The following is a 112523-nucleotide window of genomic DNA, read 5'->3' on the forward strand; positions in this document are numbered from 1 at the left end:
TCCTGGCGATCCTCCTGCTGTGCGTGCCCGTGACGCTGTTCTGGGCGACCTACGAGCAGGACGGCAACACGCTGGTGCTGTGGATCGACGGCCACACCGACCGCACCGTCGCGCTCCTCGGATACACCGCCACCATTCCGACGACCTGGTTCCTGGCCGTCAACCCGTTCCTGATCTTCGCCTTCACGCCGGTGATCGTCGAAGTCTGGGCGTGGCAGAGCCGGCGCGGGCGCGAGCCGTCGACGGTCGGCAAGATGGCGCTCGGCTGCTTCGGTGTCGCCCTCGCCAACCTGATCATGGCCGCGGCCGCGTTCCAGGCAAGCGAGGCCGGCCCGGCCGGCCAGGCGAGCTGGCTGTGGGTGCTCGCCTATTTCGTCGTGCTGACGCTCGGCGAGCTGTACCTGTCGCCGGTCGGCTTCTCGCTCGTCTCGGCGGTGGCGCCGCTGCGCCACGTCTCGCTCCTGATGGCGGTGTGGCTCGGCACGAGCTTCACCGGCAACCTGCTCGGCGGTGCGCTGGGCAGCCTGTGGAGCCTGATGGACAAAGCGACCTTCTTCCTGATGATCGCGGCGATCGCCGGCCTCGCCGGCGCCATGATCGCGACATTCCGCCGACCCCTGCACGACCTCCTGCACGCCCCGCCGGAGGCCACCGCCCGGGACGAGCCGGCCACCCCGGCCGAACGGACCGGGGAGGCGCGCCCCGCGGCCGGGGCCTGACCGCCTCCCGCCCTGCCCCCTTGTTGTCGCGGCCCGCTCCTGCCACAAGCACCCGGCATTCGACGGGCGCCCCCGCGGAGACGGCTTCATGGACGACACTTCGATCCTGGTGACCGGCGGAGCCGGCTTTCTCGGCTCGCATCTGTGCGACCGGCTGGTCGCGGCCGGCCATGAGGTGCTGTGCATCGACAACTTCTACACGGGCTCGCGTCGCAACGTCGCGCATCTGCTCGGCAAGGCGAACTTCGAGCTGACCCGGCACGACGTCACGTTTCCGCTCTATGTCGAGGTCGACCGCATCTTCAATCTCGCATGCCCGGCGAGCCCGGTGCACTACCAGCACGATCCGGTGCAGACGACCAAGACCAGCGTGCACGGCGCCATCAACATGCTCGGCCTCGCCAAGCGGGTGAAGGCGCGCCTCCTCCAGGCCTCCACCTCGGAGGTCTACGGCGACCCCGAGATCCATCCGCAGCGCGAGGACTATTGGGGACGGGTCAACCCGATCGGGCCGCGCAGCTGCTACGACGAGGGCAAGCGCTGCGCCGAGACTCTGATGTTCGACTACCACCGCCAGCACGGGCTGGAGATCAAGGTGGTGCGCATCTTCAACACCTACGGGCCGCGCATGCACCCGAACGACGGCCGCGTCGTCTCGAACTTCATCGTCCAGGCCCTCAAGGGCGAGGAGATCACGATCTACGGCGACGGCCAGCAGACGCGCTCGTTCTGCTACGTCGACGACCTGATCGAGGGCATGCTGCGGATGATGGACACGCCGGCCGCGTTCGTCGGGCCGGTCAACATCGGCAATCCGGGCGAGTTCACCATGCTGGAGCTCGCCGAGCTGGTGATCAAGCTGACCGGCAGCCGTTCGAAGCTCACCTTCAAGCCGCTGCCCGCCGACGACCCGAAGCAGCGCTGCCCCGACATCGGGCTGGCGCAGCGGACGCTCGGCTGGTCGCCGACCGTGTCGCTGGAGGACGGCCTGAAGCCGACCATCGCGTATTTCAAGGGCGTGCTGGGCGTGTGAGACGGGCCGGCGTGGGGGGCGCTGGGATCGCCGCGGGCACCGTTACCCTCTCCCTCAGGGAGAGGGTCGGGCGCGAGCGCAGCTCGCGACCGGGGTGAGGGTTTACGGAGCTGATGGAGGCCTCGGCCCCCCTCACCCGGATCTCGCGCTGTCGCGCGAGATCCGACCTCTCCCCGCCGGGGAGAGGTGAAGAATCTGATCACTTCGAGCGCAGGCGCTGCAGGCTGGTGCGGCTCGTGGCATCGGCGGGATCGTAGGAGACGGCGCGCTCGTAGTCGTTGATGGCGAGATCGATGCGGCCGCGCCGCTCGTTGGCGTAGCCGCGCCAGACGATGGCGCTGAACGCCTTCTCGTCGAGCTCCAGCGCCCGGTCGAAGTCCGCCACCGCGGCCTCCCACTCCTCCGTCGCCAGCGCCGCGTAGCCGCGGCCGAGAAACGCGAAGAAGCGATCGTTGCGATCGCGCAGCGCGGCGCGCAAAGCGCGGTTGTAGTCGGACTTCGCCTCGTCGTAGCGTTCGAGATTGATCTTGGCCTCGGCGCGAGCGAGCAGCGAGCGGCCGTCCTGCCAGTCGAGCCGGATGGCGTCGTTGTAGCTCTCGATGGCGCGCTCGTAGGCGCCCATGGCGGCATGGACGCGCCCGATCGCGTAGGGGTAGACGGGCTTGCGCGGCTCGAGGCGGGCGCCGGTCGCGAAGTCCGCGAGCGCATCCGCGAAACGCTGGCGCCGCAGATAGAAGTAGCCACGGTCGAGATACGTCGCCGGGTCGTTCCGGCCGAGCGCGAGCAGCTCGTTGAAGTCCGCCTCGGCCCGCTCGAAGTCGGCGACCTTCTCGTAGAGCGCGGCCCGGCTGCGCAGCACCATGCGGCGGTCGGCGCCCTCCGGCAACGTCGCCTTGATGGTCGCCTCGTCGACGGCGAGGCCACGCGAGAGCGCGTTCGAGCCCTCGCGTTGGGCATTGGCGAAGAACTGCCGCGTCAGCTTCTCGGAGAACGACTCGGAGCGGACCGGCTGGGCCCACAGGGCGAGCCCGAGCAGCCCGAGCAGGAGGGCGATGTCGAGACGGCGGATGCGGGGGACGGTGATCATTTCCAGGCAACTCCACACCCGATCAGGCTAGCGGAGATCGGTTACGGAAGGCCTCGGCGAATCCCGCGAAATCCTCCTCGATTCGATGCAAATTCCGTGCGTTCCGACAAGCCGCCGGTCACCGTCCCGCGGCTCGCGGCCATGCGCGGGCGGGCGCGCTCAGGCGAGCGGCAGTCCCGAATAGTTCTCGGCGAGTGCCGTCGCGGCGGCGACCGAGCCGGCCACGTAGCCGATGTCGGCCTGCTGGCGGCGGCGGTCGAAGGCGGTCTCGTCGGGGAAGCGGTGGAGGAGCTGGGTCATGAACCAGGAAAAGCGCTGCGCCTTCCACACCCGGTCGAGGCAGGTGCGCGAGTAGGCGGCGAGAGCGTCGTCGCGGTGCTGCCGATAATGCGCGACCAGGGCGCGCGCGAGATACACGACGTCGGCGAAGGCGAGGTTCATGCCCTTGGCGCCGGTCGGCGGCTGGATGTGGGCGGAATCGCCCGCCAGGAACAGTCGGCCGTGCTGCATCGGCTCGACCACGACGCTGCGCATCGGCGTCACGCTCTTCTGCAGCACCGTCCCCCGGGCCAGCGCGCAGGAGCCGCCCAGCCGCGCCTCCAGCTCGTCGAAGATCTGCCGGTCGGACCAGCGCTCGGCGTCCTCGTCCGGCGCGCACTGCAGATAGAGCCGCGACAGCGTCGGAGACCGCATCGAGAACAGAGCGAAGCCGCGCTCGTGATGGGCATAGATCAGCTCGTCGGCCGGCGGCGGCGACTCCGACAGGATGCCGAGCCAGCCGAACGGGTAGCCGCGGTCGTAGACGGTGAGCACGCCGTTCGGAATGGACGGCCGGGCGATGCCGTGGAAGCCGTCGCAGCCGGCGACGAAGTCGCAGGCGATGGTCCTCGGCTCGCCACCGTGCCGAAAATTTACGACGGGACGGTCGCTCTCGATCCCCTCCAGGCCGGTCGCCTCCGCCTCGAACAGGATCTCGCCGCCCTGCGAGAGCGACAGCGCGATCAGATCCTTCACCACCTCCTTCTGGTCGTAGATGGTGACGATGCGGCCGACGAGCTGCCGGAAATCGATGTGGTGGAGCCGCCCCTCGCTGCTCAGCTTGATGCCGTCGTGGACCATGCCTTCGCGCTGCAGCCGGTCGCCCGCCCCGATCTCGATCAGGAGCTCGCGCGCCCAGTGCTCGAGCAGCCCCGCCCGTACCCGCTGCTCGACATAGGCCCTGCTGCGGGATTCGAGGACCACGGAGGCGATCCCCTCCCGCCTCAGCAGCAGCGACAGCATGAGCCCCGCCGGGCCGGCGCCGATGATGGCGACCTCGGTGCGCATCGTCTCCTCCCGATGAATTGCCGATTATTGTCGGTCTGCAACCTCCTGTAGGGGGTCGCACGGGCGTCGGAGAAGACCGTCGAGCGGGAAACGCTGGCACATTTTCGCCGGTGCGCCGGGCACGCCGTCGCTCGCGCCCCCTGCGTGCCGGGCGCCGGGGCACGGCGGCGCGCGAGGCCGTGAACGCACCGGCGGGCACGGCGCCCCCCTCCCCGGCCCCGCGCCGACCACCCGGAAGCGCCCCGCGCGATCGGTGCAAATCCCGACTGTGACGAAGAAACGACAGGAATTTTCGGCGTTTACTTAACTTATCGCGGCGCGGAGCATTGACATTGCAACCCGTCCCCCTATGTTGTCGGGCGTCGGTTCGCCGTATGTTCGACCGTCCATCCCGCACACCGTCGTCGATGTTTTGACCGGCACGGCTGGCTGCGGGCGTTCATCTTCGAGGATCCATGTCTTTCGCCAATCTCGGCCTGTCCGAAAAAGTGCTCGATGCGGTCGCGGCCGCCGGCTATTCCGCGCCGACCCCGATCCAGGAACAGGCCATCCCGCACGTCCTCGCTCATCGCGACGTGCTCGGAATCGCCCAGACCGGCACCGGCAAGACCGCCGCGTTCGTTCTGCCGATGCTGACCAAGCTCGAGCAGGGCCGCGCCCGCGCCCGGATGCCGCGCACCCTGATCCTCGAACCGACGCGCGAGCTCGCCGCGCAGGTCGAGGAGAGCTTCATCAAATACGGCAAGAACCACAAGCTCAACGTCGCCCTGCTGATCGGCGGCGTGTCGTTCGGCAATCAGGACACCAAGCTGACGCGCGGCGTCGACGTGCTGATCGCGACGCCGGGCCGGCTGCTCGACCACACCGAGCGCGGCGGCCTGCTGCTCACCGGCGTCGAGCTTCTGGTCATCGACGAAGCCGACCGCATGCTCGACATGGGCTTCATCCCGGACATCGAGCGCATCTGCAAGCTCGTCCCCTTCACCCGCCAGACGCTGTTCTTCACCGCGACCATGCCGCCGGAGATCCGGCGCATCACCGAGCAGTTCCTGCACAACCCGGTCAAGGTCGAGGTCACCCGCGCGGCCAGCACGGTGGACACGATCACGCAAGGGCTGGTGAAGGCCGGCCGCGAGCCGCACGACAAGCGCGAGGTGCTGCGCCGGCTGATCCGCCAGGCCGAGGGCCTGAAGAACGCGATCATCTTCTGCAACCGCAAGCGCGAGGTCGCGACCCTCTATCGCTCGCTCTTGCGCCACAAGTTCTCCGTCGTCGCGCTGCACGGCGACATGGACCAGTCGTCGCGCATGGCGGCGCTCGACCAGTTCCGCAAGAACGAGGTGACGCTGCTGGTCGCCTCCGACGTCGCCGCCCGCGGCCTCGACATCCCGGACGTCAGCCACGTCTTCAACTTCGACGTCCCGCATCATGCCGACGACTATGTCCACCGCATCGGCCGCACCGGCCGGGCCGGACGCTCGGGCACGGCGCTGACCCTCGTCACCGGGGCCGACAGCAAGGCCGTGGCGGCGATCGAGAAGCTGATCGGCCGCACCATCGACTGGCACGGCAATCCGCCCGCCGACGACCTCGCCGAGGACGACGGGCCGCGCGAGCCGGTCCGCATGGGGGCTCGCCTGCCGCGGCGCGGCCGCGGCCAGGCGCAGGACGGCGAAGCACGCCCCGTCCGCGGCCGCTCCCGCGACGGCCAGCCGCGCGACCGTCACGAGTCTCGCGAGGCACCGGATCTCGGCCAGGACCGCCGCCACCCGCCCCGCGCCGCCCAGGAGCGCGGCGCGCAGGAACGTGGTGCCCAGGAACGTGGTGCCCAGGAACGTGGCAACCGCGACAAGGGGCCTCGCCCGGCGGACGACTCGCGTCGGCCCGGCCGCGGCAAGCGGGACGCCAACGTCACGCCGCTGGAGACGGCACGCCACCGTGCGTCGCGCGATGAAGCGCCGGACGACATCGAGAATTGGCTCCCCGCTTTCCTGCTGCGCCCGGTGCGCGTCAAGGCCTGAGCTGGCCGTCGACGCCACCCGCGGCGGCCAGCCCGGGTTCCGTATCGCGGCACCGGTTCGGTGCCGCGCCCTGTTCTGCCGATTTGTTCTCTGCGATTCCTCTCCGGCTCGGGGCGCGCGCCCGTGCTCGGGCTCCGGGCTGCGCAGACGTGTTCTAGTCTTCCGGACCTAGATCAGAGGCGCGATCCCACCCGTTCGGGTGATGGGGCTTATCACGGTCCGTTTACGTCAAATTTAGCCCGCCGCCTTAACGTCCGACGAGACGGTACGCGACGCCACCGGGCGCCAGGCCGTCCTCCCCACAGGGCCGGAGTGCGTGGATGTCGGACAGGGCGGACGATTTCGATCGCACCATCTCGTTCGCGAAAGTCGCCCTCGACCAGATCGCGGCGCTGCGCATCTCGGCGGCCCCGCGCAACTACGAGCTCTGGTACCACTACGCGACCGGCTACAACGCCGCGCTCAACGCCGCCATCAACGACCGCCTCGTCCAATCCGGCAAGCTGTCGACCGAGGAGGTCGACCGCCTCCATGCGCAGTTCTTCACGCCGTCGCGGATCGGCGAGCAGATCGAGTCGATCGGCGGCAAGGTCGCCGGCAAGATCGATCAGATCATGGCCGTGCTCGACGCCGCGATGGGCTCGACCAGCCGGGCGACCGAGACGCTGGCCGACGCGAGCGACCAGCTGGGCCACGCCGAGGACACCTCCGCGATCCATCAGGTGATCGGCGATCTGCTGCGCACCGTGAAGGAGATGGAGACCAACAATCGCGAGCTCGAGCAGCGCCTCGGCGCCTCCAAGGGCGAGATCGCCAAGCTGCAACAGAACCTCGAGGAGCTGCGCAGCGAGAGCCTGACCGACCCGCTGACCACGCTCGCCAACCGCAAGTGCTTCGACGACGTCCTCGGGCGCCTCGTCGAGCAGGCCGCCACACAGGGCCAGACGCTGTCGCTGATCCTCACCGACATCGACCACTTCAAGCGCTTCAACGACACCTACGGCCACCTCACCGGCGACCAGGTGCTGCGGCTCGTCGCGCTTTCGGTGAAGCAGAACGTCAAGGGCCAGGACGTCGCCGCGCGCTACGGAGGCGAGGAGTTCGCCGTCATCCTGCCGGAGACGCCGCTGCGCGCCGCCACCACGGTCGCCGACTCCATCCGCCGCGCCGTGATGGGCAAGGAGCTGATGAAGCGCTCGACCCGCGAGGTTCTGGGCCGGGTCACCATCTCGTGCGGGGTCGCGACGCTGCGTCCGGCCGACACGATCCTCAGCCTGATCGAACGTACCGATGCCTGCCTCTACGCGGCCAAGCGATCGGGCCGGAACATGGTGGTGTGCGAGACCGACCCCGAGGTCGTGCCGCGCGACACCAAGCGGATCGCCTGAGGCGCCGCCCTGCCTCGCCGTTAAGCCTCGGCGTCGGCCGGCTTGATCTGCACCGACTCGCCGCAGCCGCAGGCCGAGACCTGGTTCGGGTTGGTGAACACGAAGCCGGCGGAGAGCTTCTCGGTCTTGAAGTCCATCTCGGTGCCGAGCAGGAACAGCACGGCTTTCGGATCGACTAGCACCCGCACGCCCTTGTCCTCGATCACCTCGTCGGTCGGCGCGACCGCGGCGGCATATTCCATCGTGTAGGACATGCCGGCACAGCCGCCGTTCTTGACGCCGATGCGCACGCCGGCGATCGGCGTCTCCGCCTTCGCCATGATCTGCTTGAGCCGCGCCGCCGCGGCATCGGTCAGCCGGATCACCTGCGGCCGCGGCCGCCGGGCGACCGCCGGCCGGGCCGAGGTCTGCGGGCTCACGGTCTGCGGGCTCACGGTCTGCCCGCTCACGGTCTGCCCGCTCACGGTCTCTTGCACCATCTCGTCTCTCCCTCGCGGCCGGGGGCCACCGCCGGGGCGCCGCGACCGGCGCCTACCACATGTTGAGAACGACCCGCGCCTCGTCGGACATCCGGCTCGGATCCCAGGGCGGATCCCACACCACCGCGACGTCGACCGGGCCGACGCCGGCCACCGTCAGCACCGCGTTCTCCACCATGGTGGGAAGCTCCTGGGCCGAGGGACAGTTGGGCGTCGTCAGGGTCATGTCGACCGCCACCGAGCGGTCGTCGTTGATCTCGATTCGGTAGATCAGGCCGAGCTCGTAGATGTCGGCCGGGATCTCCGGGTCGTAGACGGTCTTCAGCGCCGCGACGATGTCGTCGGTCATGCGCCGGACCTCGTCGGCCGGCAGCGCCGAGCCCGACGGCGCCGTGACCGTCGGGGTCGCGCCGGCCGTCGCCGGTGCGGCGGCCTCGGCCGCCTTCGTGGTGTCGTTCATGCAAACATGTCCTGCGCCTTGATCAGGGCCTCGGCCAGACGGTCGACTTCTTCGACCGTGTTGTAAAGCCCGAAGCTGGCCCTGCAAGTGGCCGTGACGCCGAACCGCGCCAGGAGCGGCATCACGCAATGGGTGCCGGCCCGCACCGCGATACCGGAGCGGTCGATGATGGTGGCGATGTCGTGCGGATGCGCGCCCTTCATCTCGAACGAGACGATGGCGCCCTTCTGGCGCGCCGTGCCGATGATCCGCAGCGAGTTGATCTCGCGCAGCCGATCGGTGGCGTAGGCGAGCAGCGTCTCCTCGTGCGCCCGGATGCGGTCGCGGCCGATGGACTCGATGTAGTCCAACGCGGCGCCGAAACCGATCGCTTGGACGATCGCCGGCGTGCCCGCCTCGAAGCGGTGCGGCGGGTCGCCGTAGGTGACGCGATCCTCGAACACCTCGCGGATCATCTCGCCGCCGCCGAGGAACGGCGGCATCGTCTCGAGGATGTCGTGGCGGGCGTAGAGGGCGCCGATGCCGCTCGGGCCGTACAGCTTGTGGCCCGTGATCACGTAGAAATCGCAGCCGATGTCCTGGACGTCGACGTCGAGATGCACCGAGCCCTGCGCTCCGTCGACCAGCACCGGGATGCCGCGGGCGTGCGCGATGCGCACCACCTCCTTGACCGGCACCATGGTGCCGAGCCCGTTCGACATCTGGGTGATCGCGACCATCTTGGTGCGATCGGTCAGCAGCTTCTCGAACTCGTCGAGGAGAAAGTTGCCCTCGTCGTCGACCGGCGCCCACTTGATCACGGCACCCTGCCGCTCGCGCAGGAAATGCCAAGGCACGATGTTGGAATGGTGCTCCATGATCGAGAGCACGATCTCGTCGCCCTCGCCGATGCGCTCGCGCCCGAAGGTCTGGGCGACCAGGTTGATCGCCTCGGTGGCATTGCGGGTGAAGACGATCTCCTCGGTCCGCGCCGCGTTGATGAAGGCCCGCACCTTCTCGCGCGCGCCTTCGTAGCCCTCGGTCGCGGCGTTCGCGAGGTAGTGCAGGCCGCGATGCACGTTGGCGTATTCGTGCGTGTAGGCGTGCGTCGTCCGGTCGAGCACCGCGATCGGCTTCTGGGCCGAGGCGGCGTTGTCGAGATAGACAAGCGGCTTGCCGTAGACCTTCAGCGACAGCGCCGGAAAGTCCTCGCGGATGCGGGCGACGTCGTAGGAGCCGTTCTGTACCGCAGGATGGGTCATGTGATCCGCACGCGCGGCCCGAAGACCACGCCTCGTGCTACTCCCGTGCCTCGAGCCACCGCGCCGTCGCGGCCGTCAGGGCATCGCGGATGCCCTCGTTGGTCACCGTGTCGATCGCCTCGCCGACGAAGGACTGGATCAGCAGCGTCTCGGCCTCCTTCTTGGGGATGCCGCGCGCCATCAGGTAGAACAGCAGGTCGTCGTCGAGCGCACCGGCCGTGGCGCCGTGGCCGCAGACCACGTCGTCGGCGAAGATCTCGAGCTCCGGCTTGTGATCGGCCTCGGCCGTCTCCGACAGCAGGAGCGCGTGCGAGGCCATCTTGCCGTCGGTCTTCTGCGCGTCGGGACGCACCACGATCTTGCCCTGGAAGACGCTGCGGCTCTCGCCGTCGAGCACGCCCTTGAAGGTTTCGCGGCTGACGCAGCCGCCGATCGCGTGGTCGACGACGAGCGTCGCGTCGGCGTGCTGGCGGCCCTTCAGCATGGTCGCGCCGTTGAGCGAGAGCGTGATGCCGGTCCCGTCGCAGCGCACGAAGAGCTGGTTGCGCACCGCGGCGCCGCCGAGCGCGACGACGAGATCGTTGTAACGCACATGCGGGCCGAGTGCCGCCGTGAGCGTCGCGATATGAAGCGCGGACGCGCCGTCGAGCCCGATCTTGACGTGATCGATCTCGGCGCCGTCGCCGGCGACGACGTCGAGAGCGGTGTTGATCTGATAGTCGAGCCCGTCCGGTCCCTCGTGGGTCTCCACCAGGGTCACGGCCGCGCCGGCCCCGACGGTCACCAGCGAGCGGGTGTACACGGCCGCCGGCACCGGGCCGGTGAAGCAGAAGACGAGGTGGATCGGCCGCGCGATCCTCGCACCGGGGGCGACCCGGATCACGGCGCCGTCGCCCATGAAGGCGGTGTTGAGCGCGAAAGCGACGTCCTTCTCGGCCGGGCTCTGGGCGCCGAGCTGCCCCGTCACCTCGGAATCGCCGCGGGTCAGAGCATCGGCGAGCGAGCCGATCGACAGACCGGGCTCCAGCCCGTCGAGATCCGAGAGATCCTTCAGGAGGACGCCGTCGGCGATCACGACGCGACGCAGGTCGGCGCCGGCCAGGACGGCGCCGGCGGCGCGCGCCCGCACCTTGCCGATCTCGCCGGGCGGCTGCGCCAGCGGCTTCGCCTCGCGCATCAGGGCGCGCAGATCCGTGTACTTCCACGTCTCCACGCGGCGGGTCGGCAGGCCGGCCGCCGCGAAGGTCTCGAATGCCGCCGCACGGCGCGCGCTCACCGGCGCGGCGCCGGGCAGCCGGTCCTTCACGCCGTCGAAGGCGGCCGCGATCGCCTGCTCGGCGTCGGTCCTCGCGGCATCGGTGTTTGCGACATCGGTATTGGCGGTCGGTCGGGTCATGATCAGATCATCCGAAATTCGGTCGCAGGCGTCAGGCTTCGATCAGGCCGAGGCGGCGTTCGACGCGGTCGAGACGGGCGTCGATGCGGTCGACGCGTACCGAGAGGTTCGCGAACTGCACGTTCAGGTGCGCCATCTGCTGCCCCAGGCTTCCGACCCGCTGCGTCAGCTCGAGCATGCGATCGCTCAGCACGTCGAGCTGGCCGCGAATGGCCCGCAGATGCTGCAGCACCAGATTGTCGACCTCCTCGGTCATCGCGCCTCGGCGTCAGGCCGCCGCCTCCTGCTCGTAGTCGGCATAGCCCTTGGCCTCGAGCTCGAGCGCCAGCTCCTTGCCGCCGGTCCGCACGATGCGGCCGCGTGAGAAAACGTGGACGATGTCCGGGACGATGTGGTTGAGCAGCCGCTGATAGTGCGTGATCACGATCATGCCGCGCTCCGGCGAGCGCAGCCGGTTGACGCCCTCGGCCGCGATCTTCAGCGCGTCGATGTCCAGCCCCGAGTCGGTCTCGTCGAGGATCGCGAGCTTGGGCTGGAGCAGCGCCATCTGCAGCACCTCGGCGCGCTTCTTCTCGCCGCCCGAGAAGCCGACGTTCACGGGCCGCTTGAGCATCTCGGGGTCGATCGAGAGGTTCTTGGCCTCCTCGCGCACCCGCTTCATGAAGTCGGGCGTGGAGAGCTCCGGCTCGCCGCGCTTCTTGCGCTGCGAATTCATCGCGGTGCGCAGGAACGTCATGGTCGCGACACCCGGGATCTCCATCGGGTACTGGAAGGCGAGGAACAGGCCCGCGGCAGCGCGCTCGTCGGGCGCCAGCGCGAGCAGGTCGACGCCGTCCAGCCGCACCTCGCCGCCCGTCACCTCGTAGCCGTCCTTGCCGGACAGCACATGCGCCAGCGTCGACTTGCCCGAGCCGTTCGGGCCCATGATGGCGTGCACCTCGCCCGGATTCACGGTGAGGTTCACGCCCCGGAGGATCTGACGGTCCTCGACGGAGGCCTCGAGGTTCTTGATTTCCAGAAGCGACATTTCGGTTTCACCTCGTGTTGTCCCGCCCTGCATCGCAGCGGCCGGGCGTCACGCGTCAATGACTGTTGAATGTCTCGCGCCCGCGCGCCGTCGGCGACCTGCGGACGCTCGATCTCAATCGACCAGATCCGGTCGTGTCTCGATTCGGTCGAGCCGCGCCTTGATGCCGGCGATGTCGCCGTGGTCGTGCTCCTGGATGGTCACGACACCGGCGAGATGCTGGCGGATGGCGGTCATCTCGACGCTCATCGTGTGCATCATGTCGGCCATCTTGCCCGTCTGGCCACGGATCGCACGAAGATGCTCCAGGACCAGATTGTCAGGTGCCTCGCTCATCCGACGCTGCCCTCCAGCGAGATGGAGATCAGCTTCTGGGCCTCGACCGCGAACTCCATGGGAAGATGCTGGAGCACGTCGCGCACGAAGCCGTTGACGACGAGCGCCACCGCCTCCTCGGGCGAGAGCCCGCGCTGCATGCAGTAGAACAGCATGTCCTCGGAGATCTTCGAGGTGGTCGCCTCGTGCTCGAACACGGCGGAGGCGTTCTTCGCCTCGATGTACGGCACCGTGTGGGCGCCGCAGTGCGAGCCGATCAGGAGCGAGTCGCAGTTCGTGAAGTTGCGCGCACCGGTCGCCTTGCGGTGGGCCGAGACGAGGCCCCGATAGGTGTTGTCGGAGCGCCCCGCCGCGATGCCCTTGGAGATGATCCGGCTCGTCGTGTTCTTGCCGAGATGGATCATCTTGGTGCCGGAATCGACCTGCTGGCGGCCGTTCGAGATGGCGATCGAATAGAATTCTCCGCGCGACCCTTCACCCCGGAGGATGCAGGACGGATACTTCCAGGTGATGGCCGAGCCGGTCTCCACCTGGGTCCACGAGATCTTCGAGCGCGGGCCGCGGCAGTCGCCCCGCTTGGTGACGAAGTTGTAGATGCCGCCCTTGCCTTCCGAGTCGCCCGGGTACCAGTTCTGGACCGTCGAGTACTTGATCTCGGCGTCGTCGAGCGCGATCAGCTCGACCACGGCGGCGTGCAGCTGGTTCTCGTCGCGGCGCGGCGCCGTGCAGCCTTCCAGGTAGCTCACATAGGAGCCCTTGTCGGCGATGATCAGCGTGCGCTCGAACTGGCCGGTGTTCTTCTCGTTGATGCGGAAATAGGTCGACAGCTCCATCGGGCAGCGCACGCCCGGCGGGATGTAGACGAAGGAGCCGTCCGAGAACACGGCGGAGTTCAGGGTGGCGAAGAAGTTGTCGGTCACCGGCACGACCGAGCCGAGATACTTCTGCACCAGCGCGGGGTGCTCGTGCACGGCCTCGGAGATCGGCATGAAGATCACGCCGGCCTTCTTCAGCTCCTCCTTGAAGGTGGTCGCCACCGACACCGAATCGAACACCGCGTCGACCGCGACCCGGGTGCCGCCGGCCGGGCCTTCGGTCCCGTCGTCGCGCACCACGCCGGCGAGGATTTCCTGCTCGCGCAGCGGAATGCCGAGCTTCTCGTAAGTCCTGAGGATCTCCGGATCGACGTCGTCGAGCGACTTCGGCGCAACGAAGGCCTTCGGGGCCGCGTAATAGTAGAGGTCGTCGTAATCGATCTCCGGGTAGTCGACGCGCGCCCAGGTCGGCTCATCCATGGTGAGCCAGCGCCGATAGGCGTCCAACCGCCAGTCGAGCAGCCAAGCAGGCTCGTTCTTCTTGGCCGAAATGAAGCGGACGATGTCCTCGGACAGCCCCTTCGGCGCCTTCTCGGTCTCGATCTGCGTCTCGAAACCGTATTTGTACTGGTCGACGTCGATGCTCTTGACCTGCTCGACGGTCTCCTGCACGGCCGGCATCTCATTCCCTCCACTGCGGTTTCAAGGACCGCGGGTTGGATGTTGCCCTATGGTGTTCGTCCTGCGGAAGATCACCTGCGACGATGAACGGGATGGTTGTGATCAGGTCGGTCTCGAACGGGTCGGTGTCGACCGGCTCACATGTGAACGGGTCACGCGGCAATACCGCATCCTCCCCTAGATAGTCTACGTACGAGCTGCTTCCAAGCGTCGACGAAGGTCGAAACGTCGCGTTCACCGGTCGTCGGGCCGAGGCTCACCCGCACGGCGCCGCCGGCGAGAGCGTCGGGCACGCCCATCGCCGCGAGCACCTGCGAGGCACCGACCTTGCCGGACGAGCAGGCCGCGCCCGCCGACACGGCGATCCCGGCGAGATCGAGAGCGATGACGGCCGTCTCGGCCTTCAGGCCCGGATGCGTCAGGAGGCTCGTGTTGGGCAGCCGAGCCACGCCCCGCGCGATCACGACGGTTCCCGGAACGGCCGCCTCGGCGGCCGTTTCGAGGGCGTCGCGCAGCGCCGCCATGGCCGGACCGGCCTCGGCGAGATCGCGTGCGGCCGCCATTGCGGCGGCGCCGAAGCCGGCGATCGCGGCGACGTTCTCGGTGCCAGCGCGCGCGCCATGCTCCTGCCCGCCGCCCTTGACGAGAGGCGCGGTGACCCGAATGTCCCCGGACCGCAGCACCAGGGCGCCGACGCCCTTCGGACCGCCGATCTTGTGGCCCGACAGCGTCATCAGGTCGGCCCCGAGCGCCGCGACGTCACAGGGTATTTTTCCGGCGCTCTGGACGGCGTCGACATGCAGGATTCCTCCGGCCGCGTGGACCAGCTCCGCCGCGGCGGCGATCGGCTGCACCACCCCGGTCTCGTTGTTCGCATGCATGAGCGATACCAACGGCCGAAGCCCAGTCTTTTCAACGGCGAGCGCGGCCAGCCGAGCCTCCAGGGCGGCCAGATCGACAATTCCGTCGGGGGTCACCGGCAGGATGTCGACAGCGTTCGTCGCAAACCGGCCACCGGCCCGCACCGACGGATGTTCGATCGCCGACACCAGGAGACGGTCGCGCCCCGCCGTGTCGGTGCCGATCGCGAGCCCCGGCGTCAAAGCGAGCGTGTTGGCCTCGGTGCCGCCCGAGGTGAAGACGACGTTCCGGGCCGACGTGCCGACCAGCCGGGCGACGGCGGCGCGGGCGTCCTCGACCAGCGCACGTGCCGCCCGCCCCTCGGCATGCACCGCGGACGGGTTGCCGGCGTCGAGCGCCGCCAGCATCGCGGCACGCGCTTCCGGGCGCAGCGGCGCGGTGGCGTTCCAGTCGAGATAGACGCGGTCGGTCATGACATTGGGCCGGGGGTGGCGGGCCGAGGCTCAGGGCCGCGAAGGGGTACGCGGCGACCGCCCTCGCGGATCAGCCGCCGAGCGGCCGGCGGGACGCGTCTTCGAGAGCCGGGCCGGTCCGGCTGCGCCGGATGCACGAAAACCTTGCTTTTCGCCCCGGTGCTCATGCTAGACCATGGCGCCGCGCCACCGACCGGCGTCACCGCCGTCCAACGGCCAGGAACCATTCCGGAAATTCGAGGCGTCGTAGACAGATAGGCGGGCCGCGCCGGCGACGTCAAGGGCGCCGCGGCGAGGTCGGGGCGGCGGTGCCGCAGCACCGCCCGGCAGGACGAGGTTCAAGAGCATGCCTGAGGTCATCTTCAACGGGTCCGCCGGCCGGATCGAGGGACGCTATCACCCGTCACGGGTGAAGAACGCGCCGATCGCCATCGTGCTGCATCCGCACCCGCAGTTCGGCGGCACGATGAACCACCAGATCGTCTACCAGCTCTACTACGCCTTCGCGCACCGCAACTTCTCGGTACTGCGCTTCAACTTCCGCGGCGTCGGCCGCAGCCAGGGGTCGTTCGACCACGGCCAGGGCGAGCTGTCCGACGCCGCCTCGGCGCTCGATTGGGCCCAGGCGATCAATCCGGAGGCGCGCGGCTGCTGGATCGCCGGCTTCTCGTTCGGCGCCTGGATCGGCATGCAGCTCCTGATGCGGCGGCCCGAGATCGAGGGCTTCATCTCGATCGCCCCACCGGCCAACCTCTACGACTTCTCGTTCCTGGCCCCCTGCCCGTCCTCCGGCCTGATCGTCCACGGCGAGCGCGACGCCGTCGTGCCCTACAAGGACGTCCAGACGCTGGTCGAGAAGCTCAAGACCCAAAAGGGCATCGTCATCGAGCAGAAGGTGATCCCCTCGGCCAACCACTTCTTCGACCAGAAGATCGAGCCGCTGATGCAGGCCATCACCTCGTATCTCGACAAGCGCCTCGCCACCGCGACGGCGCGCCCGGAGCCGCGCGGCCGCCGCACCGGCTGAGCCCGACCCCGGCCCGCGGCCGGCGAGCGCCCTGTCACGCCGCCGGTCAGGCGGCCCGGACGGTCGCCAGGAACTTCTCGACCTCGACCTCCAGCCGGTTGCTCTCGCCGGCGAGCGCCCGGGCCGAGGCGAGGACTTGCGCCGAGGCCGCCCCGGTCTCACCGGCGCCGCGGCTCACCTCGCCGATGGTCGTCGCCACCGTGCCCGCACCGGCGGACGCCTCCTGCACCTCGCGGCCGATCTCGCCCGTGACGGCCCCCTGCTCCTCGACGGTCGCGGCGATGGTCGAGGCGATCGTGGCGATGCGCCCGATCGTCGAGCCGATCTCCTTGATGGCGGTGACCGACTCGGCGGTCGCCGACTGCATGCCCGCGATCTGGCCGGAAATCTCGCTGGTCGCCTTGGCGGTCTGCCCGGCCAACGCCTTCACCTCCTGGGCGACGACCGCGAAGCCCTTGCCGGCCTCGCCGGCCCGCGCCGCCTCGATGGTCGCGTTCAGTGCCAGGAGGTTGGTCTGCTCGGCGATCGCCGTGATCAGCTTGACCACGTCGCCGATGCGGGCGGCGGCCTGGGACAGCTCGCCGATCCGCCGGTCGGTCTGCTCGGCCTGGCGGACCGCCTCGGCGGCGATGCGGGTCGAGTCCTTCACCTGGCGGCTGATCTCGTCGACCGACCGCGTCATCTCGCCGGTCGCCGTGGCGACGTTGCGAATGCTGGCCGAGGCCTGCTCGGAGGTCGACGCCGCCGTGGCGGAGAGGTCGCGGGTCATCTCGGCCGTCCGGGTCAAGGTGCCGGCCGACGCCTCGAGCTCGGTGGCCGCCGACGACACCGTCTCGACGATCTCGCCGACCGCCGCCTCGAAGGACTCGGCGAGCCGATGCATCTCGCGGCGGCGCGTCTCGGCCGCCCGGCTCTCCGCCTCCGCCTGCGCCTCGGCGTCGCGCCGCGCCGTGTCGGCCGCCTTCACCTTGAACGCCTCGACCGCGCGGGCGATCTCCCCGATCTCGTCGCCGCGGTCGACGCCGGGCAGCACGACGTCGAGATCGCCGTTCGCCAGCGCCCGCATGCCGCCGGTGAGCTGCGACAGCGGCCGTCCGATCCGCCGCCAGGCGACCAGGATGCCGACGAGGCCGACGACGATGGCGAGTGCCAGCACGGCGGCGTTGACCAGGAGCCCGGTCCGGGCGGCCGCAGAGCCCGCCTCGGCATGCGCGATGATCGCCTCGAGCGCCCGGGTCGAGACGGCGACCAGCGCATCGAGCGACAGGTTGGCGATGCGCACATACTCGTCGTTGCCGATCGGCGACTCGCGCCCTTCGCTCAACGCCTTCTCGATCTCGGCGCGCGCCTTCGGATAGGTCTCGAAACGCTTCGTCTGGGCGTCCGCGACCGCGGCCACCACGGCCGCAGGCACGCCGGGACGCGCCGTCAGGCTCTTCACGACGAGCCAAGCCGCGTCGGTCTGACCGCCCAGCGCCTGGCGCAGGTCGCGCAGCTCCGGCGAAAGGGTGCGCTTCTGCAGAATCTGTTGGACCGCGGTGCGCTCGCGGCCGCCGGCCGCACGCGCCAGCCAGGCCGCGTCCTTGATGCCGACGAGCTCGGCGACCACCGGATCGACCATGCGGATCTTGTCGCCGAGCGCAGCCGACACCCGCTCGTACTCGTTGCCGATGGTCTGCGCCGTCTGGAACCACTCCTTGGCGAGGCCCGGCGGGCGCTCCTTGAGCGGCAGTTTGACGGCCGCGTCGGCCTTGGCCCGCACCGCGGCGACGTCGGCCAGCATGCGGCGCAGCGTTCCGGGCACGTCGCCGTCGGCGCAGCGCAACCGGCTGCATGCCGCCAGCACGGTCTCGATCGCCGGCGCGGCCTTGCTCCGGAAGGTCGCGAATTGCTCGCCGAGCCGAGCGTCGGCCGGCGCCTCGGCCTGCAGCGCGACAAACATCATGCCGCGCTCGACCACGGTGTTCTGAATGACGTCGAACAGGGCGCGGTTGGCGACGGCGGCCGCCTCGGCCTCGGCCGTGGCGGCGGCCTGCATCCACGACTCGCGCAGCGCCGAGCCGGCCTGGACGCCCATGACCACGGCGCAGACGCCGAACAGCGCATAGAGCGTGGTGGTGATCTTGATGCCGCGCACGGAGCGGGTCGACGGAGAGGTCATCGGGACATGTCTCGGAGCGGCGCGGCCGGCCGCGGTCGAGCGCCGGCGCCCCACCGGAAGAGTTTTCCGCGGCTCCTCATAATAGAACTATCGCTATTTAAGAAATTCTGACGCGACCGCGCCGCGTCGGATCGAACACCACGGTTCGATGCTTCGTCTAGCGAAACAATGGGCGGCGTCGTACTTTCTTATGACATGGACTAATACCAGCCGCCTCCGCCCCTGATTCTCGCCGTCACCCTGAGGTGCTCGGGCAAAGCCCGAGCCTCGAAGGGCGACGGCCCGGGCCGCATCCTTCGAGGTCCGGCTTCGCCGGACACCTCGGGATGACGGATCGAAGTTCAGGGCCGTTGGTATAATACACGGCGGGATGCCATGCCGCGCCGCGTCTCGTCCTGCTGCCGCGGCCGAACGACGAGGCCCCACCGCACCGCCGGGCCGGCCCCCGGTCCGCGCCGGCGGGGCTCCGACCGTGTGGTTCCGGCACCGTCGGCGGCCGGGCGGTCGCCGGGCGCGCCGTTTGAAATCGCCGGCGGACCTGATACATCACCGGCCCGAGGCCGGGCGCATCGAGAGCGCCCGCGCGCGGCTCGCCACGATGCGGCCGGCGATGTCTTTTCGGGCGGCGCGACGCGACCGCGACGCCCGTCTCCCCGCAGCGAGGACGAGGGTCATGAGCACGTACGAGTCCGATTTTCTCCGCACCCTGGAGAGCCGCGGCTTCATCCACCAGGTGTCGGATGCGGCCGGGCTCGATGCGCTGGCGAAGAAGAACGCGCTCGTCGCCTATGTCGGCTACGACTGCACGGCGCCGTCGCTGCACGTCGGCCACCTGATCACGATCATGATGCTGCACTGGCTGCAGCAGACCGGCAACAAGCCGATCGCGCTGATGGGCGGCGGCACGACCCGGGTCGGCGATCCCTCGGGCCGCGACGAGACCCGCAAGATGCTCACCTACGAGCAGATCGACGACAACAAGAACAGCATCAAGCGGGTGTTCTCGAACTTCCTGACCTTCGGCGAGGGCACGACCGACGCCGTCATGGCCGACAACGCCGAGTGGCTGACGACGCTCAACTACATCGAGATGCTGCGCGAGGTCGGCCGCCACTTCTCGATCAACCGCATGCTGACCATGGACTCGGTGAAGCTCCGGCTCGAGCGCGAGCAGGAGCTCTCCTTCATCGAGTTCAACTACATGATCCTGCAGTCCTACGACTTCGTCGAGCTGGCCCGGCGCTACGGCTGCAACCTGCAGATGGGCGGCTCCGACCAGTGGGGCAACATCGTCAACGGCATCGATCTCGGCCGCCGCATGGGCACGCATCAGCTCCATGCGCTGACCTGCCCGCTGCTCACCACCGCGTCGGGCGCCAAGATGGGCAAGACCGCGGCCGGCGCCGTGTGGCTCGACGCCGCGATGCTGAGCCCGTGGGACTACTGGCAGTTCTGGCGCAACACCGAGGACGGCGACGTCGTCGCGTTCCTCAAGCTGTTCACGCTGCTGCCGCTGGCCGAGATCGAGCGCCTGGCCGCGCTCGGCGGCGCCGAGATCAACGAGGCGAAGAAGATCCTCGCCACCGAGGCGACCGCCCTGGTGCACGGCCGCGCCGCCGCCGACGAGGCCGCCGAGACGGCCCGCAAGACCTTCGAGGAAGGCGCGCTCGCGGCCAGCCTGCCGACCGTGATCGTGTCGCGGGCCGATCTGGAGAAAGGTCTCGGCGTGCTCACCGCCTTCGCCGACAAGACCGGCCTCGTCGCCTCCAACGGCGAGGCGCGCCGCCAGGTCAAGGCCGGCGGCCTCAAGGTCAACGACGCGACCGTGACGGACGAGAAGATGATGCTGGGGCCGAAGAACCTCACCGCCGACGGCGTGATCAAGCTGTCGCTCGGCAAGAAGAAGCACGTGCTCCTGAAGGCGGAGTGACGCGGCGGAGGTTCAGCGTCCGCCGGACAAAAGGGCGGCGAGCAGGAACACGGCGAGCACCACGCCGGTGACGCGCAGCACCGTCAGCACGGTGTCGATGCGGTGCCGCGTGACCTCGTCGACCGGACGCACGACGACCTTGCGGCCGCGCAGCGTCGTCTCGATCGCCTCGGCCGGTCCCTCCGCTTCGGCCGGGTCGGCCCGGCGGAAGAAGCCGGCGACCGCGTAGTGCTCGCCGCGGACCCGGTAGACCGGGATCAGCCGGTCGATCAGGAACAGCGGCCCGATCGGCCACAGGCGGCCGCCGGGCGCGCGGCTCTCCGGCAGGAAGCCGACCACGCCGAGCCCGAGGCGGAGCACGATCCACACGATCGCCAGCGCGCCCGCCGCCCACCAGGCCAGCTTGCCGGGGCGCAAGCCGTGGTCGGCCAAGACCCACATCGCAGCGGCGAAGCCGGTGCCGATCAGGTCGCCGGCGCCAGACACGACGCCGCCGAAGCCGGCCCGCACATGGCTGCCGGACGGCCATTCGGGCGCCGTCTCGGCCGCGGCCGCCGCCGAGGCCGCGGCACGCGCGCCGCCCGGACAGAGCCCCGCCACGACGGGCAGCCAGCGCGCCACGCGGCCGCACACCTCGATGCTGCGGCGGCGGATGCGCAGCTCGTCGGCCTCGGCCCCCGCCCCGGCCGCCTCGAAGGCCGCGGTGAACGGCACGAAAGGCTGCGTCGAAGCCGCCTGGTTGCGGTCGAGCCAGCGCAGCACCTCGGCGACGGGCGGCAGCGTCGGTGCGACGGCAGGCCGCGCCGGGGCGTCACCGCCGCAGGTCGGCACGCCCTTCTGGCCCCGGCCGACCGCGTGGAGGCGCTCGAAGCGCAGCCCGTCGAACCGGCCGGTCCAGGGGCGGTCGAGATCGGCGACGCGCAGGCTGATCGACGCGGCCGAGACACCCCCGGCGGCGAAGACGTGCAGGGCGGCGACACGGTCGAAGGCGGGGTCGGCCGGGCGTGGCGTCTGCACGGGGGCGGCGTCGCCCCACAGGTCGACCGCGAGCGTGCCGCCGATCGTCGTGCCGTCGAGCCCGACGACCGTCGCGGGATGATGGGGATCCGGCACCTCGCCGTCGCGCGGCGTGCCCCAGGCGATCGGGCCGAGGCACAGGCCGGAGGCGATCGTCGTCTCGGCCACGACGAGCTCGAGCCAGCGCGGCGCGGCGACGCCGTCGATCCCCACCTTGCGGGTGGGGCCGTCCGGCAGCACCTGGGTCTCCTCGCGGCACCCGCGCAGCAGCGCGTTCTCCTCGGCCGGCAGCTCGGGCAGCGCGATACGACGGCGCTCGGCCTCGGCGATGGCCGCGATGGCGGCGCTGCGGAACATCGTCTGGACGTGCGTGGCGGGGCGGCCCTCGATGGCGTGCCGCCACCATGGATAGCGGGTCGCGAGCGGCCCCACGCCGATCGTCACCACCTTGCCGAAGCCCGCATCGCGGGCCGTCAGCGCGCCGAGCGTGCTCGCCTCGATCCGCACGGCGCAGCGCGCCTCGCTCTCGTCGAGCGCGAGCGTGCCGCCGACCCGGGCGGCGCGGACGAACAGGCGCGAGACGGCGGCGCGGTCGAGCTGGAGATCGCCGGCGACGGCGAGCCGCACGAGATGCGCGTCGAGGAACACGATCGCGGTCGACTGGTGCCATGACCCGTCGACTATGGTGTCGGCGACCCGCAGCCGGCGCACGAAGCTGCGATCCAGCCGGACCGAGCCGGCGACCCGGACCGTGTCGAGCCGCAGCGTGTCGAGCAGAACCGCGTTGTCGAGCCCGAGGTCACCCTTCAGATGCAGGTTACGCAGCTCGACAGACCCGGCGACGACGGCGCGGTCGAGCATCAGCGGGGCGGGCAGGTCGAGGTCGGCGAGGTCGAGACCGTCGCAGAACAGCGCGCCGACGATGCGGATGCCGCTGCGTGCCACCGCGGGGTCGCCGGCGAGCCGGGCGACCGTGTCGCGCGGCAGGCGGCGCGGGTGGTCGGCGCTCGCGCAGGCGGCCGACCAGTCGCGCTCGCCGAGCGGCATGCCGGCCTTCTCGGCGATCGCCGCGCCGCTCCCGCGCGGCACACAGGCCGGTCGCGGCGCCATCACCATCTCGCGCCCGGTGGCGAGGCAGGTCGCGATCGCGTCGACGTCCGGCCGGACCGGACCGGCCGGGTCGGCGCGCCCCTGCGACCACGGATCGGCGACCGCGCCCGCCGCCAGCCAGACGGTCGCGACGAGCGCCCGGACGAGCCCCGGCAGCGACGACCGGACCAGGAGACCGACCCGGCCGAGGCGGGCGACGACGGGCCGAGCCGTCCCGTGCGCGCGGCTGTACACTGGCCTTCTCCTGTCGGGTGAGTCGCCGTTTCGTGCTACCCCCATGATGATCGGAATGCGCGCATTCCGCAACTAAGGCGTGCTTTCATGCGTGTATGCACTGCCACACCAACGGCGGCCGCGTGACCCGGCCCTTGCCGCTCGTCCTCGTCGCCGCCGTCGCCGACAACGGCGTCATCGGCCGCGACGGGGCGTTGCCCTGGCGGCTGAAGTCCGACATGCGGCATTTCCGCGCCCTGACGCTCGGGCACCCGGTCGTGATGGGGCGCAAGACCTTCCAGTCGATCGGCAAGCCCCTGCCCGGCCGCACCACCATCGTGGTGACGCGCGATGCCGCTTTCGCGGCGGCCGGGGTGGTGGTCGCGGGCTCGCTCGCCGCGGCGCTCGCGGTGGCGCGCGGCGATGCCTTGCGGCGCGGCGCCTCGGCGATCATGCTGGCCGGTGGCGGCGAGCTCTATCGCGAGGCGATGGCGCTCGCCGAGCGGCTGGAGATCACCCGGGTGCATGCCGCGCCCGCAGGCGATGCCGTCTTTCCACCGATCGACGCCGCCGCGTGGCGGGCCGTGGCCCACACGCCGGGGCAGCAGGGCCCCGAAGACGGTGCGCCGTTCAGCTTCGTCACCTATGCACGGAACGAGGACGCGCGGCGCGCCGACTAGCCGAAGCCTGCGTCGCTCGGGAACCGCTGGGGCAGCCGCGGCGCGCCGCCGCAAGTCCGTGCGTTGAAACGGGGGTTGGTTTCCTATAACCCAGGCCACATCTCAGCGGAACGCTCCGGCCGGAGACCTCGCGCGCGACCGGAATTCGCGCCGGACCGCCGGATGGCGAGGCCGTGCATGGTCGAGGCCGGATATGTGGTCGAGGCCGGACGTAGAGGAAAGGCAGCATAGATGCCGTGGAGCAATCAGGGTGGCGGACCGTGGGGATCGGGCCCCAAGGGACCGTGGGGGACGGGGCCGCAATCGTCGGGTCCGACACCTCCCGATCTCGAGGAGCTCCTGCGCCGCAGCCAGGATCGGCTCCGCCGGGTGCTGCCGGGCGGCAGCCTGGGCGGCAAGGGAATCGCCATCCTGGTCGGCGTCGCCGTGCTGCTGTGGGGCGCGTCCGGCTTCTACCGGGTCGAGCCCGACGAGCTCGGCGTCGTGCTGCGCTTCGGCAAGTACAGCCGTGACGCGACGCCCGGCCTGAACTACCACCTGCCGTATCCGATCGAGTCGGTGCTCACCCCGAAGGTGACGCGCGTCAACCGCATCGACATCGGCATGCGGGTCATCGAGGACATCCGCCGCGGCACCACCATGCGCGACGTCCCCGAGGAGAGCCTGATGCTGACCGGCGACGAGAACATCGTCGACGTCGACTTCTCGGTGTTCTGGGTGATCAAGCCGGCCGGGGGCGCCGCCCAGTACCTGTTCAACATCCAGAACCCCGAAGGCACCGTGAAAGCGGTCGCCGAGAGCGCCATGCGCGACGTGATCGGCCGCTCCGAGGTGCAGCCGATCCTCACCGGCGCCCGCCAGACCATCGAGACCGCCGTGCAGGATCTGATGCAGCGGACCCTCGACCATTACGGCGCCGGCATCCAGATCACCCAGGTGCAGCTCCAGAAGGTCGACCCGCCGAACCAGGTCATCGATTCGTTCCGCGACGTCCAGGCGGCCCGTGCCGACCTGGAGCGCGCCCAGAACGAGGCGCAGACCTACGCCAACCGCGTGGTGCCGGAGGCGCGCGGTCGCGCCGCCCAGATCACCCAGGCGGCCGAAGCCTATCGCGAGCAGACCGTCGCCGAAGCGCGCGGCCAGGCCAGCCGCTTCAGCAAGATCTACGAGGAGTACAAGAAGGCGCCGGAGATCACCCGCGAGCGTCTCTACCTCGAGACGATGGAGCGGCTGTTCGGCGGCACCGACAAGATCATCATCGATCCCTCGACCAGTGCCACCGGCACGGCCGGCGGCGTGCTGCCCTATCTCAATCTCGACGAGCTCGGCCGACGGCAGGCGCAGCCGCAGCCGCGCACCCAGACGGGAGCCGCCCGATGAAGACCGGCATCGCTGGCGGCATCGCCGCCGTCGTCGTCCTGCTGCTCCTGGTGCTCGGCTGGGCGTCGGTGTTCACCGTCTACCAGACCCAGCAGGCCCTGGTGGTCCGCCTCGGCGATCCGCGCCGGATCGTCACCGAGCCCGGCCTGCACTTCAAGGTGCCGCTGATCGACAACGTGATCTACGTCGACAAGCGCATCCTCGACCTCGAGAACCCGGCCCAGGAGGTGATCGCCTCCGACTCCAAGCGGCTCGTGGTCGACGCCTTCGCCCGCTACAAGATCGTCGACCCGCTGCGCTTCTACCAGACGGTCGGCTCGGTGGAAGGCGCCAACTCGCGGCTCGCCACGCTGCTGAACTCGGCGCTGCGCCGCGTGCTCGGCGAAGCGACGCTGACCAACGTGGTCCGCGACGAGCGGACCCAGATGATGGCGCGGGTGCGCGAGCAGCTCGACCGCGAGGCGCACGCCTTCGGCATCAACGTCGTGGACGTCCGCATCCGCCGCGCCGACCTGCCGGAGCAGAACAGCCAGGCCGTCTATCAGCGGATGCAGACCGAGCGTCAGCGCGAGGCGGCCGAATTCCGCGCTCAGGGCAGCCAGCGCGCCCAGGAGATCCGCGCCCGCGCCGACCGCGACGTGACGGTGCTGGTCGCCGACGCCACCTCCAAGGCCGAGCAGACGCGCGGCGAAGGCGACGCGACCCGCAACCGCATCTTCGCCGAGGCGTTCGGCCAGGATCCGGACTTCTTCACCTTCTACCGCTCCATGCAGGCTTACGAGGCCGGCCTGAAGCCGGGCGAGACGCGGTTCCTGCTGCGGCCGGATTCCGAGTTCTTCCGCTACTTCACCAACCCGACCGGCAGCCGACCGGCCGCCCAGGCGGCGGCCCCCGCCCGCACGGCGGCGCCCGCGGCCGCCGCCGCGCAGTGATCCGACGGGTCCGGCGTCGCGACGGCGCCGGACCCGGACTTCGGTGCGGGCCACGGTCCGCGTCCGCCTTCGAGGCCATCGATGTCCGCGTTCCTGGTCGCCCTCGGCCTCGTCTTCGTGATCGAAGGGCTGCTGTTCGCCGCCTTTCCGGGCCCGGCGCGCCGGGCCGCCCTGGCGCTCCTGGAGACGCCGGAAACCACGCTGCGGATCGTCGGCGTGGTCAGCGCGGCGCTCGGCGTCGCCTTGATCTGGATGATCCGCCAGCTATCCTGACGGTCGAGCGCGGCGGGCGAGTACGACCCGCGAGGCGAGGCGCGATGCGGGCCGCCATTCCGCCCGATTTCGTCCGTAATCCCGCGGACCGCGCGCGGTGTGCGACGCCGCGATCGTGGAGCGAGCGCGGTACCCCGGTGCGCGTCCACGCCGACGATGTCCGCGTCGACGACGTCCGCGTCGACGATGTCCGCGTCGACGATGTCCGCGCCGACGACGTCCGCGCGGGCCGCGTCCCGTTCCGCGTTCCCGTGTCCCGCGTTCCGGAGTTTCGTTGTCCCCCCGAGGAGATCGCCAGGTGATGGCCGGCCTTTCGTTCGAACGCTTCCGCCCGACCAAGCGCCCGCTCGTCGCGGCCGCACTCGCCGCCGCCGTCCTGTTCGCAGGCGTGCCCGCCGCGCTCGACAGCCGCGCGCTGGCGCGCGGACCCGACGCCATCGCCGACGTCACCGAGAAGGTGATGGACGCGGTCGTCAACATCTCGACCTCGCAGACCGTGCAGGCGCAGGGCAACGCCGTGCCGAACCTGCCGCCGGGCTCGCCCTTCGAGGAGTTCTTCGAGGAGTTCTTCAAGAACCGCCGCGGCGGCCAGCAGGGCGAGAACGGCCCGCGCGAGCGCACGCCGCGCCGCGCCAACTCGCTCGGCTCCGGCTTCGTGATCGACCCGTCCGGCATCATCGTCACCAACAATCACGTCATCGCCGACGCCGACGAGGTCACGGTGATCTTCAACGACGGCACCCGCCTCAAGGCCGAGATCCTCGGCCGCGACAAGGAGGTCGATCTCGCGGTGCTGAAGGTGACGACCGACAAGCCGCTCAAGGCGGTGTCGTTCGGCGACTCCGAGAAGCTGCGGATCGGCGAGTGGGTCGTGGCGATCGGCAATCCGTTCCAGCTCGGCGGCACCGTGACGGCCGGCATCGTCTCGGCGCGCAACCGCGACATCAACTCGGGCCGCTACGACAACTACATCCAGACCGACGCGGCGATCAATCGCGGCAACTCGGGCGGCCCGCTGTTCAATCTCGACGGCGAGGTGGTGGGCATCAACACGGCGATCATCTCGCCGTCGGGCGGCTCGATCGGCATCGGCTTCGCGGTGCCCTCCAAGACCGCGATGCCGATCATCGATCAGCTCCGCCAGTTCGGCGAGACGCGGCGCGGCTGGCTCGGCGTGCGCATCCAGCAGGTCACCGACGAGATCGCCGAGAGCATCGGCATCAAGCCGGCGCGCGGCGCGCTCGTCTCCGGCGTCGACGAGAAGGGGCCGGCGAAGCCGGCCGGCATCGAGACCGGCGACGTGATCGTCCGCTTCGACGGCAAGGACATCAAGGACATGCGCGACCTGCCGCGCATCGTCGCCGAGACGCCGGTCGGCAAGGACGTCGAGGTGGTGATCCTCCGCAAGGCCAAGGAGGAGAAGAAGACCGTGAAGCTCGGCCGTCTGGAGGACGGCGAGAAGCAGGCGGCGCTCACGCCGAAGCGCAACGGCGGCGCCCCGGAGGACAAGTCGGTCGTCAAGTCGACGCTCGGCTTCGATCTCGCCAACCTCTCCGACGAGCTTCGCAAGCGCTACAAGATCAAGGACACGGTGAAGGGCGTGGTGATCACCGGGGTCGACTCCAAGTCGGCCGCGGCGGAGAAGCGCATCGTCGCCGGCGACGTGATCGTCGAGATCTCGCAGGAGCCGGTGGCGAACGCGGCCGACGTGCAGAAGCGAATCGACGCGCTCAAGAAGGACGGCCGCAAGTCGGCCCTTCTCCTGATCGCCGGCGCCGACGGCGACCTGCGCTTCGTCGCGATCGCGCTGCCGTAGCCGCACGTCCGATCGTCGCACGACCGGAGGGGGTGGTGCCCGGCACCGCCCCCTCCTGCGCTTCAGTTGTGCTCGCTCGGGCCCATGATCACGATGCCTTCGGTCGCCTCGACGTGGCGGACGAAGATGTACTTGTCCTCGCGCCCGTCCGAGTGCTTGCGGCGCACGTCGCGAAAGCTCTCCTGCGACACCTTCGCGACGATCACGAACGGCTCGGTCGCGGCGAGCCCGCGCCGGCACAACGCCTCGAAGCTCTCCAGCGTCGTCGCCGTATGGGCCTGCGTGACGCCGGCCCCTTGCGCGATCTTCGCGATGTCGACGCGGCCCTGTGCCGTGTGGGTCGGCGGCCCGCCGATCGACTGGTAGCACTCGTTGTCCCAGACGACGACGAGAAGGTTCGTCGGCTGCTCGTTGGCGAGCGTCGCCAGAATGCCGAGGTTGAACATCATGCCCCCGTCGGTGTCGAGCGACACGATGCGCCGGTGCGGCAGGCCGACGGCGAGCCCGAAGGCCTGCGGCGTGACGCAGCCGAGCTGCTGCTGGAACAGGCTCGCGGCGCGCATGTGCGGGGCGGCCGTGTACCACTCGTCGACGCTGGCGCCGAGCGACAGGATCACCAGCTCGTCCTCGAGCAGCGGCGCCAGCACCCGCATGCAGTCGAAGCGGTGCATCCTGGCGCCGGCCGCGACCTGATCGGCTTCCGTCGCGCTCATCGCACCAGCTCCCCGGTCAGCGCCACGGCCGAGTGATAATAGGACGCGTAGGACCAGGTGACGGCGTCCCGCACGGCCTGCTTCACCTTGGCGGCCTCGTCGACCACCCGGTACGGGATCCGCATGGCGTTCAGGAGCGGCTCCATGGTCATGCCGTGCGGCACGGCCCACCAGTTGTTCTCGCCGAGATCGCCGCGATAGCTCATCAGCATCACGACCGGGATGCCGGCCCCCATCCCCATGCGGGCGAGCGGTTCGATCGCCGCGCGCAGCCCCGAATTCTCCATCACCAGCGCGGCGCGCTTGCCGGACAGAAAGACGCCGCCGCAGATCGCCGCCCCTTCGCCTTCGTTGGTGACCCGGATGGTGCGGATGTCGGGATCGGCGTCGAGCGCCGGATACAGCTCCTTGAACAGCGAGTCCGGAAGATAGCAGACGACGCTGACGCCGGCGGCCTTGAGCCCGGCGATCACGGCTTCGACGGCCTGCGGGGTCATGCACGCCTCACCGGGTCAGCGGCACGGCGGCGCCGGCGTAGAGCGCGACGCACTCGTCCTCGAGCACGCCCTCGATCACGGTCAGATCCCAGCCGACCATCTCGGCCAGCCGCTCCACCGTGTAGTCCTTGAAGTTGAAGGCGAGCTTGGCGTGTTGCTTGACGTGGCGGTTGCGCGCCCCGATCACCATCGTCTTGATGCCGGCGTTGAGCACGGCGCCGCAGCACATCGGGCACGGCTCGCAGGTGCAGTAGAACGTCGCCTCCGGGATCTCGCGCCGCCCGAGCTTCCGGGTCGCGAGCCCGATGGCGAGCGTCTCGGAATGGGCCGTGGTATCGCAGGTGCCGACCTTCAGGCTCGGCGTCGACACGATCACCTCGTCACCGATCGCCACCACGGCGCCGAACGGCTGCTCCCCCATCGCGGCCCCGCGCTTCGCCTCGTCGATCGCGAGGCGCATGAATTTTTCGTGGTCGGACATGCTCTTCTTCTCCTTGTCGCTCGGTCGATGGCCCGAGGACATGGCTTCGTTTGTCTCGTTCCGTCATGGCCGGGCTCGTCCCGGCCATCCACGTCTTTCGGCCTCGCGACCCGTCACGACGCCGCGACTCGGCGAGATCGTGGATGGCCGGGACAAGCCCGGCCATGACGAGCCGCGAGGATGCGGCGTCCGCTTTTCACCTCTCCCCTGCGGGGAGAGGTCGACGCGCGGAACGCGCGTCGGGTGAGGGGGTGCCGAGCTCTCCGGCTGGCGCCGTAAACCCTCACCCCGGCTCGCTGCGCTCGCCGACCCTCTCCCTCAGGGAGAGGGTCTAAGACGCGCTGCGCCGAGAACCTTCCTCACTTCGCTTTCGCGGCGGCCGCGGCGATGTCGCGCTCGGCCGCCGGCAGCAGGAACTCGCGGACGAACACGGCGCGCACGTCCGGCACTTTCTCGAGGCCATAGGCGTCGGCAACGGTCTTGATCGCGCCGGCGAGGCGGCCGTCGTCGAGATCACCGAGGCCGAGGCGCGCCGTCTCGGGCGAGATCATCAGCGACTTGATGGTGTAGACGAGCCGCTGCTTCTCGATGTCGGCGTTGATCAGCGGCTCGAGCCCGGTCAGCATCGTGGTCGCCGCGTCGGGATCGGCGGCGACGTCCATCACGGCGCGGTTGATCGCCTTGACGAGGCCGCGCACCGCCGCGGGCTTCTCCTTGAGGAGCTTCTGCGAGACCATCACACCGTTGGAGTAGAGGTCGAGCCCGAGGTCGCTGTACATGAACCAGCGGAAGTCCTTCTCGGGGTCGCGCTTCATGGCGACGAAGTTCATGAAGCTCGTCACCGAGAACTGGGCGATGGCGTCGGCTTGGCCCTGCACCAGCATCTGCTCGATCAGGTTCGGTGCGGCGTTGAGGATCTTCACCTTCGCGGCGTCGAAGCCGTTCTTGGCGGCGAGCGGCGCCAGGAGACGCAACGTCGCCGAGCCGGCGGGCGCGCTGACGGTGCGGCCTTCGAGATCCTTGAGCGTCTTGATCGGGCCGTCCGCCTTGGCGATCACGGCATAGGGCGCCCGGTTGTAGACGAGATAGACCATCACGGGCTGCTCGCCGGGCTTGGCGGCGGCGTTCTGGATGACCGCGTTGATGTCCCCGAAGCCGGCGTCGTAGGCGCCGGTCATCACCCGCGTCACGGTCGCGGCCGAGCCCTCGCCCTGGTCGATGGTGACGTCGAGCCCCTCGGCGGCGAAATAGCCCTTCTGCTTCGCCCAATAGTAGAAGGCGTGCGGACCCGAGATCTTCCAGTCCAGCGTGAACCGGATTTTCGTCGGCTCTCCGGTCGCAGGAGCTTGCCCGGGGGCCTGTGCGGCCGCCGGCACGGCGAGCCAGGCCGACGCGACGAGCGAGACGGCGAGCAGGACTTTCGATCGCATCGGGTCACCTCCGAACCGGCCGAACGGCCGCGGAGCGAGACCTTGGCAGCCGCCGGGGCGTTGCGATAGACGGGCGTGAGTGATCGCGGTGTTGCGTCCGAAGCAACACCTTACCGCCCGTCGAGCGCCTGCACGGCCGCGGTCAGGAGGTTCGCCAGCACGGCCGGTCCGGCCGGCAGATGCGCCTTCCCGCGCGCGACCAGGATCAGCCGGCGCGGCGCGAGCTGGCGGTCGGCGAGCGGCACGAACACCAGGGCGCCGTCGGCGAGCTCGCGCTCGACGCCCACCCGGGTCTGGAACGTGACACCGTGGCCGCGCAGCGCGAGGTCGCTCATCAGATGGATCGAGTTGGTCACCGCGGCGGTGCGCCGCGCCGTGGCGTCGGCCGGCATCGCGGCTTCCAGCGAGGCGCCGAGCGTCAGGCTGGCATCGGCCAGGATCACCCGCTCGCCGGCGAAGTCGGCGAGCCGCACCGACCTGCGGCGCGCGAGCCGGTGGTCCGGCCGGACGAGCGCGCCGAGCCGGCAGGCGGCGCTGGCGAGCCGCACCGTCCCCTTCGGCGGCCTGGCGTCGAAGCCGATCGCGAGATCGGCCTCGCCACGCGCCACCGCCTCGAAGGCCTGGGCCGAGCCGGCGACGGCGAGCCGCACCTCGACGTCGGGATGGCGCGCCCAGAAGCGGCCGAGCACCTCGGGCACGAGCCCGCGCGTCACGCTCTCGACGGCCGCGACCGTCACGCTGCCCCGCCGCAGGCCGGCGAGATCGTCGATGAAGGCGCAGGCCTTCTCCAGCTCCGCCTGGCTGGCGCCGGCATGATAGACGAGGATCTCGCCGGCGCTGGTGAGCTTGAGGCGCTGGCGCGCCCGCTCGAACAGCGGCGTGCCGATCCCCTCTTCCAGCTGCCGCAGCGTGCGGCTGACCGCCGAGGGCGCGACGCCGAGCGCCGCGGCGGCGCGCCGGATCGAGCCGAACCGCACCACCGCCTGGAACGCCGCGAGGCGTGTCGAGATCAGGCCGAGGCGGTGCAGGGTCATGCGGGCCTCCGGCCGGCGACCGCCGTCACACCGCGACCGCCGCCTTGATGTGCGGATGCGGGTCGTAGCCTTCGAGCACGAAGTGTTCGAACCGGAAGGCGAACAGATCCGTCACGGCCGGGTCGATCACCATGGTCGGCAGCGGCCGCGGATCGCGCGAGAGCTGCAGGCGCGCCTGCTCCAGGTGGTTGAGATAGAGATGCGCGTCGCCGAAGGTGTGGACGAAGTCCCCCGGCTTCAGCCCGGTGACCTGCGCCACCATCAGGGTGAGGAGCGCATAGGAGGCGATGTTGAACGGCACGCCGAGGAACACGTCGGCGGAACGCTGGTAGAGCTGGCAGGAGAGCTTGCCGTCGGCGACGTAAAACTGGAACAGGCAGTGGCACGGCGCCAGCGCCATCTTCGGCAGGTCGGCCGGGTTCCAGGCCGAGACGATGATGCGGCGCGAGTCCGGGTCGCGGCGCAGGAGATCGAGCACTTGGGCGATCTGGTCGATGGTGCCGCCGTCGGGCGCCGGCCAGGAGCGCCACTGCGCCCCGTAGACGGGGCCGAGGTCGCCCTGCCGGTCGGCCCACTCGTCCCAGATGCCGACCCCGTTGGCCTTCAGATAGCCGATATTGGTGTCGCCCGCGAGGAACCACAGAAGCTCGTGGATGATCGACTTGAGATGCAGCTTCTTCGTCGTCACCAGCGGGAAGCCGGCCGAAAGATCGAAGCGCATCTGATGTCCGAACACCGAAAGCGTCCCGGTGCCGGTGCGGTCGCGCTTCTCCACGCCCTCACGGAGAATCCTGTCCATCAGATCGAGATACTGGCGCATCGGTCCGGCTTCCGCTCGCGCCCGCAGACCGCCGACGGCGGGACTCGGGCGCGCGAAACACTAGCGCCCGCCCCGCCGGAGCGGAACGGGCGCTGTGGATGGATCGCGATGCGATCGGCGGCGGAGCCGAGGATCAGTTCCCCGGGCCGGCGGCCTTGATCACCTTCGACCACCGCTCGACCTCGCTCTTGACGAGCTGGCCGAGGGCCTTCGGGCCGCGGCGATCGCCCTCCGGCAGGTCGCTGCCGAGGTCGAGCAGGCGCTTGCGGGTGGTCTCGTCGTTGAGCGCCTTGTCGAGCGCGTCGGCGAGCTTGTCGACGACCGGCTGCGGCGTGCCCTTGGGCGCGAACACGGCGTTCCAGGCCGAGACCTTGTACTCCGGCAGGCCGGCCTCGGTGGTGGTCGGGACGTTCGGCAGGGCCGGGTTGCGGGCCTCAGTGGCGATACCGTAGGCGCGGATCGAGCCGCCCTGCACCTGCGACACGACGTTGACGATCTGGTCGCACATGTAGTCGACCTGGCCGCCGACGAGGGCATTCATGGCCGGGCCGGTGCCGTTGTAGGGAACCGCGGTCGGCTTCACGTCGAGGATCGAGTTGAGCAGCAGGCAGGTCGTGTAGGACACCGAGCCGACGCCGGCATGCGCCATGTTGAGCGTGCCGGAGTTCGCCTTCACGTGCTTGACGAACTCGGCGAGATCCTTGGCCGGGTAATCCTTCTTGGCGAGGATCAGGATCGGGGTGCCGGCGGCGACGCCGATCGGCTCGAAATCGGTGGCCGGATCGTAGGCGAGGTTGGGGTAGAGCGGCACCGCGGCGGCGTGGGTGCCCATGTGGCCCATGATGACCGTGTAGCCGTCGTTGTTGGCCCGCTTGGCCCGGGTCGCCCCGGTGGTGCCGCCGGCGCCGACCACGTTCTCGATGATGACCTGCTGGCCGAGCGTCTTCGACATGTGGTCGCCGACGATGCGGGCGACCACGTCGGTCGGGCCGCCGGCCGCGAAGGGCACGATCATCGTGATCGGGCGGGTCGGATACCCGTTCGTCCCCTGCGCGAAGGCCGCGCCGGCGCTGGCGACGAGGCATCCGGCGGCGAGCAGGGCCGTCAACTTGCGCACAGACATGACTGACTCCTTGTTGGGTTCCTCTGGGTCGGCTTTTCAGGCGTGAAAGGACTTCGAGATCAAAACCGGTAGCGAACGGAGGCGTTCACAGCCGGCACATGCCACCGCGGCGCGCAGCGGCGCAATTCTGCTTTGGATCTAGGAAATTCGCGTTCGCGTCCGCTTCACACCGATTGGTAGAGAATCGCGGCGGGCGCGGCCCATGCGGCAGGCTGTCGCAGGCCACCGGTCCGGCGGCCCACGCTCGCCCCGGCCCAAGCCGGTGGCGGCTGTCGGGAGCGACGCGCCCGCGGTCGGATTGCCTCCGCCGACGATCGACCGCAACGACGAAGCGCCGCGGCGGGGCCGCGGCGCTTGTCGTGTCGTGCTCCGGTCGGCGGGCCTGCGGCCCGGACCCGAATCATTCTTCGACGAAGACCTCCTCGCGCTTGGCACGGATCATCGGCAGAAGCGCGATGACGAGGAGCAGCGTCGCGAGGGCGAGGAGGCCGGCCGAGATCGGCCGGGTCAGGAAGGTGGTCGGATCGCCGCGGGCGATCAGCATGGCGCGGCGGAGATTCTCCTCCATCAGCGGGCCGAGCACGAAGCCGAGCAGCATCGGGGCCGGCTCGAAGTCGTGCTTGGCGAGCCAGTAGCCGACCAACCCGAACGCCGCCGTGATCAGCACGTCGAAGGGCGAGTTGTTGATCGAGTACACGCCGATGCAGCAGAACATCATGATCGCCGGATAGAGCAGGCGGTAGGGAACGCGCAGGAGGCGAACCCAGACGCCGACCAGCGGCAGGTTGATGATCACCAGCATGGCGTTGCCGATCCACATCGAGGCGATCATGCCCCAGAACAGCTCGGGCTGCTTGGTCATCACCTGGGGGCCCGGGACGATGCCGTGGATCGTCATGGCACCGACCATCAGGGCCATCACGGCGTTCGGCGGGATGCCGAGGGTGAGGAGCGGGATGAACGAGGTCTGCGAGGCGGCGTTGTTGGCGCTTTCCGGCGAGGCGACGCCCTCGATGGCGCCGCGGCCGAAGCGCGACGGATCCTTGGCGACTTTCTTCTCGAACGTGTAGGCCGCGAAGGCCGCGATGACGGCACCGCCACCCGGCAGGATGCCGAGGATGGAGCCGAGCAGCGTGCCGCGGCCGATCGCCGGGGCGCAGGCCTTGAGGTCCGGCCAGGTCGGCATGAGGCCGGTCAGCTTGGCGTTGACGACGTCGCGCGACGAGGTGTGCTCGAGGTTGCGCATGATCTCGGCGAAGCCGAACACGCCCATGGCCACCGTGACGAAGCCGATGCCGTCCGCCATCTCGGGGATGTCGAAGGACATGCGAGACTGGCCGGTCTCGATGTCGGAGCCGATCATCGACAGCATCAGGCCGAGCAGAATCATGCACAGCGCCTTGACGACCGAGCCCTTGGCGAGCACGACCGCGAAGATCAGGCCGAGCACCATCAGCGAGAAGTACTCGGCCGGTCCGAACAGCAGCGCCACCGAGGTGAGCGGCGCGCCGAGCGCCGCGACCAGCACGGTGGCGACGCAGCCGGCGAAGAACGAGCCGATCGCCGCGATGGCGAGCGCCGGGCCGGCGCGGCCCTGGAGCGCCATCTGGTGGCCGTCGAGCGTCGTCACCACCGAGGCCGCCTCGCCCGGGATGTTGACCAGGATCGACGTGGTCGAGCCGCCGTACTGCGAGCCGTAATAGATGCCGGCCAGCATGATCAGGGCGCCGACGGGCGGCAGCCCGAAGGTGATCGGCAACAGCATGGCGATGGTCGCCAGCGGTCCGACGCCGGGCAGAACTCCGATCAAGGTGCCGACCAACGTGCCGATCATGCAGAAGGCGAGATTGGCGGGCGAGAACGCCACGCCGAACCCCAAGGCGAGATTAGCGAGCAGATCCGTCATGTGTGGGTCTCTCGAGTCGGCGCTCGCGCGCTCAGCGGAAGTTCATGAAGGTCGAGAACGACAGGTTGGGCGACGGCCACAACTGCAACGGAAGGCTGAGTGCGATCGGGAAGACGAGCACGGCGAACCCGGTGAGCACGGCGGACCAGATCAGGGTCTCGATCACCCGCGACTCGGAGCTGCCCGCGGCCACCGTGACCAAGCTCGCGAACGTCGCGATGACGAGCCCGAACTGCCGGATCATCACGGCGAAGACGAGCGTGCCGACGGTGAGGAAGAACGGCCCGCGCCAGGCGTAGCGTTCGAGCCCGGGGCCCTGCGCGAACATGCCGACGATCATGACGATCAGGCTGAGCCCGGCGAGCACGGAGGCGAAGATGCGCGGCCCGGTGCCGGGGCCGAAGGCGAAGCCGCGGGTGCCGGGCAGATCGCTGCCGGCCCACAACATGAACAGCGCGAGCCCGAACAGGACGAGGCCGCCGTAATAGTCGCGCGGATCACGCACCGGCAGGCGCAACAGCAGGAGCGCCGCCGCGAAGGCGACCAGCGCGATGCCCGTGAACAGCAGGACGTCGGCGATCAGCGGCGCCGCGGCCGGGGTTCTGAAATAGCCGCCGATCGCGAGGAGGCCGATCAACAGCGGCGCCGCGACGGACATCACGGTTCGTTTCTGTTCGACGGATCCCTGCGACGACGCTTGTACGCCCTCGGACATCAAACCCTCCATGCTCGCTCGAGGAGACACCACCCGCCGAAAGTCGACGTCTCCTACCATAAGGCCGCACGCGGCAGGAAGCACACGATGGCCGTTTTGTGAATTGCGGAAGCAAAATAAACCGAGGTCGACTCGGCGCCTCGGCCGACGCGGATGCAGCATTTATCGGACGAAGTCGCCGATTCCATCCGCCACGGTTGCGCCCGGTCGCGGCGTCCGGCGCGGTCCAGCCGATAATCTGCATGCCGGGACGGCGTCTCCTGCATTGCGCTTCGGAGCTTATCGCACCGCACCATTCACGTGACGCGCCCGGCAACCCCTGAGATCGGGAGCGCGCGCGGAACGCGAGTTCGACGCCGGACCGTGCGACGGTGCGTTTCTCGACGCGAAACACGACCGCGGCTTCGATCGCCGCGGTCGGGCGCGCCCGGTGGATCCGGCCGGCGACCGACGTCGGGACTGCTCGCACCGTACTCTGTATGCAAAGCGGCCCGGAGCCGGTTCGATCGCCCAGGCGACCGCGGCGGGCCGCCGGCGCCGCGGCGCCCGGCACGGCGCACCCCGGCGCGGCCGGCGATCGTCGCCGATTCGGCGCACATCACGGACACGCGGCGCCGGCCGGCCGTCCGATCGCCCCACGGCTCTTCCGTTGCGGGCGCGACGCCCCTATATTGGCCGTGCCGGCTTGCCGGCTATGGCGATAAATGGCCGTCGTAATAAACCTTTCGGACCCGGGGGCGGTACCCGGCGCCTCCACCCGAGCCCAGCCACGGCCGTCAGGCCGTGCCCCCTGGGCTCCGGCGGGGGCGAAACAGGATCGACGAGGGCGTAAAGGACGCGCTTTTGCCCGGCATGGTTCCGCCGTTATCGGGCCACTGCAATAGTTGCCAACGACAACTATGCTCCGGTTGCTCAGGCCGCGTAAGCGGTTTGAAAGACCGATCTTCAAGCCCTGACGGGTAGCACCGGCAGGCGGGGTTCGGAGGCACCTGGCAACAGAAGCCTCCACTTCCATTTTCGACCGGCTCGCTGCTGACGCATGTGCTTGGTTCGGCGGGCGCCGATCCGGTCGAATTCCGCCGCTGTGGACCGCCCATCCGGGGCGCGGCCCGCGCGGGTGGCGTTCGAGCGGCGCGGCGCCTACGATGCGGCGAGTCGAGGGCGCCCGAAGGTTCGACATGCCGACCGATTACATCCGTTACGACATCCTCACCCAGAACGCGCTGCGCGGGGTCGTGCGCACCGTCCTGGCCGACGCCGCCGCCAAGGGGCTGCCCGGCGAGCACCATTTCTACGTCAGCTTCGACACCCGGGCGCCCGGCGTGAAGCTGTCGCCGCGGCTGCTCGCGCAGTACCCGACCGAGATGACGATCGTCCTTCAGCACCAGTTCTGGGATCTCACGGTCACCGAGGACGGTTTCGAGGTCGGCCTGTCGTTCAACGGCATCCCGGAGCGGCTGGTGGTTCCGCTCACCGCCGTGAAGGGCTTCTTCGATCCGTCGGTCCAGTTCGGGCTCGAATTCGCCGTGCAGTCGGAGCTCGAGGCCGAGGCGCCGGAGGACGAGGCGAGCGACACGGTCGGCAAGGCGCCGGCCACCCTGCGCCCGGCCGTGCAGAAGTGGACCCCGCCGCCGGCACCCGAGCCGCTGCCGACCCCGGCCAACCCGACCGCCGACGCCGGCGGCGATCCGCCGCCCGACAAGCCGGCCGGTGGCGGCGAGGTGGTGCGGCTCGACCGCTTCCGCAAGAAATAGATCTCGGCGACAGGACGGATCGGCCATTTCCTTGCCCGCCGCGGGCGGAACCATCGACCGTGGGCCGGGTCTGTCGTCGGGTCAGGAGGGCGCCATGACCGCAGCACGCACCGAGCCCGACGCCGAAGCCGCAACCGCGTCCAAAATCCCGTCCGGCACCGCCCCCCCTCGCCCGTCCGGCCCGACCCGCACCGAGACCGACACGTTCGGTCCAATCGCGGTCCCGGCCGACCGCTACTGGGGCGCCCAGACCGAGCGGTCGCGCCGCAACTTCCGCATCGGCGAGGAGCGCATCCCGCTGCCGCTGATCCGGGCGCTGGCGCGGGTGAAGCGGGTCGCGGCCGAGACCAACCGCGATCTCGGCCTGCTGGCCCCGGAGATCGCGCAGGCGATCGTCACGGCCGCCGACGAGGTCGTGGCCGGCCGCTTCGACGACCATTTCCCGCTGGTCGTGTGGCAGACCGGGTCGGGCACCCAGACCAACATGAACGTCAACGAGGTGATCGCCAACCGGGCGAACGAGATCCTCGGCGCCGGGCTCGGCGCCAAGGCGCCCACGCATCCCAACGATCACGTCAACATGAGCCAGTCGTCCAACGACAGCGTGCCGACCGCCATCCACGTCGCCGCCGTCGCGGAGATCGCCGAGCGGCTCTTGCCGGCGCTCGCCCATCTCGAGGCCGCATTGGAGGAGAAGGCGACGGCCTTCGAGCCGATCGTCAAGATCGGCCGCACGCATCTGCAGGACGCCGTGCCGCTGACGCTCGGCCAGGAGTTCTCCGGCTACGTCGCCCAGATCGGATCGGCGGTGGCCCGCATCGAGACGGCGCTGCGCGAGCTCTACCCGCTCGCCCAAGGCGGCACCGCGGTCGGCACCGGCCTCAACGCCCCGGCCGCCTTCCCGGACCTCTTCGCGCGCAAGATGGCGGCCCTCACGGGCCATCCGTTCACCAGCGCGCCGAACAAGTTCGAGGCGCTCGCCGCGCACGACGCCGTCGTCTTCGTGCACGGCGCCGTCGCGGCGGCCGCGACCGCCCTGTTCAAGATCGCCAACGACATCCGCCTGCTCGCCAGCGGGCCGCGCTCCGGCCTCGGCGAGATCGTGCTGCCCGAGAACGAGCCCGGCTCGTCGATCATGCCCGGCAAGGTCAACCCGACCCAGAGCGAGGCCGTGACCATGGTGTGCTGCCAGGTCTTCGGCAACCAGACCACCATCACGACGGCGGCGAGCCAGGGTCATTTCGAGCTGAACGTGTTCAAGCCGGTGATCGCGCTCGCCCTCCTCCAGTCGGTGCGGCTGATCACCGACGCGGCGCGCTCCTTCGCCGACAACTGCGTCGTCGGCATCCGGGCGAACGAAGGTCGGATCGCCGACCTGATGAGCCGCTCGCTGATGCTGGTGACGGCGCTGGCCCCGTCGATCGGCTACGAGAAGGCGGCGGCGATCGCCAAGACCGCGCATGCGAGCGGCACCACGCTGCGCGAGGCGGCGATCCGGCTCGGCCATGTCACGGCCGAGGAGTTCGACCGGCTGATCGAGCCGCGCGCGATGACGCGGCCGGATTGACGACGCGCCGCGCGTCGTCGTGATCTGCAAGGGGCTCTCGACCCGGCCCCGACGGCCGTGCATTCTTGCACCGCATCACCCGTTCGGCATCGCCCGCCCGGCATCACCCGGCTGCGACACGACCACCGAAACAAATCCGGCGGGAATGCCGTATAGTCGGCCGGGTCCGTCGCGAGTCTCGCGCGGGCTCCCTCCTTTCGGTCGCTTCGGTCCGTCGCCCCTCCGCCGGACCGGATCGGCCGGACAGACCCCCGAAAGGAGACCGCCATGGGCGAAATCGTCAATCTGCGCAAAGTGCGAAAACGCAAGGACCGCGAAGAAGCGGCGGAACGCGCGGGGCAGAACCGTGTTCTTCATGGGATGCCGAAGGCGGAACGGACGGTGCTCGCGGCCCGGAAGGAAAAGACAAGCCGCGCGCTCGACCAGCATCGCCTCGAGACGGGAGAGGGTGAATGAAGTCCCCAGTCGTGAAGCGCTCGATCGTGATCGCCGGCCACAAGACGAGCGTCAGCCTCGAAGACGCCTTCTGGAAGGCGCTCAAGGAGATCGCCAGCGCCCGGCACGTCACGCTCTCCGATCTGGTGTCGATGATCGATTCCGAACGTCGCCACGGCAATCTGTCGTCGGCGATCCGGCTGTTCGTGCTCGATCACTATCGCACCGGCGGCGCCGGAACCGCCTCCGGCAGCGGCGGCCACGAGACCAGCGAGCGGCCTGCCCCTACGGCGATGCGAGCGAGCTGATCGGCTTCGGTGCGACATTGTCCACGAGCCGACGCTCGCGGTCACGGAGTACCTCCGTCTGACGATCCCTGCCTCGGTCCGCGGACCGAGGCGGCGATCTACGTCGTTTCTCACTGAAAATTGAAGAGCTGCTTCATCAGCGAGCGCACCGGGGACGGCGCCTCGGGCTGCGGCTGTGCCTGTGCGTTGGACGGGCGCGACGGCCGCGCGGCGGCAGGCGGCCCGGCCGACGCCTGACCGGCCATGCCCGCCCCGGCATCGCCGGCCGGAGCCGCCGAACGGACCACCGGTTGGCTGCGAATCTCGATCGGCGGCGGCAGCGCCGGCGGACTCTCCCCGGCCTGTCGGGGCGGCGCCGCGGACGCGGTCGAGCCCGGCGCCGGCGCGCTCGGCTGGACGGTCGCCGAAGGCGCCGGTCGCGGCGACAGGCCGGAGGTCGAAGCCGGCCCGCGCGGCGGCGCGCTGGCGGTCGATGCCGGGTCGCCGTCCAACCGCGGAGCCTCCGGCCGGCCGACGACCGGCCGCGCCGCCGCCTCGCGGGCGGCTGCGTCACGGGCGGCCGCCTCACGCGCGGCCGCCTCGCGGGCCGCCGCGTCCCTCGCCTCCCTGGCGACACGCTCGCGCGCCGCCGCCTCGCGGGCGAGACGCTCACGCTCGGCCCGCTCCTGCCGGTCCTTCTCCAGCCGGGCGCGCTCCGCCTCGGCGAGTGCCTCGCGGCGCTTGGCCTCGCGCTCGGCGATCTCCAGGCGCTTCGCCTCCTGCTCGACGGTGCGCAGCGTCACCCAGGTCACCAGCGCGTTGGTGTCGACGCTGCGCTTCGGTGCCGCCCACGGCCCGCGCAAGGCGATGCCGAGCTCGGGCCGGCGGCCGCCGGGCGCGTCCTCGCGCCCCGGCCCGGTCAGCGTGATCCGCGCGTCGAGCGCGTCGGCGGCGAGATCGAAGGCTGCCGTGAGCGTCACGTCGGTGCCGTCGGCGGTCGTCTCCATGGGGCCGAGGCGCACCCGGCCGTCGACCACCGAGACGGCGCCGCCCGCCTTGGCGACCGTCAGCCGGCCGCCCTCGAGCGCCGGGCCGAGCCAGCCGGCGAGCCGCTCCAACGGCAGGCCGCGCTCGACCGCCGCGATGCCGGCGTCGACCGCCTTGGGATCGAGCCCGGCGAGCTGGACGTCCGTGACCGTGACGGCGCCGCTGCCGTGCAGGGCGCCGACCAGCGCGGCCGGGCTGAGGCCGATCCCGTCGAGCTCGGCCGAAACGGAGACGCGCCCGGTCGCGGGCGGAGCCTTGCCGCTGCCCAGGACGAGCGCCGAAAGGTCGGCGTCGGCGAGCGCCAGCCGAGTGCGCAGCGACAGGCCCATCGGCACCTGGCGCAGCTCGGCGTCGAACGACAGGCCGCCGTCGGCGAGCCGCCCGCGCGCCTCCTCGACGGCCACGGCATAGCCGTCGAAGCGCACCGCGGTGCGCAGATCGCGAGCCACCAAGCCGGGCAGCAGCGTGGCCCGGTCCGCCTCGACCTCGACCCGCCCGAACAGGTCGGCGAAGCCGGGTCGGCCGAACGGCTCGGCCGACCACGGGGCGGCGTCACGGGGCGGAGCGTCGCGCCCACCCGCGTCACGGGCGGTGGGCACCGGCCGGCGCGCCGCGCCGGCGAGCGCGGCGACGAGCGGCGCCACGTCGAGGTCACTGGTCGCGATGCGGCCCGTCACGGCGCGCGGCTCGGCGAGATGCACGCCGAGATGGCCCTTCAGGCTCGCCCCGGCGAGCCGGCCGGCGAGGTCGTCGAGGCGCAGATCCGGCCCCGACAGCGTGAGCCTCGTGTGCAGCGACAGCGGCACCGGGCCGGCCCCGGCCGGCACCAGGACGCGCGCGTCGGCGGCCGTGACCGTCACCTCGGCGCGGCCGGACGGACCGTCGGCCTCGCGCCGGCCGTTGCCGGTCGCCGACACCCACAGGCCGCCGGAGGCGACGTCGAGCCTGCCCGTGACCTCGCCGTCGAGCCGGCCGGCGCCCGACAGCGCGACCGTGGCCGGGCGCTGGTCGAGCGCCACCAGCCGGTCGAGCCCGGTGAGGGCGGCGAGCGCGGCGCCCTCCTTGGCCTCGACGGTGCCGTCGAGCCGCACCTGCGCCTTGGTCGGATCGGCCGGATCGCCGGTGGCGCCGGCCGACAGCGCCAGCCGGATGGTCCCGAGCCGGCCGTCGACCGACAGGCTCGCGGTCGAGCGCTTGGCGTTCGGCGCGGCCGGATCGTGCAGGGCGGGTGCGACGTCGAGGCGGGCACGCAGTTCGGCGGCGCCCAGCGCGGCGGCGTAACGGCGCAGCGCGCGCGCCTGCTCGGGCGCGACCTCGTCGAGAAGCCCGAGCAGCGCGTCGGTGCGCGGCGCCTTGACGTCGAGCGTGACGGCGCCCTGCGGGGCCGTGATCGAGGTGTCGATGCGGCCGGCGCCGGTGAGCGTCGCACCGCGCAGGTCGCCGACCGCAAGGCGCTCGATGGTCAGCCCGTCCTTGCCGTAGCCGACCCGCGCCTCGACCCGCTCGGCGGCGAGCCGGCCCCAGGCGACCTTGCCGGCCGCCACCCCGATGGTCGCCTCGCCGGGCCAGCCGATCCGGCTGCCGGCGAACGCCTCGCCGACCAGCGCGACGGCGCCGTCGAGATCGACCTCCGCCGACCGGACATCGGCCTCGAGCCGCGACGGCCGGCCGGCGGCGGCGCGCGTGTAGGCGATGCGCCCCTCGACGGTCCTGCGGTCGATGGTGACCGACAGGCCGTCGGCTGCGATGCGGTCGCGGTCGAGCGCGACGTCCCCCTTGGCGCGCAGCACGCCGAGCGGCCTGTCCTTGCCGGTGTCGGCGCGGCCCTCGATCCAGGCGCCGAGCGCCCGCGGGTCGTTCGATTCGAGACTCACGGGACCGGCGAAGGCGAGATCGGGGCCGCTCGGACGCAGCATGCCGGCGAGGCGAAGCTGGGTCAGGCCCGGGAGGCGCAGCTCGACGCCGTCGAGCGTGATCCCCTCGGCGGTCGTCGCCAGCCGGCCCCGGAGGGTCTGATACACCGTGCCGCCGGCGACGAGCTGATCGACCTCGACGGTCGCCGCGACCGGCAGCGGCGGCGCGATGGCGCCGGCGAGGCGGCGCAGCACGTCGGGCAGCGCGGCCGGCCCCGCCGCCTGCGGCCACGCCGCCGCGGGGGCGGCGCCGTCGAGGCGATCCAGATCGACGTGCCGGCCGACGACGGACAGGTCGAGCCGCGGGAAGCGGCCGAGCACCAGATCGGCCGAACCGGCGAGCCGGACGGCGCGCTCCTCCGCCCCGTAGGTCACCTCGGCCTGGGCGAGTTTGACGCGCGACGACGTCGCCTCGACCTTGCCGGCGACGCGCCACGGCGCACGGTCGCGCCCCGCCGCGGCGCCGAGCGCGGCGCCGGGGGGACGCGAGAGGACGAGATTGCCCTCGTAGCGCGGGGCGCCGACGAGCCACAGCGTGCCGTCGGTCTCGATCGCGACGGGCTGGTCGAGCGGATCGATGTTGAGGCGCAGCCGCACGCCGCCGTCGGCGCCGGCCCGGCCGGCGCCGACCCGGACACCGTAGACGCGGCCGCCGGCGACGAAGGCGCCCTCGCCGCGCAGCGGCCCGGCGAGCGAGCGCAGATCGCCCTTGAACGAGACGGTGTCGAGCGTGACGGTGCCGCCGGCGTTCGGATCGGTCAGCACGGCGCGGCCGTTCTCGACGACGAGACGCTCGACCGAGAGGACGTCCGGATCGAAGCCGGACGGCAGCGCGCCGCCACGCACGCGGCCGGCGGCGTCGAGCGCGAGATCGAGCTGGGGCGAATCGAGGCTGAGCTCGGAGATCCTCCACTGGCCGCGCATGAGCGCGCCGAGCGCCAGCTCGACCCGCATGCCGCGCGCGCTCATCCGCACGCCGCCGGTGGCGAGCGCGACGCTCTTCAGCTCGAGCGACGGGTTGGGCAGGAGGCGGACGTCGATCGGCCCGGTGACGGCGACCGGCGTCCCCACGGCCCGGGTCGCCTCCGCCTCGATGCTGTCGCGAAACCCGTCCCAATCGACGAAATGCGGCCCGACCAGCGCCGTCACCAGCGCCAGGATCATCGCCATTGCCAGGCCGAGAAGGGTGGTCTGCACCGAAAGCGCTCCGGACCGCTGCCCGAGGACGTCCCGCTCGCGTCGTGACGGCGTCACCGCCATCGGACGGCACCATGGCTGTCCCGGCACGACGAGCACCGCCGTCGCGCGTCACGGAGTCGAGGCCCCCCGGACTCGAACTCTCGCGGGAATCGGCGGCGATTATATGTCGCTACGCCACTTTGCCGGCAAGCGTTGCGGCCGAAGGAGGCTTCGTGTCCCGGGCGCGGCGCACAGGGATACCCGCTTGCGGGCGACTTTGCAGAAGTCGTCACCCCGGGGCGCGGACCGCAGGTCCGCGAGCCCGGGATCCATACGCCCGGCGATAGTGGCTCACGAAAGACAAGGGTTATGGATCCCGGGCGCGGCGCTTGCGCGCCGACCCGGGACGACGCAGCGTGCCTTGTGCACCCAGGTCGGCGACGTCGGGTCAGGCCACGTCCGCTGGCACGATCTTGCCCGGGTTCATGATGCCGGCCGGGTCGAGCGCGTGCTTGATCGCCGCCATGGCGGCCAGCGCCGGGGCGCCGAGCTCGGCCTTCAGGTACTTCATCTTGCCCTGCCCGACCCCGTGCTCGCCCGTGCAGGTGCCGTCCATGGCGAGCGCCCGCTCGACCAGGCGTTCCAGCAGCGCCTTGGCGCGATGCACCTCGTCGGCGTCGTCCATGTCGACCAAGAGGCCGAGATGGAAGTTGCCGTCGCCGACATGGCCGACGATCGGCGCGACCAGGTTCGACGCCGCGATGTCCGCCTGGGTCGCCACCACGCATTCGGCGAGGCGCGAGATCGGCACGCAGACGTCGCTCGCCACCGACTTGGTGCCGCGGCGCAAGGCGCCGGCCGCCCAGTAGGCGTCGTGCCGGGCCTGCCACAGGCGGGTGCGATCCTCCGGACGGGTCGCCCAGTCGAACGGGCCGCCGCCGAGCTCTTCCGCGATGTCGCCGAACTGTGCCGCCTGCTCGGCGACGCCGGCCTCGCTGCCGTGGAACTCGACCAGCAGCAGCGGCACCTCCGGCAGCTCGAGCTTCGAATAGGCGTTGACGGCCTTCACCTGGAGCTGGTCGAGCAGCTCGATGCGGGCGACCGGGATGCCGGTCTGGATGGTGGTGATCACCGCGTTGCAGGCCGCCTCGACGGTCGGGAACGGGCAGATGCCGCCGGCGATCGCCTCCGGGATGCCGTGCAGCTTCAGGGTCAGCTCGGTGATGATGCCGAGCGTGCCCTCGGAGCCGACGAACAACCGGGTGAGGTCGTAGCCGGCCGCCGACTTCTTGGCCCGCGTGCCCGTGGTCATCAGCTCGCCGTTCGCCAGCACCACCTTCAGGGCCAGCGTCACGTCCTTCATGGTGCCGTAGCGCACCGCGTTGGTGCCGGAGCAGCGGGTGGCCGCCATGCCGCCGAGCGCCGCGTCGGCCCCGGGGTCGAGCGGGAAGAACAGGCCCTGGTCGCGCAGATACTCGTTGAGCTGCTTGCGGGTGACGCCGGGCTCGACCACCACGTCGAGATCCTCGGCGTGGACGGCCAACACCGTGTTCATGTCGCGAGTGTCGACGCAGATGCCGCCGAACGGCGCGTTGACCTGACCTTCGAGCGACGTGCCGGTGCCGAACGGGACGATCGGAACGCCGGCCGCCGCACAGATCCGCACGATCTTTTGAACATCGGCCGTGCATTGCGGAAAGACGACGGCATCGGGCGCCTCGCTCGGCAGCCAGCTCGCCGTGTTGCCGTGCTGCTCCCGGGTGGCCGCCGCGGTGGTGACGAGGCTCGGGCCGAATTCCTGCGCCAGCGTGGCGATCACGGACTCGACGGCGGAACGCAACGGCCGCAGCGGCGCCGCGGCAGGAGCAGTGGGGAGGGGCGGCGTGGCGAGCGGACTCATGGGCGCTGGGCTGCCTTCCGGGGTGTGCGATGCAGCGTCGCGACGCGGACACGGGCTCGCGACTTCGTCATGATTCGCTGCCATACTGATCCGATGAACATCATGCTCGACCATGCCGACCTGAAGCCGGTGTTCTTCGCTCCGTTCGTCTCGTCCGTCATGCGGGTCGAGCCGGACTGGATCGACTACAACGGCCACCTCAACATGGCCTACTACAACGTGCTGTTCGATCGCGCCGCCGACGAGGTTCTGGCGCTGATCGGCGCCGGCACCGACTATGTCGACCGGCAGCGCCATTCGTATTACACGGCCGAGACCCACGTGCGCTACCTGCGGGAGCTGAAGGCCGGGGACGCGGTGCGCGCAACCTTCCAGCTCCTCGATCACGACGCCAAGCGGCTGCACTATTTCGAGCAGCTCTTCCACGCCCACGACGGGTACATGGCCGCCACCCTGGAGGTGATGGCCCTGCATGTCGACATGGACGCCGCCCGCGCCGCCCCGGCCCCGCCGCTGATCGCCAGCCGGCTCGCCGAGATGAAGGCCTCGCACGCCATGCTGCCCCGCCCCGAGGCGGCCGGCCGCCGAGTCGCGATGCCGGAGCGGGTGTAGGAGTCCGCGCCGCCTCCCTCCGCCTCGGCCCCCGCCATCCACACTCTGTCGCGCCCCTCCCCTTGCGGCCGGGCGGGTGCCATCTTTAGGACGAACGATTCGTGAATACGGGCCCGCGCCGCTGCGCGCCCCCGACCTCGGCCGGCCCCCAAAAGACCGGCGATGAGCGACCGGCGCCCGTGCCGGCCGCTCGAACCGGCAGCCTGGAACGGAATGTCCGACCCCTTCGAGCGATCCTTCGAGCCCGCCCCGCCTCCCCCGATGGCGAGCGGCGGCATCGCGGCGCGTGCCCGCGGCGCCCACCGCGCGCCCTATCTGGAGGGCCTCAACCCGGAGCAGCGCGAGGCGGTCGAGACACTCGACGGCGCCGTGCTGGTGCTGGCCGGCGCCGGCACCGGCAAGACGCGCGTGCTGACCACCCGCATCGCCCACATCCTCAGCCTCGGCCGCGCCCGGGCGAGCGAGATCCTCGCCGTCACCTTCACCAACAAGGCGGCGCGCGAGATGAAGCACCGCATCGGCGCCATGGTGGGCGAGGCCGTGGAGGGCATGCCGTGGCTCGGCACCTTCCACTCGATCGGCGCCAAGATTCTGCGCCGCCACGCCGAGCTGGTCGGGCTGAAGCAAGACTTCACCATCCTGGACGTCGACGACCAGATCCGCCTCCTCAAGCAGCTCATCGCGGCGGCCGACATCGACGAGAAGCGCTGGCCGGGGCGCCTGCTGGCCACCCAGATCGACGGCTGGAAGAACCGCGGCCTGACGCCCGACCAGGTGCCGGCCGGCGAAGGCGCCGTGTTCGGCAACGGCCGCGGTCGCGACCTCTACGCCGCCTACCAGGCCCGGTTGAAGACGCTCAACGCCGCCGACTTCGGCGACCTGCTCCTGGAGACCATCCGGCTGTTCCGCGAGCACGCCGCCGTGCTGGCGCAGTACCAGTCGCGCTTCAAGTACATCCTGGTCGACGAGTACCAGGACACCAACGTCGCCCAGTATCTCTGGCTGCGCCTGCTGGCGCAGCGGCCGAGCACGGGGGCGGGGTCGCCAAGAACGACGGCGCCCCTCACCTCTCCCCAGCGGGGAGAGGTCGGCTCGCGCAGCGAGCCGGGTGAGGGGGGGCCGAGCTCTCCGTCATCTCCCTCGCAAGCGCTCTCGCCCCCTCACCCGGCATCCGGGCTTCGCCCGAATGCCGACCTCTCCCCGCAGGGGAGAGGTGAAGAAAGAGCGCCCCAGAAGAACATCTGCTGCGTCGGCGACGACGACCAGTCGATCTACGGCTGGCGGGGCGCCGAGGTGGACAACATCCTGCGCTTCGACCACGACTTTCCGGGCGCCAAGGTGATCCGGCTGGAGCGCAACTATCGCTCCACGGCCCACATCCTCGGCGCCGCCTCGCATCTGATCGCCCACAACGAGGGGCGGCTCGGCAAGACGCTGCGCTCGGAAGGCGAGGCCGGCGAGAAGGTGGTCGTCTCCTCGGCCTGGGACTCGGAAGAAGAAGCCCGCGCCATCGGCGAGGAGATCGAGCAGCTCCAGCGCCGTGCCCACCGGCTCGACGAGATCGCCATCCTGGTGCGCGCCTCGTTCCAGATGCGCGAGATCGAGGACCGCTTCGTCACGCTCGGCCTGCCCTATCGGGTGATCGGCGGCCCACGCTTCTACGAGCGCGCCGAGATCCGCGACGCGATGGCCTATCTGCGGCTCGTCAACCAGCCGGCCGACGACCTCGCCTTCGAGCGCATCGTCAACGTGCCGAAGCGCGGGCTCGGCGACGCGGCGCTGCAAAGCCTGCACGACCTCGCGCGCACCCGCGGCGTGCCGCTCCTGGAGGCGGCGCACGCCATGAGCACCAGCGAGGCCGTGAAGCCGAAGCCGCGCGCGGCGCTGCGCGACCTCGTCGCCGCCTTCGACCGCTGGCGGGCGCAGCGCGACACGCTCCCGCACACCGAGCTCGCCGAGATCGTGCTCGACGAGTCCGGCTACACCGAGATGTGGCAGAAGGACCGCTCCGCCGACGCCGCCGGGCGGCTCGAAAACCTGAAGGAGCTGGTGCGCTCCATGGAGGACTTCGAGAACCTCCAAGGTTTCTTGGAGCACGTCGCCCTGGTGATGGACACGGATCGCGGCGAGGCACTCGACGCCGTGTCGATCATGACGCTGCACGCCGCCAAGGGGCTCGAGTTCGACACCGTCTTCCTGCCCGGCTGGGAGGAGGGCCTGCTGCCGCATCAACGCTCGCTCGACGAGAACGGCCGCGCCGGCCTGGAGGAGGAGCGCCGCCTGGCGCATGTCGGACTCACCCGGGCGCGCAAGAACGCGAGGATCTCGTTCGTTTCGAACCGTCGGATCCACGGCTCGTGGACGTCGAGTCTGCCGTCGCGCTTTTTGGACGAGCTGCCCGAGCAGCATGTCGAGGTGCTGGAGGCGAAGGGCGGCTTCGCCGGCTACGGCAGCGCCTACGGGTCGCGCTTCGACACCACCGCGGCGTTCGGATCGAGCTACACGACGCCGGGCTGGCGCCGCGCCCAGAAGAACCGCGGCGGTTTTGAAGAAGACTCGCACGAATACTCGCAGGAGCACGAGCCCGAGGGCCGGATGCGGGATGTCTCTCCTTCTCACCTCTCCCCGCCGGGGAGAGGTCGACCGAGTGCGGACCCGGTCCGCGCTCGGTCGGGTGAGGGGGGGCGTGCCGCCACGATCGACCAATCCCCCTCACCCGGCGCGCGTCCGGCGCGCCGACCTCTCCCCGACCGGGAGAGGTATGGCCGCGGCCCGCAGACGATCGAGGGCGAGCTGGTCGCCCGCTCGACCGGCGCCCCCTCGACCTTCACGACCGGCGACCGCGTGTTCCACCAAAAATTCGGCTATGGGCGCGTGCGCGTCGTCGACGGCAACAAGCTGACGATCCAGTTCGACAAGGCCGGCGAGAAGAAGGTGGTCGACAGCTTTTTGAACAAGGCGTGAGGCAAGGGACGGCGCCGGCCGCCATGGTGGTTATCTCGTGCAGCGCCGTGTTAGGCTGATATTCAACGAGGGATCGCCATGGCGCCGCAGCGCGACGAGATCACCATCGTCCCGACCGATCCGAACGGACCGGCCCCAGATCCGCGTGCCTCGTACGACCGCGATCTTTACACCTGGGCCTTGGAGCAGGCGCGGCTGATCCGGGCCGGCGATTTTTCCGCGGTCGATGTCGAGAACGTGGCCGAGGAGATCGAGTCCTTGGGGCGGGAGCAGTTCAGCAAGCTCGAGAGCGCGTTTCGTGTGCTGCTGATGCATATGCTGAAATGGGATTTTCAGCCCGAACGGCGATCACGGAGTTGGGCGCTGTCCATCACCGAGAAGCGGCTCGTTCTGGAGGATGTGCTAGACGACAATCCCGGCTTGAAGCCCCGCATACCCGAGGCGATCGCCCGGGCTTACCGAAAGGCCCGGGTCGGTGCCGCCCGGGAGACGAAACGAGACGTGCGGCAATTCCCGGAGCTCTGCCCCTACCCCCTCGCCGATATCACCGACCGCCCGTTCGAGCACACGCCCGCCGCGAAGGAGCCCCCGGATTAACCCTGCCGACCGATGGCGCGGAACCGAACGTCGGAACCCGAGTTTTGTTCCTCGCGTTCGATCGTCACCCCCTGCCCGAGTGAGCCCATGACCCCGTTCCGTCGCGTGATCGGCCCGGCGATTCTCGCCGGTGTGCTCGTCCTTGCTCCGCTGTCTGCGGCCCAGGCCGCCCTGCTGGTCCGCATCGACAAGTCGACCCAGACCATGTCGGTCGTGGTCGACGGCTCGCCGCGTTACTCCTGGCCGGTGTCGACCGGCCGGGCCGGCTTCGGCACGCCGAGCGGCACCTATTCGCCGCAGCGCCTGCACCGGACGTACTTCTCGAAGAAGTACTACAACTCGCCGATGCCCTACTCGATCTTCTTCCACGGCGGCTACGCGATCCACGGCTCCTACGAGATCGCGCGGCTCGGCGGCCCGGCCTCGCACGGCTGCGTGCGGCTGCACCCCTCCAACGCCGCGACCCTGTTCTCGCTGGTCAAGCAGCACGGGCCCGGCGCGACCCGGATCGTCGTCTCCGGCGCGGCTCCGGCCGCGGTGGCGCGGGCGCCCCGCGCGATCGTGTCGGACGGTCCGGCCGAGGCCGGCTGGGCGCCGCGGTCCTCCTACGCCCCGGCTCCGGTGTATGCGCCGGCCGACCGGCCCTTCGACCCCTACATGCCGCCGCCCTATCCCTATCAGCGCTGGTGAGACGGCCGAGCGCGCCTGTGGGCAAGTCTGTGGACAACTTTGTGGACAACTCTGTGCGGAGTCTGTGAGCGAGTGTGCGGACAAGTTCGGAACAAACCTGTGGACAGGTCTTGGGCGAGCTGTGATCTCCGCGTGGACGTGCTTGTGCGCAACTCTGTGGAAGAAACCCGGACAGGCCTGTGAATTGGCCCGTGAATTGATCGGGACAATCGGCCGGCTCGTGATGCTGTCGCGGGCCGCAGCGATGGGATCGTGTCTTTCCGATCCGAGCGCCCCGCACTGTCACGCGGCCGTCATCGATCCGATGAAATTACTGCGGTCAGAGATCGTTAAACATAACTCTTAAGATCCGACTGTTGATGTTTCGATCGAACTCGGCCAAAGGCTTCCAATTCGTTAATGTGAATTGTGAGGACTTCGATCCAGGCTCGTAGCCACGCACCCTCTCGGTCGCCCCCTCCCGAGACCAACCCCCGCCTCGCGCAGCCCCGCGTCGCCCTCGTGCTGCTTGCATCGGCGCCGGCCCCGGGCCACACCAGCCGCCATGCGCGAAGGACTGCAGCCTGCCCGGCCCTCCACGGTCGCCCGCCTCGTCACCACCGAGGCGCAGGCGCGCCGCATCGCCGACCTGCTCGGCGAGAGCTTCGATCCGGAGGAGACCGCGGTCGCGGCCTTCGAGATGCCGGACGAGAAGAGCTGGGGCGTGGAGGTCTATTTCGAGCACGCCCCCGACGAGGCCGCGGTTCGCGACCTGGTGGCGCTCGCCGCCGACCCTGAGACCGCCGCGGGCCTCCTCTTCGAGACGCTGTCGCAGAAGGATTGGGTCGCGGCCTCGCTGGAGGGGCTCGCGCCCGTGCCGGCCGGCCGCTTCGTCGTCCACGGCGCCCACGACCGCGCCCGGGTGGCGCGCCACCGCATCGCGATCGAGATCGACGCGGCGCTCGCCTTCGGCACCGGCCATCACGGCACGACGCGCGGCTGCCTCGTGGCGCTCGACCGCCTGCTGAAGACGGACGGCCCCCGCCCCGTGCGCCGGACCGCCGGCCACCAGGGGCGGCGCGGATCGGCGATCCTCGACATCGGCACCGGCACCGGCGTGCTGGCGATCGCGGCCGCCCGCGCGTTGCGCCGGCCCGTGCTGGCGAGCGACATCGATCCGGCCGCCGTGCGGGTGGCGCGCGACAATGTGCGGCTCAACCGGGCCGGAGGCTTCGTCACGCTGGCGATCGGCGCCGGGCTGACGGCGCCGGCGTTTCGGGAGCGCGGAAAGGCCCGGCTCGTCTTCGCCAACATCCTGCTCGGACCGCTGAAAAGGCTCGCCCGGCCGATCGCGGGCGCGCTCGGGCCGGGCGGAGTCGTGATCCTGTCGGGGCTTCTGGCGAGCCAAGCGAACGCGGCCCTCGCGGCCTATCGGGCGCAAGGGCTCCGCCTGGTCGGCCGCCTCACCCTCGACGGATGGGCGACGCTGGTCTTACGCCGAGGGTGACAGGCCGCCGGCCGTGTAGCGCATCGCCCAGGCGCGCGCGACGGCATCCGGCGCCTCGATGGCGCTGCCCACCACGTAGGAATGAAAATCCTCGTTGGCACGACCGAAGCTCTTCACCATGGCGAGGTGATAATCGAGCGCGTGCTTCGCGTTGGTGATCTGCGCCTCGTAGAGGCTGGCGAAAAACTCGTAATACGGAGACAGCGGCGAACCGACCGCAACTTTTTCGGGGCTGATAGTGGGCATGACGCATGATCCTTTTTTGGTCTGCGCCCCCCTCGTGTCGGTCTCCTGCCCGGTCCGGTCCGCAGCTCGTTTTCTGCACTGCAGTGTTTTTTGCTGCAACGCCAACATAAGCGTATCGAGCGACCCGCGACAGCGGGAAAACCCGGATTCGGACCCGCATTTGTCGCAAGGGTGAAATGTTCTTTCACATGATGAGAAGATAGATCGCACATTTCGCGTATTTTTGGCAGATCATCCGCATAGGCTGTGTCGTTCCGCGGGCCCGGGATCGCGGTCGCAGGGACGTCTTTACCGCACTGCAGCATCGACGATTCGCGGCCTCCGCGAGGTGTTCGTCGAGGTGTGGAGCGGGCGAGCGCGCTGCGGGTCACCCGGTTGCTCGGCGGTGTGGCAGGGCGGCATTGCCGCGCTGCGCCGGCCCCGATAGCTTGCCGCCATGCCCTCCCGATTCCAGAGCTTCGACGATCCGGCCGATCCGGCCGCGACACGGCCACGCCTCGCGGCGCTGCGGGCCGAGCTGGCGCACCGCGACCTCGACGGCTTCGTCGTCCCCCGCGCCGACCGCTGGCAGAACGAGTACGTCGCCCCCTGCGACGAGCGGCTCGCCTGGCTGACCGGCTTCACCGGCTCGGCCGGCGCCGCCATCGTGCTCGCCGACCGGGCCGTGCTGTTCGTCGACGGCCGCTACACGCTGCAGGCGGCCGAGCAAGTCGATCCCGGCCTGTTCGAGATCGCCCATCTCACCGACACCCCGCCGTCCGACTGGATCGAGGCGAACCTGCCGGCCGGCCGTCGGCTCGGCTACGACCCCTGGCTCCACACGGTGCGGGGCGCCGAGAAGCTCGCGACGGCCTGCGCGACGGCCGGCGGCACGTTGGTGCCGGTCGAGACCAATCCCGTCGACGCGGTGTGGACCGACCGGCCGGCGCCGCCGCGCGGCGCCGTGGTGATCCACGACACCCGGCACGCCGGCGAGGCCGCGACCGACAAGCTCGCCCGGCTGCGCAGCGAGCTCGCCGCCGGCCGCCTGGCCGCCCTCGTCGTCTCCGACCCGCACGCTGTCGCCTGGCTGTTCAACATCCGCGGCAGCGACGTCGCCCACACGCCGCTGCCGCTGGCGACCGCCATCGTGCCGGCCGACGACCGTCCGAGCCTCTATGTCGAGGCGGGCAAGATCGCGCCCGCCGTGCGCGAGGCGCTCGCCGGCCTCGCCGACCTGCCCGACCCCGACGCCTTCGAGCACGATCTCGCCCGCCTCGCCGCGACCGGCGCGGCCATCCGGATCGACGACGCGACCGGGGCCGACGCCCTCGCCCGCATCGTCACCCAGGCCGGCGGCCAGGTGTCGCGCGGCGCCGATCCGATCGCCCTGATGAAGGCGGTGAAGAACGAGACCGAGATCGACGGCGCCCGCGCCGCGCATCGGCGCGACGGGATCGCCCTCACCCGCTTCCTCGCCTGGCTCGACCGCGCCTGCCGCGACGGTGCGGCGGACCACATGCCGACCGAGATCGACGCCGTCGAGGCGCTGGAGCAGTTCCGCGCCGACACCGGTCTCCTGGAGGACGTGTCGTTCCCGACCATTTCGGGGGCCGGCCCGAACGGCGCCATCGTCCATTACCGGGTGACGCGTCGGACCAACCGGCGGCTCGCGCCGGGCGAATTGTTCCTGATCGACTCCGGCGCCCAGTATGTCGACGGCACCACCGACGTGACCCGCACGGTCGCGATCGGTACGCCGAGCGACGAGATGCGGGACCGCTTCACCCGCGTGCTGAAGGGCCACATCGCGGTCGCCCGCGCCGTCTTCCCGGACGGGACCACGGGCGCCCAGCTCGACAGCTTCGCCCGCATGTTCCTGTGGTCGGCCGGGCTCGATTTCGATCACGGCACCGGCCACGGCATCGGCAGTTATCTCTCGGTGCACGAGGGCCCGGCCCGCATCTCCAAGCTCGGCACCACGCCGCTGATGCGCGGCATGATCCTCTCCGACGAGCCCGGCTACTACAAGACCGGCGCCTACGGGATCCGCATCGAGAACCTGCTGCTGGTGATCGCGGCGCCCCCGGTCGCCGGCGCCGAGAAGCCGTTGAACGCCTTCGAGACCCTGACGCTGGCGCCGATCGACCTGCGCCTCGTCGCGCCGGCGCTGATGAGCGACGACGAGATCGCCTGGCTCGACGCCTATCACACCCGGGTGCGGGCGATCCTGTCGCCCGCCCTCGACGCCCAGACCCGCGACTGGCTCGCGCAAGCGACGCGGCCGGTCGCCGCATTCGCCGGAGTGACCGCATGACCACGTTCCTGATCACCGGCGCGAGCCGCGGCATCGGCCTCGGCCTCGTCGAGCGGCTCGCCGCCCGCGGCGACCGCGTGCTCGCCTGCGCCCGCGATCCCGCCGCCCCCGATCTGGCGGCCCTCGCCGCCCGCCATCCGGAACTGATCACGACCCACCGGCTCGACGTCGGCGACCAGGACTCGGTGGCGCAGCTCGCAGGTAGCCTCGACGGCCAGCCGATCGACGTGCTGGTCAACAATGCCGGCGTGCGCGGCCCGGACCGCCAGGGTGCGCTCGACATGGATTTCGACGGCTTCGCGCAGACGCTCGCGATCAACACGCTGGCGCCGCTGCGCGTCGCCCAGGCGCTGCTGCCGAACCTGCGCCGTGGCAAGCACGCCCGCATCGTCACGGTGTCGAGCATCATGGGCCAGCTCACCGGCGGTGGCGCCGGCGACGTCGCCTATCGCACCTCGAAGGCCGCCGTGAACAAGGTGATGCAGGGGCTGGCCGCCGAGCTGCGGCCGATGGGCATCGCGGTCGCGGTCGTGCATCCGGGCTGGGTGAAGACCGACATGGGCGGCAAGGGCGCGGCCCTGACCGTCGCCCAGTCGACCCGGGGCATCGTCGGCGTGATCGACGACCTGACGATCGACAAGACCGGCGGCTTCTTCAACTACGACGGCAAGACCCTGCAGTGGTGAGTTCGGGCGTCCGGGGGCTGCGCGATCGGCAGGCCTTTCGATGGTCATCGTCCGCGCAGACGATGGCTTTACGCAACTCGTCATTGTGGAGCGCGCCGACGGCGCGAACCCGGACTCCAGCGGCGAACTCCTCGTTTCGGGCTGGATTCCGGGTTCCGCACTTCGCCCCGCCCCGGAATGACGAGAGGCAAAGAAACCGGCCGGGCTCTCGCCCGGCCGCAGTGACCGACCGCGCCGGACCGCGGCGCGTCCGGCAGTCACCGTCCGGTCCCCGCCAGGAGAAGCGGTCGGCCGGACGGCGGTCGCGAACGGCGACGTCAGCGCGGGGTCAGCTCGTCTGACCGATCTCGAAGTTCGCCATCAGCTCGAGCGCCTTCACCATGCCGGAGTGATCCCAGGCGGCGCCGCCATGCGCGGCGCAGGCGTTGAACAGCTCCTGTGCGGTCGCCGTGTTGGGCAGGCTCAGGCCCATCTTGCGGGCGGCCGAGAGGGCGAGGTTCAGATCCTTCTGATGCAGGGCGATGCGGAAGCCCGGATCGAAGTTGCGCTTCACCATGCGCTCGCCGTGCACCTCGAGGATGCGCGAGTTGGCGAAGCCCCCCATCAGGGCCTGCCGCACCTTGGCCGGATCGGCGCCCGCCTTGGAGGCGAACAAGAGCGCCTCGCCGACCGCCTCGATGGTCAGCGCGACGATGATCTGGTTCGCCACCTTGCAGGTCTGGCCCGCGCCGGTGCCGCCGACCAGCGTGATGTTCTTGCCCATCAGCTCGAACAGCGGCTTCACGGTGTCGAACACCGCGTCCTTGCCGCCGACCATGATGGTGAGCGAGGCCTGCTTGGCGCCGACCTCGCCGCCCGACACCGGCGCGTCGAGATACTCGCAGCCGAGCGCCTCGATCTTGGCGGCGTACTCCTTGGTCTCGACCGGCGAGATCGAGCTCATGTCGACGACGATCTTGCCTTTCGAGAGGCCGGCCGCGATGCCGTTCTCCGAGAACAGCGCGGCGCCGACGTCCGGCGTGTCCGGCACCATCACGAAGACGATGTCCGCCTTCTCGGCGACCTCCTTGCCGGACGCGCAGGCGACACCGCCCTTGTCGGTCAGCTCGGCCTTCGGCGGCCGCAGGTCGTAGAGGAAGAGCTGGTGGCCTGCGGCGATCAGGTGGCCCGCCATCGGCGTGCCCATGATGCCCAGGCCGACGAAGCCGATCTTGCTCATGTGTGTCTCCTTCGGAGGTGCGCCGCCGGTCTTGTCTCGCGCGACGTCGATGTGAGAAACGAGAAAACGAAGAACGTGAGATGCGGGCCTCAGCCCGCCTTGAACTTGTCGCGCAGCGCCTGCGTGGCACCGCGGAACAGGCCGAGGTCGCTGCCGACCGCGACGAAGGTGGCGCCCCACTCGAGATAACGACGCGCCTCCGACTCGACCCCGGTGAGGATGCCGGCCGCCTTGCCGGCCGCCCGGGCGCGATCGAAGATGTGCCTGATCACCTCCTGCACCTGCGGATGTGCCGGGTTCGCCAGATGCCCGTAGGCGGCGGCGAGATCGTTCGGTCCGACGAAGATGCCGTCGACGCCGTCGACGGCGGCGATCGCGTCCACGGCCTCGACGCCCTTGCGGGTCTCGATCTGCAGCAGCACCGTGATGTTGTCGTTGATCCCCGGGAAGTAGCCCTTCGGATTCAGCGTGCCGTAATTGTTGCTGCGCTGGGCGATCGAGACGCCGCGGATGCCGGCCGGCGGATAGCGCGTGGAGGCGACGGCACGCTCGGCTTCCTCGACGCTCTCGATGTAGGGAATGAGGAAGTTGTGGAAGCCGACGTCGAGCAGCCGCTTGAGGATGACGGGCTCGTTCCACGGCGGCCGCACGACCGGCGCCGAGACGCTGTCCTTGAGCGCCATCAGTTGCGGCACCAGCGACAGCACGTCGTTGGGCGAGTGCTCGGCGTCGAGCAGAATCCAGTCGAACCCGGCGAGACCGAGGATCTCGGTGGTGATCGGGCTCGCCAGCGACGCCCAGCAGCCGATCACGGTCTTGCCGGACCGGATGTCGGCGCGGAACTGATTTGGAAAGGGACAGTAAGGGGTGCTCATCGTGGGTCCGTGTCTTTCGGGAGACGCCGTCGTGTGGTGAGTCTTCTCGGCGGAATCAGCGCACCAGGCAGGGCTTCTTGCGGTCGAACGTCCACCCCGGGATCAGGTACTGCATCGCGACCGCGTCGTCGCGGGCGCCGAGCCCGTGCTCCTGGTAGAGCCGGTATGCTTTTTCGACGGCGTCCATGTCGAGCGTGACGCCGAGGCCCGGAGTGGTCGGCACGGCGATCCTGCCGCCCTTGATCTGCAAGGGCTCGCGGGTGAGGAACTGGCCGTCCTGCCAGATCCAGTGTGTGTCGATCGCCGTGACGCGGCCGGGTGCCGCCGCCGCCACATGCGTGAACATGGCGAGCGACACGTCGAAATGGTTGTTGGAGTGCGAGCCCCAGGTGAGGCCGAAGTCGCGGCAGGTCTGCGCCACCCGCACCGAGCCCTGCATGGTCCAGAAATGCGGATCGGCGAGCGGGATGTCGACCGATTGCAGCACCAGCGAATGCACCATCTCGCGCCAGTCGGTGGCGATCATGTTGGTGGCGGTCGGCAGGCCGGTGGCGCGGCGGAACTCCGCCATCACCTCGCGGCCGGAGAAGCTGCCCTCCGAACCGCACGGATCCTCGGCATAGGCGAGCACGGGACCGAGGCCGCGGCACAGCCGGATCGCCTCGTCGAGGTGCCAGGCGCCGTTCGGATCGAGGGTGATGCGCGCCTCCGGGAACCGCTGCTTGAGGGCCGTGACGGCCGCGACCTCCTCGTCGCCGGCGAGCACGCCGCCCTTGAGCTTGAAATCACGAAACCCGTAGCGGGCCTCGGCCGCCTCGGCGAGCCGCACCACGGCCTGAGGCGTCAGCGCGACCTCGTGGCGCAGCGTCTGCCAATCGTCACCCTTCTCGGGTGGCGCCTCGTAGGGCAGCGGCGTCTTGGCGCGGTCGCCGACATAGAACAGATAGCCGAGCACATCGACGGCGTCGCGCTGCTGGCCCTCGCCGAGCAGCGCCGCCACCGGCACGCCCAGATGCTGGCCGAGCAGATCGAGCAGCGCCGACTCGAGCGCCGTGACGGCGTGGATGGTGACGCGCAGGTCGAAGGTCTGGAAGCCGCGGCCGCCGGCGTCGCGCGTCGCGAAGGTCTTTCGCACGCCGTCGAGGATCGCGTTGTAGGTGCCGATCGACCGGCCGACGACGAGCGGCGTCGCGTCCTCCAGCGTCTTGCGGATCGCCTCGCCCCCCGGCACCTCGCCGACACCGGTGTGGCCGGACGAGTCGGTCATGATCACGAGGTTGCGGGTGAAGAACGGCCCGTGCGCGCCGCTAAGATTGAGCAGCATGCTGTCGCGGCCGGCGACCGGCACGACCCGCAGCCCGGTGACGACCGGGGTGCCCTTCACGACGGTCTCATTCGCAGTGGCCGCATCCTTGGTGGTCATGGCGTCGTCACTCTCCTGCGCGGCGCCACGCTCGGGCGCGCGTATCGTTCAAGTCCCGTCGTTCCGGGGCGCGGACCGAAAGGTCAGCGAACCCGGAACCAGCGACACACTTCGACATCCGGGCCGGATTCCGGGTTCGCCGCGGAGCCTGTGCTCGGGCGGCGCGAAGCGCCGACCCGAGTTCGGCGCCCCGGAACGACCAGAACCCGTCGCTCCGCTTCCCTCGCCCTACTCCAGCGAGATCTTGCCGACCTCGATGACCTCCTTCCAGCGGGCCAGCTCCTGCACCAGGAAGGCGCGGAACTCGTCCGGCGTGTTGGCGACGATCTCGAAGCCGAGCTCCTCCATCCGCGGACGCACGTCGGGCGCGTTGAGCGACCCGACGATCTCGCCGTGCAGCTTCGCCTTCACGTCGGCCGGCAGGCCCTTGGGTGCGGCGATCGCCTGCCAGGAGAACACGTCGGCCCCCGACACGCCCGCCTCCGACAGCGTCGGCACGTTCGGCAGGAGCGGCGAGCGCTTGTCGCCCGTCACGGCGAGCACCTTGAGGTTGCCGCCCTTGATCTGGCTGATCACCGCGTTGATGTTCTGGAACGACACGTCGACATGGCCGGCGACGAGATCGCTGATCGCCGGCGCGCCGCCGCGGTACGGCACATGCAGACCGGACGTGCCGGTCTTCTGCCAGAACAGCGCCGCGGTGAGATGGTCGGACGAGCCGGCGCCCGAGCTCGCGAAGGAAATTTTGCCGGGCTTCTTCTTCAGCTCGGCGACCAGCTCGGCGACCGTGTTGGCCGGGAACTTCGGATTGGCGACCAGCACGTTCGGGGCCCGCACCGCGACCGTCAGCAGATCGAAGTCCTTGAGCGGGTCGTATTGCAGCTTGGGCTGCAGGAACGGGTTGGTCGCATAGACGCCGATCGAGGCGACCAGGATGGTGTAGCCGTCCGGCTGAGCGCGCGCCACCGTGGTCGCTCCGATGGCACCGGTGGCGCCCGAGCGGTTCTCCACCACGAAGGGCTGGCCGAGGCGCTCGGCGAGCTTCTGGCCGACCTGGCGGGCGACCATGTCGGTCGAGCCGCCGGGCGGGAACGGCACCACCACGGTGACGGCCTTGTCGGGCCAGGCCGCCGAGGCCGGCGCGGGGAAGAGTCCGAGCGCCGCGGTGCCGCCCGCGAGCGCGAGCAGCGTGCGGCGGCTGAGGTCTGTCGTCATGTCGCGTTTCTCCCGGGGGTTTTTCTGAAGCTGAAAGGTGCTGGTCTTGTTCTCGTTGGTGGTCGTCGTGTCGTTGGTCGTCAGATCGAGCGTCGTCCGGTCGGTGGTCGTCAGGTCACCGGCGCGGGGTTGAAGACGGCGAGCGCGTTGTGCAGGCCCCAGTGGTCGGACCACGGTTTCTTGCGGCCCGAGGCGACGTCGAGCAGCAGGTGGAACAGCTCCCAGCCGATCTCCTCGATGGACTTCTCGCCGGTGGCGATGCGGCCGGCGTCGATGTCGATCAGGTCGTGCCAGCGCGCCGAGAGATCCTTGCGGGTCGCCATCTTGATCACCGGCACGGCGGCGAGCCCGTAGGGTGTCCCACGCCCTGTGGTGAACACCTGGAGCGTGATGCCCGACGCGAGCTGCATGGTGCCGCAGACGAAGTCCGAGGCCGGCGTCGCCGCGAAGATCAGGCCCTTGGTCGTCGCCTTCTCGCCCGGCGCCAGCACGGCCGAGATGGCGCTGGTGCCCGACTTGGCGATCGAGCCGAGCGCCTTCTCGACGATGTTGGCGAGGCCGCCCTTCTTGTTGCCGGGCGTCGGATTGGCGCTGCGGTCGGTCTCGCCGGCGGCGAGATAGCGGTCGTACCAGTCCATCTCGCGGATCAGCGCGCGACCGATCGCCTCGGTCTTGCAGCGCGGCGTGAGCAGATGCACGGCGTCGCGCACCTCGGTCACCTCGGAGAACATCACGGTGGCGCCGGCCCGCACCAGCAGATCCGAGCAGAAGCCGACCGCCGGGTTCGCCGTGACGCCCGAGAAGGCGTCGGAGCCGCCGCACTGCATGCCGACGACGAGCTCGGAGGCCGGCACCGGCTCGCGCTTGCGGCGATTCAGCTTCTCAAGATGCCGCTCGGCCGCCTCCAGGATCGCGTCGACCATCGCGCCGAACCCGGTGAAGCGCTCGTCCTGCATGCGAACGATCGTGTCGTCGGCCGCGCCCTCGTAGGCCTCCGGCACCAGGCGCTCCGGCTGCAGCTTCTCGCAGCCCAGCGAGATGACCATGATCTCCCCGCCGAAGTTCGGGTTGAGCGCGATGTTCTGCAGCGCCCGGATCGGCACCACGGCGGCCGGCGCATTGATGGCCACGCCACAGCCGTAGAGATGGTTGAGGCCGACCACGTCGTCGACGTTCGGGTAGCGCGGCAGCAGGCGCTCCTTGATCAGCCGCACCACGTAATCGACCGTGCCGGCGACGCAGTGGACGCTCGTCGAGAGGCCGAGGATGTTGCGGGTGCCGACCGAGCCGTCCGGATTGCGGTAGCCGTCGAACGTGTAGCCTTCGAGCGGCGGCAGATCGGGCGGCACGCGGGTGGCGAGCGGCAGCGCGTCCAGCGCGGGCGGCTGCGGGAGCTGCAGCGCGAACTCGTCGATCCAAGAGCCTTTCCGCAAAGCGCGGCCGGCGATGCCGATCACCTCGCCGTAGCGGCGCACGATGCCGCCCTGCGGAATGTCTTCGAGCGCCACCTTGTGGCCCTGCGGAACGTGATCGACCAGCGTCAGCCCGTCGTCGAACACGGTGCCGGCCGGCAGGCCGCCGGAGTTGGCGACGATCGCGACATTGTCGTCGGCATGCACCTTGATGCGGAGCGGCTTCGTCCGGGTCGCGGTGTCGGTGAGCATGATCGGGCTCCGTGGCGGAAGGCTTCGGATGCGATCCGGAGGCGCCGCGCGGCGCCTCCGGATCCGGGGGTCAGGCCGGCTGGCGGGGGACCGAGCGCGTGAGCTTCACGCGGTCGATGGTGCCGACCACGAACAGCATGCTGAGCAGCGCGACCGCGGCGCTCGCGCCGACGAAGACCAGCGCGCTGGCGAAGGAGCCGGTCGCCTGCAGGATGTAGCCGATGACGATCGGCGTCACGATGCCGGCGAGATTGCCGAAGGTGTTGAACAGCGCCCCCGAAAGACCACCGGCCTCCTTGGGCGACGTGTCGGAGACGACGGCCCAGCCGAGCGCGCCGACGCCCTTGCCGAAGAAAGCGAGCGACATGAAGAAGACGACCAGCATGTCGGATTCGACGTAGTTGCAGGCGACCATCGCCATCGCCATCAGCATGCCGGCGACGATCGGGGTCTTGCGGGCCGCCGACAGCGACCAGCCGGCCTTCAGGAGACGGTCGGAGACCCAGCCGCCCAGCACGCCGCCGACGAAGCCGCAGATCGCCGGCAGCGAGGCGACGAAGCCCGCCTTCAGGATCGTCATGTGCCGCTCGGTGACCAGATAGACCGGGAACCAGGTCAGGAAGAAGTAGGTCATCACGTTGATGCAGAACTGGAAGACATAGACGCCGACCAGCATGCGGGTGGACAGCAGCTCCTTCAGGCAGGCGATGGTGTCGACCTGCGGGCCCTCGATCTTCACCTTGGCGTCGAGCTCGACCAGTGCGCCACCGGCCTGGATGTAGTCGAGCTCAGCCTGGTTGACGCGCGGATGCCCCTTCGGGCCGTAGATCACCTTGCCCCAGACCAGCGCCAGCAGGATGCCGAGGCCGCCCATGAAGTAGAAGACGAACTGCCAGCCGAGCGAATGGACGATCCAGCCCATGATCGGGGCGAAGAAGGCGGTCGCGAAATACTGGGCCGAGTTGAAGATCGCCGAGGCGAAGCCGCGCTCGTTCGCCGGAAACCACGCCGAGGTGATGCGGCCGTTGCCCGGAAAGGACGGCGCCTCGGCGGCGCCGACGGCGAGCCGCAGCAGGAACAGCACCGCGACCGCGGCCCCGCCGGTGAGAAAGCCGACGGCGCCCTGGAACATCGTGAACAGCGACCAGATGGTCAGCGCGACCGCGTAGGTCGTCTTGGAGCCGAAGCGGTCGAGCAGCCAGCCGCCCGGAAGCTGCGCCAGCACATAAGACCACGCGAAGGCGGAGAAGATGTAACCCATCTGGATGGGCGACAGATCGAGCGCCTTGCGGATGTCGGGACCGGCGATCGAGATGGTGGCGCGGTCGGCGAAGTTCACCGTGGTGACGACGAACAGCATCACCAGGATCGTCCAGCGCACATTGGTGCGCTTGACCGTGTCGGCGGCCGCCGCCGTGAGGGAGAGGGTCATCGGACTGCCTGCATACGCTACGCCGCGAGCGGGCCGAACCGGGCCCACCTGGCCGTTGCGGTCGGAAGGGGCCCGAAACGATCGGGCCGACGAATCCTCATCTGTCGTCGTATGACTTTTGGCGGCGACGGGAGGGCGGCATCAGAAGTGCCGGAATGCGGATGCTGCCTCAATCCGAAATAATACTGAATTTCCGCGTTCAGCAGAAGAGGCGGCTTGCGATCTTTTTCATAAGACGTATGATGACTAGGCCTCGTCACGCCGCCCAGCATCCGAGTCGCCCCATGTCCGCCATCGACTCCGCCCCATCCCGCGACACGCCCGCCCTGACGGTCGAACGGGCGCGCCGGCCGAACCTCGCCGAGACGGTGGTGCGCACGCTGGGCGAGCGCATCCGCGGCGGTGTCTATCGGGCCGGCGGCAAGCTGCCCACCGAGCCGGAGCTGATGGCGGAGCTTCGCGTCAGCCGCACCGTGGTGCGCGAGGCGATGTCGCGCCTGCAGGCGAGCGGCCTCGTCGCCACGCGGCACGGCGTCGGCACCTTCGTGTGCGAGAGCCCGGCCGAACCGGTGCAGATCGGTACCGTCGTCACGGTGCAGGACGTGCTCGCCATGCTGGAGCTGCGCATCAGCCTGGAGACCGAGGCGGCGGCGCTCGCGGCGCGCCGACGCAGCGACGAGCACCTCGCCGAGATGCAGCGCGCCGTCGAGGCCTTCGAGGCCGAAATCGGTGCCGGCCGCAATGGCGTCGACCCCGACTTCCGCTTCCACATGCAGATCGCCCTCGCCACCGGCAACCGCTTCTTCGAGACGATCTTCCGCCAGCTCGGCACGGCGACGATCCCGCGCACCCGGATCGACACCTCGACGCTCGCGGCCGAGACGACCGAGTCCTACCTGTCGCGCACCAATCGCGAGCACGAGGCGATCCTCGACGCGATCCGCCGGCGCGACGCCGAATCGGCCCGCGCCGGCATGCGCATGCATCTCGCCAACAGCCGCGAGCGGGTGCGCCGGGCGAGCGAGACGGCGGCGGAGCGGGCGCCGGACACCGGCAGCCCGTCGGGCGAGGCGCGCTGACGCGCCTGCCGCACCTGACGCGGCGTCCGCTGAGCCGACCAACCCTCCGCCCGTTCCCGTGCGAGCGGGACTTCAGGGTCGCTGGGCCGCGCCGCCCGTGGATCCCCGCTTTCGTGGCGATGGGCGGGCTCTCGTGCCGGCCCGCTACGGCCCCTGCCCCACCAATGCGAACCACTCGTCCTCGGTCAGCACCGTAACGCCGGCGTCGCGGGCTTTCGACAGCTTCGAGCCGGCGCCTGGGCCGGCGACCAGGAAGTCGGTCTTCTTCGATACCGAGCCCGCCACCTTGGCGCCGAGCCGCTCGGCCATCGCCTTCGCCTCGTCGCGCGTCATCGTCTCCAGCGTGCCGGTGAACACCACGGTCTTGCCGGCGACCGGCGTCGTGGTCTGCGGCTTCTCCGCGTCGACGATTTTCGAAAGCTCGGCGACGAGATTTTCGACGACACGCTCGTTATGAGCTTCGCCGAAATACTTCGCCACCGCGTCGACGACGGCGTCGCCGATCTGGTCGACGGCGTCCATCTCGGCCCGCGCCTCCGCGTCGCCCGCCGCGATCCGCTTCGCCGCGGCGAAGAAGGCGTCCCACGAGCCGTAGGCGCGGGCGAGCTGGCGCGCCGTGGTCTCGCCGACATGGCGGATGCCGAGCGCGTAGATCAGCCGGTCGAGCGCGATGGTGCGGCGCGCCTCGATCGCGTCGAACAGGTTCTTCACCGAGGTGGCGCCGAAGCCCTCCTTGTCCTTCAGCTTCTTGAAGTTCGCCGCATCGCGCCGCGCCAGCGTGAAGATGGCGGCCGGCTCGGTCACCGGCAGATCCGGATCCTCGAAGAAGAAGGCGATCTGCTTCTCGCCGAGCCCCTCGATGTCGAAGGCGCGGCGCGACACGAAGTGCCTCAGATGCTCGATCTTCTGATACGGACAGGCGAACTCGCCGGTGCAGCGGGCGATCGCGCCCTCTTCTCCGCTCGCCGTCGTCTCGCGCACCAGCGGCGTCTTCAGGTCGCAGCGGCAGACGGTCGGGAACTGATAAGCTTGCGGCCCGCGCGGCCGTTCCTCGACGACCCGCACCACCTGCGGAATCACGTCGCCGGCGCGCTGGATCTCGACCGTGTCGCCGATCCGCACGCCGAGCCGGGCGATCTCGTCGGCGTTGTGGAGCGTGGCGTTCTGCACGACGACGCCACCGACCGTCACGGGCTCGAGCTTCGCGACCGGCGTGTGCGCGCCGGTGCGGCCGACCTGGATCTCGATGTCGTGCAGGAGCGTCGTCGCGCGCTCGGCCGGGAACTTGTGCGCGATCGCCCAGCGGGGGCTACGCGACACGAAGCCGAGTCGCTCCTGATAATCGAGCCGGTCGACCTTGTAGACGACGCCGTCGATGTCGTAGTCGAGCGTCGCCCGGTTCAGCCCGATCTCGCGATGGAAGGCGATCAGCGCCTCGGCCGAAGAGCAGCGCCGCGTCAGCGGATTGGTCTTGAACCCGCAGTGCTCGAACCACGTGATCATGCCGGACTGGCTGTCGGCCGGCAGGGTGCTCATCTCGCCCCACGCATAGGCGAAGAAGCCGAGCGGCCGCGACGCCGTGACGCCCGGATCCTTCTGGCGCAACGAGCCCGCGGCCGAGTTGCGCGGATTGGCGAAGACCTGCCCGCCCGCCGCCTTCTGCCGCGCGTTGAGCGCCAGGAACGCCGCCTTGGTCATGTAGACCTCGCCGCGCACCTCGCAGACCGGCGGCACGCCGCGCGCCTTCAACACCTGCGGAACGTCCTTCACGGTGCGGATGTTGGCCGTCACGTCCTCGCCTTCGAAGCCGTCGCCGCGGGTCGCCGCCGAGACGAGGCGGCCGTTCTCGTAGCGCAGCGACATCGACAGCCCGTCGATCTTCGGCTCGGCGCTGAAGGCGACGGGCGCGTCGTCGGCGAGCCGCAGGAAGCGCCGCACGCGCGCGACGAACTCTTCCACCTCCGCGTCCGCGAAGGCGTTGTCGAGGGAGAGCATCGGCACCGCGTGGCGCACCTTGGCGAAGCCGCGCGAGGGCGCCGCGCCCACTTTTCGGGAGGGCGAGTCGGCGCGGATCAGCTCCGGAAAGCGCGCCTCGATGGCGGCGTTGCGGCGGCGCAGCGCGTCGTAGTCCGCATCCGAGACGCTCGGCGCGTCCTCCTGATAATAGCGCGCATCGTGCGCCGCGATCTCCTCCGCCAGCCGCGCGAGCTCGGCCGCAGCCTCCTCGGGGGTGAGGGAGTCGACAGAACGGCCGGCGTCTGTGCGAGAGGAGGTTTTGGCCACGGATACTCGACCTCGTCATGGCCGGGCTCGTCCCGTCCATCCACGTCTTCGTCGCGGCGGACTCTAACGGCGTGGATGCCCGGCACAAGGCCGGGCATGACGGCGCTGCTGCGAAGCCGCGCGGCGCAACCGGACGGCCGCACCCCTACCCGCCCGCCGCCTTCAACAGCCGCTCTGCCGCAGCGCGGGCTTCCATGGTGATCTCGGCGCCGGAGAGCATGCGGGCGATTTCTTCGCGCCGGGTGCCGTCGTCGAGCACCGCGACCCGGGTCGCGACGCGCTTGCCGCGGTCGAGCGCGCCCTTGCTGATCAGGACGTGGCGGTCGGCACGCGCCGCCACCTGGGGGGCGTGCGTCACCGCCATCACCTGCACCTTGCGGCCGAGGCGGGCGAGCCGCACGCCGATGGCGTCGGCCACCGCCCCGCCCACCGCCGTGTCGATCTCGTCGAACACCAAAGTCGGGGCCGAGCCGCGGTCGGCGATCACCACCTTCAGCGCGAGGAGAAACCGCGACAGCTCGCCGCCCGAGGCGATCTTCATCAGCGGGCCGGGCGCCGTGCCCGGATTGGTCTGCACCTGGAACTCGACGTGGTCGAGCCCGTGCGGGCCGGCGCGCTCCGGCTCGGCGACGATCGCCGTCGTGAAGCGCGCCCGCTCGAGCTTCAGGGGCTTGAGCTCGCCGGCGACCGCCTTGTCGAGCGCCTCGCCGGCGCGCTTGCGCTTGTCCGAGAGGGCCGCCGCGGCACGGTCGAACGCCGCGGCCGCGGCCGCGGCCGTGCGCTCCAGCGCCGCGAGCGTTTCCGCCCCGGCGTCGATCAGGGCGAGGTCGGCCTCGTAGCGCTCGGCCAGCGCCGCCAGCGCGTCGACCGCGACGTTGTACTTGCGGCCCGCTGCGCGTAGCGCGAACAGCCGCTCCTCGATGCGCTCCAACATGTTCGCGTCGAAGGCGCCGGCGGCCAGCGCCGCCTCGAGATGGGCGCGCGCCTCGTCGAGCGCGGTCAGCGCCGCATCGATCGCCGCGATCGCCGGCGCGACATAGCCGCCCGCCGTGCCGCGCCGCTCCAGCCGCCGCACCGCGGCGGCGAGTGCCGGACCGGGCGACTGCGGCCCGGCGACGACGGCGAGGGCGTCGCGCAGATCGTCGGCGGCCTTCTCGGCTTGCATCATCTGGGCGCGCCGCTCCGCCAGCGTCGTCTCCTCGCCGGGCTCCGGGGCGAGCCGGCGCAGCTCCTCGACGGCGTGGCGCAGCCAGTCGGCCTCGCGCTGCGCCCGCGCGACCGCGGCGCGCTGCGTCGCCAGCGCCTCGGCCGCCTCGCGCCGCGCCGTCCACAGGCGCGCGACCGCGGCGGCGTCGCCCTCCAGCCCCGCATAGGCGTCGAGCAGATCGCGATGGCTCGCCGGATCGACGAGGGCGCGGGCGTCGTGCTGGCCGTGGATCTCGACGAGGCGCTCGCCGAGGCTCTGCAGCACCTTCACGGAGACCGGCTGGTCGTTGACGAAGGCGCGAGTGCGGCCGTCGGCGAGCTGCACGCGGCGCAGCAGGAGCTGATCCTCGACCGCGATGTCGTTGTCGCGCAGGAGCTCGTTGACCGGATGCGTCGCGCCCGGCTCGAACACGGCCGTCACCTGGCCCTGCTCGGCGCCGCTGCGCACCAGGCCGGCGTCGCCGCGCGCCCCGAGTGCCAGCGCGAAGGCATCGAGCAGGATCGATTTTCCGGCGCCGGTCTCGCCGGTCAGCACGGCGAGGCCCGGCCCGAAATCGAGGTCGAGCCGGTCGATGAGGACGATGTCGCGGATCGAAAGGCGGGCCAGCATGGGTTGTCCTATCGCCGCCGCTCCCCGAGACGCGAACCGTCATCCTGAGGTGCCCGGCGAAGCCGGGCCTCGAAGGATGGCGGCCGCTGTCCGGGCCGTCGCCCGTCGAGGGCGGCGTGTCTGCGCTTCGCGCCGCCACACGGCCACCTCGGGGTGACGGGGAGAGTACGGTTCTTGGCCGTCCTACAGGAACGCGAACGGCCGGGACAAGCCCGGCCGTCGCAAATCTCGTCGAATCGCTCGGCCTCGCCGCGCGGCGCCCGCGTCAGCCCAGTCCGACCTTCTTGAAGGCGCGGCTGATCCACGAGCCCTTGTTCTCGGACGGCTCGAAGCCGCCGCCCTTCACCAGGTTGTAGGCGTCCTTGTACCAGACACTGTCCGGGAAGTTGTGGCCGAGCACGGCGGCCGCGGTCTGCGCCTCGCTCGCGATGCCGAGCATCATGTAGCACTCGGTGAGCCGCATCAGCGCCTCCTCGACGTGCCGGGTCGTCTGATACTGCGTCACCACCACCTTGAAGCGGTTGATGGCGCCGATGAAGTTCTTCTTCTGCATGTAGTAGCGCGCGACCTCCATCTCCTTGGCGGCGAGATGGTCGCGGCCGACCTCGATCTTCTTGCGGGCCTGCGCGGCGTATTCCGAGGTCGGGTACTTGCGGATGACCTCCTCCAGCGCCTGGATCGCCTTCTCGGTGCGGGTCTGGTCGCGGGTCACGTCCGGGATCTGGTCGTAGTACGAGGCGCCGATCAGGTACTGGGCGTAGGCGACGTCCGGGCTGCCCGGATGCATCGTGACGTAGCGCTTGGCGGCGCCGATCGCCTCGTCGTACTGGCGCGTCTCGTAGTACGAATACGCGGTCATCAGGAGCGACTTGCGGGCCCACTCCGAATAGGGGTGCTGGCGGTCGACCTCCTCGAACTTCTTCACCGCCTCCTTGGGCGCGTTCTTCTCGTTCAGGAGGAAGACGCCCTCGTTGTAGAGCTTTTCGGCCGGAAGATCGGGTCCGAGATCGTCGTCGTTGCCGCCGAACAGGTTCGAGAGGCTGCTGCAACCGCCGAGAATCACCAGAACGGGCAGCAGCGCGATGAGGCGGCGCAGCCCGGCGCGGCCGCCTGCGGACCGGCCCGGGCGCGACGCGGCGCGCGATGTCGACGTTGAAAGCACCGAAGTCCCCCGTGAGACGCGTCGCGCGGCCGCCCGTCCTGGCCGTGATCCTGGACGCCGAACATCCCCTGTCGGGGCGGACTCAACCCCGACATTCGGCCGGGAATGTGGCGGGAGGGGTTCGCGGCGGGGCTCGCCGGGGGACATGCGTCCCGCCGGACACGCTCGTCCGGGCCGATTCGTCAGGACACGTCGGCGCTGTAGGCCGGGGCGGCGATGCCGGTGGTCAGCTCGGCGCGGCCGCGCACCGTGGTGCGGGCGAGCGCGGTGGCGTCGACCATGGTCCAGGCGGTCGGATCGGCCATCAGGGCCGAGATGACCGCGTGGTTGAGCTTGTGCCCGCCGCGCACCGAGCGGTACATGCCGAGCAGCGGCGCACCGGCCAACGCGAGGTCGCCGATCGCGTCGAGCGCCTTGTGGCGGACGAACTCGTCGGCCCAGCGCAGGCCGTCCGGGTTGAGGATGCGATTCTCGGCGACCACGAGGGTGTTCTCGAAGCTGGCGCCGAGCGCGTAGCCGGCGCTCCACAGCTTCGCCACGTCGCTCATGAAGCCGAACGTGCGGGCGCGGGCGATCTCACGGCGGAAATGGAGCGGATCGAGGTCGAAGGCCATCGCCTGGCGACCGATCAGCGGGTGCTCGAAGGCGATCTCGATCTCGAAGCGCATGCCGCGGTCGTAGGGGCGCAGCTCGCCGTAGGAACGGCCGTCGGCGACCCGGACCGGCTTGAGAACCTTGATCCAGCGGCGCGGCGCCGCCGTCGTCTCCAGGCCGACCCGGTCGATCGCCGCGACGAAGTCCTCGGCGCTGCCGTCCATGATCGGCATCTCGGGACCGTCGATCTCGATGATGGCGTTGTCGACGCCCAGCCCCGCCAGGGTGGCGAGCACGTGCTCGGCGGTCGAGCACAGCGGGCCGGTCGCGTCGCCGATCACGGTGGCGAAGTCGGTCGCCACCACGCAGCGGACGTCGGCCTTCACCTCGCGGTCGGGCTTGCCGTCGCTGCCCGGGCGCACGAACCGGATGCCGGTGCCGGGACCGGCCGGGTGCAGCGTCAGGGTGGCGGGCACGCCGGAGTGAACGCCGATCCCCGATACGGTCACGTCGGAGCGCAGCGTCGTCTGTCGGCCGGATTTCATGTGAACCGTCCCAATCCCAAAAAACTCTAGCGCGCCGCGATGCGCGGCAGTCCGTTCAAGTTTTTCCCCCACGGGACGCGATGTTCGGATCCTCGTCAGCCCGTCGCTTGTCACGCGCGCGTGGCTGCCCCGTCGAGGCCCAAGTCTGTCCCCGTGCCGAGTGAACATTAACCGTCTGATCCGTAACGGCCAACTCACGCTTTCTTACCGATTGTTACCTGATTTTCGAGCGCTTTCGACCGGGTTTCGGCCACGAAATCAGAGGACAACTGTCCTGTTCCGCAGCTTTGTCGCTTGACGCTGGCGGCTTCCCCACACCGTCCCACCAGGGCGGCGGGACGGTCCGCCGGAGGCGCGATGGGCCTGAGCGGCGCGTGCCGCAGGTGCTTCGTGGCGAATCGGCGGCGGGCGAATCACGCTCGCGCCACGACTGGCTCGCGCGAAGATCGTCCTGTCTGCGGAACGCGCGCCCGGCGCGCGCCCGGCGACGATCGAACGGCACCAGCCCCCCCCCCCCCCGCCCCGCGCCTCGGCTCCGAAAAATGGAATGGCCGGGCACGAGGCCCGGCCATTCGGTGCAGACCATCCGGAGGCAGGTCGGACGGTCCGCAGGCGGCCCGTCGCAGGCGGCGCGCCGAGGCGGACGGCGCTCCGCCCCCTGGACCCTAGTTCGCCTGCCGGCGCAGGAACGCCGGGATGTCGAGCTGGTCGTCGTCGTGCTGCGGGCCCGGCTGGGGAGCCGGACGGCCGTGCAGATCGAGACCCTGCGGCGCCTGCGGGCCCGGAGCGGGCCGGCGGGCATAGTCGGAGATCGGATCGGCCGCGCGGCCGACCGGCGGCATCGGCGGCATGCGGGGCGCCATCGGGCGCTCGGCCGGCATCGCCGGACGGGCCGCCTTCGGCGCCTCGACCGGGCGCGGCGCCTCCTCGGCCGTGCGACCGAGGCCGACGGCGGCGAGCCGCTGCAGCAGGGTCAGGCGGCGCTTCTCGGGGTGCTCCTCGCCCATCGGATCGGCGCCGCGCTGGGCGCGCAGCTCGTTCTGGGCCGGCAGCGGCAGCTCGTCGATGCGCGGCATGCGGGCCGGCCGGCCGGCCGGCCGCTCCGGCTGCGGCGGGATGAACACCTTGGGCGGCGCCTCGTGCGACTCGACCGGGGTCTCCTGGGCCATCGCGTCCGGGTAGAAGGTCGGCTTCGGCTGCTGGATCGGCCGGATGGTGACGTCCTCGATCTCGCGCGGGATCAGCGCGTCGGCGACCGCCGCGGTGGCGACGGCGTCGATCGACGGCGCGGCCGGCTCGGCCGGGATCAGCGGCTGGACGGCGGCCGGGGTGGCCTGCTCGAGCCGCTCGGCGATCCGCTTGTTGTCGGCGCGCAGCCGGTGGGCGAGCTCGGCGATGCGCGACTCGTGCGCCGCGGCCGCCTGGCTGTCCGGGGTGCGCGACGTGAAGGCCTCGACGGCCGGCACCGGCGCATGGTGCTGGCTCGCGCCGATCATCGCCGGGTCGACCCCGGTCGCCACCACGGAGACGCGGATGACGCCCTCGAGGGTCTCGTCGAAGGTGGCGCCGACGATGATGTTGGCGTCGGCGTCGACCTCCTCGCGGATGCGGGTCGCGGCCTCGTCGACCTCGTAGAGGGTGAGATCCTTGCCGCCCGTGATCGAGATCAGGAGCCCGCGGGCGCCTTTCATCGACACGTCGTCGATCAGCGGGTTGGCGATCGCGGCCTCGGCGGCGCGCAGCGCGCGCTTCTCGCCGGTCGCCTCGCCGGTGCCCATCATCGCCTTGCCCATCTCGCGCATCACGGCGCGGACGTCGGCGAAGTCGAGATTGATCAGGCCTTCCTTGACCATCAGGTCGGTGATGCAGCCGACGCCCGAGTAGAGCACCTGGTCGGCCATCGCGAAGGCGTCCGCGAAGGTCGTCTTCTCGTTGGCGATCCGGAACAGGTTCTGGTTCGGGATGATGATGAGGGTGTCGACCACCTTCTGCAGCTCGGAGATGCCGCTGTCGGCGAGCCGCATGCGGCGCTGGCCCTCGAAGTGGAACGGCTTGGTGACGACGCCGACCGTCAGGATGCCGAGCTCGCGGGCCGCGCGGGCGACGACGGGCGAGGCGCCCGTGCCGGTGCCGCCGCCCATGCCGGCGGTGACGAACACCATGTGGGCGCCGGTGAGATGATCACGAATCTCGTCGATCACCTCCTCGGCGGCGGCGCGGCCGACATCCGGCTGCGAGCCGGCGCCCAGCCCCTCGGTCGCCTGCACGCCCATCTGGATGATGCGCTCGGCCTCGGACATGGTCAGCGCCTGAGCATCGGTGTTGGCGACGACGAAGTCGACGCCCTGCAGCCCGGCCCGGATCATGTTGTTGACGGCGTTGCCGCCGGCACCGCCCACCCCGAACACGGTGATCCGCGGCTTCAGTTCCCGAATGTCCGGGATCTTCAGATTGATGCTCATGGCTGCCTCTTCGATGCGGGGGCGTGCGCGACGCCCGCGGGGTCCGTCGGTCCGCCACCGACGGGGTTCGGGAATCCATCGCCGGTCGTCAGAAGCTCTCGCGCAGCCATCGTCCGACCCGTGTGAAATATCCGCTGGCGCCCGCCGACGTGCGATGCGTCCGACGCGGATCGAAATGCTCCAGGTGCGCCACCTGGGGATAGACCAGGAGGCCGGCGGCGACCGCGAAGGCCGCCCCCTTGGCGCCGTCCGGCAGGCCGGCGACGCCGAGCGGCCGCCCCACCCGGACCGGCCGCCCGAGAACTCGCGCGGCGAGCTCGGTAAATCCGGTCAGCTCGCTCGCCCCGCCGGTGACGATGACGCGCCCGCGCGGTTCGGCGGCGAACGGCGACGCCGCCAGGCGGTCGCGGACCATCTCCAGAATCTCCTCGACACGCGGCTTGATGATGCGTGTCAGGGTCGCCCGGGAGACGAACTGGGGCGGCTCGCGGTCGTCGCCCGGAACCGCCGGGACGGCGATCATGTCGCGGTCGTCCATCGCGCCACCCAGCACATTGCCATAGAGCGTCTTGATTCGCTCGGCGTCCGGCACGGCCGCCGAGAGTCCGCGGGCCAGATCCATCGTGACGTGATGGCCGCCGAGCGCGAAGCCGTCGGCATGCACGAAACGCCCGCCGGTGAAGACCGCGAGCGTCGTCGTGCCCGCGCCCATGTCGACCACGGCGGCGCCGAGCTCCGCCTCGTCGTCGGCCAGCGCCGCCAGGGCTGCGACATAAGGACTCGCCACCATGGCTTCGACCGAGAGATGACACCGCTCGATCGCCAGCATCAGGTTGCGGGCCGCCGCCGCCTCGGCGGTGAGGACGTGCATGTCGACGCCGAAGCGCTGGCCCAGCATGCCGCGCGGATCGCGGATGCCGCGCTCGTGGTCGATCGTGTAGCCGATCGGCACCGAATGGAGGACGACGCGGCCCGGCCGCACCGAGGAGCGGCTGCCGGCGGCGAGCACGCGGGCGATGTCGCCCTCGCGCACCGTGCCGGGCACGTCGACCGAGGCGGCGAACAACTCGCTCGACGGCCGGCCGGCCGACAGCGACACGATCACGGCCTCGACCTGGCAGCGGCCGGTGCGCTCGGCGAGATCGACGGCGTGGCGGATCGCCACCTCGGCCTCGGCGAGATCGACGACGCCGCCGGCCTTGAGGCCGCGCGACTCCGTGTGGCTGAAGCCGATCACGTCGATCGCGTGGGTGCGGCGGCGCAGCACCTCCTGAGGGGGCTGCGGCGTGAGCCGCGCGATCAGGCAGGCGATCTTCGAGGTGCCGACGTCGAGCGCGGCGACGACCGCGCTGCGCCGCGGCGCCAGCGGCTTCATCTTGGGGGCGAGACCGAACTGGAGATCGCTCATGCGGCGCCTCCCTTCGGCTTCGGCTTCTTGGCCTTCTGGGCCTCCTCGCGGGCCTGGAAGGCGCCGTCGGAAAGCCGCACGGTCACGCGGTCGGGCAGTCTGAGGTCGATCATCACGATGTCGCGGGACAACAGCTTCTTGTCCTGCTCGAGCGCAGCGAGCTGGTCGAGGGCGCGCGGCACCTCGGTCTCCGGCAGGCGGACGTCGATGCCGTTCTTGAGCTTCAGGTTCCAGCGCCGCTCGGCGACCAGCACGGCGGCGGCGACCTGGTCGCGCAATCCAGGATGGCGGTCGAGCGCACCCAGGAAGGCGCGGGCGCGGGTGTCGGCGCCGGTGCCGACCACGAAGGGCAGCGCCATCACGCCGCGCGACACATAGGCCTCGAGCACGGTGCCGTCGTCGGCGATGACGTGGACCTGGCCGTCCTTCTGCCACAGCGCGAACGCCTGGCGCTCGACGATCTCGATGGCGACCCGGTCCGGGTAGAGCTTCTGCACGGTCGCCTCGGCGACCCACGGATTGGCGCGCAGGCGGGCGCGCGCGTCGGCGGCATCGAGGAACAGGAGCGAGCTGCGCCCGGTGATGCCGGCGATCGCCAGCACCTCGTCACGCGACAGGTGCTTGTGGCCGGTGAGCGCGACGCCGGTGATGCGGAAGCCGACGGCGTTCGCCGCCATGTCGCGGACGTCGGCGACGGCGCCGAGCACGACCGGGAGGTGATCGCCGCGGACGACGCCGAAGCCGATGCTGGAGAGGATGATGGCGGCCGTCGCGGCCGCCCCGCCCCAGCGCGGCCAGCGCTCGGCCAGCGCGACGACCTGGTCGATGCGCCGCTCGATGGCGGCGAGCGGGCCGAAGCTCGCGAAACGGCCCTCCGGCCGGCGGGCCGACGGGCGGCGGCGGCGCGCCGCCCTGTTCACGGAATACTTGTCGCGCGGCTTGCCGCCGGCCTTGGCACCCGCCTTGGCGCCGAACCAGATACCGAAGTTGAAGCCGGATTTGGCGCCGGCGCGCGGACGCGTCGAACCGCCGGGCGTTCGCCCGGTCAGCGGTTCAAAGACGCGTCCCCCACCATCCATTCGACCAACTCTTCGAACGCGATGCCCGCATGCGCGGCCATCTCGGGCACCAGCGAGGTCTCGGTCATGCCGGGCTGGGTGTTCACCTCCAGGCAGAACAGCCCGTCGGTGCCCTCCAGGCGGTCGTCGAACCGGAAGTCGGCCCGGCTGACGCCCCGGCAGCCGAGTGCAAGGTGCGCTCGGAGAGCCAGTGTTCGGACGTGTTGGTAAACATTCGGTTTAATTTCGGCCGGCAAGACGTGCCGCGAGCCCCCCGGCGCGTACTTGGCCGTGTAGTCGTAAAAGATGACATTGGGAACGATTTCAATGACATCGAGGGCACGATCGCCGATCACGGCACACGTTAACTCTTTCCCAACGATGTAGCGTTCGCACAACACCTGCTCGCCGTAGGACCAGTCCGTCCGGGTGAGCTCCTGGGGCGGGTGCTCGTGCTGCTCGGTGACGATGAAGACACCGACGCTCGACCCTTCGCAGATCGGCTTGATGACGTAGGGACGCGGCAGCGCGTGCTCCTTGGCGGCCTGGAGCCGATCCACCGTGAGGCCCTCCGGCACCGGAACACCGGCGGCGGCGAGCACCACCTTGGCCGTGTCCTTCTGCATGGCGAGCGCCGAGGAGAGCACGCCGGAGTGGCTGTAGGGGATCTGCAGCACCTCCAGGATGCCCTGGATGGTGCCGTCCTCGCCGGGCCGGCCGTGCAGCAGGTTGAGGGCGACGTCCGGCGCCACCGCGCTCAGCACCGCCGCGATGTCGCGGCCGACGTCGATCCGGGTGACCTTGTAACCGCGCGACTCGAGCGCGGCCGCGCAGGCGGCGCCCGAGCGCAGGCTGACCTCGCGCTCCGACGACCAGCCTCCCATCAGGACGGCGACGTGCTTGGACATGGCTCTCGTCTTTCGTTCGATTGGCCGCGCCGACCCGTCCGGGCTGACGCCTCCCGGGCGTCACGCCCCGGCTCGATGCTCGCGGAAGGACGTGGGTGCTCCGGGCCGATTGCGGGTCGTCGCGATTCGGGCGCACGGGCGAGTGGTATCACGTCGGCGCGGGCACGCCGATCCGCTTGATCTCCCATTCGAGCGTGACGCCAGAGGTCTCCTTCACGCGGCGCCGCACCGTCTCGCCCAGCGTCTCGATGTCGGCGGCCGTGGCATTGCCGCGGTTGATGAGAAAGTTGCAGTGCAGCTCGGAGACCTGGGCGTCGCCGACGACGAGGCCGCGGCAACCGGCGGCGTCGACGAGCTGCCAGGCCTTCCGACCCGGCGGGTTCTTGAAGGTCGAGCCGCCGGTGCGGCTCTTGATCGGCTGCGTCGCCTCGCGCGACTCGGTGATCTTCTCCATCGCGGCAGCGATCTCGGCCGGATCGCCGGGCGTGCCCTGGAACAGCGCGCTGGTGAAGACGACGTCGTCGGCGACACCGCAGTGGCGATAGGTGAAATGCATGTCGGCATTGCCGAGGACATGGATGCGGCCGGCACGGTCGACGCCGCGCGCCTCTATAAGGACGTCCTTGGTCTCGCCCCCGTAGGCGCCACCGTTCATGCGCAGCGCGCCGCCGACCGAGCCGGGGATGCCGCGGAAGAAGGCGAGGCCGGCGAGGCCGGCGTCCTGCGCGGCGCGCGCCACCTTCACGTCGGGCACGCCGGAGCCGGCGCGGATGCGATGCCCCTCCTCGACCGTGATCTCGGAGAAGCCGCGGCCGAGCCTGATCACGACGCCCGGCACGCCGCCGTCGCGCACGATCAGGTTGGAGCCGAGCCCGAGCATGGTCACCGGCATGTCGGCGGGCAGCCGCGCGAGCAGATAAGCGAGGTCGTCCTCGTCGGCCGGCACCACCATGACCTGGGCCGGCCCGCCGACCCGGAACCAGGTGAGCGGCGCCAGCGGCTCGTTCGCCGTCATCCGCCCGCGGAAGTCGGGCAACAGGTCACGAAGGGCGGGGAGGAGATCGGGGAACATCATCGTCCAAGGTGCGAGAGGATCATTGTCGAGGAATCCACTCTCCGCCTAAGCCGCTGCACCCTCGAACTCACCGTCGAGTTCTTCGCGGCCAAGCCGTCCATGATTGACAAGCAGTGTGCGGATCGTCAGCTCCGAGACTTGAAAATGCTCTGCGACGTCCTTCTGACGTTCCAGCGAATAATCATCTCCCAGCATGGCATCCACGGCGTCGAAGGGACTCAACAACTCCGCCGCAAACGAACGTTGTGTCTTCTGGCGATATGTGTAGGCGCGCGTTGCCGGAAAAAGGCGCTCGCCTGCCGAACTCAAGATACGATCACCCAAGAGTCGGGCAAGCTCAAACCTCCGGCCTTCGTGCCACTTCGAGCGCAATACGACGCGACCGCGATCGGCATTCTCATCGAGTACAAACGATATGGCACTCGCACCCGCTCGATCTGCCAATGCAGCAACTTGCACACCCGCCATCTGCGCCAACTGCCGATCGGTGATTGGTTCTTCGGAAATCCTTTCCTCCTCCCGCAACATTGCAGCCGCCCGGGCACCGAGTTGCCATGCAGCAACTTCTCCGGGACGTGGAAGTTGGTGTTTCCTCGGCAGGTGCGCCATGTCCTGCCTGGAGGCCTCGTATCCTTTCTCGGCAGCAAGCTCGTCGAGTTCGTCGGCGTTGAGAATCGCTCCGCCGTGACCGTGCTCAGCCGCCAGCTCCTCGATCGCCGAAATGCTCAGACGTTCGGCATCCAGGACGAGGCGCTCGACCGACGCAGGATCGGACTCGCCGGGATCTCGACCGAGGAGAGCTTCGAGCTTCCTGACCGTCGCCAGCGCCGGCGTGCGGCGCTCCGACAAGACCCCCTTCCATACGGTCTCGAGGTTACTGTCGCCGACGCCCGCCCATTTCAACCTCTCGAGAACCTGCTCCACGAAAAGGTCGAGTTCGGACTCGAATTCGCTCGACGGAACGACAGCGGCATCGTCAGTAATATAACGAAACGGCGTCTGCGGACGATCCCGCGTCGGCTCCGCAACCAACGTCGTGCGTTGCCCGTCGGAGAAAATAGTCAGATTTGGCCAGATATAGCCGCCGCCGATCGTCGCGACACGATGGGCGTACACCCAGTCACTGGATTTCGATCGCGGCTCCCAGCGAAGGCGCCACCAGTTCCACGCCATCCATTCCGCCAAATGATAGGATGACAGCAATGGCGCCTGCCTCAGCCGATTGGCCAAGAGATCGCTGCCCTCTGTGAGGCAAACGTTCTGAGCATAAATCCCGAGGGCGGCGAAGCAGGCTCGTTCTTCCGGCGGGCCTGAATCGAGGGGCTCCCAGTCAGCAATTATTCTCAAACTGCGGGCCATCGCTTTTTCCAGACCGACTCCACGAGGCGACGCATATCGTCTTCTTCTTCGAGGCGATAACCATGATAGACGCCCGGCGTCATGGGATCTGTCTTGGCTTCGTAGACCTCACCGTCCTCGTCCACACTCCAGACGTACTTCGGAAACTCGCCGAGGCGAACGTCACTGATCATGCCGCACATCAACCCTTTCCTCATCAGGGCGCCTGCTTCAGCGAGTTTCACGGTCTTGACAAGGTCGCACAGGGACTTTGTCGGCCGCGGATTCGTTCGTTCGAGACCGTAATCAGCCGGATATCTCTTATGGTGCCCGCTTCCGACATACTTGGCCCGTTCGGCCAAATCAGCGCGCGCTTCCTTGCCCAATAGTTCCGCCGGGGCAATTCTCCGCTTGGGATTGTTGCCGGGCCTCATCATCAATGATCTCATGCGGGACACTTTAAATTCGGCTGATGAACCATAGCCCTACACCCAAGCTATGCCAACAATCCGATGTCCGACGCGCTCACCTCACCACCGCGTCCAGCCAACGCGCCAAAAACGCACGCCCCTTCTCGGCCGTCGTCCTGCCGACGCTCGCCGCTTGCGCCCGGAGGGTGCGCGGGTCGATGCCGGCCTTGCCGAGCTCGACCGTGTGCCCGACCAGCCAGGTCTCGATGTTTTCGGGATCGACCTCGACGTGGAACTGCAGGCCGAGAACCGACGGGCCGAGCGAAAAGGCCTGGTTCGGGCACGGCGCCGTCGCGGCGAGCCGTGTCGCACCGGCCGGGAGGTCGAGGTTGTCGCCGTGCCAGTGCAGCACCGGCGTCGTCGTGAAATCGCCGAGGCCGGCGGCACGGCCCGCCTCGGTGACGGCGAGCGGCGCGTAGCCGATCTCCTTCTGCGGCCCGGGCGCCACCGTGGCGCCGAGCGCCTTGGCCATGAACTGGGCGCCGAGGCAGATGCCGAGCGTCGGCTTCTTCGCCGCGAGGCGCGCCGTGATCGCCGCCGTCTCGCCGATCACGAACGGATAGGCCTCCTCCTCGTAGACGCCGATCGGCCCGCCGAGCACGACGACCAGATCGGCGGCGACGAGCGATCCCGCGTCGAGCGGCACCAGCGGCGCCTCGACGTAACGAACATCGTAGCCGCGCTCCGCCAGCAGCGGCCCCAACACCCCGAGATCCTCGAAGGCGACGTGACGGACGGCGATGCAGCTCGGCATGTCATCACCCTCTAGGCCGCCGGGCCGAGCGCCGCAAGATCGTTCGGCAGCGCGTGCGCCCACTGGGTGATCGAGCCGGCGCCCAGGCAGACGACGTAGTCGCCGGGCTGGGCGAGTTGGCGCACCACGCCGGCAAGCGCCTGCGGCCCGTCCAGCGGGACGGCGTTGCGATGCCCGCGGGCCAAAATGCCGGCGACCAGGGAGTCGCGGTCGATGCCGGGGATCGGCGCCTCGCCGGCCGGATAGACGGGCGCGACGACGACCGTGTCGGCGTCGTTGAAGCAGGTGCAGAACTGCTCGAACAGCGACTCGAGGCGCGTGTAGCGATGCGGCTGCATCACGGCGATCACCCGGCCTCGTGCCGTCTCGCGCGCCGCCTTCAGCACGGCGGCGATCTCGACCGGGTGGTGGCCGTAGTCGTCGATCACGGTGACGCCGTTCCACGCCCCGGTGCGGGTGAAGCGGCGGCCGACACCGGAGAAGCCGGCGAGCGCCTTGCGGATCTTGTCGTCCGACACGCCGAGCTCGCGGGCGACCGCGATCGCCGCGGTGGCGTTCAGCGCGTTGTGGCGGCCGGGCATCGGCAGCTCGAGCCCGGCGATCTCGTGCGCCGTGTCGCCGCCGCGGTCGCGGAAGATCACCCCGAAGCGCGACTTGCCGTCGGTGTGGTCCTGATAGACGAGGCGCACGTCGGCCTGCGGGTTCTCGCCGTAGGTGACGACGCGGCGGTCCTCGATGCGGCCCACCATGGTCTGCACGACGGGATGGTCGATGCACATCACGGCGAAGCCGTAGAACGGCACGTTCTCGGCGAAGGCCTGGAACGCCTCCTGGACGGCCTCGTAGGTCTTGAAGTGGTCGAGATGCTCGGCGTCGATGTTGGTGACGATGGCGACGTCGGTCGGCAGCTTGAGGAAGGTGCCGTCGGACTCGTCGGCCTCGACCACCATCCAGTCGCCGGCGCCGAGCCGGGCATTGGTGCCGTAGGCGTTGATGATGCCGCCGTTGATCACGGTCGGGTCGAAACCACCGGCGTCGAGCAGCGCGGCGACCAGCGACGTCGTCGTCGTCTTGCCGTGGGTGCCGCCGATGGCGACGCAGCTCTTCAGCCGCATCAGCTCGGCCAGCATCTCGGCGCGCCGCACCACGGGCAGGCGCTTCGCCCGCGCCGCGACCAGCTCGGGATTGTCGCGCCTTATCGCCGAGGAGACGACCAGCACATGGGCGCCCTCGACGTTCTCGGCGGCGTGGCCGATGGCCACCTCGATGCCCTTGCCGCGCAGCCGCTTGACGTTGGCGCTCTCGGCGACGTCGGAGCCCTGCACCGTGTAGCCGAGATTGGCCAGCACCTCGGCGATGCCGCTCATGCCGATGCCGCCGATCCCGACGAAATGCACCGGCCCGATGTCGTGCGGCAGCTTCATGTCGTTCCCTTTCCGTCCGCGGCGCGCGTCCCGACAGAGCGCCGCCTGAACCTCTCCCCGCTGGCGGGGAGAGGTCGGCTTCCGCGCCCCTGCGCGGAAGCCGGGTGAGGGGGCCTCTCGTGGATACGGAGGCGCCCCCTCACCCCGACCCTCTCCCCGCGAGCGGGGAGAGGGAGGGCAGACGCCGTGCCAGCCTGACGGTGGCCCGCAATCGCGGCCGTCGGTTTAGCGAATTCGGGCGCGTAACACTACGGCTTCGCGCGGCCGGCGACCGCGAGCACCAGCTCGGCCAGCCGGTCGGCGGCGTCGAGCACGCCGATGCTGCGTGCCCCGGCCGCCATTTTCGGCAGCAGGCCGGGCTCGGTGGCGAGCCGGGCGATCTCGGCGGCGAGGCGTTCCGGCGAGAACGCCGCCTGCTTCATGCGCACCGCCCCGCCGGCCTTCTCCAGCATGCCGGCGTTCGCCATCTGGTCCTGATCGAGGGCGTGCGGCAGGGGCACCAGGATCGACGGCCGGCCGATGGCGGCGAGCTCGGCGACCGTCGAGGCGCCGGCCCTCCCGATCACCAGGCTCGCCTCGGCGATGCGGGCCGGCATGTCGCGGAAGAACGGCTTCACCTCGGCCGGGATTCCGGCCCGCTTGTAGGCCTCCTCGACCGTGTAGAGATCCTCGTCACGGGCCTGCTGCACCACCTGAAGGCGCGAGCGCACGACGACGGGCAAGAGCTCGAGCGCCGGCGGCACGATGTCAGACATGATCCGGGCGCCCTGGCTGCCGCCGAACACGACGAGCCGGAACGGCTCGTCCGGTCCCGGATAGGGCCGCGCCGCGGCCGCCACCACGGCCGGGCGGATCGGATTGCCGGTGTGGGTGCTCTTCGCCGCGAGCCGCGGATCGTGGCCGAAGGTCGCCGGGAATCCGGTGGCGATCGCGGTGACGCGCGCCGCCAAGAGCCGGTTGGCGCGGCCGGCGACCCCGTTCTGCTCGTGGATGAGGGTGGGGATGCCGCGCAGCGTCGCGGCGAGCACGGGCGGCAGCGTCGGGTAGCCGCCGAAGCCCACCACGGCGGCGGGCCGAATCTTCCCGTAGAGCTGGTGGGCCCGGAAGATGCCCTTGCCCAGCACGGTCAGGGTCTCGAGCATCGCCTTGGGCGAGCGCCCCTTGAGGGTGGCGCTCGGGACGATGTGGGTGGCACGGGCCGGGAAGCTGCCGCCCCAGCGGAACGCCCGCTCGTCGGTGGCGAGGTCGACGATGCAGCCGCGCGCCTTCAGGGCGACGGCGAGCGCCTCGGCCGGGAACAGGTGGCCGCCGGTCCCGCCGGCGGCCACGACGACCAGGGGCTCGCCCTCCACCCGGGTGAACGGCGTCGTCTCGGGGGCGGGCGCGGCAGGATCGCTCATGCAGGGCGCTCCACCAGGGCGCCGCCGGCCGAGGCGACCAGCATCTCGGCACGCGGCTGCTCGCGCGACAGGGCGAGCAGCATGCCGATGCCGTAGGCGAGCGAGATCATCGAGGAGCCGCCGTAGGAGATGAAGGGCAGCGTCATCCCCTTGGCGGGGATGAGGGCCAGGTTGACGGCCATGTTGATGGCCGCCTGGGTGCCGAACAGGAGCGCCAGCCCGGTGACGGCGAAGCGGGCGAACGGATCCTCGCTGCGCTGCGCCCGGCGCAGCGCGCGCAGCACGATGAAGGCGAACAAGGCGACCACCGCGAGGCAGACGACGATGCCGAACTCCTCGGCCGCGACCGCGAAGACGAAGTCGGCATGGCTGTCCGGCAGAATGCGCTTCACGGTCCCCTCGCCCGGCCCGCGGCCGAACCAGCCGCCCTTGACGAACGACTCGACGGCGGCATCGACCTGGAAGGTATCGCCCGAGGCGGGATCGAGGAAGCGCTTGATGCGCCGCGCCACGTGCGGGATCGTCGAATAGGCGACGAAGCCGCCGACCGCGCCGAGCCCGGACAGCACCACCACCCAGACGAAGCGCATCCCGGTCATGAAGAACAGGGCGCAGAAGACGAGCGTGATCAGCAGCGTCTGGCCGAAATCCGGCTGCAGCACCAGGACCGCGACGACCGCCGCCAGGAGCGCGATGGCGAACGAGTTCGCCGGCACGTCGCTCTTGCGCGAGGATTCGGCGAACAGCCACGACACCAGGATGACGAAGGCCGGCTTGACGAACTCGGACGGCTGGATGTTCACCCCGGCGAGCACGATCCAGCGCCGCGCCCCCTTCACCTCGGCGCCGAAATGGAGGGTCGCGGCGGTCAGCGCCAGGCTGACCACGAACACCACCAGGGCGACCCGGCGGATCGCCCGCGGCGACAGGAACGACACGCCGAGCAGCACCGCGATGGCCGGCACCAGGTACATGATGTGGCGGTTGACGAAGTAGAAGGGGTCGAGGCCGAGCCGGTTGGCGACCGGCGGGCTCGCCGCCAGCGAGAAGATGATGCCGGCCAGCATCAGGGCGCCGAGCGCGAACAGGAGCAGCCGGTCGACGGTCCACCACCAGTCGGCGAACCAGGTGCGTTCGGCGCGCGAAACCATGGCGGCGGTCCTCTCGGGGCGGGTGCTCCGGCCGACTATGGTTTGCCGATCGTTAAGGAAAAATTTCGAATTGCGCGGCGCACGCCGCGATAGCGGCGCCACCGGGCTCGCCTATAGTCCCCGCGGAGCCCGTTCGACGTCGGTCGGGCGCGGCACCGAACGCAAAAGACAACCCGCGAGGACATCGCCATGCCGAGGCCCGCCGGCCCGCAAACCTTCTGCCGCCTCGTCTTTTCTCGCAGCGTCGCTCACGCCTTCATCACCGGCCTCGCCCTCCTGCTCCTGCTCCTGCTCCTCCTCCCCTCCGGTCCGGTCGCGGCCGCCGCCAAGAAGGAGCACTGGGTGGTCAGCTGGACCGGCTCGGCCCAGGGCCCCTACCCGGTCGGCAACCCGTCCGCCCAGCCGGACCAGCGCTTCGCCTTCCCGTCCCCGGAGGCCGGCGCCCGCGACCAGACGCTGCGGCTCGTCGTCCGGCCGGACATCTGGGGGCGCGAGGCGCGTCTGCGCTTCTCCAACGTGTTCGGGACGAAGCCGCTGACGCTGGACGGGGTCCATGTCGGGCTCCAGGCCGGCGGCCCGGCGCTGGTCAAGGGCTCGAACCGGCCGGTCACCTTCGGCGGCACGGCGAGCGTGACGATCCCGCCCGGCGCGTCGGTGTGGAGCGACCCGGTGCGACTCGCCTTCGTGAAGTCGCCCGACGATCCCCTGCTGACGGGGCGCAAGCTCGCGGTGAGCTTTCACGTCGTCGGCGAGAGCGGCCCGATGACCTGGCACGCCAAGGCGCTGCAGACGTCCTACGTGTCGGCGCCCGGCAGCGGCGCCCACGGCCGGGAGGAGGGCGAGGCGGCGTTCCCCTACTCCACCTCGTCGTGGTTCTTTCTCGACGCGGTCGAGATGAAGGCGCCGGCCGGCACCGTCGCGGTCGTCGCCTTCGGCGATTCGATCACCGACGGCACCGCCTCGACCATGAATGTCGACGACCGTTGGCCCGACGTGCTGTCGCGCCGGCTCAAGGCCGTCTACGGCAATCGCGTCGCCGTGGTGAACGCCGGCATCGGCGGCAACCAGATCGCCGGCCCGGCCGAATACGGGCCGCAGAAGCCGTTCCCCGGCGGACCGAGCGCGAGATCGCGCATCGATCGCGACGTGCTGGCGCTGTCGGGCGTGCGCGCCCTGATCTGGCTCGAGGGCACCAACGACTTCAGCCGCAACGGCAATGCCAGCGTCGAGACGGTGCGCACCGCGATGGACGAGGTTCTGGCGCGGCTGCGCAAGGAGCGGCCCGACATCACGCTGATCGGCGCCACCGTGGTCTCGGCGCTGGGCAGCACCTCGGCGGCGCACGGCTTCGTCGAGCAGGACGAGAAGCGGCGCGAGCTCAACGACCACATCCGCACGCCGGGCGTGTTCGACGCCGTGATCGACTTCGACGCCGCGACGCTCGACCCGTCGTCCGGGGGCCTGCGCGAAGAGTTCGTCCCCGACAGCACCACGGGCGGCAAGGGCGACCGCCTGCACCCCAACCGCACCGGCTACCACGTGATGGGCCACGCCATCGACCTCGGCCTGTTCGCGGCGCCGAAGGCGAAGGCGGCGGAACGATAGACGGCGGCACGCCGCGGCACGGTCACGTCTCCCTGCCGCGCGGGGAGAGGTGGAGGGACACCATCCATGGCTCGACTCTTGCTTGACGGTTCGGCTGCGAAACACTCCGCGCGGCCTTCGTCGTGTGCCGCCGCCGCCCTTGCACGGACGGCCCGGCGCGGACCAGGATGAGGGCTCGCGCCGATACAACCGCCGGACCCCGTATCCCGTCATGATCCGTACCGCGCTCGACACGCTCTACCTCGTCGCCGGCTGGCTGGCCGGCGGATTCCTCATCCTCATCTTCGTGCTGATGATGCTGCTGTCGGCGGGCCGGCCGCTCGGGCTCAACATTCCGGCCGGCGACGACATCGTCTCGTGGTGCATGGCCGCGATGGCGTTCCTCGGCCTCGCCCACACGTTCCGGTCCGGCGAGCTGATCCGGGTCGGCCTGCTGATCGACCGCTTCCCGGACCGCACCCGCCGTGTGTTCGAGATCGGTGCCCTTCTGGTCGGCTGCGGCTTCGTCGGCTTCTTCGCCTGGAACGCCGTGATGATGACCTGGGATTCCTGGCGCTTCCTCGACATGACCCAGGGCGTGCTGGCGATCCCCTTGTGGATCCCGCAGCTCGGCTTCACGTCGGGCCTGATGATCCTGGCGATCGCGTTCCTGGACGAGCTCGTGTGGATGCTGGCCGGCGGGGCGAACCGCCACGAGAAGCCACGGCCGAAGAGCGCCGAGGAGGTCGTCGAGCAGGCGATCCAGAGCGGCGTCTGACCATGGAGCTCCTCGAGGTCGCAGCCCTTCTGCTGCTCCTGCTCGCCGCGCTGCTCGCCGGCGGCGTGTGGATCGCCGTGACGCTGATGGCCTGCGGCTTCGTCGGCATGCAGTTCGTCGGTGGCAACATCCCGGCCGGCAGCGTGCTCGCCACGACGATCTGGGGCAACTCGGCGTCGTGGACGCTCGCCGCCCTGCCGCTGTTCATCTGGATGGGCGAGATCCTGTTCCGCACCAAACTCTCCGAAGAGATGTTCCGTGGTCTCGCGCCGTGGCTCAACTGGCTGCCCGGCCGCCTCATGCACGTCAACGTGCTGGCCTGCGGCATCTTCGGTGCCGTCTCGGGCTCCTCGACCGCGACCTGCGCGACGGTCGCCAAGATCGCGCTGCCGGAGCTCAAGCGCCGCGGCTACGACGAGATGGTCAGCCTCGGCTCGCTCGCCGGCGCCGGCACGCTCGGCCTCCTCATTCCGCCGTCGATCATGATGGTGGTCTACGCGGCGACCGCCAACGTCTCGATCATCCAGGTGTTCCTGGCCGGCTTCCTGCCCGGCCTCCTGGTGATGGCGTTGTACTCCGGCTATCTGATCGTCTGGTCGCTGCTCAACCCGAAGAAGACGCCGCCGGCCGACCCGCCGATGTCGTGGCGGGACCGGTTTCGGGAATCGGCCAAGCTGATTCCGGTGGCGCTGCTGATCACGCTGGTCTTCCTGTCGCTGATCCTCGGCTGGGCGACGGCGACGGAGTGCGCCGCCTGGGGCGTGCTCGGCTCGCTCGCCATCGCCTGGTGGCACGGCGCGCTGACCCGCGAGCTGTTCTGGACCAGCGTGATGGGGGCGACCCGCATCACCTGCATGATCATGCTGATCCTGGCCGGCGCCTCCTATCTCTCGACGGCGCTCGCCTATACGGGGATCCCGACGGCGCTCGCCGAAGGCGTGCAGGCGCTGGCGCTCAGCCCCTACGCCCTGATCGCGGCGCTGACCGTGATGTACATGGTGCTCGGCACCATGATCGACGGCATCTCGATGATCGTGCTCACCACCTCGGTGGTGATCCCGATGGTGCGCCAGGCCGGCTTCGATCCGGTCTGGTTCGGCATCTTCGTCGTGCTGGTGGTGGAGATGGCGCAGGTGTCGCCGCCGGTCGGCTTCAACCTTTTCGTCCTGCAGACCATGAGCGGCAAGGACTCCAACACGGTCGCCTGGGCCGCCCTGCCGTTCTTCCTGCTGCTCGTCGTCGCGGTCGCGATCATCACGATCTTCCCGCAGATCGTCATGATCGTCCCGCAGCTCGCCTTCTCGAACTGAGCATTATTCAACGGAGGAGATCAGATGATCCGCTCGCTCGCGACGCTCGCCTTCGCGGCCGGTGCCGCGGTCCTGGCCCTGCAGGGCCCGGCCGCCGCCCAGACCAAGTGGAACCTGCCGGCCGCCTACCCGCTCGACAATCCGCACACCGTCAACCTGATGGCCTTCGCCAAGGACGTCGGCGAGGCGACCGGCGGCAAGCTGCAGATCACGGTGCACGCCAGCGCCTCGCTGTTCAAGGCGCCGGAGATCAAGCGGGCCGTCCAGACCGGCCAGGCGCAGGCCGGCGAGGTGCTGATCTCGATCCACGAGAACGACGATCCGATCTTCGGCATCGACGTGATCCCGTTCCTGGCGACCAGCTATCCGCAATCGCTGAAGCTGTGGAAGGCGAGCCGCGCCGCGGTCGAGCAGCGGCTCGACCGGCAGGGCCTCAAGCTCCTGTTCGCCGTGCCGTGGGGCCCGCAGGGCATCTACGCCAAGAAGGACATCGACAAGGTCGAGGACATGAAGGGCCTGAAGTGGCGGGCCTACAATGTCGGCACGGCGCGCATCGCCGAGCTGGTCGGCGCCCAGCCGGTGACGATCCAGGCGGCCGAGCTGCCGCAGGCGCTGGCGACCGGCGTCGTCAACTCGTTCATGACGTCGGGCTCGACCGGCTACGACAGCAAGGCCTGGGAGACGATGACGCACTACTACGACACCCAGGCGTGGATTCCGAAGAACCTCACCTTCGTCAACAAGGCGGCCTTCGCGGCGCTCGACAAGCCGACCCAGGACGCGGTGCTGCAGGCGGCCGCGATCGCCGAGGAGCGCGGCTGGAAGCTCGCCGAGGAGAAGGCGGCCTGGTACCTCGAGCAGCTGAAGGCGAACAAGATGAAGGTGCTGCCGCCGAGCCCGGAGCTCAAGGCGGGCCTGACCAAGATCGGCGATCAGCTCACCGCCGATTGGCTGAAGAAGGCCGGCCCGGACGGCGCGGCCGTGATCGAAGCTTACAAGAAAATGTGAGGACGAGCGCCGTCGGGGTCGCAAGTCCCCGGGGTATGTCGATCGCCCGGCACTCCTTCCTTCTCCCCGCGTGCGGGGAGAAGGTGGCTCGCCGCGGCAGCGGCGAGCCGGATGAGGGGGCGCCGCCGTATCCACGAGAGGCCCCCTCACCCGACATTCGCGCTGGACGCGCGAACGTCGACCTCTCCCCGCACGCGGGGAGAGGTGAGACACGGCGACCATCGTCACAACTCACGATGTGAAAACACCCGCCGGGATCGTCTCCCGGCGGGCGTTTCGATTCGGAGCATCGTCGCGAAACGCCTACTCGTAGATCTCGATCACCCGGCGGGTGCGCGGATCGACGACGACGCGACGCTCGTTGACGACCGCGTAGGCATAGGCGTCGTGGCCGCGCACGCCGTGCAGCTTGACGCGCGGCGGCAGCGGCTCGCCGACCACCACACGCTCCTCGACCGCGACGGAGGGCACCCGCTCGCGCATCACATAGGTGCGCACCTCGGCGGGCGGCGGCCCGAGCACCATGTTGGCGGCGCCGCCGACCGCGCCGGCCGCCCCGCCCACGATGGCGCCGATCGGACCGCCCGTGGTGGCGCCACGCTCGGCGCCGATCGCCGCGCCGCTGACCGGATCGTTCTGCGCCGTCGCCATCGACGGCACCGCGACCATCAGCGCGAGCGCTCCGAGAAGAACCTTCGTCCGCATCGTCTGCCTCCTTGCTCGATACGACTGCCGGGGCAACGTGAGGAGCCGGACCTCGTTCCGGGCCGCACGAGGGGCCGCGCCACGGAGGTAACGAACGGCGCCTCCGGCCCGGACGACCCGGGACTCGCACGGCGCGTTGAATTATGGTGCGACGCGGAACCGGAGGTGACGAATGGGGATCGAGACTCCGTGCAACAAGGTCTGCACCGTCGACCGGGCGACCGGCCTGTGCCTCGGCTGCGGCCGCACGCTCGCCGAGATCGCCGAGTGGGCGGACTTTTCCGACGAGGAGCGACGCCGGATCATGGCGGCGCTGCCGGAGCGCCTCGCCGGCCTGTCGGCCGTCGCGATCCCGCCGCGCGATGCCGCCGCGTGATACCGCCCCTCGGCTCGTCGCCGAACGCGGTCCCGAAAACGGGCGAGGCCCGAGCGGTCTCCCGCCCGGGCCCCAAACGATCAGCCGGCCTGTAAGCCGGGTTCTGTAGGGCGGAGGGTTTCCCCTCCGCGTGACGGCCATTCCTCTGGGACGCCGGTTGCCCGGCGCCTCGAGCGACCTACCCGGACGGCTGGATCCGGACACCGATCCGGAGACGAGCCCGCCCGGGCGAACCCAGACGAACCAGCCTCCACGCCGTCCCTATTCGGTTTTGCTCCCGGTGGGGTTTGCCGTGCCGCTTCCGTTGCCGGACGCGCGGTGCGCTCTTGCCGCACCGTTTCACCCTTGCCGACGGCCAGAACGCAACGCGGCCGCAGGCGGTCTGTTCTCTGTGGCACTGTCCCTGGGGTCGCCCCCGCCGGACCTTATCCGGCACCGTTGGTCCATGGAGCCCGGACTTTCCTCCCCGGCCGCCTTTCGGCGATCGCCGGGACGGCCGTCCGGCCGACTGACGGACCAGGAATGGGGAGACGAGGCTGCGACGTCAAGGCCTCGCCTCCCCACACCGGCAGTGCGGCCGGTCCCCGAAGACCTCCCCGCGAGTCGGAGGTCACCTCGCGGAGATGCCCTCTAGAGAGACCGGCCGAGAATCCGGGGCGGCGCCAGCTTCTGCCGAACGCGCAGCGGCGACGGCGTGAACTGGGCGGCGCGGAACGACTCGCGGAAGAACTCGCCCGCGGCGCAGTAGCCGGCCTTCGCGAGCGTCGAGAGCCCGGCCGGACGACTCGACTGATCCCGGGCGAGCAGGCCCTGGGCGGCGGCATGCGACAGCGGATGGCGGGGATGCATGGTGGTTCTCCCGATCGAATGACCACGACGGGTATGATATTCGGGAGCGAGCGGCCGATAATCAGTCGGTCCGTAACTCGATCTTGGACGCGAAGGATCGAATTTCCTTTGCGCGCCTCTCGCCGCAACGATGCATGCCCGAAACACGCAGTCGCGCAACGATGCATCAAATCAGATGAACCGTGATCCGAAGCTTCTTGACGACATCGCTCTGTCATGAAAAAGGCCCGGCGGGACGTCCCGTCGGGCCTCTCTCGGGCCGAAGCGGCATGCGCAGGGCAGCGCGCGGCACCGCTCGGTCGGCGCGGCTGACGGGGGTCAGACCCAGCCGTTGGGGGTCCACGTGGCGATCGGGCGGCGGTTCTGCCGCGCTGCGATCGTGTCGTAATGTGCACCGCGGAAACGGTCCAGGAGGCCGAGCAGCAGGCGGCCGAAAGAGACCGGACGGCGGCCGTCGGTCCCGACCATCTCGGCCGGACCGCGGAGTTCGAACAGCGTCATGGAAGCGGGCCTTCAGCGTGTCGTTGCCCCTCTCGTAGCCGAAAAACCCTGTCGAATCATCGAATGCGGGAGACAACCACCTTGGAATTGAAGGACCGAGTGAGGAGAGCCGGCTGATGGATCAGGTCAGCGACATGCGGGCCTTCGTGCAGGTGGTGCAGCGCGGCAGCTTCTCGGCGGCGGCCGAGGATCTCGGCCTCACCCCCTCGGCCGTGTCCAAGCTGGTGTCCCGCCTGGAGGATCGGCTCGGGGTTCGGCTGCTGCACCGCACCACGCGCCGGCTCGCACTGACGCCGGAAGGCGAGACCTATCTGGTGCGAGCCCGCGACATTCTCACGGCCATCGAGGACGCCGAGACGGAGGTCGCGCGGGCGTCCACCACGCCGCGTGGAAAGCTGCGGCTCAACACCGGCAGCGCCTTCATGCTGCACGAGCTCGCCGCCGCCCTGCCCGATTTCCTCGCGCGCCATCCGGAGATCGAGATCGAGATCACGGTGACGGACCGGGTCGACAATCTGGTCGAGAACGCCGACATGGCGATCTGCATCGGGCCGATCGCCGACCGCTCGCTGGTGGCGCGCCGCTTCGCGGCGACCGAGCGCGGCATCTACGCGGCGCCGCGCTATCTGGAGCGGCGCGGCATCCCGCAAACCCCGGACGATCTCGCGCAGCACGACTGCATCGTGCTGAGCTCGGTGCCGTCCATCAATCATTGGCCGTTCCGGGACGGAAACGCGATTCGCACGTTCGAGGCGGAGGGACGGCTGGTCGTCGACGACGCCGAGGCGGCGCTCCGGCTGGCGGTCAGCGGCGCCGGGCTCGTTCACCTGAGCGATCTCTTGGTCGGCAACGCGGTGCGGCGGGGCGAGCTCGTGCCATTGCTCACCCAGCACCACATGGTCGAGCCGATCCCGATCTCGGCCGTCTACCCGCAGGGTCGGCACCGCATGCTCAAGGTGCGGGTGTTCATCGATTTTCTGGTCGAGCGTTTCGCCGACGCGCCGTGGCGCACCCGGCTCGACCGGCCGAAGGCCGGCGCGTCCGCGACGGCCGGCACGGACGGTCCGGCGGATTGACGCGGCCCGTCCGGAGGTGGCGCCGCCGCGCCCGACCGGGAGATCGGGCGCAGCCGGGCGAGCCTCACATGTGCGGCATGTAGTGGCTATTGTAGGCCGAGTTCACGAGCGACTGGATGGCGCGGGCGACGAAGCCCTTCTTGCCCCCCTTCTGGGCGTGCTGGACAGGCGTGGCGGCGTCGGTGCGAGCAGGTTTCTCGGACATCGGTTCATTCCTTAGGTCGGCCGTCGTTCCGGCGGCCTCGGCATAAGGAAGAGTACTGAGCGTGCCCGCGGCAAAAAATTGCTGCGCTGCAACAAGACTTGTGAAGCGCGCGACCTAATCCGAGTCCGGACGAAGCCGCTCAGGCCGAGCTTCCGCCAAGCAATGAATCAGCCTTTGCCTCCAGGGCCGCGAGGGTCGCCCGGGTCGATGGATCGGCGATGCCGTCCACCCGGGCGGGCCGGAAGTGGCGCTGGAAGGCCGCGACCACCAGCCGGGTCGCCTCGTCGTAGCGGCCGCTCTGCGGCACCGCGTAGCCATAGGCGGCGAGCCCGGCCTGGAGGGCGGCGACCTCGCCGCCCGCGTCCCCCGCCGCCAGGATCGCGCCGCGGCTGTCGAGCGGCGCCGGCGGCACCCACAGGCCGACCCCGCCGCGGGCCAGCGTCTCCCACGGGAAGGCCTCCCCGGGATCCTGCTTGCGCGCCGGCGCCACGTCGGAATGCGCCAGCACCCGGGCGGCGAGAATCGCATGCCGGGTCAGGATGTCGCGACACAGCGCCACCACGGCCTCGATCTGCACGGCCGGATAGGGCGGCAACCCGAAATCGTGTCCCGGATTGGCGACCTCGATGCCGATCGAGCGCGAGTTGACGTCGTTGTCGCCGGCCCACGACGACACGCCGGCGTGCCAGGCGCGCCGCCCCTCGGAGACCATCTGCACGACGGCGCCGTCCTCGCGCACCAGATAGTGGCACGACACCTTGGCGTCCGGGTCGCACAGCCGGGCGATCGCCTCGCTGGTCGACGCCATCCCGGTGTAGTGGAGGAGCAGCAGGTCGGGCCCCGCCGTGCCGCCGCGGCCGGCGCGCGGCTCGTGGTTGGGCGAGGCGAAGATTTCCGCGACGAGCGGCGAATCGGGAGACGACAGCGGCATGGCGTCACTGTGCCGTCGCGGGCGGCGCGGAGGCAATCACGGATCGCCGGTTCACGCCGCGCCGCGCGCCGCGCGCCGCACCACCCGAAACGCAGACGGGAAACGGCCCGGAGCGTGCTCCGGGCCGTCCGGTCATCGAGGCGCTTCGCTGCGGGATCAGCGGTTCGGCGCGCCGGTCGCGGCGCCCGATCCGGTGCCCATGTTGTTGCGCGGCGTCGTGGCGGCGCCGCCGGTCGCACCGGAGCCCGTCGTGGTCGCGGTGCTGCTCATGGTCTTGAACTCGGCCTGCTGCTGGAGCTGGTCCTTGGTCATCGACAGGCGGAGCTGATCCGAGCTGGTGTTGTTCTGGCCGCTGTTGGCCGGGATCACCTGGAAGGCCGAGACCGGCAGCGCGATGTCCTTCTGGCCGATGCCGAGGAAGCCGCCGACGCCGACGATCAGCGCGTCGACCTTGCCCGACTTGTCGAACAGCACGTCGCTGACGTCGCCGATCTTGGTGTTGTCGGTGCCCATCACGTCGGTGCCCATGAACTTGGACGCCAGCCACTGGTTGGGGCTCTGCTGGGTGATCACGGCCGAGGACGGGTTGCCGGTGGCCGAGCCCATCGCCCCCGAGCTCGAGCCGGCGGCGGGCGCGGTGGTGCTCGGCGCGGTGGTGGCGGGGGCCTGGGCGAGCGCCGTCGACATCATCAGGCCGCTCACGGCCGCGGCGGCCACGAGATTGCGGATCATTCGAATGCCTCCATGGTCGGTGAAACTGCCAGGGCCGAGAGTCGCCCTGTGCCCCGACAACCCGGCCACCCGACACCTGTTCCGCACGCCCCACGAGGCTCCCTACGCTCCGGCCGACGGCGCCTCCGCCGTGGACGCCGGTGCCGGAGACGCCTCGTCGGCGGTGGCGGAGCGACGCACCACCGTCACGGTGCAGGGCGCTTGCGCCACCACCTGGGCCGAGACGCTGCCGAGATACCGCCGCAGCGAGGACGAGCCGCGCGCGCCCATCACGATGTGATCGACATTGTTGTTGCGGGCGTAATCGACGATCGCGGCCGCCGGATCGGGCGATTCGAACACGTGATAGGTGATGCGATCGGCCGAGACCGGCAGCGGCCGCGCCCAGTGCTTCAGCTCGACGAGGCGCTGCAGATGCGGATTGCGGCCGTGTGCGTCCTCCATCGGGTCGAGCGCCAGCCGCGACACCTTGAGCACGTTGACGCAGGCGAGGCGCGCGTCCGGCACGGTGGCGAGGACGCGACGCAACGCCGCGGCGATAGCGTCGCCGAGATCGTCGCCGGACGAGAGGTCGACGGCCGCCATCACGATCGGCGAGCGGTCGATGACGCCGGCGATGCTGCGCATGCGCAAGGGTGGCGCGTTGCGCACCTTCAGCCAGCGCGACAGCACGGTCAGCATCCCGTCGCGGTCGCGCCGCACCGCCCGCTCGGTCAAGGGCACGCCGTCGGGATGCTGCAGGTCGAAGCGCAGCTGCGCCGCCGACGAGTAGCGATCGTCGCGGTCGATCTCCAGGCAGCGCAGGATGATCTCCTGCAGCCAGGGCGGCACCAGCGCGTTCCAGCGCGCCGGCGGGAACGGGTCGCGCCACAGCCTGCGGCGCCACTCCGACTCGCGCTCGGGCTCTCCGAACGGGCGCTCGCCGGTCGCCAGGAAGTACAGCGTGACGCCGAGGGCGAAGATGTCGCTCCTCGGATCGCCGCGGAAGCGGCGCACCTGCTCGGGCGCCACATAGGCGCCGGTGCCGACCGGCTCGTCGAACTCCTCGGCGATCAGGTCGGGAAGCTGGTCGTGGCGCGACAGGCCGAAGTCGATCAGCACGGCCGAGCCGTCGTCGCGCAGGATGATGTTGGAGGGCTTGAGGTCGAGATGGGTGACGTGCTGGCGGTGGATGCTGTGCAGCGCCTCGGCGATCGCGGCGCCGATCTTCGCCACCTCGGCGGCCGGCAGCGGCGTGTCGGCCAGCATGGTCTTGAGCGAACGCCCGGCGACGAACTCCATCACGATGTAGGGCCGCTCGAAGTCACCGGCGGCGACGAAGCGCGGCACGTGCGGCCCGGAGAGCCGCGACAGGATCATCTGCTCCTGCTCGAAGCCGACGATGGTGAGCGGATCCTCGCCGCGCCGCAGCAGCGGGATCTTCATGATCAGCGGCGTCGCCTCGCCGTCGCGCGACACCCGCCAGAAGTCCGCCATGCCGCCCGGCTCGAGCTGCTGCTCCAGCTTGAATCCGTCGACCACCTGCCCCGGCGCCAGCGACCGCACGTTGATCACGCCCCGCTCCATTGCAGGCGTCGAACCGACATGCAGGCTTCCGCGCGCCGTCGTCCCGGGGCGGCCCGGCGGGCCGAGCCCGGAACCCGTAACCCCGGTCCATCGTGAGCCGCCGACGCAGGGCGTATGGATTCCGGGCTCGCGGACCTGCGGTCCGCGCCCCGCAATGACCGATCGAGCACCACCACTCTCAGTACCCCTCGTAGAGCCGATAGGCGAGGCCGACGGGCAGGCCGGCCTCGATGATCTTCCGCGCCGCGCTGTCGATGTCGTAGGGCACCCGGACATAGGTGAGGACGTCGGTCGCGTCGTCCAGGATGGCGTAGCAGGCGGCCGGGTTGCGGTCGCGCGGCTGGCCGACCGAGCCGATCACGGCGAGCCAGCGCCGGCGCTGGGTGAGCGGGATCTCGACCCGGTCGACGGGATCGAAGCTCGCGAACTTCCCCGTCACCGACATGTGGAACAGGCTCGGCACATGGGTGTGGCCGCAGAAGGTGACGTGCGCCCGCGTGGCGACCAGCGCCCGCGACGCCGAGTAGAGATCGGTGACGTAGCCCCAGCCGGCCGGATCGGCCGGGTCGGCGTGGACGTATTGGATCGTCCCCTTCTCGACGACCAGCGGCAGCCGCGCGAGGAAGTCGCGATGCGCATCGCTCAGCACGGTGCGGGTCCAGGCGATCGCCGCCGCCGCGTCGTCGTTCATGTCGGCGCGGGCGCCGGCCGCCGCGGCGTCGTGGTTGCCGAGCACCGCGACGGCGCCGTCGGCGACGTAGCGCATCGCGGTGTCGAGCACGAAGACGGGGTCCGCCCCGTAGCCGACGAAGTCGCCGAGGAACACGTAGGCGTCGACGCCGGCGCGCTCGGCGTGCTCGAGGCAGGCCTCCAGGGCTTCGCGATTGCCGTGGATGTCACTGATCAGGGCCGTGCGCATGATCGTGTCCCCGCCCCCCGACTGCCGGCAACGTTTCCTTAAGTTTAACCGCTGCTAATCGACGTGTCGCGCGCCGTCGTGAGCCCGCGGCGCACGCTGGATTCCATTGACGCCCATGCCATCCCATGGTATCCCAACATTACCCAGCGTTCATGTTTCTGTCCGCCCCGGCCGGCCCGCTCGGCCTGTGGTGGACCGTGTGTTCGGCCAGCGTCAGGCCGGCGTGGAGTCCGCATCCGAATGGACCGCTTCGTCGGACAGGTCACGGCGCGGCTCGATGCGAAAGGGCGGGTGTCGATCCCGGCCCCCTTCCGGGCGGTGCTGGCCCGCGACGGCTTCGAGGGGCTGTACTGCTATCCGAGCCTCGACCGGCCGGCCGTCGACGCGGGGGGCAACGCCCTGCTCGGCGAGATCGAGCAGCTGATCGAACGGTTTCCGCCCTATTCGGAGGCGCGGGAGGAGTTCCTGGTCGCGCTCTACGGGACGAGCGAGACCCTGCGGGTGGACGGCGAGGGCCGGGTGGTGCTGACCGAGATGATCAAGGTTCACGCCGGGATCGGCGACACGGTCGGCTTCGTCGGGCTCGGTCACAAGTTTCAGATCTGGGAACCCGAAGCCTTCCGGGCGCATCTAGCAAAGGCCACTGCGACGGTGCGCGAGACGACGAGGCGGCTGGGTTCCGAGCGCGGGGCGCCTGGCGCCGGAGCACGGGAATGACGGCGGGCCGCGACACCCCGGGCCACGAGGCCCGCGCGGGTGTCGCTGGCGGACCGGCTCGCCACATTCCCGTGCTCGCCCGCCCCGCCCTCGACCTCCTGGCGGTCCGAACCGACGGTCTCTACATCGACGGCACGTTCGGCGCGGGCGGCTACACGCGGGCGATCCTCGACGCCGCGCCGGACGCGCGCGTGATCGCGCTCGACCGCGACCGCACCGCCGTCACGGCCGGATACGGCCTCGTCGAGGCGGCCGGCGGCCGGCTGACATTGATCGAATCCTGCTTCTCGGATCTGGGCGACGTCACGCCACCCGGCACGGTGGCGGGCGTCGTCCTCGACATCGGCGTCTCGTCGATGCAGATCGACGATCCGGGGCGCGGCTTCTCGTTCCGCTTCGACGGCCCGCTCGACATGCGCATGGGCCAGGACGGACCGTCGGCGGCCGACCTCGTCGCCCACGCCTGCGAGCGCGACCTCGCCGACGTCATCTTCCAGCTCGGCGAGGAGCGCCATTCGCGCGCCGTCGCCCGCGCCATCGTCAAGGCGCGTGCCGAGGCGCCGATCGTGACGACGGCGCGGCTCGCCGAGATCGTCGCCCGGGTGGTCCGTCACAAGCCCGGCGACATCCATCCGGCGACCCGAACGTTCCAGGCGCTGCGCATGATGGTCAACGACGAGCTCGGCGAGCTGGCGCGTGCCCTCGTCGCCGCCGAGCGCGTGCTGGCGCCGGGCGGACGCCTCGTCGTCGTCTCCTTCCATTCGCTCGAGGACCGGCTGGTGAAGACCTTTCTGGCCGGCCGCGCCGGCGGCGCCGGGGTCTCCCGCCATCTGCCCGAGACGGTGCGGCCGGAGGCGAGCTTCACGGTGCTGACCAAGCGGCCGATCACGGCCGACGACGCCGAGCTCGCCGAGAATCCGCGCGCCCGCTCGGCCAAGCTGCGCGCCGCCGAACGCACCGCCGCGCCGGCCTGGACGAGCGCGCCGGCCGGCCTGCCGCCGCTGCCGACGCTCGACGCCATGTTGCGGGGAGGCTGACGATGCGGATCCTCAACGTCATCGTCGCGGCCCTGCTGGTTCTCGCCGCCGCCTATGTCTACAAGATCAAGTTCGAGGCGACCGTCGAGGCCGAGCGGGTCGCCAAGCTGCGCCACGAGATCACCCGCGAGCGCGACAAGACGGCGGCGCTGCGCGCCGAGGCCGCCAAGCTCGAGAACCCCGGCCGCATCCAGGAGCTGGCGAAGCGCCACCTCGAGCTGCAGCTGCTGGACGGCACCCAGATCGAGCCGTTCGAGCGCCTGCCGATGCGCCCGGTCGCGCCGCCGCCGGCCGAGGGCGACCTGATCGGCGCCATGCTGGAGGCGGGCGTCCCGGCCGCTTCGGCGGCCCCCGACGCCGCGCCCGCCGCCGAGGCGACCGGCAGCCTGTCCCGGCCGGCGCCGACCGGAGCCCGGCGATGACATCCGCCCCCGCCCCCGGACCCGAGACCGGCCCCGCCGCCGGCCCCGGCGCGAGCGGCACGCTCCCGGCCGTGATGCCGGAGGCGCCGCACGTGCCCTGGCATCGCCGGCTGATCCAGAGCCTGCTCTACGACCGCAAGATCGACCGCACCCGCAAGACGCGTGCCCGCATCGGCCTCGCCGTCGTGGTGTTCGGCGCGATCTACGCCGTCATCGCCGGGCGGCTGGTGCTCTACGCCGTGGTGCCGGCGCACGAGAGCCGGCGCGTCGTCGGCTCCGACGCGGTCGCCACGGCGCGCCCCGACATCCTCGACCGCAACGGCGAGATTCTGGCGACCGACGTGCGGGTGCCGTCGCTGTTCGCCGAGCCGAAGCGGCTGATCGACGCCGACGAGGCGGTCGAGCTCTTGACCGCCGTGATGCCGGATCTCGACACCGGCGAGCTGCGCGACCGGCTCGGCTCGAAGAAGGGTTTCGCCTGGCTGAAGCGCGAGATCTCGCCCAAGCAGCAGAAGGAGATCCATCGCCTGGGCATCCCGGGCGTCGGCTTCCTCAACGAGAACAAGCGCATCTATCCGAACGGCCGGGAGGTGTCGCATCTCATCGGCCACGTCAACATCGACAACCAGGGGATCGCCGGCCTCGAGAAGTATCTCGACAGCCGCGGCCTCGCCGACCTGCACCGCGCCGGCTTCGCGTCCGACCGCCAGCAGGAGCCGCTGCAGCTCGCCGTCGACCTGCGCGTCCAGCACGCCATGCACGACGAGCTCGGCCGAGCCCGTGAGAAGTTCAAGGCCAAGGCGGCCGCCGGCGTCGTGCTCGACGTGAACACGGGCGAGATCGTCTCGATGGTCTCGCATCCCGACTACGATCCCAACAACCCGAAGGAGGCGCTCGATCCGAACCGGATCAACCGCCTGACCACCGGCGTCTTCGAGATGGGCTCGGTGTTCAAGGCGCTGACCGTCGGGATGACGCTCGACTCCGGCAAGATGACGCTGAACTCGTCGGTCGACGCGCGCGGCGCGCTGCACTGGGGCAAGTTCAAGATCAGCGACTATCACGCCCAGAACCGCGTGCTCTCGGTGCCCGAGGTGTTCACCTACTCGTCGAACGTCGGCGCCGCCAAGATGGCACTCGCCGTCGGTGTCGAGGGCCACAAGCAGTATCTGCGCAAGATCGGCCAGCTCGACCGGCTGCGCACCGAGCTCCCGGAGAGCGCCGAGCCGATCGTGCCGAAGCGCTGGGGCGAATTGAACACCATCACGATCTCGTTCGGCCACGGCCTCTCGGTCGCGCCCCTGCAGGCGCTGATGGGCGTCGCGGCGCTGATGAACGGCGGCTATCTGATCCAGCCGACCTTCCTCAAGCGCAGCCCGGAGGAAGCCCGCGCGGTCGCCAAGCGGGTGGTCAAGCCCGAGACCTCGGTCGCCATGCGCTATCTGATGCGGCTCAACTCGGAGAAGGGCTCGGGCAAGACCGCCGAGGTGAAGGGCTACTATGTCGGCGGCAAGACCGGCACGGCCGAGAAGGTGGTCGGCGGCCGCTACTCCAAGACCAAGCTGCTGACCGACTTCGTCGCCGTGCTGCCGGCCGACAAGCCGCGCTACGTCGTGCTGATCATGCTCGACGAGCCGCAGCCGACGCCGGAGACGCACGGCTTCGCCACGGCCGGCTGGAACGCCGCGCCGACCGCCGGCAAGGTGATCGCCCGCATCGCCCCGCTGCTCGGCCTCGAGCCGCGCTTCGACCTGCCGCCCGCCGACCAGCTCATCCTCGGCCGCGGCACGGGCCGCAGCGCCGCCGACGTCACGTCATCGACGACGAGGCGCGAGGCGAAGGCCACGGGCGCCGGCGCCGGCGCCGGCACGACGATGCCGGCCGGCGGGGCCGGCGCGGCCGCGAAGCCCCCGGCGCTGCGCCCGCCCGCCTCGGTACCGACGACGGGACGGTGAAGAACCTTCAGCCCCGAACCAACGACGCCGTCATCCCGGGGCGCGAACCAACGGTTCGCGAGCCCGGGATCCATAACCCCGGTGTCGGTGGTTCACGAGAGACAGGGCATATGGATCCCGGGCACGGCGCCATGCGCCGTCCCGGGACGACCGCGTCAACACGCGATCCCGCCGCCCCTCACCGGCCCTTGCGGTTGCGGCGGTCCCAGTAGGCGGCGCACTTTTTCAGGAAGGCCATCGCCTTGGCGCCGTTGCCGACGGCGATCGTGATCGTCTCGGGCGGCTTGTCGGCCGCCGTGATGGCGATCGTCATCCGCTTGGCTTTCGAGAGCACGGGCGTCACGGTGCCGAGCGTGCCGAGCCGGTGCGCGTAGAGGCCGGTGGCGCCGTTCGGCGGCGTGGTGTCGATCGGCGCTCCGCCGTCGAAGGAGACCTTGTAGGTCTCCGCGTCGGAGTCGGTGCCGCGCTGGACGTCGATCTCGACGACCCCCTCGTCGATGGCGAGGACCACCCGGCCGCCGTCGATGTCCTTGGTGACCAGGCAGCGGCGGAGATCTTCGCTCCAATCGTCGGCCGGCGCGCCGAACCCGGCGGACATCGCCGCGAGCGAAAAGGCGACGGTCATCGACAGCGTGACGAGAGACGCGCGCATCCGAGGTTCTCCGGGCCGGTTCCCGAGCCTGAACCGTAGCCCGGGTTTCGCCGCAGGCGAACCCCGGGATCCACCGGCACGGCACCATCGAAAGCCCCGGCCTTCGCTTCCGCGCGGTCCGGGCTGCGAACGTCCGCTCGGCCCGGGCTACGGCCCCACGCTCACAGCCCCAGCGGCCGGACCAGCGGGCACGCCGTGCTGGGATACTCGCAGATGCCGTCCTGGTCGCCGTTGCAGGGCGGGTCGTAACGGCCGAGCAGATCCTGGGCGATCGCCTGGCGGCGCGCCGGGTTGCCCTCCAGGCGCACGAACAGGCTGTTGGCGCCGATGCGCTCGAAGCACGCCGTGCGGCAGTGGGTCAGCGGGCTGTCGGCCAGGTCGCGGGTCTCGCCGACATAGACGTTCCTATAGGTGTAGCCGTCGTGCACCGGATAGCGGATCGCCACCACGTAGACGGCGCCGGCGGACTTGAACTCGGTGTCGCGGTCGTAGGCGAGGAACTCGTAAGCCTCACCGGACTGCCCCGTGAATGTCGCGGCTGCGAGCGAAGCCATGGCCACCCCCAATGGATCGAATCGATCGAAGGCCGTCATGGGTCCGGCCGACGAGACGCCGGGCGCGGGGCCGTCGATCCCCGGGAGAACTCTACCAAAAGGCGAGCCTGATGGCGAACTAGGCAATTCCGCGCACCGCTCATTATTTAGGCTCAAGGGCTTGGCGGCGATTGCTGATGCTGCGTCGCAACATCCGGTCCGCGCCGCTCGCTTCCCACCGTTAACGAACATGCTAAACCGGAGCCGCCGGAGCGATCGCTCCGACAGGCCGTGCGACGAACGCCGGCCGGAGCATGGCGGGGCGGACATGCGGCTTGGCGATCTTCTCGATCCGGGCGCTCGATACGACAGCGACGCAACCGACACGGACGTCACCGCCGTGACGGCGGACAGCCGCGCCGTGACGCCGGGCGCCCTGTTCGCCGCGGTGCCGGGCACCAAGGCGGACGGGCTCACCTTCGTGCCGGCCGCGATCGCCGCCGGCGCCGTCGCCGTGCTGGCCGAGCGGACGCCGCCCGAGCCGCTGCCCGAGGGCGTCGCGCTCGTCGTGGTCGACAATGTCCGCCGCGCGCTGGCCCGCGCCGCCGCCCGCCTCCACCCGCGCCAGCCGGCCGTGATCGCCGCCGTGACGGGCACGAGCGGCAAGACCTCGGTCGCCTCCTACACGCGCCAGCTCTGGGCCGCGCTCGGCCATCCGGCCGCCGCGATGGGCACGATCGGACTGGTGACGCCGACCGGGAGCGAATACGGCTCGCTCACCACGCCGGACCCGGTCGCCCTGCACGTCACGCTCGACCGCATCGCCGGCGACGGCGTCACGCATCTGGCGCTGGAAGCGTCCTCGCACGGCATCGAGCAGCACCGGCTCGACGGCGTGCGGATCGCGGTCGCCGGCTTCACCAACATCACCCGCGACCATCTCGATTATCACGTCACCTTCGAGGCGTATCTCGCCGCCAAGCTCGGCCTGTTCGAGCGGCTGCTCGCGGCCGACGGCACCGCCGTGATCGACATCGACCACCCGCATGCGGAGGCGGTCCTGACGGCGGCGAAAGACCGCGGCGTGACGGTGCTGACGGTCGGCCGCAGCGAAGCCGCCGACATCCGCGCCGTGGCGGAGGAGATCGACGGCTTCTCGCAGACCGTCACGATCGCTCACGAGGGCCGCAGCCATCGCGTGCGGCTGCCGCTGGTCGGCGCCTTCCAGATCGACAACGCGCTGGTCGCGGCCGGCCAGGTGATCGCCACGGGCGGCGATCCGGTCGCCGTGTTCGAGCAGCTCGAAGGGCTCGAAGGCGCCAAGGGCCGGCTCGAGCTGGTCGGCCATCGCTGCGGCGCGCCGATCTTCGTCGACTACGCCCACAAGCCCGACGCGCTGGCCAAGACGCTCGACGCGCTGCGCCCCTATGCGAAGGGCCGGCTCGTCGTGGTGTTCGGCTGCGGCGGCGACCGCGACACCGGCAAGCGGCCGCTGATGGGGCAGATCGCGGCCGAGAAGGCCGACCGGGTGATCGTCACGGACGACAATCCGAGGAGCGAGGATCCGGCGGCGATCCGCGCCGCGATCCTCGCCGAAGCGCCGGGCGCCGTCGAGATCGGCGACCGCCGGGCCGCGATCACGCAGGCGATCGCCGATCTCGCCGCAGGCGACGTGCTGGTCGTCGCCGGCAAGGGCCACGAGACCGGCCAGACCATCAAGGGCACGACGCTGCCGTTCAGCGACCACGAGGTGGTGGTTTCGGCCCTGCGGGAGAAGAGCGCATGACCCTGCCGCCGGCTTCGACGCCGCCAGCCTCCACGCCGCCCTTGTGGACCACGGCCGACATGGCCGCCGCCATGGCGGCCGAAACGTCCGGTCCCCTGCCCGACCACGTGGTCGGCCTGTCGATCGACAGCCGCACCGTGTCGGCCGGCGAGGCCTTCTTCGCCATCGTCGGCGACCGGCTCGACGGCCACGACTTCGTGACCAAGGCGCTCGCCGCCGGCGCCGCGCTCGCGGTGGTGTCGCAGGCGCGGCGGAGCGCGTTTCCGGCCGACGCGCCGCTGCTCGTCGTGCCCGACGTTCTGGAGGCCCTGCGAGCGCTGGCGCGGGCGGCGCGCGCCCGCTCGCCCGCCAAGGTGGTCGCCGTCACCGGGTCGGTCGGCAAGACCTCGACCAAGGAGGCGCTGCGCGTCGCGCTGCGGGCCGACGGCGAGACCCACGCCTCGACCGCCTCGTTCAACAATCACTGGGGCGTGCCGCTCTCCCTCGCCCGCCTGCCCGAGACGGCGCAGTACGCCGTCTTCGAGATCGGCATGAACCACGCCGGCGAGATCACGCCGCTGGTCGCCATGGTGAAGCCGCACGTGGCGATCGTCACCACGGTCGAGCCCGTGCATCTCGAGTTCTTCGCGGACATCACGGGGATCGCCGACGCCAAGGCCGAGATCTTCACCGGCCTGGTGCCGGGCGGCACCGCCGTGATCAACCATGACAACCCGCATTACGACCGCCTGAAGCGCCGCGCCGCCCAGGCCGGGGTCGAGCACATCGTCTCGTTCGGCGAGCATCCGAAGGCCGACGCGCGACTGATCCGCTATGCTCTGCAGGACGACGGCTCGACCGCCGAGGCGTCGATCCTCGGCACGCTGGTCGACTACCGGATCGGCGCGCCGGGCCGGCATTTCGTGCTCAACTCGCTCGCCGTGCTCGCCGCCGCGAGCCTGGTCGGGGCGGACCTGGCGCTCGCCGCGCTGGCGCTCGCCGGGCAGCGGCCGGCCGCCGGCCGCGGCACCCGCATCGATCTCGCGCTGCCGGGCGGCCGGGCGCTGCTGATCGACGAGAGCTACAACGCCAACCCGACCTCGATGCGGGCCGCGCTCGCCGTGCTCGGCCAGGCGCCGGTGGGCCCGCGCGGCCGCCGTATCGCGGTGCTCGGCGACATGCTGGAGCTCGGCGCCGCGGCCACCGCGCTGCACGCCGCGCTGGCCGAGGCCGTGGTGGCCAACGAGGTCGACGTCGTCTTCTGCGCCGGGCCGCTGATGCGCAGCCTGTGGGACGCGCTGCCGCCCGAGCGGCGCGGCGGCTGGGCGGGCAACTCCGAGGAGCTGGAGCCGCTGGTGCTCGCCTCGATCAACGCCGGCGACGCCGTGATGGTGAAGGGCTCGCTCGGCTCGCGTATGGGCCCGATCGTCAAGGCGCTGGCGCGCCGCCATCCCGCCCCCGCGGCGGCCGACAATCCAGTGCGAGGCTGAATCCGGATGCTGTATTGGCTCGCCGACCTCTCCGACGTCTTCAGCGCCTTCAACGTCTTCCGCTACATCACGTTCCGGGCGGCCGGCGCGATCGTCACCGCGGCGCTGTTCGTGTTCCTGTTCGGCCCGACCATCATCCGGATGCTGCGGGTGAAGCAGGGCAAGGGCCAGCCGATCCGCGCCGACGGGCCGAAGTCGCATCTGCTCACCAAGGTCGGCACCCCGACCATGGGCGGGCTGATGATCCTGTCCGGCCTCCTGGTCTCGACCGTGCTGTGGGCGAACCCGGCCAACCCCTATGTCTGGGTCGTGCTCGGCGTGACGCTCGGCTTCGGCATGATCGGCTTCTACGACGACTATCTGAAGGTGACGAAGCAGACCCATGCGGGCTTCTCCGGCAAGACGCGGCTCGCGCTCGAGACCCTGATCGCCGTGATGGCGTGCTTCGCGGTCGCCTCGCTCGGGCGGTCGCCGTTCTCGACCTCGGTCGCCTTCCCGTTCGTCAAGGATCTGGTGTTCGACCTCGGCTGGTTCTTCCTCGCCTTCGGGGCCTTCATCATCGTCGGGGCCGGCAACGCCGTGAACCTCACCGACGGCCTCGACGGCCTCGCCATCGTGCCCGTGATGATCGCGGCGGCGAGCTTCGGCGGCATCTCCTGGGTGGTCGGCAACGCCGTGTTCGCCGACTATCTGCAGCTCAACTTCGTGCCCGGCGCCGGCGAGCTCGCGGTGCTGTGCGCGGCGATCTTGGGGGCCGGGCTCGGCTTCCTGTGGTTCAACGCGCCGCCCGCCTCGGTGTTCATGGGCGACACCGGCTCGCTGGCGCTGGGCGGCCTGCTCGGCTCGATCGCGGTCGTCACCAAGCACGAGGTGGTGCTCGGCATCATCGGCGGCCTGTTCGTGTTGGAGGCCGTGTCGGTGATCGTCCAGGTCGTGTCGTTCAAGCTGACCGGCAAGCGGGTGTTCAAGATGGCCCCGCTGCATCATCATTTCGAGCAGCTCGGCTGGACCGAGCCGCAGATCGTGATCCGCTTCTGGATCATCTCGGTGGTGCTGGCGCTGGCCGGCCTCTCCACCCTGAAGCTGAGGTGAACCGATGATCCCCGTCACCACGCTGAAGGGCAAGAAGGTCGCGATCTTCGGGCTCGGCGGGTCCGGCCTCGCGACCGCGAGCGCGCTGTTCGCCGGCGGCGCCGACGTCGTCGGCTGGGACGACAGCGAGGAGCGCATCGACTACGCGGCGAGCGCCGGCATTCCGACCGCCGACCTGCGTCACATCGACTGGTCGCGGATCGCGGCGCTGGTGCTGGCGCCCGGCGTGCCGCTCACCCACCCGGCGCCGCACTGGACGGTCGGCCTCGCGCGCGCCGCCGGCGTCGAGGTGATCGGCGACATCGAGCTGTTCTGTCGCGAGCGCGCCGCGCACGCGCCCGACGCCGCCTTCGTCGCGATCACGGGCACCAACGGCAAGTCGACCACGACGGCGCTGACCGCCCATCTGCTCGCGTCCGCCGGCCGCGAGGTGGCGATCGGCGGCAATATCGGCACCGCGATCCTGTCGCTGAAGCCGCCACAGCCCGGCCTCGTCCACGTGATCGAGGTCTCGTCGTTCCAGATCGACCTCGCGCCCAGCCTCGATCCGTCGGTCGGCATCCTGCTCAACGTGAGCGAGGACCATCTCGACCGCCACGGCACCATGGAGGTCTATGCGGGCCTGAAGGAGCGCCTGGTCGCCGGCGTGCAGGAAGGCGGCACCGCCGTGATCGGCGTCGACGACGATTTCTGCCAAGCCGCCGCCGACCGCGTCGCCCGCGCCGGCCGCGACGTGGTGCGCGTCTCGGTGCGCCGGCCGCTCGCCGACGGCCTCTTCGTCGAGGGTGGCCGCATCCTGCGCGCCGAGGGCGCCGCGCTGAGCGAGATCGCGCTTCTGGGCGGCATCGCCACGCTGCGCGGCACCCACAACGCCCAGAACGCCGCCTGCGCGGCGGCCGCGGCGCTCGCGCTCGGCCTGACGCCGCAACACATCCAGGCCGGCTTACGCACCTATCCGGGCCTGCCGCACCGCATCGAGGAGGTCGGCCGGTACGGCTCGATCCTGTTCGTCAACGATTCGAAGGCGACCAACGCGGACGCCGCGGCGCGCGCACTCGCCTGCTTCTCCGACATCTACTGGATCGCCGGCGGCAAGCCGAAGTCGGGCGGCATCACGTCGCTGGAGGGCTTCTTCCCCCGTATCCGGAAAGCCTATCTGATCGGCGAGGCGGCGCAGGAGTTCGCGCAGACGCTCGACGGCAAGGCGCCGTGGACGATCGCCGGCACGCTCGACCAGGCGGTCGCGAAGGCCGCCGAGGACGCCGCCGCGGCCGGCCTCCAGCAGGCCGTGGTGCTGCTGTCGCCGGCCTGCGCGTCCTACGACCAGTTCAAGAACTTCGAGGTCCGCGGCGACGCCTTCCGCAAGCTCGTGAAGGCCCTGCCCGGGGTGAAGTAGCCCTGTCAGTCCGAGGCGTGAACCGAGGCTTCGCGAGCCCGGAATTCATCCTCGCCGACCGGGGTTGGATCCCGGGCTCGCGGCCGGCGGCCGCGCCCCGGGATGACGGGCTCGGCATCCGATCACGCCGCCTTCAGCACGGCGCGGCTGTCGGTCTTGGCGATGCGTGAGAGCAGATACTCGACCTCGCCCTTCGCGGCGGCATTGAGCGACGCCCCGGGCTTGCGCTGGGCGTCGCAGGCGATCAGCCCACGACGCATGTAGACCCACTTGCGCACCGCGAGGCCGAGCGGGCCCTGCTGCTGCTCGTAGCGCAGATAGGGCAGATGCGCGTCGAACAGGTCGTGCGCCGCGTCGCGCTTGCCGGCGGCCGAGAGCTTGACCACGTCGACCAGCATCTCGGGGAAGGCGTAGCCGGTGTTCGCCCCGTCGGCGCCGCGCTCCATCTCGAAGTCGAGGAACAGGCCGCCGTTGCCGACCAGGATCGCGATGTGGCGCATCGAGCCATCGGCCTCGAAGCCGCGCAGCGCCGTGATCTTGTCGAGGCCGGGCCAGTCCTCGTGCTTGAGCACCACGCAGTTGGCGTTCTCGGTGACGATGCGCTTGATCACGGTCGGCGTCATCACGACCGAGAAGGTGAGCGGATAGTCCTGCAGCACGAAGGGCACGTCCGGGCCGATCGCCTCGGCGGCCTGGCGATAGTAGCCGACGATCTGGTCGTCGGTGCGCAGCGTGTTGGGCGGGCCGATCATCACGCCGGACGCGCCGAGCTCCATCGCCTCGCGGGCGAGCGCTCGCATCGCCGCGAAGCCAGGCGCCGAGACGCCGACCACGATCGGCTGCCTGAAGCGCTTCGCCACCAACTCGACGATCGCCCGCGCCTCCTGGAAGTCGAGCTTCGGCGCCTCGCCGAGCTGACCCAGGATGGTGATGCCGTCGACCCCGGAGGCGCCGAAGTGATCGGTGAGCCGCGCCATCGAATCCATGTCGACACGGCCGTCCGCGAAGAACGGCGTCGGCGAGATCGGGATCACGCCCTTGATGGCAGACGTCAAGCTCACGGGAAACGCTCCTCGCTCGTGCAACCGCCGGATGTTGTTTGGATGGTTCGGCCGGGCGGCCGCGGGATCGACCTCACGGCCGCGACTGTGCCGCGTCGCGACGCCGCGGTCCAGAGGCGGATGGGATCGTCACCCCACGCAGAGCGACAGCTCGGCGGCGGCCTCGCGCAGCAGCGGCAGGATGGTCTCCACCATCTCGGCCGCCGAGATGCGCGAGGCGTGCGCGCCGATGTTCAGCGCCGCGTAGGCGGTGCCGTCCGAGGCGAGGATCGGCACCGCGATGGAGCGCAGGCCGAGCTCGAGCTCCTGGTCGACGATGCAGTATCCGGCGGCCCGCACCTTGGCGATCTCGGCCCGGAGGGCTGCGGCATCGCGCACCGTGTGGGGCGTGAACGGCGTGAAGGCGACGCGGGCGAGCCGCGCGTCGAGCTCGTCCGGGCGCGCCGCCAGCAGCACCCGCCCCATCGACGTGAACGCCGCCGGCAGCCGGCTGCCGACATGCAGGTCGATGGTCATGATGCGCGAGACCGAGGCGCGCGCGATGTAGACGATGTCGTCGCCGTCGAGGATCGCCATCGAGCACGACTCGTTCAGTCGCTCGCTGATCCGCCGCAACAGCGGCTGCGCCACGCGGGTGAGCGGGATCGAGCCGAGATAGGCGTGGCCGAGCGCCAGGATGCGGGGCCGCAGCACCCAGCGGCGGCCGTCCTGGGTGTCGGCGAAGCCGAGCGCCTTGAGCGTGTAGAGACAGCGGCGCACCGCGGCGCGCGGGATCGCCGTCGTCTGGCTGATCTGCGAGATCGTCATCGACGGCGTGTCGCGCGAGAACGCCTGGATGACGGCCAGCCCGCGCACCAGCGACGTCATGATGTTCGGATCGCCGGGCAGCGGCCCCTCGGGCGCTGTCGCCGATGCGTCCGCGGCCCCGCCGGCGAGGCCGTCGTCGTCCATGTGGACGTCCATGTGGACGTCCGTGTCGCCGTCGGTGCCGGTGTCGGGGGCGGGGCCGGTGCCGGGTCGGGTCTTGATCATGGTGCTCCTGCCGATCCGACGCGCCGCCCTGTCCGGTGGGACGGTGTGATGCGCGAGGGCGAGTCGCAATGTTCGATTATCGCGCAGATTTTGCTCGTTGGCAGCACGCCGGCCGAACGGCACCCGCAGCGCGGCTTTCGCACACCTGTGCGATTATAGAACTTGACCCGATCGCAGGGGAAGGGCAACGTTCCGCGCGCTAATCGAACAAGGGTGCGAAATCCCGGATTCACGCGCCCGGCAGGGAGGGCCCATGAACAAGATCCGCCCGTCGCTCCAAGACGCGCTCGCGGACATTCCGGACGGCGCGTCGATCATGATCGGCGGCTTCGGGGACGCCGGCGTGCCGTTCGAGATGATCGACGCCCTCGTCGAGCAGGGCGCCAAGGGCCTGACGATCATCTCCAACAACGCCGGCACGGGCGAGGAGGGCATCGCCAAGCTGATCAAGCTCGACCGGGTGAAGAAGATCGTCTGCTCGTTCCCCCGCCAGGCCGACTCGAAGGCCTTCGACGAACGTTATCTGAAGGGCGAGCTGATCCTCGACCTGGTGCCGCAGGGCAATCTCGCCGAGCGCATCCGCGCCGCCGGCGCCGGCATCGGGGCCTTCTTCACCCCGACCGCCTACGGCACGCTGCTCGCCGACGGCAAGGAGACGCGCGAGATCGACGGCCGGCACTACGTGCTCGAATACCCGATCCGGGCCGACTACGCGTTCATCAAGGCGCACAAGGGAGACGCGCTCGGCAACCTGGTCTATCGCAAGACGGCGCGCAATTTCGGACCCGTGATGGCGACCGCCGCGGCCTGCACGATCGCGCAAGTGTCCGAGGTGGTCGGCGTCGGCGACCTCGATCCCGAGCACGTGGTGACGCCCGGCATCTTCGTGAAGCGCGTCGTCGCGGTGCCGTCCGCCGGACGAAGCCGATGGGCGGGAGCGGAGATCGTCGGATGAGCACCATCGAGCGCTTGAGCCGCCGCGCCGTCGCGGAGCGCGTCGCCGCCGACATTCCGGACGGCTCCTACGTCAATCTCGGCATCGGCGCCCCGACCGAGGTCGCCGACTGCCTGCCCGCAGGGGTCGCCATCGTCCTGCACACCGAGAACGGCCTGCTCGGCATGGGGCCGAAGCCGCCCGCCGGCGAGGAGGACGAGGATCTGATCAACGCCGGCAAGCAGTTCGTCACCGCCCTGCCCGGCGCCGCCTATTTCCATCACGCCGACTCCTTCGCGATGATGCGGGGCGGCCATCTCGACTACTGCGTGCTCGGCGCCTACCAGGTCTCGGTGACGGGCGACCTCGCCAACTGGCACACCGGCGCCAAGGACGCGATCCCGGCGGTCGGCGGCGCCATGGATCTGGCGATCGGGGCCAAGTCGGTCTTCGTGATGATGGACCTGCTCACCAAGACGGGCGAGTGCAAGCTGGTCGCGCGCTGCTCGAGCCCGCTCACCGGGGTGGGCTGCGTCAAGCGCGTCTACACCGACCACGCGACCTTCGACATCACGCCCGCCGGCGTCGTCGCCCACGGCCTGGTTCCGGGCCTCGACCACACGGCCCTGGAGCGGCTCTGCGGCGTCCCGCTGCTGCGCAGATCCTGAGTTCTCACGAGGACGTTCTCATCATGCGACACGCCGTCATCTGCGACGCGATCCGCACCCCCTTCGGCCGCTACGGCGGTGCCCTCGCCGCGGTGCGCACCGACGATCTCGGCGCCGTGCCCATGAAGGCGCTGATGGCCCGCAACCCGTCGGTCGACTGGGGTGCGCTCGACGACGTCTTCTACGGCAACGTCAACCAGGCCGGCGAGGACAA

General features: G+C 70.3%; 99 protein-coding genes and 2 other RNA genes (2 of these 101 running past the window's edge). 42 read left to right on the top strand and 59 right to left on the bottom strand.

Translation table 11 applies throughout. The features are described 5' to 3' along the window. Positions 1 to 719, top strand: partial view of a peptide MFS transporter gene (locus ACFSOX_RS08360; protein WP_378477344.1) — the final stretch only. Its footprint begins 853 nt before the window's first position; 719 of the gene's 1572 nt are visible here — the last part of the coding sequence; its start codon lies off the left edge, out of view; it ends in the stop codon at positions 717 to 719. Positions 720 to 807: 88 nt separating this feature from the next. Beyond that, the gene (locus ACFSOX_RS08365) at positions 808 to 1752 is read left to right on the top strand and encodes a UDP-glucuronic acid decarboxylase family protein (RefSeq protein WP_378477345.1); all 945 of its coding nucleotides are present in this window, start codon (positions 808 to 810) and stop codon (positions 1750 to 1752) included. 199 nt (positions 1753 to 1951) lie between these two features. On the opposite strand, the gene ACFSOX_RS08370 is transcribed toward ACFSOX_RS08365, so the two are convergent. Together ACFSOX_RS08370 and ACFSOX_RS08375 are read right to left on the bottom strand one after the other, a co-directional pair. After that, entirely contained in the window at positions 1952 to 2839 is an 888-nt protein-coding gene (locus tag ACFSOX_RS08370) for a tetratricopeptide repeat protein (protein ID WP_378477346.1), read from the bottom strand. A 159-nt stretch (positions 2840 to 2998) separates the two neighbouring features. After that, on the bottom strand, positions 2999 to 4165 hold the full coding sequence (locus ACFSOX_RS08375) for a 4-hydroxybenzoate 3-monooxygenase (RefSeq protein ID WP_378477347.1): 1167 nt from the start codon (positions 4163 to 4165) through the stop codon (positions 2999 to 3001). A 455-nt stretch (positions 4166 to 4620) separates the two neighbouring features. Between ACFSOX_RS08375 and ACFSOX_RS08380 the strand changes: the two genes are divergently transcribed. After that, positions 4621 to 6186 carry a DEAD/DEAH box helicase gene (locus ACFSOX_RS08380; protein WP_378477348.1) on the top strand — a complete coding sequence of 522 codons (1566 nt, stop codon included), beginning with the start codon at positions 4621 to 4623 and terminating at the stop codon, positions 6184 to 6186. Between the two features lie 320 nt (positions 6187 to 6506). Next, positions 6507 to 7574 carry a GGDEF domain-containing protein gene (locus tag ACFSOX_RS08385; protein ID WP_378477349.1) on the top strand — a complete coding sequence of 356 codons (1068 nt, stop codon included), beginning with the start codon at positions 6507 to 6509 and terminating at the stop codon, positions 7572 to 7574. A gap of 20 nt (positions 7575 to 7594) precedes the next feature. Here ACFSOX_RS08385 and ACFSOX_RS08390 read toward each other — a convergent pair whose 3' ends face one another. The 9 genes from ACFSOX_RS08390 to ACFSOX_RS08430 all read right to left on the bottom strand — a co-directional run bounded on the left by ACFSOX_RS08390 (position 7595) and on the right by ACFSOX_RS08430 (position 15343). Further along, positions 7595 to 8053 carry a HesB/IscA family protein gene (locus ACFSOX_RS08390; RefSeq protein WP_378477350.1) on the bottom strand — a complete coding sequence of 153 codons (459 nt, stop codon included), beginning with the start codon at positions 8051 to 8053 and terminating at the stop codon, positions 7595 to 7597. Between the two features lie 52 nt (positions 8054 to 8105). Beyond that, a complete protein-coding gene (locus tag ACFSOX_RS08395; RefSeq protein WP_378477351.1) occupies positions 8106 to 8513 on the bottom strand; it encodes an SUF system Fe-S cluster assembly protein in 408 nt (135 codons plus the stop codon). Then, complete coding sequence (locus ACFSOX_RS08400) at positions 8510 to 9754, bottom strand: cysteine desulfurase (protein ID WP_378477352.1); 1245 nt, start codon at positions 9752 to 9754, stop codon at positions 8510 to 8512. Before ACFSOX_RS08400 ends, ACFSOX_RS08395 begins: the two co-directional genes overlap by 4 nt. Positions 9755 to 9791: 37 nt before the next feature. Beyond that, the gene (sufD, locus tag ACFSOX_RS08405; RefSeq protein WP_378477353.1) at positions 9792 to 11150 is read right to left on the bottom strand and encodes a Fe-S cluster assembly protein SufD; all 1359 of its coding nucleotides are present in this window, start codon (positions 11148 to 11150) and stop codon (positions 9792 to 9794) included. Between the two features lie 31 nt (positions 11151 to 11181). Beyond that, on the bottom strand, positions 11182 to 11406 hold the full coding sequence (locus tag ACFSOX_RS08410) for a hypothetical protein (RefSeq protein WP_378477354.1): 225 nt from the start codon (positions 11404 to 11406) through the stop codon (positions 11182 to 11184). A 12-nt stretch (positions 11407 to 11418) separates the two neighbouring features. After that, positions 11419 to 12177 (bottom strand): Fe-S cluster assembly ATPase SufC, encoded by a 759-nt coding sequence (gene sufC, locus ACFSOX_RS08415; protein ID WP_378477355.1) that lies wholly within the window; start codon positions 12175 to 12177, stop codon positions 11419 to 11421. Between the two features lie 114 nt (positions 12178 to 12291). Further along, positions 12292 to 12513 (bottom strand): hypothetical protein, encoded by a 222-nt coding sequence (locus ACFSOX_RS08420; RefSeq protein ID WP_378477356.1) that lies wholly within the window; start codon positions 12511 to 12513, stop codon positions 12292 to 12294. Continuing rightward, positions 12510 to 14009: a Fe-S cluster assembly protein SufB gene (gene sufB, locus ACFSOX_RS08425; RefSeq protein ID WP_378477357.1), complete on the bottom strand. Its 1500-nt coding sequence runs from the start codon at positions 14007 to 14009 to the stop codon at positions 12510 to 12512. The genes ACFSOX_RS08420 and sufB overlap by 4 nt, the downstream gene beginning before the upstream one ends. A gap of 152 nt (positions 14010 to 14161) precedes the next feature. Beyond that, on the bottom strand, positions 14162 to 15343 hold the full coding sequence (locus ACFSOX_RS08430) for a cysteine desulfurase family protein (RefSeq protein WP_378477358.1): 1182 nt from the start codon (positions 15341 to 15343) through the stop codon (positions 14162 to 14164). Between the two features lie 346 nt (positions 15344 to 15689). Here ACFSOX_RS08430 and ACFSOX_RS08435 point away from each other — a divergent pair, with 346 nt between their 5' ends. Further along, a complete protein-coding gene (locus tag ACFSOX_RS08435) occupies positions 15690 to 16370 on the top strand; it encodes an alpha/beta hydrolase (protein WP_378477359.1) in 681 nt (226 codons plus the stop codon). A 46-nt stretch (positions 16371 to 16416) separates the two neighbouring features. Here ACFSOX_RS08435 and ACFSOX_RS08440 read toward each other — a convergent pair whose 3' ends face one another. After that, complete coding sequence (locus ACFSOX_RS08440) at positions 16417 to 18531, bottom strand: methyl-accepting chemotaxis protein (protein WP_378477360.1); 2115 nt, start codon at positions 18529 to 18531, stop codon at positions 16417 to 16419. A gap of 673 nt (positions 18532 to 19204) precedes the next feature. Here ACFSOX_RS08440 and tyrS point away from each other — a divergent pair. After that, positions 19205 to 20461, top strand: a complete 1257-nt coding sequence (gene tyrS, locus ACFSOX_RS08445) for a tyrosine--tRNA ligase (RefSeq protein ID WP_378477361.1) — start codon at positions 19205 to 19207, stop codon at positions 20459 to 20461. Positions 20462 to 20473: 12 nt separating this feature from the next. On the opposite strand, the gene ACFSOX_RS08450 is transcribed toward tyrS, so the two are convergent. Continuing rightward, positions 20474 to 22822, bottom strand: coding sequence for a hypothetical protein (locus ACFSOX_RS08450; protein ID WP_378477362.1), 2349 nt, complete (start codon positions 22820 to 22822; stop codon positions 20474 to 20476). A 122-nt stretch (positions 22823 to 22944) separates the two neighbouring features. Here ACFSOX_RS08450 and ACFSOX_RS08455 point away from each other — a divergent pair, with 122 nt between their 5' ends. The 6 genes from ACFSOX_RS08455 to ACFSOX_RS08480 all read left to right on the top strand — a co-directional run bounded on the left by ACFSOX_RS08455 (position 22945) and on the right by ACFSOX_RS08480 (position 27882). Then, positions 22945 to 23481 (top strand): dihydrofolate reductase, encoded by a 537-nt coding sequence (locus ACFSOX_RS08455; protein ID WP_378477363.1) that lies wholly within the window; start codon positions 22945 to 22947, stop codon positions 23479 to 23481. A 231-nt stretch (positions 23482 to 23712) separates the two neighbouring features. After that, the gene (gene hflK / locus ACFSOX_RS08460) at positions 23713 to 24861 is read left to right on the top strand and encodes an FtsH protease activity modulator HflK (protein ID WP_378477364.1); all 1149 of its coding nucleotides are present in this window, start codon (positions 23713 to 23715) and stop codon (positions 24859 to 24861) included. Continuing rightward, complete coding sequence (gene hflC, locus ACFSOX_RS08465; RefSeq protein ID WP_378477365.1) at positions 24858 to 25793, top strand: protease modulator HflC; 936 nt, start codon at positions 24858 to 24860, stop codon at positions 25791 to 25793. The genes hflK and hflC overlap by 4 nt, the downstream gene beginning before the upstream one ends. Positions 25794 to 25874: 81 nt before the next feature. After that, on the top strand, positions 25875 to 26066 hold the full coding sequence (locus tag ACFSOX_RS08470; protein ID WP_378477366.1) for a DUF2065 domain-containing protein: 192 nt from the start codon (positions 25875 to 25877) through the stop codon (positions 26064 to 26066). A gap of 44 nt (positions 26067 to 26110) precedes the next feature. After that, on the top strand, positions 26111 to 26368 hold the full coding sequence (locus ACFSOX_RS08475; protein WP_378477367.1) for a hypothetical protein: 258 nt from the start codon (positions 26111 to 26113) through the stop codon (positions 26366 to 26368). After that, positions 26368 to 27882, top strand: coding sequence for a DegQ family serine endoprotease (locus ACFSOX_RS08480; protein WP_378477368.1), 1515 nt, complete (start codon positions 26368 to 26370; stop codon positions 27880 to 27882). Before ACFSOX_RS08475 ends, ACFSOX_RS08480 begins: the two co-directional genes overlap by 1 nt. Positions 27883 to 27944: 62 nt before the next feature. Here the strand turns inward: ACFSOX_RS08480 and ACFSOX_RS08485 are convergent, their stop codons facing one another. From ACFSOX_RS08485 to ACFSOX_RS08525, 9 genes are all read right to left on the bottom strand, one after another. After that, positions 27945 to 28595: a thiamine pyrophosphate-dependent enzyme gene (locus ACFSOX_RS08485; protein ID WP_378477369.1), complete on the bottom strand. Its 651-nt coding sequence runs from the start codon at positions 28593 to 28595 to the stop codon at positions 27945 to 27947. Then, entirely contained in the window at positions 28592 to 29092 is a 501-nt protein-coding gene (locus tag ACFSOX_RS08490; RefSeq protein WP_378477370.1) for a thiamine pyrophosphate-binding protein, read from the bottom strand. Before ACFSOX_RS08490 ends, ACFSOX_RS08485 begins: the two co-directional genes overlap by 4 nt. Positions 29093 to 29099: 7 nt before the next feature. Further along, the gene (locus ACFSOX_RS08495) at positions 29100 to 29573 is read right to left on the bottom strand and encodes a nucleoside deaminase (RefSeq protein ID WP_378477371.1); all 474 of its coding nucleotides are present in this window, start codon (positions 29571 to 29573) and stop codon (positions 29100 to 29102) included. A gap of 359 nt (positions 29574 to 29932) precedes the next feature. Next, positions 29933 to 31003 (bottom strand): ABC transporter substrate-binding protein, encoded by a 1071-nt coding sequence (locus tag ACFSOX_RS08500; protein ID WP_378477372.1) that lies wholly within the window; start codon positions 31001 to 31003, stop codon positions 29933 to 29935. Positions 31004 to 31113: 110 nt separating this feature from the next. Then, positions 31114 to 32037, bottom strand: coding sequence for a LysR family transcriptional regulator (locus ACFSOX_RS08505; RefSeq protein WP_378477373.1), 924 nt, complete (start codon positions 32035 to 32037; stop codon positions 31114 to 31116). Positions 32038 to 32062: 25 nt separating this feature from the next. Then, a complete protein-coding gene (locus ACFSOX_RS08510; protein WP_378477374.1) occupies positions 32063 to 32857 on the bottom strand; it encodes a thymidylate synthase in 795 nt (264 codons plus the stop codon). A gap of 133 nt (positions 32858 to 32990) precedes the next feature. Beyond that, entirely contained in the window at positions 32991 to 33980 is a 990-nt protein-coding gene (locus ACFSOX_RS08515; protein ID WP_378477375.1) for a tripartite tricarboxylate transporter substrate binding protein BugD, read from the bottom strand. Between the two features lie 400 nt (positions 33981 to 34380). Next, complete coding sequence (locus ACFSOX_RS08520; RefSeq protein WP_378477376.1) at positions 34381 to 35886, bottom strand: tripartite tricarboxylate transporter permease; 1506 nt, start codon at positions 35884 to 35886, stop codon at positions 34381 to 34383. A gap of 31 nt (positions 35887 to 35917) precedes the next feature. Then, positions 35918 to 36544, bottom strand: coding sequence for a tripartite tricarboxylate transporter TctB family protein (locus tag ACFSOX_RS08525; RefSeq protein ID WP_378477377.1), 627 nt, complete (start codon positions 36542 to 36544; stop codon positions 35918 to 35920). A gap of 697 nt (positions 36545 to 37241) precedes the next feature. Here ACFSOX_RS08525 and ssrA point away from each other — a divergent pair. From ssrA to ACFSOX_RS08550, 5 genes are all read left to right on the top strand, one after another. Then, positions 37242 to 37611, top strand: a transfer-messenger RNA (tmRNA) gene (gene ssrA / locus ACFSOX_RS08530). Positions 37612 to 37779: 168 nt separating this feature from the next. Further along, complete coding sequence (locus tag ACFSOX_RS08535; protein WP_378477378.1) at positions 37780 to 38355, top strand: SspB family protein; 576 nt, start codon at positions 37780 to 37782, stop codon at positions 38353 to 38355. A 94-nt stretch (positions 38356 to 38449) separates the two neighbouring features. Continuing rightward, entirely contained in the window at positions 38450 to 39922 is a 1473-nt protein-coding gene (gene fumC / locus ACFSOX_RS08540; RefSeq protein WP_378477379.1) for a class II fumarate hydratase, read from the top strand. A gap of 267 nt (positions 39923 to 40189) precedes the next feature. Continuing rightward, entirely contained in the window at positions 40190 to 40378 is a 189-nt protein-coding gene (locus ACFSOX_RS08545; RefSeq protein WP_378477380.1) for a DUF4169 family protein, read from the top strand. Next, positions 40375 to 40665: a ribbon-helix-helix domain-containing protein gene (locus tag ACFSOX_RS08550; RefSeq protein ID WP_378477381.1), complete on the top strand. Its 291-nt coding sequence runs from the start codon at positions 40375 to 40377 to the stop codon at positions 40663 to 40665. The genes ACFSOX_RS08545 and ACFSOX_RS08550 overlap by 4 nt, the downstream gene beginning before the upstream one ends. Before the next feature lie 110 nt (positions 40666 to 40775). On the opposite strand, the gene ACFSOX_RS08555 is transcribed toward ACFSOX_RS08550, so the two are convergent. After that, positions 40776 to 44801, bottom strand: a complete 4026-nt coding sequence (locus ACFSOX_RS08555; protein ID WP_378477382.1) for an AsmA family protein — start codon at positions 44799 to 44801, stop codon at positions 40776 to 40778. Between the two features lie 430 nt (positions 44802 to 45231). Then, entirely contained in the window at positions 45232 to 46683 is a 1452-nt protein-coding gene (locus tag ACFSOX_RS08560) for an FAD-linked oxidase C-terminal domain-containing protein (RefSeq protein ID WP_378477383.1), read from the bottom strand. Positions 46684 to 46785: 102 nt separating this feature from the next. Here ACFSOX_RS08560 and ACFSOX_RS08565 point away from each other — a divergent pair, with 102 nt between their 5' ends. From ACFSOX_RS08565 to ACFSOX_RS08585, 5 genes are all read left to right on the top strand, one after another. Continuing rightward, complete coding sequence (locus ACFSOX_RS08565) at positions 46786 to 47295, top strand: thioesterase family protein (protein ID WP_378477384.1); 510 nt, start codon at positions 46786 to 46788, stop codon at positions 47293 to 47295. Positions 47296 to 47508: 213 nt separating this feature from the next. Next, the gene (locus tag ACFSOX_RS08570; RefSeq protein WP_378477385.1) at positions 47509 to 50259 is read left to right on the top strand and encodes an ATP-dependent helicase; all 2751 of its coding nucleotides are present in this window, start codon (positions 47509 to 47511) and stop codon (positions 50257 to 50259) included. A gap of 78 nt (positions 50260 to 50337) precedes the next feature. Beyond that, complete coding sequence (locus ACFSOX_RS08575; protein WP_378477386.1) at positions 50338 to 50856, top strand: DUF29 domain-containing protein; 519 nt, start codon at positions 50338 to 50340, stop codon at positions 50854 to 50856. A gap of 87 nt (positions 50857 to 50943) precedes the next feature. Further along, positions 50944 to 51546, top strand: coding sequence for a L,D-transpeptidase (locus tag ACFSOX_RS08580; RefSeq protein WP_378477387.1), 603 nt, complete (start codon positions 50944 to 50946; stop codon positions 51544 to 51546). Between the two features lie 544 nt (positions 51547 to 52090). After that, positions 52091 to 53032, top strand: a complete 942-nt coding sequence (locus ACFSOX_RS08585) for a 50S ribosomal protein L11 methyltransferase (protein ID WP_378477388.1) — start codon at positions 52091 to 52093, stop codon at positions 53030 to 53032. Here the strand turns inward: ACFSOX_RS08585 and ACFSOX_RS08590 are convergent. Beyond that, positions 53018 to 53278: a hypothetical protein gene (locus ACFSOX_RS08590; RefSeq protein ID WP_378477389.1), complete on the bottom strand. Its 261-nt coding sequence runs from the start codon at positions 53276 to 53278 to the stop codon at positions 53018 to 53020. The genes ACFSOX_RS08585 and ACFSOX_RS08590 overlap by 15 nt on opposite strands. 436 nt (positions 53279 to 53714) lie before the next feature. Here ACFSOX_RS08590 and ACFSOX_RS08595 point away from each other — a divergent pair, with 436 nt between their 5' ends. Together ACFSOX_RS08595 and ACFSOX_RS08600 are read left to right on the top strand one after the other, a co-directional pair. Further along, positions 53715 to 55574 (top strand): aminopeptidase P family protein, encoded by a 1860-nt coding sequence (locus ACFSOX_RS08595; RefSeq protein ID WP_378477390.1) that lies wholly within the window; start codon positions 53715 to 53717, stop codon positions 55572 to 55574. Beyond that, complete coding sequence (locus ACFSOX_RS08600) at positions 55571 to 56260, top strand: SDR family oxidoreductase (RefSeq protein ID WP_378477391.1); 690 nt, start codon at positions 55571 to 55573, stop codon at positions 56258 to 56260. The genes ACFSOX_RS08595 and ACFSOX_RS08600 overlap by 4 nt, the downstream gene beginning before the upstream one ends. A gap of 328 nt (positions 56261 to 56588) precedes the next feature. Here the strand turns inward: ACFSOX_RS08600 and glxR are convergent, their stop codons facing one another. The 6 genes from glxR to ACFSOX_RS08630 all read right to left on the bottom strand — a co-directional run bounded on the left by glxR (position 56589) and on the right by ACFSOX_RS08630 (position 64088). After that, on the bottom strand, positions 56589 to 57530 hold the full coding sequence (gene glxR / locus ACFSOX_RS08605; protein WP_378477446.1) for a 2-hydroxy-3-oxopropionate reductase: 942 nt from the start codon (positions 57528 to 57530) through the stop codon (positions 56589 to 56591). A 38-nt stretch (positions 57531 to 57568) separates the two neighbouring features. Next, positions 57569 to 58354 carry a 2-dehydro-3-deoxyglucarate aldolase gene (gene garL / locus ACFSOX_RS08610; protein ID WP_378477392.1) on the bottom strand — a complete coding sequence of 262 codons (786 nt, stop codon included), beginning with the start codon at positions 58352 to 58354 and terminating at the stop codon, positions 57569 to 57571. 55 nt (positions 58355 to 58409) lie between these two features. Then, complete coding sequence (gene gudD, locus ACFSOX_RS08615; RefSeq protein WP_378477393.1) at positions 58410 to 59777, bottom strand: glucarate dehydratase; 1368 nt, start codon at positions 59775 to 59777, stop codon at positions 58410 to 58412. Between the two features lie 228 nt (positions 59778 to 60005). Beyond that, entirely contained in the window at positions 60006 to 60992 is a 987-nt protein-coding gene (locus ACFSOX_RS08620) for a Bug family tripartite tricarboxylate transporter substrate binding protein (protein ID WP_378477394.1), read from the bottom strand. A 110-nt stretch (positions 60993 to 61102) separates the two neighbouring features. Then, positions 61103 to 62656 (bottom strand): galactarate dehydratase, encoded by a 1554-nt coding sequence (gene garD, locus ACFSOX_RS08625; protein ID WP_378477395.1) that lies wholly within the window; start codon positions 62654 to 62656, stop codon positions 61103 to 61105. Between the two features lie 70 nt (positions 62657 to 62726). Further along, complete coding sequence (locus ACFSOX_RS08630; protein WP_378477396.1) at positions 62727 to 64088, bottom strand: MFS transporter; 1362 nt, start codon at positions 64086 to 64088, stop codon at positions 62727 to 62729. Between the two features lie 284 nt (positions 64089 to 64372). Here ACFSOX_RS08630 and ACFSOX_RS08635 point away from each other — a divergent pair, with 284 nt between their 5' ends. Further along, positions 64373 to 65167 carry a FadR/GntR family transcriptional regulator gene (locus ACFSOX_RS08635; protein WP_378477397.1) on the top strand — a complete coding sequence of 265 codons (795 nt, stop codon included), beginning with the start codon at positions 64373 to 64375 and terminating at the stop codon, positions 65165 to 65167. A gap of 144 nt (positions 65168 to 65311) precedes the next feature. Here the strand turns inward: ACFSOX_RS08635 and ligA are convergent, their stop codons facing one another. The 15 genes from ligA to ftsW form a co-directional block, all read right to left on the bottom strand. Continuing rightward, positions 65312 to 67450 carry an NAD-dependent DNA ligase LigA gene (gene ligA, locus ACFSOX_RS08640; RefSeq protein ID WP_378477398.1) on the bottom strand — a complete coding sequence of 713 codons (2139 nt, stop codon included), beginning with the start codon at positions 67448 to 67450 and terminating at the stop codon, positions 65312 to 65314. 145 nt (positions 67451 to 67595) lie between these two features. Next, complete coding sequence (gene recN / locus ACFSOX_RS08645) at positions 67596 to 69266, bottom strand: DNA repair protein RecN (RefSeq protein ID WP_378477399.1); 1671 nt, start codon at positions 69264 to 69266, stop codon at positions 67596 to 67598. Positions 69267 to 69531: 265 nt separating this feature from the next. Then, entirely contained in the window at positions 69532 to 70428 is an 897-nt protein-coding gene (locus ACFSOX_RS08650; protein WP_378477400.1) for an outer membrane protein assembly factor BamD, read from the bottom strand. Positions 70429 to 70610: 182 nt separating this feature from the next. Further along, entirely contained in the window at positions 70611 to 71567 is a 957-nt protein-coding gene (gene lpxC, locus ACFSOX_RS08655) for a UDP-3-O-acyl-N-acetylglucosamine deacetylase (RefSeq protein ID WP_378477401.1), read from the bottom strand. Positions 71568 to 72232: 665 nt separating this feature from the next. Further along, entirely contained in the window at positions 72233 to 74029 is a 1797-nt protein-coding gene (gene ftsZ / locus ACFSOX_RS08660) for a cell division protein FtsZ (RefSeq protein ID WP_378477402.1), read from the bottom strand. Between the two features lie 88 nt (positions 74030 to 74117). Further along, a complete protein-coding gene (gene ftsA / locus ACFSOX_RS08665) occupies positions 74118 to 75437 on the bottom strand; it encodes a cell division protein FtsA (protein WP_378477403.1) in 1320 nt (439 codons plus the stop codon). Continuing rightward, entirely contained in the window at positions 75434 to 76516 is a 1083-nt protein-coding gene (locus tag ACFSOX_RS08670) for a cell division protein FtsQ/DivIB (protein WP_378477404.1), read from the bottom strand. The genes ftsA and ACFSOX_RS08670 overlap by 4 nt, the downstream gene beginning before the upstream one ends. Continuing rightward, on the bottom strand, positions 76483 to 77403 hold the full coding sequence (locus ACFSOX_RS08675; RefSeq protein ID WP_378477405.1) for a D-alanine--D-alanine ligase: 921 nt from the start codon (positions 77401 to 77403) through the stop codon (positions 76483 to 76485). The genes ACFSOX_RS08670 and ACFSOX_RS08675 overlap by 34 nt, the downstream gene beginning before the upstream one ends. Before the next feature lie 148 nt (positions 77404 to 77551). Then, positions 77552 to 78478: a UDP-N-acetylmuramate dehydrogenase gene (gene murB, locus ACFSOX_RS08680; RefSeq protein WP_378477406.1), complete on the bottom strand. Its 927-nt coding sequence runs from the start codon at positions 78476 to 78478 to the stop codon at positions 77552 to 77554. A 45-nt stretch (positions 78479 to 78523) separates the two neighbouring features. Continuing rightward, the gene (locus tag ACFSOX_RS08685; protein ID WP_378477407.1) at positions 78524 to 79837 is read right to left on the bottom strand and encodes a hypothetical protein; all 1314 of its coding nucleotides are present in this window, start codon (positions 79835 to 79837) and stop codon (positions 78524 to 78526) included. Then, a complete protein-coding gene (locus ACFSOX_RS08690; RefSeq protein ID WP_378477408.1) occupies positions 79822 to 80265 on the bottom strand; it encodes a hypothetical protein in 444 nt (147 codons plus the stop codon). The genes ACFSOX_RS08685 and ACFSOX_RS08690 overlap by 16 nt, the downstream gene beginning before the upstream one ends. A 76-nt stretch (positions 80266 to 80341) precedes the next feature. Further along, complete coding sequence (locus tag ACFSOX_RS08695; RefSeq protein WP_378477409.1) at positions 80342 to 81040, bottom strand: glutamine amidotransferase; 699 nt, start codon at positions 81038 to 81040, stop codon at positions 80342 to 80344. Positions 81041 to 81051: 11 nt separating this feature from the next. Next, positions 81052 to 82464 (bottom strand): UDP-N-acetylmuramate--L-alanine ligase, encoded by a 1413-nt coding sequence (gene murC / locus ACFSOX_RS08700; RefSeq protein ID WP_378477410.1) that lies wholly within the window; start codon positions 82462 to 82464, stop codon positions 81052 to 81054. A 248-nt stretch (positions 82465 to 82712) separates the two neighbouring features. After that, positions 82713 to 83816 carry an undecaprenyldiphospho-muramoylpentapeptide beta-N-acetylglucosaminyltransferase gene (gene murG, locus ACFSOX_RS08705; RefSeq protein WP_378477447.1) on the bottom strand — a complete coding sequence of 368 codons (1104 nt, stop codon included), beginning with the start codon at positions 83814 to 83816 and terminating at the stop codon, positions 82713 to 82715. 44 nt (positions 83817 to 83860) lie between these two features. Beyond that, a complete protein-coding gene (ftsW, locus tag ACFSOX_RS08710; protein WP_378477411.1) occupies positions 83861 to 85015 on the bottom strand; it encodes a putative lipid II flippase FtsW in 1155 nt (384 codons plus the stop codon). Positions 85016 to 85204: 189 nt separating this feature from the next. On the opposite strand from ftsW, the gene ACFSOX_RS08715 reads away from it, so the two are divergent. From ACFSOX_RS08715 to ACFSOX_RS08730, 4 genes are all read left to right on the top strand, one after another. Then, positions 85205 to 86620 (top strand): GDSL-type esterase/lipase family protein, encoded by a 1416-nt coding sequence (locus ACFSOX_RS08715; RefSeq protein ID WP_378477412.1) that lies wholly within the window; start codon positions 85205 to 85207, stop codon positions 86618 to 86620. Between the two features lie 211 nt (positions 86621 to 86831). Beyond that, positions 86832 to 87377, top strand: a complete 546-nt coding sequence (locus ACFSOX_RS08720; protein ID WP_378477413.1) for a TRAP transporter small permease — start codon at positions 86832 to 86834, stop codon at positions 87375 to 87377. Positions 87378 to 87379: 2 nt separating this feature from the next. Further along, a complete protein-coding gene (locus tag ACFSOX_RS08725; protein WP_378477414.1) occupies positions 87380 to 88687 on the top strand; it encodes a TRAP transporter large permease in 1308 nt (435 codons plus the stop codon). Positions 88688 to 88711: 24 nt separating this feature from the next. Beyond that, positions 88712 to 89695, top strand: a complete 984-nt coding sequence (locus ACFSOX_RS08730) for a TRAP transporter substrate-binding protein (protein WP_378477415.1) — start codon at positions 88712 to 88714, stop codon at positions 89693 to 89695. A gap of 303 nt (positions 89696 to 89998) precedes the next feature. On the opposite strand, the gene ACFSOX_RS08735 is transcribed toward ACFSOX_RS08730, so the two are convergent. After that, entirely contained in the window at positions 89999 to 90400 is a 402-nt protein-coding gene (locus ACFSOX_RS08735) for a DUF1236 domain-containing protein (protein WP_378477416.1), read from the bottom strand. A gap of 172 nt (positions 90401 to 90572) precedes the next feature. Between ACFSOX_RS08735 and ACFSOX_RS08740 the strand changes: the two genes are divergently transcribed. Continuing rightward, positions 90573 to 90776 (top strand): DUF1289 domain-containing protein, encoded by a 204-nt coding sequence (locus tag ACFSOX_RS08740; protein ID WP_378477417.1) that lies wholly within the window; start codon positions 90573 to 90575, stop codon positions 90774 to 90776. Between the two features lie 76 nt (positions 90777 to 90852). Here the strand turns inward: ACFSOX_RS08740 and rnpB are convergent. The 3 genes from rnpB to ACFSOX_RS08755 form a co-directional block, all read right to left on the bottom strand. Next, positions 90853 to 91288: RNase P RNA component class A (gene rnpB / locus ACFSOX_RS08745), an RNA gene on the bottom strand. Between the two features lie 118 nt (positions 91289 to 91406). Next, on the bottom strand, positions 91407 to 91625 hold the full coding sequence (locus ACFSOX_RS08750; protein ID WP_378477418.1) for a hypothetical protein: 219 nt from the start codon (positions 91623 to 91625) through the stop codon (positions 91407 to 91409). A 318-nt stretch (positions 91626 to 91943) separates the two neighbouring features. Beyond that, the gene (locus ACFSOX_RS08755; protein WP_378477419.1) at positions 91944 to 92126 is read right to left on the bottom strand and encodes a hypothetical protein; all 183 of its coding nucleotides are present in this window, start codon (positions 92124 to 92126) and stop codon (positions 91944 to 91946) included. A gap of 116 nt (positions 92127 to 92242) precedes the next feature. Here ACFSOX_RS08755 and ACFSOX_RS08760 point away from each other — a divergent pair, with 116 nt between their 5' ends. Continuing rightward, positions 92243 to 93202, top strand: coding sequence for a LysR family transcriptional regulator (locus tag ACFSOX_RS08760; protein WP_378477420.1), 960 nt, complete (start codon positions 92243 to 92245; stop codon positions 93200 to 93202). Positions 93203 to 93266: 64 nt separating this feature from the next. On the opposite strand, the gene ACFSOX_RS08765 is transcribed toward ACFSOX_RS08760, so the two are convergent. The 5 genes from ACFSOX_RS08765 to ACFSOX_RS08785 form a co-directional block, all read right to left on the bottom strand. Continuing rightward, positions 93267 to 93407 (bottom strand): hypothetical protein, encoded by a 141-nt coding sequence (locus ACFSOX_RS08765; RefSeq protein ID WP_378477421.1) that lies wholly within the window; start codon positions 93405 to 93407, stop codon positions 93267 to 93269. A gap of 139 nt (positions 93408 to 93546) precedes the next feature. After that, positions 93547 to 94338 carry an N-acetylmuramoyl-L-alanine amidase gene (locus ACFSOX_RS08770; protein ID WP_378477422.1) on the bottom strand — a complete coding sequence of 264 codons (792 nt, stop codon included), beginning with the start codon at positions 94336 to 94338 and terminating at the stop codon, positions 93547 to 93549. A 156-nt stretch (positions 94339 to 94494) separates the two neighbouring features. Continuing rightward, positions 94495 to 95070 (bottom strand): PRC-barrel domain-containing protein, encoded by a 576-nt coding sequence (locus ACFSOX_RS08775; protein ID WP_378477423.1) that lies wholly within the window; start codon positions 95068 to 95070, stop codon positions 94495 to 94497. A gap of 102 nt (positions 95071 to 95172) precedes the next feature. Further along, positions 95173 to 96624: a protein kinase domain-containing protein gene (locus ACFSOX_RS08780; RefSeq protein ID WP_378477424.1), complete on the bottom strand. Its 1452-nt coding sequence runs from the start codon at positions 96622 to 96624 to the stop codon at positions 95173 to 95175. 190 nt (positions 96625 to 96814) lie between these two features. After that, positions 96815 to 97555 (bottom strand): metallophosphoesterase family protein, encoded by a 741-nt coding sequence (locus tag ACFSOX_RS08785; RefSeq protein ID WP_378477425.1) that lies wholly within the window; start codon positions 97553 to 97555, stop codon positions 96815 to 96817. A gap of 240 nt (positions 97556 to 97795) precedes the next feature. Between ACFSOX_RS08785 and ACFSOX_RS08790 the strand changes: the two genes are divergently transcribed. The 4 genes from ACFSOX_RS08790 to ACFSOX_RS08805 all read left to right on the top strand — a co-directional run bounded on the left by ACFSOX_RS08790 (position 97796) and on the right by ACFSOX_RS08805 (position 101686). Then, entirely contained in the window at positions 97796 to 98272 is a 477-nt protein-coding gene (locus tag ACFSOX_RS08790; RefSeq protein ID WP_378477426.1) for a division/cell wall cluster transcriptional repressor MraZ, read from the top strand. Then, complete coding sequence (gene rsmH, locus ACFSOX_RS08795) at positions 98269 to 99309, top strand: 16S rRNA (cytosine(1402)-N(4))-methyltransferase RsmH (protein ID WP_378477427.1); 1041 nt, start codon at positions 98269 to 98271, stop codon at positions 99307 to 99309. The genes ACFSOX_RS08790 and rsmH overlap by 4 nt, the downstream gene beginning before the upstream one ends. A gap of 2 nt (positions 99310 to 99311) precedes the next feature. After that, positions 99312 to 99731 (top strand): cell division protein FtsL, encoded by a 420-nt coding sequence (ftsL, locus tag ACFSOX_RS08800; protein ID WP_378477428.1) that lies wholly within the window; start codon positions 99312 to 99314, stop codon positions 99729 to 99731. 74 nt (positions 99732 to 99805) lie between these two features. Beyond that, on the top strand, positions 99806 to 101686 hold the full coding sequence (locus tag ACFSOX_RS08805) for a peptidoglycan D,D-transpeptidase FtsI family protein (protein ID WP_378477448.1): 1881 nt from the start codon (positions 99806 to 99808) through the stop codon (positions 101684 to 101686). 178 nt (positions 101687 to 101864) lie between these two features. Here ACFSOX_RS08805 and ACFSOX_RS08810 read toward each other — a convergent pair whose 3' ends face one another. Beyond that, positions 101865 to 102338, bottom strand: a complete 474-nt coding sequence (locus ACFSOX_RS08810) for a hypothetical protein (protein WP_378477429.1) — start codon at positions 102336 to 102338, stop codon at positions 101865 to 101867. A 161-nt stretch (positions 102339 to 102499) separates the two neighbouring features. Next, entirely contained in the window at positions 102500 to 102892 is a 393-nt protein-coding gene (locus ACFSOX_RS08815) for a hypothetical protein (RefSeq protein ID WP_378477430.1), read from the bottom strand. A gap of 307 nt (positions 102893 to 103199) precedes the next feature. Here ACFSOX_RS08815 and ACFSOX_RS08820 point away from each other — a divergent pair, with 307 nt between their 5' ends. Genes ACFSOX_RS08820 through murD form a run of 4 tightly spaced genes read left to right on the top strand, consistent with a single transcriptional unit; the run spans position 103200 to position 108614 of the window. After that, entirely contained in the window at positions 103200 to 104657 is a 1458-nt protein-coding gene (locus tag ACFSOX_RS08820) for a UDP-N-acetylmuramoyl-L-alanyl-D-glutamate--2,6-diaminopimelate ligase (RefSeq protein ID WP_378477431.1), read from the top strand. Beyond that, complete coding sequence (locus tag ACFSOX_RS08825; RefSeq protein ID WP_378477432.1) at positions 104654 to 106126, top strand: UDP-N-acetylmuramoylalanyl-D-glutamyl-2,6-diaminopimelate--D-alanyl-D-alanine ligase; 1473 nt, start codon at positions 104654 to 104656, stop codon at positions 106124 to 106126. The genes ACFSOX_RS08820 and ACFSOX_RS08825 overlap by 4 nt, the downstream gene beginning before the upstream one ends. A 6-nt stretch (positions 106127 to 106132) precedes the next feature. After that, positions 106133 to 107218: a phospho-N-acetylmuramoyl-pentapeptide-transferase gene (gene mraY, locus ACFSOX_RS08830; RefSeq protein WP_378477433.1), complete on the top strand. Its 1086-nt coding sequence runs from the start codon at positions 106133 to 106135 to the stop codon at positions 107216 to 107218. Between the two features lie 4 nt (positions 107219 to 107222). Next, a complete protein-coding gene (gene murD / locus ACFSOX_RS08835; protein ID WP_378477434.1) occupies positions 107223 to 108614 on the top strand; it encodes a UDP-N-acetylmuramoyl-L-alanine--D-glutamate ligase in 1392 nt (463 codons plus the stop codon). Between the two features lie 122 nt (positions 108615 to 108736). Here murD and ACFSOX_RS08840 read toward each other — a convergent pair whose 3' ends face one another. Together ACFSOX_RS08840 and ACFSOX_RS08845 are read right to left on the bottom strand one after the other, a co-directional pair. Then, positions 108737 to 109675 (bottom strand): dihydrodipicolinate synthase family protein, encoded by a 939-nt coding sequence (locus ACFSOX_RS08840; protein WP_378477435.1) that lies wholly within the window; start codon positions 109673 to 109675, stop codon positions 108737 to 108739. Positions 109676 to 109804: 129 nt separating this feature from the next. Continuing rightward, on the bottom strand, positions 109805 to 110707 hold the full coding sequence (locus ACFSOX_RS08845; protein WP_378477436.1) for an IclR family transcriptional regulator domain-containing protein: 903 nt from the start codon (positions 110705 to 110707) through the stop codon (positions 109805 to 109807). A 253-nt stretch (positions 110708 to 110960) separates the two neighbouring features. On the opposite strand from ACFSOX_RS08845, the gene ACFSOX_RS08850 reads away from it, so the two are divergent. The 3 genes in view from ACFSOX_RS08850 to pcaF are tightly spaced (at most 23 nt apart) and all read left to right on the top strand, a layout consistent with a single transcriptional unit that may run on beyond the window. After that, positions 110961 to 111662 carry a 3-oxoacid CoA-transferase subunit A gene (locus ACFSOX_RS08850; protein ID WP_378477437.1) on the top strand — a complete coding sequence of 234 codons (702 nt, stop codon included), beginning with the start codon at positions 110961 to 110963 and terminating at the stop codon, positions 111660 to 111662. Next, positions 111659 to 112309: a 3-oxoacid CoA-transferase subunit B gene (locus tag ACFSOX_RS08855; RefSeq protein ID WP_378477438.1), complete on the top strand. Its 651-nt coding sequence runs from the start codon at positions 111659 to 111661 to the stop codon at positions 112307 to 112309. Before ACFSOX_RS08850 ends, ACFSOX_RS08855 begins: the two co-directional genes overlap by 4 nt. Positions 112310 to 112332: 23 nt before the next feature. Further along, positions 112333 to 112523, top strand: partial view of a 3-oxoadipyl-CoA thiolase gene (gene pcaF / locus ACFSOX_RS08860; protein WP_378477439.1) — the 5' portion only. Its footprint extends 1012 nt past the window's final position; only the first 191 of its 1203 coding nucleotides appear in the window; its start codon is at positions 112333 to 112335; its stop codon lies off the right edge, out of view.

This window comes from Rhodoplanes azumiensis, from assembly GCF_042682915.1.
GTDB lineage: Bacteria > Pseudomonadota > Alphaproteobacteria > Rhizobiales > Xanthobacteraceae > Rhodoplanes > Rhodoplanes azumiensis.

Bases quoted from the DNA above. Each gene is read 5' to 3' on its own strand.
- ACFSOX_RS08545 (WP_378477380.1), top strand. From the start codon at position 40,190: ATGGGCGAAATCGTCAATCTGCGCAAAGTGCGAAAACGCAAGGACCGC.
- ACFSOX_RS08420 (WP_378477356.1), bottom strand. From the start codon at position 12,513: ATGAGCGAGGCACCTGACAATCTGGTCCTGGAGCATCTTCGTGCGATC.
- ACFSOX_RS08375 (WP_378477347.1), bottom strand. From the start codon at position 4,165: ATGCGCACCGAGGTCGCCATCATCGGCGCCGGCCCGGCGGGGCTCATG.
- ftsW (WP_378477411.1), bottom strand. From the start codon at position 85,015: ATGGTTTCGCGCGCCGAACGCACCTGGTTCGCCGACTGGTGGTGGACC.
- ACFSOX_RS08575 (WP_378477386.1), top strand. From the start codon at position 50,338: ATGGCGCCGCAGCGCGACGAGATCACCATCGTCCCGACCGATCCGAAC.
- ACFSOX_RS08435 (WP_378477359.1), top strand. From the start codon at position 15,690: ATGCCTGAGGTCATCTTCAACGGGTCCGCCGGCCGGATCGAGGGACGC.
- lpxC (WP_378477401.1), bottom strand. From the start codon at position 71,567: ATGAAATCCGGCCGACAGACGACGCTGCGCTCCGACGTGACCGTATCG.
- ACFSOX_RS08755 (WP_378477419.1), bottom strand. From the start codon at position 92,126: ATGACGCTGTTCGAACTCCGCGGTCCGGCCGAGATGGTCGGGACCGAC.
- ACFSOX_RS08850 (WP_378477437.1), top strand. From the start codon at position 110,961: ATGAACAAGATCCGCCCGTCGCTCCAAGACGCGCTCGCGGACATTCCG.
- ACFSOX_RS08785 (WP_378477425.1), bottom strand. From the start codon at position 97,555: ATGCGCACGGCCCTGATCAGTGACATCCACGGCAATCGCGAAGCCCTG.
- ACFSOX_RS08475 (WP_378477367.1), top strand. From the start codon at position 26,111: ATGCGGGCCGCCATTCCGCCCGATTTCGTCCGTAATCCCGCGGACCGC.
- ACFSOX_RS08815 (WP_378477430.1), bottom strand. From the start codon at position 102,892: ATGGCTTCGCTCGCAGCCGCGACATTCACGGGGCAGTCCGGTGAGGCT.
- sufB (WP_378477357.1), bottom strand. From the start codon at position 14,009: ATGCCGGCCGTGCAGGAGACCGTCGAGCAGGTCAAGAGCATCGACGTC.
- ACFSOX_RS08855 (WP_378477438.1), top strand. From the start codon at position 111,659: ATGAGCACCATCGAGCGCTTGAGCCGCCGCGCCGTCGCGGAGCGCGTC.
- ACFSOX_RS08820 (WP_378477431.1), top strand. From the start codon at position 103,200: ATGCGGCTTGGCGATCTTCTCGATCCGGGCGCTCGATACGACAGCGAC.
- ACFSOX_RS08690 (WP_378477408.1), bottom strand. From the start codon at position 80,265: ATGAGATCATTGATGATGAGGCCCGGCAACAATCCCAAGCGGAGAATT.
- ACFSOX_RS08380 (WP_378477348.1), top strand. From the start codon at position 4,621: ATGTCTTTCGCCAATCTCGGCCTGTCCGAAAAAGTGCTCGATGCGGTC.
- ACFSOX_RS08590 (WP_378477389.1), bottom strand. From the start codon at position 53,278: ATGCCCACTATCAGCCCCGAAAAAGTTGCGGTCGGTTCGCCGCTGTCT.
- ACFSOX_RS08580 (WP_378477387.1), top strand. From the start codon at position 50,944: ATGACCCCGTTCCGTCGCGTGATCGGCCCGGCGATTCTCGCCGGTGTG.
- sufC (WP_378477355.1), bottom strand. From the start codon at position 12,177: ATGTCGCTTCTGGAAATCAAGAACCTCGAGGCCTCCGTCGAGGACCGT.
- gudD (WP_378477393.1), bottom strand. From the start codon at position 59,777: ATGACCACCAAGGATGCGGCCACTGCGAATGAGACCGTCGTGAAGGGC.
- ACFSOX_RS08805 (WP_378477448.1), top strand. From the start codon at position 99,806: ATGCCGGAGGCGCCGCACGTGCCCTGGCATCGCCGGCTGATCCAGAGC.
- ACFSOX_RS08370 (WP_378477346.1), bottom strand. From the start codon at position 2,839: ATGATCACCGTCCCCCGCATCCGCCGTCTCGACATCGCCCTCCTGCTC.
- ACFSOX_RS08735 (WP_378477416.1), bottom strand. From the start codon at position 90,400: ATGCGGACGAAGGTTCTTCTCGGAGCGCTCGCGCTGATGGTCGCGGTG.
- ftsZ (WP_378477402.1), bottom strand. From the start codon at position 74,029: ATGAGCATCAATCTGAAGATCCCGGACATTCGGGAACTGAAGCCGCGG.
- ACFSOX_RS08570 (WP_378477385.1), top strand. From the start codon at position 47,509: ATGTCCGACCCCTTCGAGCGATCCTTCGAGCCCGCCCCGCCTCCCCCG.
- ACFSOX_RS08595 (WP_378477390.1), top strand. From the start codon at position 53,715: ATGCCCTCCCGATTCCAGAGCTTCGACGATCCGGCCGATCCGGCCGCG.
- ACFSOX_RS08410 (WP_378477354.1), bottom strand. From the start codon at position 11,406: ATGACCGAGGAGGTCGACAATCTGGTGCTGCAGCATCTGCGGGCCATT.
- ACFSOX_RS08725 (WP_378477414.1), top strand. From the start codon at position 87,380: ATGGAGCTCCTCGAGGTCGCAGCCCTTCTGCTGCTCCTGCTCGCCGCG.
- ACFSOX_RS08775 (WP_378477423.1), bottom strand. From the start codon at position 95,070: ATGATCCGCAATCTCGTGGCCGCCGCGGCCGTGAGCGGCCTGATGATG.
- ACFSOX_RS08485 (WP_378477369.1), bottom strand. From the start codon at position 28,595: ATGAGCGCGACGGAAGCCGATCAGGTCGCGGCCGGCGCCAGGATGCAC.
- ACFSOX_RS08600 (WP_378477391.1), top strand. From the start codon at position 55,571: ATGACCACGTTCCTGATCACCGGCGCGAGCCGCGGCATCGGCCTCGGC.
- ACFSOX_RS08740 (WP_378477417.1), top strand. From the start codon at position 90,573: ATGGGGATCGAGACTCCGTGCAACAAGGTCTGCACCGTCGACCGGGCG.
- ACFSOX_RS08770 (WP_378477422.1), bottom strand. From the start codon at position 94,338: ATGCCGCTGTCGTCTCCCGATTCGCCGCTCGTCGCGGAAATCTTCGCC.
- ACFSOX_RS08480 (WP_378477368.1), top strand. From the start codon at position 26,368: ATGGCCGGCCTTTCGTTCGAACGCTTCCGCCCGACCAAGCGCCCGCTC.
- ACFSOX_RS08500 (WP_378477372.1), bottom strand. From the start codon at position 31,003: ATGCGATCGAAAGTCCTGCTCGCCGTCTCGCTCGTCGCGTCGGCCTGG.
- hflC (WP_378477365.1), top strand. From the start codon at position 24,858: ATGAAGACCGGCATCGCTGGCGGCATCGCCGCCGTCGTCGTCCTGCTG.
- garD (WP_378477395.1), bottom strand. From the start codon at position 62,656: ATGCTCACCGACACCGCGACCCGGACGAAGCCGCTCCGCATCAAGGTG.
- ACFSOX_RS08750 (WP_378477418.1), bottom strand. From the start codon at position 91,625: ATGCATCCCCGCCATCCGCTGTCGCATGCCGCCGCCCAGGGCCTGCTC.
- sufD (WP_378477353.1), bottom strand. From the start codon at position 11,150: ATGACCCGACCGACCGCCAATACCGATGTCGCAAACACCGATGCCGCG.
- ACFSOX_RS08620 (WP_378477394.1), bottom strand. From the start codon at position 60,992: ATGACGACAGACCTCAGCCGCCGCACGCTGCTCGCGCTCGCGGGCGGC.
- hflK (WP_378477364.1), top strand. From the start codon at position 23,713: ATGCCGTGGAGCAATCAGGGTGGCGGACCGTGGGGATCGGGCCCCAAG.
- ACFSOX_RS08390 (WP_378477350.1), bottom strand. From the start codon at position 8,053: ATGGTGCAAGAGACCGTGAGCGGGCAGACCGTGAGCGGGCAGACCGTG.
- ACFSOX_RS08490 (WP_378477370.1), bottom strand. From the start codon at position 29,092: ATGACCCCGCAGGCCGTCGAAGCCGTGATCGCCGGGCTCAAGGCCGCC.
- ACFSOX_RS08510 (WP_378477374.1), bottom strand. From the start codon at position 32,857: ATGCGCCAGTATCTCGATCTGATGGACAGGATTCTCCGTGAGGGCGTG.
- murB (WP_378477406.1), bottom strand. From the start codon at position 78,478: ATGATGTTCCCCGATCTCCTCCCCGCCCTTCGTGACCTGTTGCCCGAC.
- ACFSOX_RS08695 (WP_378477409.1), bottom strand. From the start codon at position 81,040: ATGCCGAGCTGCATCGCCGTCCGTCACGTCGCCTTCGAGGATCTCGGG.
- ACFSOX_RS08505 (WP_378477373.1), bottom strand. From the start codon at position 32,037: ATGACCCTGCACCGCCTCGGCCTGATCTCGACACGCCTCGCGGCGTTC.
- ftsA (WP_378477403.1), bottom strand. From the start codon at position 75,437: ATGAGCGATCTCCAGTTCGGTCTCGCCCCCAAGATGAAGCCGCTGGCG.
- ACFSOX_RS08560 (WP_378477383.1), bottom strand. From the start codon at position 46,683: ATGAGTCCGCTCGCCACGCCGCCCCTCCCCACTGCTCCTGCCGCGGCG.
- murC (WP_378477410.1), bottom strand. From the start codon at position 82,464: ATGAAGCTGCCGCACGACATCGGGCCGGTGCATTTCGTCGGGATCGGC.
- ACFSOX_RS08730 (WP_378477415.1), top strand. From the start codon at position 88,712: ATGATCCGCTCGCTCGCGACGCTCGCCTTCGCGGCCGGTGCCGCGGTC.
- ACFSOX_RS08635 (WP_378477397.1), top strand. From the start codon at position 64,373: ATGTCCGCCATCGACTCCGCCCCATCCCGCGACACGCCCGCCCTGACG.
- ACFSOX_RS08790 (WP_378477426.1), top strand. From the start codon at position 97,796: ATGGACCGCTTCGTCGGACAGGTCACGGCGCGGCTCGATGCGAAAGGG.
- ACFSOX_RS08670 (WP_378477404.1), bottom strand. From the start codon at position 76,516: ATGGATGGTGGGGGACGCGTCTTTGAACCGCTGACCGGGCGAACGCCC.
- ACFSOX_RS08765 (WP_378477421.1), bottom strand. From the start codon at position 93,407: ATGTCCGAGAAACCTGCTCGCACCGACGCCGCCACGCCTGTCCAGCAC.
- ACFSOX_RS08825 (WP_378477432.1), top strand. From the start codon at position 104,654: ATGACCCTGCCGCCGGCTTCGACGCCGCCAGCCTCCACGCCGCCCTTG.
- ACFSOX_RS08565 (WP_378477384.1), top strand. From the start codon at position 46,786: ATGCTCGACCATGCCGACCTGAAGCCGGTGTTCTTCGCTCCGTTCGTC.
- ACFSOX_RS08550 (WP_378477381.1), top strand. From the start codon at position 40,375: ATGAAGTCCCCAGTCGTGAAGCGCTCGATCGTGATCGCCGGCCACAAG.
- ftsL (WP_378477428.1), top strand. From the start codon at position 99,312: ATGCGGATCCTCAACGTCATCGTCGCGGCCCTGCTGGTTCTCGCCGCC.
- recN (WP_378477399.1), bottom strand. From the start codon at position 69,266: ATGCTGGCCCGCCTTTCGATCCGCGACATCGTCCTCATCGACCGGCTC.
- rsmH (WP_378477427.1), top strand. From the start codon at position 98,269: ATGACGGCGGGCCGCGACACCCCGGGCCACGAGGCCCGCGCGGGTGTC.
- ACFSOX_RS08630 (WP_378477396.1), bottom strand. From the start codon at position 64,088: ATGACCCTCTCCCTCACGGCGGCGGCCGCCGACACGGTCAAGCGCACC.
- garL (WP_378477392.1), bottom strand. From the start codon at position 58,354: ATGAGCACCCCTTACTGTCCCTTTCCAAATCAGTTCCGCGCCGACATC.
- ACFSOX_RS08495 (WP_378477371.1), bottom strand. From the start codon at position 29,573: ATGTCCGACCACGAAAAATTCATGCGCCTCGCGATCGACGAGGCGAAG.
- murD (WP_378477434.1), top strand. From the start codon at position 107,223: ATGATCCCCGTCACCACGCTGAAGGGCAAGAAGGTCGCGATCTTCGGG.
- ACFSOX_RS08430 (WP_378477358.1), bottom strand. From the start codon at position 15,343: ATGACCGACCGCGTCTATCTCGACTGGAACGCCACCGCGCCGCTGCGC.
- ACFSOX_RS08515 (WP_378477375.1), bottom strand. From the start codon at position 33,980: ATGTCTGTGCGCAAGTTGACGGCCCTGCTCGCCGCCGGATGCCTCGTC.
- ACFSOX_RS08715 (WP_378477412.1), top strand. From the start codon at position 85,205: ATGCCGAGGCCCGCCGGCCCGCAAACCTTCTGCCGCCTCGTCTTTTCT.
- ACFSOX_RS08810 (WP_378477429.1), bottom strand. From the start codon at position 102,338: ATGCGCGCGTCTCTCGTCACGCTGTCGATGACCGTCGCCTTTTCGCTC.
- ACFSOX_RS08845 (WP_378477436.1), bottom strand. From the start codon at position 110,707: ATGATCAAGACCCGACCCGGCACCGGCCCCGCCCCCGACACCGGCACC.
- ACFSOX_RS08395 (WP_378477351.1), bottom strand. From the start codon at position 8,513: ATGAACGACACCACGAAGGCGGCCGAGGCCGCCGCACCGGCGACGGCC.
- ACFSOX_RS08525 (WP_378477377.1), bottom strand. From the start codon at position 36,544: ATGTCCGTCGCGGCGCCGCTGTTGATCGGCCTCCTCGCGATCGGCGGC.
- ACFSOX_RS08470 (WP_378477366.1), top strand. From the start codon at position 25,875: ATGTCCGCGTTCCTGGTCGCCCTCGGCCTCGTCTTCGTGATCGAAGGG.
- ACFSOX_RS08400 (WP_378477352.1), bottom strand. From the start codon at position 9,754: ATGACCCATCCTGCGGTACAGAACGGCTCCTACGACGTCGCCCGCATC.
- ACFSOX_RS08685 (WP_378477407.1), bottom strand. From the start codon at position 79,837: ATGGCCCGCAGTTTGAGAATAATTGCTGACTGGGAGCCCCTCGATTCA.
- ACFSOX_RS08720 (WP_378477413.1), top strand. From the start codon at position 86,832: ATGATCCGTACCGCGCTCGACACGCTCTACCTCGTCGCCGGCTGGCTG.
- fumC (WP_378477379.1), top strand. From the start codon at position 38,450: ATGACCGCAGCACGCACCGAGCCCGACGCCGAAGCCGCAACCGCGTCC.
- mraY (WP_378477433.1), top strand. From the start codon at position 106,133: ATGCTGTATTGGCTCGCCGACCTCTCCGACGTCTTCAGCGCCTTCAAC.
- ACFSOX_RS08675 (WP_378477405.1), bottom strand. From the start codon at position 77,403: ATGTCCAAGCACGTCGCCGTCCTGATGGGAGGCTGGTCGTCGGAGCGC.
- ACFSOX_RS08440 (WP_378477360.1), bottom strand. From the start codon at position 18,531: ATGACCTCTCCGTCGACCCGCTCCGTGCGCGGCATCAAGATCACCACC.
- ACFSOX_RS08385 (WP_378477349.1), top strand. From the start codon at position 6,507: ATGTCGGACAGGGCGGACGATTTCGATCGCACCATCTCGTTCGCGAAA.
- ACFSOX_RS08365 (WP_378477345.1), top strand. From the start codon at position 808: ATGGACGACACTTCGATCCTGGTGACCGGCGGAGCCGGCTTTCTCGGC.
- ACFSOX_RS08585 (WP_378477388.1), top strand. From the start codon at position 52,091: ATGCGCGAAGGACTGCAGCCTGCCCGGCCCTCCACGGTCGCCCGCCTC.
- ACFSOX_RS08535 (WP_378477378.1), top strand. From the start codon at position 37,780: ATGCCGACCGATTACATCCGTTACGACATCCTCACCCAGAACGCGCTG.
- tyrS (WP_378477361.1), top strand. From the start codon at position 19,205: ATGAGCACGTACGAGTCCGATTTTCTCCGCACCCTGGAGAGCCGCGGC.
- ACFSOX_RS08520 (WP_378477376.1), bottom strand. From the start codon at position 35,886: ATGACGGATCTGCTCGCTAATCTCGCCTTGGGGTTCGGCGTGGCGTTC.
- ACFSOX_RS08760 (WP_378477420.1), top strand. From the start codon at position 92,243: ATGGATCAGGTCAGCGACATGCGGGCCTTCGTGCAGGTGGTGCAGCGC.